Source organism: Alkalicoccus saliphilus (genome assembly GCF_003044065.1).
Taxonomy (GTDB): domain Bacteria; phylum Bacillota; class Bacilli; order Bacillales; family Salisediminibacteriaceae; genus Alkalicoccus; species Alkalicoccus saliphilus.
The window spans coordinates 1-113,846 of the sequence record NZ_PZJJ01000009.1 but is presented as its reverse complement, the minus strand read 5'-3'; the positions used below and the strand labels follow the sequence as shown (position 1 = coordinate 113,846).

Here is a 113,846-nt window from a genome sequence, read left to right as displayed (position 1 = left end):
AACCTTTCGAACTCCTAGTTTTTACCAAAAATGCTAGGGTTCTTTCCTACGGGCTTTTTTCTTGAATATGTCCTTTGATAAACAAATATCATCTTATTTTTTCATTGACATACTACCGCAGGTCTTTACAATACGCGGCCGCTGTTCATCGCATCGATTAAATCAGCCACAGACTGCAACAGTTTAGTCATCGCCGTTTCCGCTTTTTCCTCACTGCCTTCCAATATAGCTTTCAGCACGTCTTCGTGCAGTTTTAACGCTTCTTTTGTCGTTGTGTCTCCATGTTCGTCCTGATGTTCTTTCAAAATGCGTATCGTTGTTTCCCGGCTCTGCATCAGACCGTTATGAAGCGTCTGTACGAGGCTGATCATCAGCTGATTATGGGAAGCCTTCAGCATCGCATTGTGAAAAGCTGCATCCGCCTCTGTCCACGCTTTTTGATCAGCGGTAGCCTGTTCGAGCACGCGGAACGCTTCCTTCATTTCCTGTTTATCGTTCTCTTCCGCATACTTCGCTGCCAGTTTAACTGCAGCCGGTTCCACAGCCAGGCGGACTTCTGTCAGCTGTTTTAAAAAAGGACGGTTATCTTCCGCTTCCGAAGCCCAGGAGATAACGTCAGGATCCCACCAGAGCCACTCCTCTTTTGGACGTACAATCGTCCCTGTCTTTGTAGAGGATTCCAGCAGCCGCCGGGCGCTCAGTCCTTTCAGTGCTTCCCGTATAACTGTCCGGCTGACTCCTTTTTCCACGCTGAGTGTTTCTACTTTCGGAAGCACATCCCCTGGAGGGATTATCCCAAGTACAATGTCTTTTCCGAGATCGTGAAGCAGCTGTTCACTTAAATTTTTAGGCATGGTGTGCTCTTCCTTTCCTCCCGGATGTTCTTCGGCTTTCTGTCAGACGAGTGCTTTTTCAAAATCCACGCCCCAGAGGGAAAGGCATTCATCGGTTTTCCATACTTTCGGCTTCTGTGGAAAATCTTTGTGCCAGGGCCGCGGATCGAAAATACCAAGCTCCTTAATATACACATCCCCATCGGTAAACAGTTCGATCAGGTTACCTTCCGGATCGTAGTGGTAACAGGCAATATTATGTCCCGCTCCGTGACGGGACGGTCCCCATACTATATTCACGCCATTCAGCCTCAGAAAATCAAGCGTGGAAATTAAGTGCTGATAGTTCCGCATTTCCAGTGCCAGGTGGTGCATTCCTTTCGTTTCGGACGTGAAAAAGTTCAATACGTGATGATCCCGGTTACACGTCATAAAGCCGAAAAAATCTTCGATCCAGTCGGTATTATCGAAGCCGAGCTTTTTATAAAACTCCACCTGCGCTTTGGCATCACTTACCCGTACAGACAGATGACCGATTTTATTCGGGACAATTCCTGCACTTTTAAAGCCTTTCTTCTTTGTTTCACCCGTTTCTCTAAAAAGCCGTACAGAATACCCTTCAGGATCTTGAAATGCTATGACATCCTTCATCACCGGATGCCCGTCTTCTGCTTTCGATGCCTCAATGCCCAGAGACTTTAAATGCTCAATGACTTCCTCCCTGCTTCCTTCCGATTCATATTGAAAGCCAAATGAATGTATCCCGCTTCTGTCTGACGGAATCAGGACGATATTGTGATGATCTGTTGAAGTACTGAAGTAAGCGCTTCCATTTTTGTCCGTTTCTGTGAGCGTAAAACCCGCAATGTCTTCATAGTACTTTTTCATCGCCTGCATATCCTGTACGTGAAAGGCAGCAAAGCCGAGCTTAAAAACGTGAAGCATACCATTCCCCTCCTTTATGAAGTTGAATTAATCATATAATATTATTAATTGATGGTCAATAAAGAAGAGTACCTGGAAATGCTGTATCAGCACCCTCTGTACGTTTTTACCTTTTCGTTTCTGGGAAAAGTAAAGAATGTTATTTACGCTTTGTCATCGTTCTATAATAAAAGATACCGTATGTACTACAGCTTCTATTTCAAAACTGACAGGAATAAAGAAAGGATGACTTTCATGCATAAAATAACGAACCGCAGCTGGCGGCTCGACGGAGAAGGAAGTATTGATCATCTGAAACAGTCGGAGGAAGAGATCGTTTCTCCGAATCGTGGAGAAGTAGTCGTCCGGGTTCACGCAACGTCTCTGAACTATCGGGACTACGCCATCATTCACGGTGGTTATCCAGGAGAGAAAAAAGAAAATCTTGTCCCGCTGTCGGACGGAGCGGGTGAAGTGGTTGAAGCCGGTGAAGACGTCACACGGGTAAAAGAAGGCGACCGGGTTGCCGGCAACTTTATGCGGGAATGGTTCGGCCGGGAAGCACCTGCTGCATTGGAACCTTACGGCACGCATTCCGATGGCTGGCTGACGTACTATAAAACAATCAATGCTGAGCTTCTCGTGCACATTCCTGACCATCTTACCTTTGAACAGGCGGCGACACTTCCCTGTGCTGCCCTTACAGCCTGGAACGCCCTGCAGGGTCCCGTGCCGCTGAAGGCAGGAGATACAGCGCTGACACTTGGAAGCGGAGGAGTTTCCGTTTTTGCTACACAGTTTGCCCGCCTTCTCGGAATACGTACTATCGGAACGAGCTCGAGTGACAAAAAAGCAGAAACGCTGAAAGATCTCGGTGCTTCCCATATTATTAATTACAAAGAGCACGAAAACTGGGGAGAAAAAGTGAAGGAACAGACCGGCGGCCGCGGCGTGGACCGTGTCGTGGAAGTCGGAGGGCCCGCTACAATTAAACAGTCACTCGCCTCCCTCCGCGCCGGTGGTGAAGCCTCCTTGATCGGCGTACTCAGCACTGAAGGAGATGACATCAGCTACTTTGATCTTTTCGGACGGGCCAATACCCGTACAATTATGGTCGGGAGCCGGGACGAATTTGAACAGATGAACCGTGCGATTGAAAACAGCGGACTCGAACCAGTGATCGACCGTGTCTTTTCCTTTGACGAAGCAAAAGACGCCTACCGTCACCTGGAAGGTCAAAACTTTATTGGAAAGATTGTTATCCGGCACGATTAAGCCTGCTTTAAAAAACATAAAAAAAGCATGACCCCTGAGTGTCATACTGTCTGTTCCTGTAAAACCTGTGAGAGGGAGTTCATTACCCCTTCGTGATTGTGGTCATAGGCGGTTGTCATATCGGATACTGCCAGCACTTCCTCCACGGCGTTTTTCATCGCTATCCCGAGGCCGGATTCACGGATCATCTCCACATCATTCGGGCCGTCTCCTATCGTAATGACTTCACTGGGAGAAATCGCATACTCCTTTAAAAGAGTACGGATGCCTTTCCACTTGGAAACTCCTTTAGGAACCACCTCAAAACCATCTTTCCATTCGATGACGTCCAATCCGGTGGTCCGGCTGCTCCACGGTTTTGTAAGCGATCGTTTTTCAGCCATTATCCCGTATTTAAGAATGTCCAGCTGCTCAAGATTGTCCATTGCTCCTTGAAAATAAGGCTGCACACCGCTTGTTTGAATCCAGTGTTCCACATGCTCATCAATCTTTTCGCAGTACAGACCTTCTCTCGTATGAAAGAGGATATTACTGCACATCCGCACGTTGTCGGATATTCGTTTGTACAGTCCGGCTGCTTCTGCGTTAAATGTTTTTGCGAAGATTTCTTTTTTCATTAACGGGTCATATATATAACTCCCGTTCAGACATATAACCGGTGTTTTCAGACCAATTGCTTTGTGATACGGTTCTACAATGCCATAATGCCTTCCCGTTGCCAGATGAACCTTCAGTCCATTGTCTTCAAGACGCTGTAACGATTTAACGGTTTGTTCGGAAATTTCATTCCGGCTGTTCAAAAGTGTGCCATCCATATCAATAAAAACAGCTTTATATCCCATCAATCATCCCTCCAGGCTTCTGTTAACTCCACTTCACCTTTCCCTATTTTCGTTCCCGCGTCTTAACATCCACTGTATTATTCAGTAAAACCTCAGCTGCAGCGGTCCGGAAAACGGGCCTGCCGGTCTCCCGGATTCTTTTCCCTGCATGTTTATAATATACTTAATTTGTTGACCTTGGATTAAGTCGGTGTATTATTCCTGTAAAGATTATTAAGAGTTCTGCTGGAGGGGACTACTTTTCTAACCCCGCCTGCCGTGGAGGAGTTCTTCGGGGAGGATGCGGAGAGCCCATCGGAAAGCGTCTTCGTGGCAGCAAAAGCGGACGTTTATTTTTGATCAAGGTATCCTTTTAAAATTTATATTGTTTTGGCGGTTCCATATAGAAAAACAGCCACCCAAAAGCACAGATGAACATCATACGCTGTAAAAGCCCCATCCATGAAGGAAAAGCAATCATAAGAAGAGGAATTAGAGTGGCTGCAATCGCAAGAACAACTCCTGCAGTCCGCTGGTTTCCCCGGCTCATAAAAGCGTGACCCACGGCAAGAACGGTGAAGCTGAAGCCGGTACCCCCTGCAAAAACAGAATGAACCTTATCCTGTACAACATTAACCGGGAGCCCGGCTTCCATAGGAGCATGAGGAAAAAAAGCAGTCATTATCAGGCTGAATCCAAAAAGCACCCCGAATAGTTGATGGTACCGTATACGAGTGGCATAAGTAACAAAAACAGCCATACTCCCGAGACATATAAACACAAGCTTCATCACCCAGGCATGAGGTGCTCCCTGGGCTGCTAAATGACTGGTAGTGTGAGTCAACATAGAATATCCTTGAAAACTGAAAAAGGGAAGAACCGTGGACACGATAAGAAACAAAAGAAAGCAAGCAGATGCAGCTTTTTTCACTTGAATCATACCTCCCCAGCCCTCTTTAGTTTATGTTGTTATTCTTTTGAAGTCATTTCAGGTTTTTTCCATACTCACATGCAGCTTATAAAAATGGAGGATCCTATTAACAAGAATCCTCCCATTCCTTTCTTTATACATAACTGTACGAAAGGTCCTTAAGTAACTTCACGTGGAACTTTTTCAAGCCATGTCACACATTCCACATGCGTGGTCTGCGGGAACATATCGACTGGCTGTACTTCTTTTGATTCGTAGCCTTTTTCCTTGAGGTATTTCAAGTCCCGGGCGAGTGTTGCCGGGTTACAGGAGACGTAGACGATTTTTTCCGGCTCCATTTCCGTCATGGTGTCGAGCAGGGATTCATCGCATCCCTTTCTCGGAGGATCCACAACGATCACATCAGCTTCAATTCCCTGGGCGCGCCACCAGGGCATGACTTTTTCTGCTTCCCCTACATAGAAATCCGCGTTTTCTATCCCGTTAAGCCGGGCGTTCTGCCGGGCATCGTCGACCGCTTCCGGTACGATCTCCACGCCGTAAACGTGCTTCGCCTGTTTTGCGAGAAAAAGGCTGATCGTTCCGATACCACAGTATGCGTCAATCACATTTTCTTTCCCTTTTAAGTCTGCATATTCCAGCGCTTTTTCGTAAAGTACTTTTGTCTGGACCGGATTGACCTGATAAAAGGAACGCGGAGAAATTGCAAAGCGGATGCCGCTGATTTCGTCATAAATTACGTCCTCTCCCCAGAGGGTCGTCGTTTTCTCCCCGAAAATAACGTTCGTACGCTTCGGATTCACATTATGAACGATCGATGCAAGATTCGGAAAGGTGTCCCGTAGTCTTTTAATTAAATGCTTTTTATTCGGGATACTTTCGTTTTTTGTTACGAGAACGATCATCAGCTGATCCGTTGCTGCTGCGTGGCGGATGACGACGTGTCGGAGCTGCCCTTTATGGGTTTTCCCATCATAACCCCTGAGTCCGTATTCTTCTGCCATCTTTTTCACGAGGTTCATTGCCCGGTCCGCATCCTCTGACTGTATAAGGCACTCGTCGGTATCAACAATATCGTGGCTCCGCTCAGCGTAAAATCCTGCGACAATTTTACCGCTCTGCTCTCCTATCGGTACCTGCGATTTATTCCGGTAGCGCCAAGGATCTTCCATACCGAGAGTCGGGTGAACTGCCAGATCGTTAAGTCCACCGATTCTTGCCATTACTTCCTGCACCTGTTTCTGTTTATACTGCAGCTGTCCTTCGTAGCTTAAATGCTGCAGCTGGCATCCTCCGCAGCGGTTAAACACCGGGCACGGTGCTTCCACCCGGTGTATGCTTTCTTTTTCTACTTTTATCAGACGGCCGAAGCCGAAATTTTTCTTTGTATGAATGACTTTTACGAGCGCTACCTCCCCGGGAAGAGCTTGCTTCACAAACAGCGGGTAGCCGTCCACTTTTGCCACTCCTGCCCCGTCGTGGGTCAAATCTTCAAACTGGACGTGAACGTGCTCGTTTTTTTGTACTGGCAGTTGTTTACTCATAATTTCTGTCCTTTCTTCAATCAGGTTCATTGATTGTACCATATCCCGCTGCTTGAAAAAATTGCTCAGCCTGTTATGATTAACGAGGTATGGACAATTTTGATGAGGTGAAAATTAATGGCTGCGCTTAAACGTAACGACCCGTGCCCCTGTGGCAGCGGAAAGAAATACAAAAAATGCTGTCTTCAGAAGCTAAACGCTAAATCACGGTTTGATCAGAAAGACTACCGAGATTTTAACGAACTTCTTCCGAAAATCTTTGATTACAGCAAAAAGTTCGACGACAACATTAAACCGGTGTATGAAAACCGCAGCAGCAGCTTTGCCTCGATGAAACCGGAGGATGCTAAAGCTTTTTCGCAGCTGATGTTTCACTGGATGCTGTTCAACTGGAAAGATGAAGAAAAACAGACAGTGCTTGAACAGTTTATAAAAGAACATCAGACAGCGTATTCAAACTCTTTCCAGAAGTTCCTGGAAAACTGGACCTCCCTGGAGCCCCGCTTCTTTTACGTTGTACATGCTGATAAGGAGTACCTCTCCTTAAAGGACATGTGGAAAGACACCACGCAGACAATACAGAAAACTCCCGTATCCGAAGCTATTGAAGCCGGCCGCTACGTTACCGGGTATTTGTACCCGACTCCCGACGGTCTTTCTTTAGGCAGCGATGCGCTGGAGCTTCCAGCAGACATGGCTGAAGCGTTTCTCGAGGAATGCCGGACGGCCGGCATCCAGAAGCAGAAGCATTTCACTAAAAGGTTTGACAGCGCCCTGCAGCTGCTTTACCTTCTCGTTAAATACGGGAAAGAAACTCCCGCGGATTACAGAAAGATTCTTCAGACTCTTCAGCTGGAATCCCGACGGAGTTTTACGGCGGCCTCCGCGGCACTCCGTGAATACCTGGCGGCAGAAAATCCCCGAGTCACTAAACCGGAAGCTTTTGCAGCGATACTCGAATACTGGGCAGGAAAACACCTGCCGCATGAAACTCCCGTTTCGCAGAAAGCCGTGGCGGATAAATACGGTATTTCTTCCAGTACGCTTTCGAGCCGGTATAAACAGTTTATGAACCGCTAGCTTCCGTTAAAAATTTATACTTTTAAAATACTGTCTGCTTCTGAGTTCAGCCCGTCCTGCTTGTATTTTCAGGGACGGGCTTTTCTTTGCTTAAGGGACTTGAAATGAAGTTTCCTTTAAAGATTTTGGAACCGCTCAAAAGCCTGAAGCGGTACACAACGTCTCCGTCATCATCCTCTTCAGGCTTTTATTAAACTATTATTTTGCAGGAAGTTTTCTGTTCCCTGTCCAGACTCTGCAGAACCTCAGGAGGCTGTATCCTCCTGCCTGATTTTACTGATAAGTACTTCTGCAGTATATTGGTCCGTGATCAGGACATTGGCATATTGGCCGTTCAATGCCCCGATGATGCCTTCTGCTTTCTTCATTCCTCCAGCAGCAAGAATCGAAAATTCTTTTTTCCGGAGATGTTCCAGCCCGATACCGATCGTCCGGGAGTTAATTCCTTCATCACAGACATTTCCCTCAATATCGATCATATGGGAGCAGATATCCCCTACCGCATGCTTTTCCTTTAATACTTTCAGATCTTCCTCAGACAAATAGTCTGCTTTATACAGAGCAGATTCTTCGTACCGGTTGCCGACAGTAAAAAGGGCAATGTTTGCTTTTTCAGCAAGCTCCAGTACGTATCGTATGTGCCGGTCGCTGACAATTGCCTGCTTGACGACGAGATGGTCAACGATAGCTGGAAGCGGCAGAAAGTGCGGAGAGGTGTGAAAAGCCCGCCCCAGATAATTCAGGATTTCAGCTGCGTATGTATTGGTTTCGGAATAGCTGACTCCCCCATTCAGCTGGGTGACATTTACATCATGAACACTTTTAGTTTTCATATGTCTTGCCACTTCATAAATGGTTGTTCCCCATGTTGCCCCGATAATGTCCCCATCTTTTACAATCTGAAACAAATATTCTGAAGCTTTGCGGCCGATTTCTTCTTTAATTACTTTTTCATCATTCACCGGTGAATCAGCAATCAGACATTCCTTCAGTCCGTAATGTTCCTTCAGAAGTTCGGCGAGCTGCTGAACATCTTCTTCCGGGTCAACGATACGTATCTGGACAATTCCTCTATCTTTAGCCTCCTGCAGCAGCCTGGAAACTGAAGGACGGGAAATTCCGAGTTCCTCTGCAATTGCCTGCTGGCTGTAATCAAGCTGATAGTACATTTTAGCGGCACGTACCACCCGTGCCAGCTTATCTTTTGTCACATTTTCCACCCCTCAGACTATTGCAATTTTCGAACTATTGTAAAACAATCTATGAACATCATTTCATAATTTTGTACAAAAAGCAAGCGTTTTCTTTACTGAAAGCACTGCCACTGACGCATTGTTTACGCTTACAGTTTTTTTGAAAAAAGCATTCTGCCGCCTGGACAGAATGCTTTTTGTTATTTAGTAGTCCGAGCTGCTTTCTTCACCTTTTACGATGGCTACTCCGGCGCTTGCACCAATGCGTGTCGCTCCTGCATCAATCATCGCCTGCGCGTCCTCTTTCGTTTTAACACCGCCGGAGGCTTTTACACCTGCTTTATCCCCGACTGCCTCCCTCATTAATTTCACGTCTTCCACCGTAGCGGCACCGAAGGAGAACCCGGTGGATGTTTTTACAAAATCAAGGCCTGCTTTAACAGCAATGCTGCAGGCAGTACGTTTTTCATCATCTGTCAGAAGACACGTTTCAAGAATTACTTTTGTGAGTGCTTTTCCTTCAGCGGCTTCCTGGACGGCACGCATATCCTGCTCTACCAGTTCCAGGCTGCCATCTTTAAGCGCACCGATGTTCAATACCATATCTACTTCTTCCGCCCCGTTTTTTATAGCATCTTTCGTTTCAAATGCTTTTACTTCCGGAGTATTGGCCCCCAGTGGAAAACCAATGACGGTACAAACTTTTGCGTTGGAATTTTTAAGTTCTTCTGCACATGTTTTAACCCATGTCGGATTAACACATACGGAAGCAAATCCGTATTCCGCCGCTTCCCGGCAGAGCTCCAGGACTTGCTCTTTCGTTGTTTCCGGTTTTAGAAGCGTGTGGTCAATAATAGATGCTGCAGACTTTGTCATAATATATCTCTCCTTGTAAAATCCAGATTTTTAAACATTATTGAACTGAGCTGTTGATGCGTTTTGTTATTAAAAGAACATTCCTGCAATGGACGCATTTAAAAGTGAAGCAAGTGTCCCTGCCAGAATAGCCTTCACACCAAGCTGGGCAATATCTCCGCGCCGGCTTGGAGCGAGCTTACCGAGTCCCCCGAGAAGAATACCGAGAGAAGCAACGTTTGCGAAGCCACAGAGAGCGAAACTGACAACAAGCACTGTCTTCGGATCAAGGTCTTCAATCTGCGGTGCAAAATTAGCGTAGGCAACGAACTCATTCAGAATAAGTTTCTGCCCGATAAAGTTACCAGCCTGCAGTGCTTCGGCCCAAGGTACACCGATCATGAAAGCAAGCGGTGCAAAGATTGCTCCAAGAATGTTCTGAAGTGTCAGTCCCTCCAGCTGGAAGGCTGCTCCAAAGAAATCCATCACCCAGTTAAAGCCTGACTGGATTACACCAAGTCCGCCGTTCAGTAATGCTACGAGTGCAATAAATGCAAGAAGCATAGCCGCGATATTCAAAACGAGCTGCAGACCAGTACTGGCTCCGCGTGCTGCAGCGTCAATGACGTTGTAGGATTCTTTATCGTCATCCATTTCCACCGGCTGGTGATCTGACGATTCTTCCGGACGGGTTTCCGGCATAATGATTTTAGCCATGACGAGTCCGGACGGTGCAGCCATGAAGCTTGCTGCAAGAAGATACTCAAGCGGTACCCCAAGGAGGGAATAACCAACGAGTACAGAACCAGCCACAGAAGCAAGTCCCCCGGTCATTACAGCAAAAAGTTCGGAGCGGGTCATCGTTGGAAGGAACGGTTTTACCACAAGCGGTGCTTCCGTCTGTCCTACAAAAATGTTGGCAGAAGCTGAAAGTGATTCCGTTCTGCTTGTTCCGAGAAGCCATGAGAGTGCTCCCCCGATAATTTTAATGAAAAACTGCATAATACCTAAGTAGTATAGAACTGAAATAAGGGATGAGAAAAAGATAATAATCGTTAATACTTCAAAAGCAAATACCATACCTATGCCCTCAGCATCATACAGACCTCCGAATAGAAAATCTATTCCTTCATCCGTAAAACCTATGATGGCGTTTACAATATCGGTAAACCAAAGCAGTATTTCCTGTCCTGCGGTTGAATAAAGAACGATAAAAGCAAACATAATCTGAATGGAAAGTCCGCCCAGAACAGTTCTCAGCTTTATCGATTTACGGTCTGACGATAGTAAGAAAGCGATTGTGAGAATTGTCAAAATACCGGCCATTCCCCATAAAATATTCATGATGTTCCCTCCGTAATTATAAGTATGCTCTCAATTGAACAATATAAATATACCAAAGTTTTTGAACAAATGTAAACGTTTTTTTAATCATTATTTCAAAACACTTCTTTATACTTATGTTCGTTCTGCAAAGGTTGTTTATTAATTGGAAAAGAGGGGTAATAAAAACGTATCCACCTAACGGGGGAAAGTCAGATCAGCTCGTAAAAAGCTGTCTATCCCGCTCTTTTCTTTTTCTATTAAAAAGAAACCGGAGATCGATGCAGCAGCTTGCTTTCAGACGCAATTAACGGGATAATGATGTTATGACCAAATTTTTGAAATGAGGTGTTACATATGGATTGGTTAGGAATTGGTGTACTAGTTATTGGTGTAGCTTTATTTCTCGGAGTTCTCTTTCTTCGTCCGGTTCTCCAGAAACTGGCAGATACGCTGAATAACACGGCAGAAACGGTTTCTACATTGAATAAGAGCGTCGGAGAAATCACAAATGAAACTTCCCTTATTCTCTACAACACGAATGAAACTCTCGTGGATTTGAATAAAAAAATCGGAAAGCTCAACCCGCTTTTTGACATCGTCCACGATACCGGTCAGGCGGCTCATCACCTGACAGCTACTATGGCCGGCTTTACATCCGTAAAGCACGACCGTGCAACAGCAGCCCTCAACTACATTGATAAAAAAGACCTTGAAGGCATCATGCGTGGAGCTGCTTTCATCTATTATCTCCGCCAGGTCAAAAAAGAATCTGACCGCCAGACGGCTGTAAAGACGGAAACCACCGGTGTTCAGCCGGAAGTGGAAATTTCGTCAGAACAGCCGGATAATCAGCTGAACAAACAGAGCGTTCAGCCGGGTGGACCGGTCGTATAAATTAAAAGACAGAGGGAAAAGTATTAACTTTTCCCTCTGTCTTTTTCATCTGTATTTCACGAGCCTACTGTATTTTTAAAGGCACTTTATACTAAAAACTGTCCTGTTTAAATAATAAATTAGCCCTGCTATCTTTTCATGCACTTCTGAATGCGCTTTCAGATAACTGGATGCTGTTTTTTTCATTTCATCTAAAGTTTCTTCTATAGTGGTCATGTAGTTATCCGAATTATTAATGTTATCGTTTACCATACCAATAAGATGACTGTAAATATCCGAGTATTCTTCTATCAGCTCCGTATTATAACCGATTTCCTCGTAAGGATTATGTAAGGTTTTCGAGGTAAACGGTTCTTCTTCATTAGAGATATTAATTTCCAGCTGGGTTAATAGACTGTTTAATTCATTAATTCCCCCATCATCCTTGTCGAACTGATCAAATCCTGGATTGGAAGCTTTGTAGTCAGCAATTAAAGCTTGCAGGGAGTTCACTGTATGAAGCATACGTTTGGACCAATTATCTAATGAATATGAATTAGTTTCCCTGTTAGAATAACTTTGTTCAACATTGTACGACTTTGTAACAATTTTTTCGAATTCCCGTATTAAAAATGTTAATTGATTTCTATAATATTCTATTTCAGCAATAAACCTTGTCCCTTTGTAATCTCTCACACTCTGTTTGTCTAAGTTGTTTTTATTAAGTATTTGTAGAAAAGGAGAGATCAGTTTATTAATTATTTTAGTATCTTTAGATATGAACCCTTTCGCATCACTGAACTTTTCATCTATGAATATACCGTATTCATTACTAATAAAAACGGATTCTTTTGTGGCAATAAAATTTCCAGAGGGCCTGAAGCAATAATTAATACTTGTAAAAGAAATATCGTTTTTTAATTTCTGAATAAAAGGACTTTCATGCATGTATGGATTGATAAAAAGATAAAGTTTGAAATTGTGCGGTGTTTCTCTTAAGAGAGCATCGATAAATGAGCTGTAATCTAAAGTGCTTTCATGACCGATGTAAATATATATTACAGGAAGGGTGTTAAAATCATCCACTAATTCCATCAGAGGGTTTAAATCATTTGAGAAATACATCGTCATCTCAGCCTTATTTGATGCAGGCATACTACCCCTTCTTTCTGTTTTCCGTCTTTGCATTCCTGTCTTCCAAATAAATATAATACTTTTTATATTCTGTTTTTAATGCATATTTTAAGTTCATTGAAAAAGCCTGCTGTCTAAAAAGCACAGCAGGCTGAATTAACAGATATCCCCTACACTTCTAGAGATCCAGGTTCCATAGCGATGTTCTTCCGACAGAAGTGGCAAGGGCTCCCGCTTCAAGACTTGTCATGATCTCCTCTTTTGTCTCTATCAAGCCCCCGGTAATAATAGGAATCTCATACTCTGAAGCTATACGGTCAACGACTTTAGGTATAATACCGGGCAGCATTTCAATGGCATCGGGTTTCGAAGACTGAATCATCTGTATCCCTTTTTCAAGAGCTGTCGTATCTAATAAAAAAAGCCTTTGTATCGTAATCAGTCCGACAGTATTAGCATATTTTATGAGGAAAGGCTTAGTCGTAATAATTCCTTCAGGTTTTATGTTTTCTGCAATGTAATCCACTGCTTTTTTATCACTTTTCAAACCTTCTATAAGATCTAAATGGATAAAAACAGCCATTCCCCCACCCTGCAGTTTGTCAACCATCTGGTTTAATGTACAAATATCTCCTGTTAGTAAAAATGCAACGTTACACTGACTATGCACAGCGGTTTCAATTTGAGAAGGGTCACTTATAGCTGCTATTACCTGAGAATCAATTAAGTCCACAATATCGTGTGATTTTTTTGTCGTCAATTTCATTTCCAGCCTCTCGTGATGCATACTTATACTATTTTAAGATTAGAGAGTTCTGATATGTCTGTCAACACGTAATCAGGCTTTATCTTCTTTTCAGTCAGCAGGTCCTCTTTTTTAGTTACACCGCTTAAAACAAGAATACTATTCATCCCGAAATCCTGGGCCATCAAAATATCCGTTTCCATCCTATCACCAATTACAAAGCATTTTTCAGGAGGAAGGTTTAAATATTGAATAACAGTTTCGGCAGCATTTTTCGAAGGTTTACCTATAATTTCTATCTTCTCACCTTCGGCCATTAACGAATGCATCGCTGCTACCCAGGCTCCTGTATCCGGGATCAGCTGGTTTTCCACAGGGCAGGAAGGGTCCGGGTTAACAGCGTAAATTTCCGCTCCGCTTAAATATGCCTGAACCATGTTGTTAAGGTAATCAAACGAAAAGGAGGGCCCTCCTCCTAAAACAGCTTTAGAAGCCATTTCAGGGGAAGACGCCATTGGAAGCCCTGCCGCTTTAAGTTCAAAAGTTAGAGCATCCTCTCCTTCCGACCAGAAAAGATCTCCTTCCTGCATGTTTCTTTTCAAAAACAATGCACTTAAATACGTGCCGGAAAGAATGTCTTCTTTTACGGTTTTAATCCCCATGTCCTTTAACTTATGATAATATGCTGAATTTTGTTTTGTAGGATTATTAGTAAGAAAGCAAATTTTATGCCCTTTTTCATAAAGCTGATTAATAGCTTCAACGGCTCCCGGAATCAGCTTATCCTGTAAATACACCGTACCGTCCAGATCAATAATGAATCCTTTCTGATCAAAGGCAGCCATTAGTAAAGAGAATTCTTCGTGATTTTATTTGCTGCCGTCTGCAATATAATTACAAGCACAATAATCAGCATAGCCATAGCAGAAGCGGTATATACTTCCCCGCGCAGTAGATTCTGGAAGACCATCAAACTCATTGGTGCCCAGTCAGAAGGTGCCATCAATACGGTAATACTCGTTTCTTTAATTACAGTAACGAATACCAGTATTGAACCTGCAGCAATGCCTGGAAGCATAAGCGGTCCTACAACTGTAATAATAGCTACCAGTTTAGATGCTCCTAGATTAACGGCAGCTTCTTCAATATCTGATTTAATGGCCATCATAGTTCCCATAGTAGATCTGATCATGTATGGCATACGTCGAACGGCATAAGCAACAATTAATAAAAAGGCAGTACCCGTCAGCTGAAGTGGTGCGGTATTGAATGTTTGAATATAAGCAATACCAAGAGCAATACCCGGGACGATGAGTGGAATGGAAGACATAAAATCTAGTTTGGAAGTATTTTCCCGAACTACAAAGTAAGATACCAGCGTTGCCACTATGACACTTATTATTAAAGCTCCACCAGCCAGAAGAATACTGTTTAAAATGTTATCCCCGGAACGAGTAAAGACAGTTGCATAGTGGTCCATAGTAAATCCTCGTGGCAGTAGACCTGTCCCCCACGTCGTAGCAAATGACTGAAGAAGTACAGAGAAAATCGCAGACATAGGCAGAACCAAAACAAGGATTGTAAATACGAGTAAAGATCGTGTTACGATTTTGCTGTCGTTTAATTTCGTTCCTTTCGGCTTACCCGAAAGTGTCCCGTAGTCCATATTTTTAGTTACATATCGCTGCAGCCAGAAAAAGATAGCGGCAACCGCAACCATAACGATAGTTAAAATGGAAGCTCCAGCCCAGTTAAAGAAACCTGATATTTCTCTGTAAGCTTCTACTACAATTAAATTCAGCCCATCAGGTGCAAGAATAATTGGTGTACCAAAATCAGAGAAACTCACCGTGAATATAAGAAGAGCCGCTGATATAATACCCGGTATTGCTAACGGGAAAGTAATGAACACCATTGTTGACCAGTTTTTCGCACCCATATTATTGGAAGCTTCTTCTAATGAAATATCAGCTATCTTAAAAGCTGCTACCATAGGCCACAAAGCAAATGGAAAAAAGAAAAACACTTGAATCAGTACGATAGATGTCATCGAATAAGCATCAATCAAAACCCCATCGAAACCAAGCGACTGATACATCGTATTCACCCAGCCGGTACGTCCGAACATGATGATAAAACCTGCTGCGGAAATAAATGTTGGAACGATTAGTGGAATAGTACAAAGTGCAGCCAGCGTTTTCTTATACGGCATCGTGGTTCTGGCAAAAGCATACGCCAGGGGAATACACATTAATATAACTAAAATGGAAACTCCAATTGCTAACGCTAAACTGTTCTGCAGAGCTGAAAAGTACGTCCCGCCTAACAAAAGACTGTAATGCTCAAATGAAGCATTGCTTAACCGTTCTATATTCGTAGCCATAATGTCGGGATTCACTAAGGATCCAAGCAGATTCACCGGCTGGCCGGTAAAACTCACGAGGAACACTGAAACTAATGGCAGAACGAGAAAGAGAAAGAAAAATAAGTAGACGACCCATTTCATCACTTTCAAACTGTCAATCGTCCGCAGCCATCCTCGGAACTTCGTGTCTTTTTTAGGCTGTTTATCCTGATTTACACTGCTCATATCAGCAACACCCTTTCACTCGGAAGGTGAACTTTAATTATATCTCCTTCTTTATAAAGGGCTGTATTCGGCTGAAACTCTTCTTCTACCATTACATCCATTCCATCAAGCTCAATATCATACCTGATCGTCGGGCCAAGATATGTACTTACTTTAACTTTTGCTTCCACTACATTTTCTGTTTTTGGAGTACTGGCTTCCCGTATAATTTCGATTCCTTCCGGCCGCACGAGTACTTCCACTTCGCTTTTGTCTGTGTGGGTTTCTGATTCCAGCACTATTTCGTCAGTAATCTTAACGACTGTATTTCCTTTTTCATTTTTCTTCAGGACCTGTCCTTTATAAATATTGGAGGATCCTACAAAATCCGCAACAAACGGGTCTTTAGGGTTACTGTAAAGCTCTGTCGGAGTGGCCATTTGTACAATTTCTCCATCACGCATAACTGCTACGTGGTCAGCCATACTCATTGCTTCTTCCTGGTCATGAGTTACGAATATAGTAGTTATTTTCAAATCCTGCTGTATTTTTCTAATAGTGGTACGCATAGTATTTCTCAATTTTTTATCCAGGTTTGAAAGAGGTTCGTCCATTAAAAGCACAGAAGGTTCCATTACGAGGGCCCGGGCTAGTGCAACCCGCTGCTGCTGACCGCCGGATAATTCGTTTACTCCTCTGTCGGCCAAGTGTCCGAGCTCTACATAATCCAGGGCGTCCTGCACTTTTTTCTCAATTTCTTTTGTAGGCTTACCTAAGCGTTTACTCATTAATCTTCCAAATGTTTTTATTCTTTGTCCGAGTGAACCAGAGTAAAGATCCCTTATCGTCAGACTGTAAGCTACATTTTCAAAAACATTATAATGCGGAAACAAAGCATAGCTCTGGAAAACCATGCCACAGTTTCTTCTGTTGGCAGGGACATTGTTTACTACTTTGTCACCAATTAAGATTTCTCCGGAAGTAGGAGTCTCAAACCCTGCAATACAGCGCATAGTCGTAGTCTTCCCGCAGCCGGAAGGGCCCAGGAGGGCATAAAATTCGCCCTCCTTAATATCAAGGTCCACTCCTTTTAACGCAATTGCTTTATCATATTTTTTCACCAGATTTTTAACTTGTACAGATCCCATGAATAATTCCTCCTATAGTAATTTGCGACCCTTACTGGTAGCGCTCTCTCCACTGGTTACGTACATCATCGTAATTATCAACTACCCAGTCGATATCGAGGTCCATCGCACTGTCCTGTAACTCGTCCAAAGTAAGAGGTGATTGAGATTCTACATTAGGATCCATAGGAATATGCTTCCAGTCAGCTTTGATTTCCTGTCCTTGTTCTGACAGCATAAAGTCTATAAACTTCTGTCCATTTTCAGGATTCGGCCCATTTTCTACAAGGGAAACTGGATTTACAAGAATGGGAGTGTTTTCGGGAACATGGAAATCAACCGTTTCGCCTCTTTCCTGCATCTGATAAGCCATAAAGTCGAAACCGACTCCCATTTCTGCTTCACCAGTTCCTGTTGCCTGTGAAGGCGCTCCACCAGAGTCCGGCATCGCATTCATCTGCTCATACAGCTGATCAAAATACTCCCAGCCTTCATCTTCACCTTTTTCCATTAATTGGCTCAACACGAGAAGGGTAGCTGTTCCTGACGCTGCCGGGTTTGGCATCTGCAGTTCGTTTTCCCAACGCTCATCAAGGAGGTCGTCCCAAGTTTCCGGCAGTTCATCCTCATCTACGAGCTCTGTATTGTAAACAAGTCCAAGAACAAACACTTCTACACCTGTCCACATCCAATCTTCGTGCCGTACCTTAATATCATTTTCATAAACATCCCAATCTGACACAGCTTCCGGAGTGTATGGTTCTATAAACCCGTGTTCAATCGCTGATTCAAAAGGAAGAATGCCTCCCCCTCCATACCATACATCCGCCTGCGGATTATCCATTTCGGCTATCATCTGATTAACAAGGTTGTTTGTTCCGGCGTAGCTGACGTTTACCGTAATACCAGTTTCTTCTTCAAAAGCCTGAGCCAGCTCTTCCGTCATTTCCGGCGTTTCAGGAGAATAAACTGAAACACTTCCCCCACCTTCATTGCCTTCATCACCATTCCCACCACAGGCAGTCAAGACTCCTAAAGTTACTGCGGATACTGCTACACTAAGTTTCTTCATAAAAAACCCTCCTATTTTATGTATGCGCTTGCACATAGCATTAAAAAAACACCCTCCTGCATGCATACTTCTTCCTATGACAAGAAGAAGTTACACGTAAGAGGGTGTCTCATATTCTCTACCCGACTGCGCATATTTTTATTAAGCTATGAATCATAGTATAGATCAACTAAACCTTTAATTCAAGCAAAATGTTAAGATTTTTTGAACTTTTTAAATATTAGATTAAATTATTGATAATTTGTTGTTAAGTTAATTCAACTTTATAAATTTTTATCTTCTAAAAAACAGTTGTGCTTCTGATCCGGCACCATCATTGTAAAATGCCGGTGCAGATTAACAAACTTTTCTTTAAGCGCTCCCCCGTGCTCGCCGTCAAGGTTCAGCTCCAGCCGGTCTTCTGCCTGGATCTCGATATCAGCTGCCTGCACGTAAAGGACGCGGTCATCTTCCAGATGATCTCCCCGAAGCGCTGCACCTGCGAGACGGACGACATCTGCCAGATTCGTCTTCTTAACAATGATGAGATCAAACAATCCGTCATCCAGGTAAGCGTCAGGAGCAAGTTTTTCAAAACCACCGACAGAATTTGTGTTCGAAACGAGAAAAAGCATGATTTCTCCTTCGAACAGCTTATTATCGTAATTAATTTTCACGTACGTCGGCTTAATTCGCGGCAGCTTTTCAAAGCCTTTCACGTAGTACGCCATCTGTCCCATCATTGTTTTCAACCGGCTCGGCACTTCATAGGTGAGTTCTGTTAAAGTTCCTGCTCCGGCGATGTTAACAAAATACTTCTCCCCTACGCGTCCAATATCAATCTTTCTCTGTTTTCCTTCGACAAGTGTATCGCAGGCTTCTACAATATTTTTAGGGATATGCAGCGCACGTGCAAAGTCATTTGTTGTTCCACCGGGAAGAAGCCCCAGCAGCGGCCGGTGGTCTTTTTCCGCCATTCCGTTGACAACTTCATGAATCGTACCGTCCCCGCCTGCTGCAATCACAAAATCAAATCCGCGGTCACAGGCGAGGGCAGCTGCCTTTTTAGCACAGTCCGGTCCTGTGGTAGCATGAGTGGACGTTTCGTACCCCGCTTTTTCCAGTGTTTCCAGTATGTACGGCAGATGTCTTTTAACCTGCTCCCTGCCTGAAGTTGGGTTATATATCAGTCTTGCTTTTTTTACCATGTCACATCCCCCAGATTTCTCCTCAGTATAATCCAGCTCATTATACCACAAATACTGGATGAACAGCACGCAAAGTAAAGCGGCCCCATGCTATTGCTTCTTTGCACGGGACCGCTTATGTTATCGATTCATCATCCATTAATTAATGTTTTCCTCCTTTCAGCCAATTATGTGTGGATAAATAAAACTGTGTCCGATCGCATCTCTCCTTTCACTTTCTGCAGCTGATCCAACTGCTTACGAAGAGTATATTTCATTAAATATCTATTGTAAATATTCAGAATTATTAATTAAATAAAACCTGCTTCTTCATTCTCTTTTTCCCTTCCTTTTTCTTTCGCTTGCTTATTTTTTCATTTACTGGCTGCAATTTTATTCGGAACGTAAAAAAACCTGCCGGGTGAAGGCACCTGACAGGCTCAGTCTAACCGTATAAGTTATGCTATCTTTCTTATTCAGCGGTTACCCGGACACGTGGCTGTTTATACTTTCTGATCGAGCGGAGCATCATTGTATAAAGCAGGCGCGCTCCTGATGCTACAGCCATAACAATTATAGAGAGCCCGAGTGCCGAAAACGTGATGTCCTGAATCGTACTGCTTAAAGCAGCCGTATACATCGCAAACAGCATCACCTGGATTAATGTCACGAGATAAGGGAAAATAATCCGCTTCATTCTCTGCTGGACTTTTATAAGTTTCAGCCAGTCAATAATCTGCACCGGAATAATCCAAAGAAACACAGCAAATGAGAAAAGCAGCAGTGCTGACCATGAATAAACAACAATTTCCCCCTGCATGACAGCAGAGACTGTATGAATAAGGAGAGCAATGCCTCCTGTTAATAACGCAGCGTAAACAGCAGTTCGTACAAGAAATGTACCGAGAATATTCATTTAAAAACAACCTTTCTATCCGTTCATTTGAAACGCACGCCCATAATTATAACGATGCTGCTTCCATGAGTAAACCGGCATAGCAGCAGTTTAAACAGCTCTCCAGCGTTTCAGTGACAGCCAGATAGGATAGATCCCTGTCTATAGTAAAATACCTCGTTTATTAAACGCTTTCACTATGCGAACTGGTTCAACTGGTATATAAACGAATTTCATAAATACAAATCAAGATTGATAATATGCTCTCTTTTGCCGACTGAAAAAGCCTGAATAACTTACTTGAACCACTCCCCCCACAGCAGAAAAAAAAGGCACCGGGGCCTGAGGACCCGGTGCCTTTTCACCGTATTGATTAAACGGCCGAAAAAATGAGCCGTATAATTAACATCCTATATTACCTTTTATCGATCTCTTCCTGCAGCAGGCTGTTGACGAGCTGCGGGTTTGCTTTCCCTTTCGATGCTTTCATCACCTGGCCGACGAGAAAACCGATCGCCTTGCCTTTTCCATTTTTGTAGTCTTCCACCGACTGGGCGTTCTGGTCCAGCGCGTCGTTGACCATGCTGCGTATGGCTCCTTCATCGCTGATCTGTACAAGCCCTTTGTCTTCAACGATCTGCTTGGCGTCGCCGCCCTTTTCAATCAGTTCCTTAAATACTTTTTTAGCAATTTTAGAAGAGATCGTTCCTTCTTCAATCAGCTGAATCATGCCGGCTAAAGATTTTGGTGTGAGCGGTACGTCCTGGAGATCTTTGCCTTCCTGATTCAGATAGGCATTCACTTCCCCCATCAGCCAGTTGGAGAGCGGCTTGGCTGGAGCACCTTCTTCCAGCCCTGCTTCGAAGAAATCACTCATTGCTTTCTGCTGGGTCAGCACACCGGCATCGTACTCCGGCAGTTCATACTTTTTAATGTACCTTTTTTTACGTGCGTCCGGAAGCTCCGGTATTGTCGCACGGATTTCTTCTTTCCACTCCTCTTCGATATACAGGTTTTCCAGATCCGGATCCGGGAAATACCGGTAATCGTCAGAGCCTTCCTTTGTGCGCATGAGAAGGGTCTGTTTCTGGGCATCATCCCACCGCCTCGTTTCCTGACGGAGAGTCTCACCGTTGTCGACTGCTTCTCTCTGGCGTGTTTCTTCATAGGCAAGACCTTTTTGAACATGCGCGAATGAATTGAGGTTTTTCAATTCTGTTTTCGTTCCGAATTCTTTCTGGCCTTTTGGACGAATGGAGATGTTGGCGTCACACCGGAGGGAGCCTTCTTCCATCTTACAGTCGGATACTTCCGTGTACTGCATAATCGCCTTCAGTTTTTCCAAATAGGCATACGCCTCTTCCGGCGTGCGGATATCCGGTTCGGAAACAATTTCTACAAGCGGAGTTCCTACGCGGTTGTAGTCGACAAGAGAATAGTTCTCTCCGTCCACATGGGTCAGTTTGCCGGCGTCTTCTTCCAAGTGAAGACGGGTAATACCGATCCGCTTTGTTTCACCGTTCACTTCAATGTCGATCCAGCCGTTTTCTCCGATTGGATAATCAAGCTGGGAGATCTGGTAGGCTTTCGGATTGTCCGGATAAAAATAGTTTTTACGGTCAAAAACGCACATATCGTTGATTTCACAGTTGATAGCCATTGCAGCCTTCATCGCGTAGTCAACAGCACGTTTATTAAGTACCGGCAGCACCCCTGGATGTCCGAGACAGATGGGACAAGTCTGCGTGTTGGGCGGCGCCCCGAATTCAGTGGAACAGCCGCAGAATATTTTCGATTCTGTTTTTAGTTCGACGTGCACTTCAAGACCTATAATTGTTTCATAACTCATGCGTGGGCACCTCCTTTGAATTGAGGAGCATGCTTAAAGTTAACAGCCTGCTCGTAAGCATGCGCCGCCCTATAAATGGTCGCTTCATCAAAATGACGCCCGATAATCTGCAGTCCGACCGGCATGCCGTCGGACAAACCGCACGGTACGCTGATAGCCGGCACCCCTGCCATATTGATTGGAATCGTCATAACATCATTGGCATACATCGTCAGTGGATCGTCGACATTCTCACCAATCTGAAAAGCCGTCGTCGGAGAAGTTGGTCCAATGATCAGGTCATAATTCAGAAAAAGATCCTCAAAATCCTGTTTTATTAACGTTCTTACCTTTTGTGCTTTTAAATAATAAGCATCGTAAAAGCCGGCGCTTAAAGCAAAAGTACCGAGAAGAATCCGGCGCTTTACTTCGTCCCCAAAACCTTCTTCCCGTGACTGTTTATAAGTTTCGATCAGATTTTCCCCTTCGCTCCGAATCCCATACCGGATCCCATCGAAACGGGCCAGATTGGAAGAGGCTTCCGAAGAGGCAAGCACGTAGTAGGCTGTCATGCCGTACTTTGTATGCGGCAGGTTGACTTCCTCCACCTTGGCACCAAGTTCCTTAAGAACTTCCAGTGCTTCCCATACACGGTCACGGACACCCTTTGAGACACCTTCTCCCATATAGTTTTTTGGAACTCCGATGCGGAGACCTTTAACATCTCCAGTGAGAGCTTCCAGATAGTTCGGCACTTCTTTACCGACGCTTGTAGAATCACGCGGGTCGTGTCCGGCAATCTGCTGGAGCACGTAGGCGTTGTCTTCTACAGAGCGGGTAATCGGTCCAATCTGGTCCAGGGAAGAAGCAAAAGCTACCAGTCCAAAACGGGAAACCCGTCCGTATGTCGGCTTCAAACCGACCACTCCGCAGTAGGCAGCCGGCTCGCGGATGGATCCTCCTGTATCAGAGCCTAAAGAAAAAGGAACTTCCCCTGCAGCCACCGCAGCAGCAGAACCTCCGCTCGATCCGCCTGGTACGTGACCAAGGTGCCAAGGATTTCGGACAATTTTATACCCAGAGTTTTCATTGGACGAGCCCATCGCAAATTCATCCATGTTCAGCTTACCTATCATCACCGTTGAAGCATCATACAGTTTTTCAACGACGGTGGCATCATGAACCGGTACAAAGTTATCAAGAATTTTACTCGCACATGTTGTACGTACTCCCTTAGTAACCATGTTGTCCTTTATCCCCATCGGCAGGCCAAAAAGAACGTTATCAGCATCCGCCTCACCATTTTTCAGCTGTTGATCCAGCTCTTTCGCTCTCTCCAGAGCATTGTCCCGGTCCACATGCAGAAAAGCACCGATCTGCTCATCCACTTCTTCAATACGTTTCAGGGATGTTCTTACGAGCTCCTCTACAGTCGTATCCCCATTATGTAAACGGCGGCTTAGTTCTTTTAATGAATAATCAAATGGTTCCATGCTATCCTGCCTCCTATTCCAGTACGGAAGGTACTTTTATCTGTCCATCTTGTTGAGCCGGTGCGTTTTTCAGTACGTCTTCCTGGGAAAGCGACGGCTTTACTTCGTCCTCCCGCATTACGTTTCTTACGTCAACAACGTGGGATGTAGGTTTAATATTGACGGTATCAAGTTCATTGAGCCGCTCTGCAGCGGAAATAATATCATCCAGCTGACTTCCGAGATGCTCGACTTCTTCCTCCTGCAGCTGCAGACGTGCCAGATCAGCAACGTGACGAACCTGTTCTTTTGAAATTCGTTCCATCTATTTCTGCCTCCTTATATCACTGTATTCGCAATAGTATGATGATACCAGAGAAGCACCGGATAGGCAATCAGCACGGGCTTTCCGAAAGCCTTAGACAGTGATGGATTCAAGTTTCTATGAAACCTCGCCCTCTCCGTGTCACTGTTATTCATCAACCATTAACTCAGGCTGCTTTTCTGTGCCATTATTCCGCTTATACGTGCCTGAGCGGCTGCTCCTCTCCCGAAATGCTCCCTAAAAGTCTCGCCGGGATTTTAAAAGCCTGTCAGAGCGGTGTCTGACAGGCTTTGGTTCATGGGAAGCCGTATTTTATCTGTATACGTGCATCGTCGGCTCTTCTCCAGGGTTTTGAATAATGACGGCTTCGCGTCCTTCGACCGAATCGATATACACATAGACCGGTGCCTGAGATTGAAAAACATCTTCCAGCCTGCTGGAAATATACTGGGTCAGGGCAATGACTTCAGCTTTTCCGTGAGACTGCAGATTAATTTCCACTTTCATTTCATCCAGCGTCCCGTCTTTATACCGCCCTCTTCCAATGACGCCGGCAGGGTAATCAAAAAAGTCACTGATGTTTTCCTTGAATTCACTGAAGCGCTCTGCGGCTGCCGGATGTTCATCCCGTGCAGCGTTGGAAGGAAATACGAAATTCTGCTCGTTGATCGAATCCCATCCGGAGAGCTCCGTGTCTCCGGAACCCGCTTCAGCTGTCCGTTTGAATGTTCCCGGGTTCACAGACCCCCGCGGCTGCTCGTGAAAAATGGCAAAGGTTACCGGAACGTTCTCCAGTTCTTCAACAGACCGCATACGTTCCAGCATTTCATCGGCAGCATCCTCGGCGTAGTCGAGCGCCGTCTCTTCATCTATTGCCTGCTCATGGAAATAGTAGCCGTCTTCATCTTCGGTACGGAAATAATACACAGAACGTACAGAGATTCCCATAACAACTCCGCTCAGTTCCACGTCTTCATCGTCTCCGGAATAGTAGTTATGTTCAATAATATTAGATAGAATAAGCGGGGCTTCCCTCATCGCTTCTTCGTCATCGTCTGCGTCGGCGAGCGGCGGGTTAAGTCCCGCTGACTCCTCTACTTCATGCTCTTCCTCCACAGATTCATAGGCTTCGTCTTCGTCTTCATCCAGATCTTCCTCATCCTGGGATGACTCGTATCTTCGGAGCCAGCTGTTCAGCACTTCCCCGCTGAGATTATCCCCTTCCTGAAAGTAATAATCTTCCGGGGAAAATGTTCCCATCGCTATTTCCATCAGACCTAGCTCGAATTGTTCGATGTCGACCCGGTTATTCATCGCATGAGCGGTATTACCTCTTGCATCGCTGCGTATGTAAGTGCCGCCTTCCAGCACATTACGATAATAATTTTCTGACGTATTCAAAGAGGGGGTAATAACGTATTCTTCTTCCTCTTCTTCCTGCACATCTTCCACCATTTCCGGTTCTTCCTCATTTTCCTGCACTGCCGGCGAACATCCTATAAGAAATCCAAGCGGTATGAGCCCCGCTGCCATCCATACATTTTTCATTTGTTACACTCCACCGCCCCGTTTGTTTTCTCCCTGCATTTTCTCACAAACAGCACCGACAATCCAGCTTCTTTTCACAGTATAAACTAAGTAATCATTCTTAAAATTCAGTTCTGTCCTGACAGGACATGATCTTTGCCGCAGACTGTCACAGTGCCTGCCTTCATTCTGTCTGCCAAAATTCATCAATTATCGGAAGTCACTTTTACATTTTTGTACCGCTGATATATCAGTGATTCCCATGGAAGCTTCAGACCTCCTGCACTTCTAAAGCGGAGTTCTGTCCAGCAGCCACGAGCGAACAAAGCCTAACGAGAAAGGAGCTCCTGGTGCTTTAAAAAACAACCAGGAGCTTTTAAGAAACCGCAGATTAAACAAGTCTGCTATTCCCCGCTCTTCAGTTTTTCGATGAAAGTCTGTTCGTCCCACACGCTTATTTCCAGGTCTTCCGCTTTGTCGAGCTTCGAACCGGCTTTTTCTCCGGCTACGAGCACGTCGGTACTTTTCGTAACGCTGGAAGTTACTTTCCCACCGCGGACTTCAATTTCCTGTGCTGCTTCTTTTCTCGTCATTTCCTCCATAGATCCGGTCAGTACAAAAGTCTTTCCGGAAAAAATTGAATCTTCAGGAGCTGCGGCAGGTTTCGGCCCGGTGTAAGTCATGTTGATTCCCAGATCTTTAAGCTCTTTCAAAAGCTGCTGTACTTCTTCGTGCTCAAAGTAGGCAACGATGGCATCTGCCATTTTTCCGCCTATTTCATTGACGGCGGTAAGATCTTCCACATCCGCCTCCTGCAGTTTTTCCATAGTTTCAAAATGCATCGCAAGCGTCTTCGCTGCTTTTGACCCGACGTAGCGGATACCAAGACCGAACAGAAGTTTCTCAAGCGAGTTGTTTTTTGTTGCTTCGATCGCTTCCAGCAGATTATCGACCGATTTCTCTCCCATACGTTCGAGCTTCAGAAGCTCTTGGCGGTCCAGCCGGTACAGATCCGCTACATCTTCTACAAGTTCGTGTTCAAAAAGCTGCGTGATAACTTTTTCACCCAGGCCGTCGATATTCATGGCGTTCCGGGAGACAAAATGAATCAGACCTTCCCGGATCTGTGCCGGGCACTTTGGATTTACGCAGCGCAGAGCTACTTCTCCCTCGATCCGAATCAGTTCGCTGCCGCATTCCGGACATTCTGACGGCATGACAAAGTCTTCTTCTTCCCCGGTCCGCTCATCGGACAGCACACGGACGACTTTAGGTATAACGTCTCCTGCTTTTTTTATAACAAGCTTGTCTCCGAGCTTCAGGTCCTGCTCCCGGATCAAGTCTTCATTATGAAGCGTTGCCCGCTGAACGGTACTGCCGGCTACACTGACAGGATCAAGAAGAGCAGTCGGCGTTACCGCCCCCGTCCTTCCGACATTCAATTCTATGGATCGGAGCCTTGTTACGACTTCTTCTGCGGGAAATTTATAAGCGGTTGCCCAGCGGGGATTTTTGGCTGTGAAACCGAGCTTCACCTGATCTTCCAGCTTATCAACTTTCACTACGATTCCATCGATTTCGTACGTAAGGTCCTGCCGTTTCTCGAGCCAGCCTTCACAGAACTCTATCACGCCTTCAATCGAATCAAACTGGCGCGTTTCCGGGTTCACCTTAAATCCAAGCTCTTTCGCGTATGACAAAGCATCGTGATGGGAAGTCAGCTGCTGGTCTGAAAGCTTCCCTACAGAATAAATAAATATGTCCAGATGCCGGTTGGCTGCAATTTTAGGATCCAGCTGTCTGAGAGAGCCGGCTGCTGCATTGCGGGGATTGGCGAATGGTGCTTCTTCTCTTTCCGCTTTTGCTGCGTTCAGCCGTTCGAATGATTTCTTCGGCATAAATGCTTCTCCGCGTACTTCAATAGAAACCGGTTCTTTCAATTTCAAAGGGATGGAAGGGATCGTCCGAAGATTGGAAGTGATGTCCTCTCCCGTTTCTCCGTCTCCTCTAGTAGCACCGAGTACGAATTTCCCTTCTTCATATTTTAAATTCACCGCCAGACCGTCAATTTTCACTTCGCAGCTGTAGACCGGTGCGTAGCCGAGCCCGTCCTGGACCCGGCGGTCGAAATCACGCAGTTCAGCGGCATCAAAAGCATTGGATAAAGACAGCATCGGTACGTCGTGCTGCACTTTACGGAAATAGTCGAGCGGTTCTCCACCGACGCGGACTGTCGGTGAATCTTCATGCTGATATGCCGGGTGTTCTTTTTCCAGCTCCATCAGTTCCCGGAGCAGCTGATCGTATTCAGGATCAGATATTTCCGGGGCATCAAGAACGTAATACTGATAGGCATATTTTTTCAGCTGCTCTGTCAGCCGGTCAAGTTTTTCTTTAACTTCATTCAACGGGGCCACCTCTATTCTTTCGTAATCGGTGCGAATTTGGCGAAGAGCCGTTTCACTCCTGCTTCAGGAAAAGCGATATCCAGTTCGATATTTTCGCCGCTTCCTTTCACGCTGACAACAGTTCCGGTTCCCCACTTTTTGTGTGCGGCCCGGTCCCCGACCTTCCAGTCAAACGTGGCTCCAGCAGTCGTCGTTGTTCTTGGAGCAGCTGCACGTTTTCCGGGTCTGCGGGATGCCGGCTTTCCAGCTGGACCTGATGAACCACGTGAGGTCTGCCCCCACGGCAGCGCTTCTTTTTTCTCCGCCTCTGGCTGTTCTACCAGTTCCTGAGGCAGTTCATGCAGAAAACGGGAAGGCGGGTTCATGTTTGTTTTCCCGTACAGCGTGCGCATACGCGCCCGGCTGATAAACAGCTGCTGTTCGGCCCGCGTAATGCCTACGTAAGCCAGTCTCCGCTCTTCTTCCATTTCGGCTTCCTCCATCAGCGAACGGCTGTGGGGGAAAACCCCTTCTTCCAGACCGATAAGAAAGACGATCGGAAATTCGAGTCCCTTGGCGGAATGCAGCGTCATAAGAAGCGATTTTTCCTTCGCCTCTTCGTCTTCTTCATCCACCTGATCAATATCAGCAATTAAAGCAAGGTCTGTTAAAAACGCTGTCAGCGTCTTATCTTCACTCACGTCCTCAAATTCTTTTGCGACAGTGAGGAATTCATTGATGTTTTCCAGACGCCCTTCCGCTTCCAGGCTTTTATCCTGCTTCAGCATTTCGCGGTATCCGGTTTTTTCGAGCATTTCCTCAACAAGTTCCATTACAGGCAGATATTCCTGCATTTCCACCCAGCCCCGCAGCTGGCCGGCAAACTCCTGCAGCGTTTTTGTAAAGCGCGCACTGAGGTTCACCTGATCAATCTCCTGTACTGCATCAAACAAGGAAAGATCGTGGTGGGTCGCATACGCCTGAATTTTTTCCACCGTTGTCGGGCCGATTCCGCGCTTCGGAACGTTGACAATTCTGCGGAAGCTGATGTCATCCGCGGGATTCGAAATCAGACGCAGATAGGCAAGCAGATCTTTAATTTCTTTTCTGTCGTAGAATTTTGTACCGCCGATAATGGAGTAGGACATGTTCGATTTGACGAGCAGCTCCTCCATCACCCGTGACTGGGCGTTTGTCCGGTAAAGTACAGCAATATCCGATGGCTTGTATTTGCCGCTGTCGATCATTTCTTTCATTTTACCTACAACAAAACGCGCTTCTGCATGTTCGTTATCCGCTTCATACATAATGATTTTGTTTCCGTCTACATTTTCTGTCCAGAGATTTTTAGGCTTCCGTCCTGAATTTTTATCAATGACCGCATTCGCTGCGTTCAGTATGCGTTTAGTAGACCGGTAGTTTTGTTCCAGCATGACAACTGCAGCGTTGTCATAGTCTTTTTCAAAGGAGAGAATATTTTGAATATCCGCCCCTCTCCAGCGGTAAATCGACTGATCGGAATCTCCTACTACACACAGGTTTTTATGCCGGTCCGCCATCATCTGTACGAGCTTGTACTGGGCACGGTTTGTATCCTGATACTCGTCTACCATAATGTAACGGAAACGCCGCTGGTAGTACTCCAGTACTTCCGGAACCTGTTCAAACAGACGGATCGTCGTCATGATCAGATCGTCAAAATCAAGGGACTGATTGCGTCGCAGTTCTTTTTCATAGCGTTTGTACACTTCAAACACCGTTTCTTCGTAAAAACCATTCGCTGATTTACCGAATTCCGCAGCCGTTTTTAATTCATTTTTGGCACTGCTTATCGACCCAAGCATCGAGCGGGCATCAAATTTTTTCGGGTCGAGGTTCATTTCTTTAATGATCCGCTTCAGGACGGTCTGCTGATCTCCGGAATCGAGAATCGTAAAATTTCTGTTGAAACCGATGCGGTCAATATCCCGCCGGAGGATACGCACGCACATGGAGTGGAACGTGGAAATCCACATTTCTTCTGCTCCGGGGCCTATGATGGAAGCGACACGGTCCTTCATTTCTCTGGCCGCCTTGTTTGTAAACGTAATAGCGAGAATAGACCAGTGAGGTACTCCTTTTTCACTGATCAAATAAGCTATTCTGTGCGTAAGTACTCTCGTTTTACCACTGCCGGCTCCGGCCATAATTAATAGCGGTCCTTCATCATGCCTGACCGCTTTCTGCTGCTCCGGGTTAAGCCCGGTTAATAATGCATTTTTCATATTTTACACTCCAAACATCTGTTCTTAATTTTTATATTATATCTTACACCCCGGTCAAAGTACAGTTACCTACTGAACAGCACGGACGGTTTTCAATGCCTTTTTCAAATCTTCATAGATGATGTTTCCTACGACGATAGTATCCGCAGCCAGACTCATCTCTGCAGCCTGTTCGGGCCCGCTGATGCCACCGCCGTAAAAAAGCCGGGCATTTTCCAGAACGCGTCCCACTTCATTGACCAGTTCAGGATCACCATACATACCGCTGTATTCCATGTAAAAAATCGGCAGATGGAAAAGCTGGTCCGCCATTCTCGCATAAGCCGTAATATCTTCTTTATCCAGCTCTGTTTCAGCATCTGCTGCATGGGCCGCCTTCGCGTCCGGATTTAGAATACAATAGCCCTCTGCAAGAATTTCTTCATCGCCAATAAGGTGTCCGAATTCCTTCAGGGCACGGTGATGGAGTCCGATGATCCATGTTTTATGGCGGGAATTCAGGACAGAGGGGATTAAGTAATAATCAAAACCGGGGACCACTGCCTGCATCGTGCTCACTTCCAGCACGCAGGAAACACTGTAGCACCGGACCCGCATCAGCAGATCAAGCGTATTGTCTTCTGTTATTCCGTCCGTTCCGCCGATTATAACTGCGTCTGTCCCGGATTCACAGATTTTTTCGAGGTCTTCATCGGATATTTCCCTTGCCGGATCCAGTTTGAATACGTGCTTCCATTCATTGTAGGCTTTCATAAAAAATATTCCCCTTCATTCGATGAGTTTTTTATCTGTGCAATAGTATATCAAAAATCGGATCGGGACTCGATTGAAATTCTTTCTTCTTTGTACAATGCTGCCTTGAAAATAAAAAAAAGGAACGTTCGCTTTCGTTTCCATGGAGAGGCTTTCCGAGCGGGCCGGACTCAGCTAATTCTACCCTCCTGAACGGATCTTCGGCTCGGCCTTCATCGCTCTGGAGTTCCTCCATGTCCACTCCAGCTTCCGGTAAAACGACCACGTTCGATCGTCTTTTGAAGGAACAAGAAGAAGATGTAAAACGAACGATAGAGAAAGGTGTTTTCATCCATCATGGTTCAACAATTTTGCATAAGTGTCTCTGTTAAAGCTCCGGGTTCTCACGTAAAGAAAAGGAACTTGGCTTTCCAGCTTCTGATTATGCAAGGAAACTCTACTTAAAAAGCTGTTGGGGCGTTCCAAACGATAGTGGACTTTTAGGTTAAATTATCTTTTTTGTAATATATAACATATTTTTCACCAAAGGTGCGTAAGAAACAAACTCCGTGTTGTTATTCAAGGCTGCCTGCCGCTCTTTTTTCTTTGCTTGCCGCAGAGAAAGTCTTCAAGCTATCCCGTCCTTTTGTCAGGGAGGATCTTCATGCTTTCTTTGTCCGCAGGCGTCTCGAAAAATCACCTGGGTATCGGTTTTACGGAATTAAGAGCAATGCTCATAAAAAGCAGAACTTTTCTTTTCCTTTGAAGATAATAAGAAGCGGGAGTCGGCCCGTGGGAGAAGGAGATTGGAAGATCCCGCAGGGCGTAAGCAAAAGGAAGCTGAAAATCTCCTCCACGGCAGGCCGGTGGAAAGCGAAGTTTTTCTCCAGTTAGCAACAGCCGACTTTAACATAGCTTTCTACAAAAAAGCTGTTCTGCTGTACGGGGCCTCCCGTTCTGCAGAACAGCTTTTTTTATTATTCCCGGGCTTTTTCCGTAGCATAAACCCGGTCGAGCGTGAATTTGTATCCGTCGTTGCCGTAGTTGATACAGCGTTTCACCCGGGAAATAGTCGCAGTACTGGCACCTGTCTGCTGCTCGATACGCTGATACGTATCTCCTTCCATCAGCATCCGTGCAACTTCCAGCCGCTGGGCAAGGGACTGGATTTCATTCATCGTCGCCAGATCATCAAAAAACTGGTAGCATTCCTCTTTGTCTTTCAGGCTGAGGATCGCTTCAAATAGCTGATCCAGTTCTTTGCCTCGCAGCTTATCAATCTGCATGCTCTCACCTCACTTCCAAATTATCTTCCGCGGCGCGGGAAAAACGCCGTTATTCATAGGATACGTGTTCCTCCAGATCTTCCCGTACAAAGCTGATCCAAGTCATTCCGGGAAGAAAAGGAACAACTTCTCCATTCTGGACTGGAAGCAGGCGCCCCTCATTATTTTCCCATTCCAGTTCCTGAACATGACCATCCTGGAAAAGATACGCCGGCCCACCGCCCTCCGTATCTATTTCCCTTCTGCCGGAATCATCAATCACTTCATGGGAAGCTTCCACTATAAGCACATTTCGGGGAGAAGCAGGTTCTCCTGAAGCGGGGTCCTGATTTTCATTTCCACCGGCAGAACGAAGATAGCCTTCTGCTTCTTCCTCAAAATGAAATTCCATTTCATTACTGCTTCCACCGTAGGAAACCGAAATTTCCCCGGCTTCTTCCCACTCTTCCGGTACTTCCTCTGTGAAAGTAAGAGCTTCCGGTTCTCCTGTCCATTCATACCCGGTTTCCTCCACAGCTGCTTCAAGGTCATCATAGCTCGTGTACAGATTATGAGGAGCTACTCTTTCTTCCGAACGTTGAAAATATGTCCCCTCATACGCCAGTCCGCTGAGATAGTCCACTTCTCCACGCTCCATCATATCGAGGGCATCGGGACTTCCGCCGGCTGAAGCGAAAATAGTATCATAGCCGTTCCCGAGATCAATATAATAGCTTCTCGCACTCCGCACAGGGCCGATTTCTTCCGGGCGCGTGCTGTGATAAATGGCTAAAAGACGCGTGACATTTCCCTCAGCAAGTACTTCATAGACAATATCTGCTTCATGAAGACCGGACTGTGGTCGGGCGTCACTGGAATTCCCAAGCATCACGCCTAGCGTCCGGTGGGTCAGCTCTTCGTCGGAAGGAACACCTGTAAGCGGTGCCGTGTCGTCCGTTTCCTCTGTATCGTTGTTCGTTTCATTGTTATTCTCTGAACAGGCTGTCAGAAGTGCCACAAACAGAAAGCCGCTCCACAGGTATACCCCGGAAACCTTTTTCATATCTTCATCTGCCTTTCTCATATTGACCTTATACTTTTATAGTTTAACGCATAAGTGCGGGAAAGAGTACCCTTTTCTTCTTTACGTCCACAATCCCTTTCTGGGTTATCCGCACGTAGGGAAGATGGGTTGCTGAAAAGAAAAGAAGGCTGTAAATCGGATCACTGAAGGTGTATCCTCTTTCTTTGAGGGCCTGCCGCATGTCCTCTTCCTGGGATACAAGCCCTTCATCAAACGTTTTTTCGGAGAAAATACCACCGATAGGAAGGTCGATTTTTGTGACCTCTCCTTCTTTATCCATAAGAATAATTCCGCCCTTGTTTTCCTTTAACGCATAAAACGCCTCCCTCAGTCCCTGCTTGCTCTTTCCAATAAGCAGAATGTCACCTGTATTCGAAAAGGAACTGGCGAACCCGTGAATATTATTAGCAAAACCTTTTACGAACGTTGACACGTTCCATCTGCCGTTTCTGTCCAGAAGCACCATAAAGTTTTCATCGGAATCTTCCGGAAGTTCATCCGCAGCCTGGTTCTGCTTTGTCTGGTAAGGCTTCATAATGACCTCATTTACCATTTCCATTCCAAGCGGCATCGAAAAATGAAAATCACTTTCTTTTAGATCCCAGCTTAAATCCAGCTCTTCAAGACCGAAGGAGGCCCAGTCGATTTCTTTTTCCGGGAAGCACGGCTCGTGATTTTTTCTTACCCATTTCCCTTTTGCAAGTACATCACACGGCATCGGATTCTCCCGGCTTTCAAGGAGATTAATATTTGCAATGCGCCCCGGCGCCAGAATTCCGAGTACGTCATCCATGTAAAAATGTCTTGAAACGTTCCATGTCACCATATGCACCGCATCGATAAACGGCACCCCTTCATCCAGAGCGATTTGAATCAAGTGCTCCATCATCCCGTCTTTCATGAAGTGCGGAGGGGAACCGTCCGTCGTCATCAGGAGGGAATCGTAGGAATGGAGGCCTTCATTATGGAGCCCCCGGAGCAGCTCCGGAAGATCCGGCCGGATGGAGGAATAGCGAAGCGATGCTGTCAGGCCCGCATCAAGCCGGGCAAATACATCCTCTGCTGTCATCGATTCATGATCTCCGTTCACTCCGAGAAGTGCCATCTGCGTCAATGTTCTTCCACCGGCCCCCGGCAGGTGGCCTTCGATCGGCTTACGCAGATCCTTCGTTTCAAGCATGCTGTGAAGCATCTGCTCGTCTCCGTTTAATACCCGGGGCCAGTCAGTCAGCTCTCCTCCCTGAACAACATACGGGTGATTCAGCCACGCACGAATGTTGGCGTAGGAAAAAATATCTGCTCCGTTCTGCAGTTCTGTCTGAGGGTCAAAGCGGGCGAACCAGAGGAGCGATGCCGGCGTCCGCTGCAGTTCCTCAAGAAGAGACGAAATCTTTTCACGCGGAAGATGAAGCATAAACGGAAGATTGTCTCCTATAAGCGTCGTCGTCCCCCGCTCGGCCGCAAATTTCGCCAGTGTCAGCGGATTATAAAGCTGAAACGGGTGTGCATGGTGCTCAATATACCCCGGTACAGCAAATTTTCCTTCTGCAGGAACAATTGTTGTTCCACTTGTATCTGAGGGCATTTCCTCTCCGATATATATAATCCGGTCGTAATAAACCCAGATGTTGGCTTTGATCCAGGAACGACGCATACTGTTTAAATACGTCACGTTCTGAATAACCATCGTCGGAGGAATTTCTTCTCTTACTGCTGCCAGCTGTTTTTTTATTTGTCTTTTTGTCCAATAATGGGAAAATCCTTTCATCATCGCATATCACCTGCACAACCTTCACTGTATGTTTTCAATTTCACAAACCATTTCAAAAAAAAAAGCGGATAACCGCCGTAAATTGTCAAAATCCTTTATTCACAACAAAGAAAACGTTTACATTATTGTAACACACCTTTATTGATATCCGCACGTGACAATTTTGTTACCATATTAGATTGAACTCCATAATTAGTTTCTGACTCTGTAAACAGCCGCCTTTGTTTTAATAGGCACTGTTCTTTATTCCGCAAAACCGGGATCAAGGCAGAGGTGCTGAGATCCTTCCGGAAGTCAGGAGAGCCGCAGCTGAGAGGGCACCTGGTTATGTCCCTCTCATCAACAAGCTATTTTCAAGGAAGCCTCCAAAACCGGCTCGTAACATCGGGAGATTCCGCGAAACCTCGATTAAACAACGTTCCTTTCATCAAAATTTCCTGCTTCTGTATAAAAGAGAAGTCATAATGCGTTAAAAATGTTAGAATAAAGGGTAAGCTACCTATTATACGGTTCTCAAAGGGGGAGTTGGAGAATGAAGCGACTTGCAGTATACAGTGGATCCAGCAGAGGCAAAAAACCTCTGTATGAAGAAGAAGCAAGAAAGCTCGGAAAAGTTCTGGCTGAACGGGAGATTGAACTCGTCTACGGAGGCGGCGCCGTCGGAATGATGGGTATCACGGCCAACGCAGCCCTTGCGGAAGGTGGAAGGGTTACGGGCATTATGCCAAAGATGCTTCAGGAAAGAGAAATTGCCCATCCAATGCTGACGGATTTAATCATCGTGGATTCCATGCACGAACGTAAATCCATGATGGCCGATACGGCTGATGCTTTTCTCGTTCTTCCCGGCGGTGCAGGGACGATGGAAGAATTCTTCGAAATTTTCACCTGGGCCCAGCTTGGTCTTCACAAAAAATCCATTGGTATTCTGAACATTGAGGAATTTTATGATCCAATGCTGAACATGCTGGATCACATGGTCTATGAAGGCTTTCTTCATGAAAGCTACCTGTCCATGATCCAGATTGGTACAGACTCTGCCCGGCTGATTGATAATATGCAGGAATATGAACCGCCCTCCCTCGAACGCTATATCAACGAACCGGAAGATGACTGATCCCTCCCCCTTTTATAAACAGCTCTGTCACTATCCTCCTTCGTCGCAATGGAGAAGCGGCAGAGACTTATAAACAACAGAACCCCTGCAGCTGCAGGGGTTCTTTCGTTATGCCAGTTTTTCCCGGCTGAAAGATCCGAAAATAAATCTATACTTTATCTTCCCATGTTTTCTTTTCGAAGTCCTTCATCTGATCTTCTGTATCCTGCGGATGGGCTGTTCGGAAGGCGTGCTGATCCGCTTCGATCACTTCGACCATTTTACGGATCATATCTTCCGGATCAAACTGCTCATCAAGGATTTTTTCCGTTTCACGTATCGATTCCAACTTCGTGAAGTTTTCGTTTTCATCGTACCATTTCCATTTTTCTTCAAACATACGGTCATTAAAGCCGGTTTCAAATGGTCCGGGATTAATAGTTGCAACCTGGACTCCGTGCTCTTTAAGCTCCGCTCTCATCGTCTTCGCGATTCCTTCCACAGCATGCTTGGAAGAGCTGTAAGCGCCAAGATACGGCATTGCTACAATACCAACGATCGAACTGAGGAAAATAATTTTCCCCTGCTTCTTCTCCACAAATTTCTTCGCGGCAATCTGGGCGTTTTCCAGCGTGCTGAATACGTTTGTTTCGTAAATTTCCCGTACCCGGTCCACCGGAATTTCCGAAATCGGACCACCTTCTCCAATGGCTGCATTGGCGACGAAAACGTCGTAATCGTAATCCTCAATAATTTTTTGATCTTTTTTATCTGTTACATCAAGCTTAATAACTTCCAGGTCCACTCCGGCAGCTTCCGCTTCTTCCCTCAGCGGGGTGACCTGGGAAATGATCTCGACCGCCGCTGTTACTTTATGTCCTTTTTTAGCGAGGCCGAGAGCAGCTCCTTTTCCGAGGCCGGTTCCGGCTCCAGTAATAAATATTGTTTTAGGCATTATACTTCCTCCTTGATCAGGCTTAAAAGTTTGATACCCTTCTGAGTCTTTCGTGAAACTTTCTTTAGGAAACAGAAATATTTTACCGGGCCTCAGCGGCGCTTATACAAAACGGTGTCCGAATATATTCAAATATCCGAGCTGGTAGGAAGCCAAAAGCGTAATAATGAGCGCTCCATTAATAACTCCAAAGAACATCCAGTCTTTTCTGCTGATTTTCATCTGATGGTAGTGCGTGCGGTCCGCTGAACCGGTAAAACCTTTCGATTCCATCGCATTTGCTGTTCGTTCCGCCTTCCGGATGGCATTGGCCATCAGTGGAATCGCGTAGCGCCTAAATTGATAAATTCGCTCGCGGATTCCTTTCGCCCGGCCGATCCCCCGTACCCTGTGTGCCTGCCTGAGCACCTGATATTCATAGCGGAACGTCGGCAGGAAGCGGTATCCCGCAAGAATTCCGAATGTGATTTTTGGCGGCAGCTTAAGCTGCTGCATCAGGCTCAGCATAAATTTTGTTGAATCCGTAGTCAGAATAAACAGGAGTGATAAAGACACAAAACACAAAGAACGAAGCGCCAGGCTGATCCCGACCATTACGGAACCGGTAGTCACTTCAAATCTCCAGACGGAAAACAGATGCTCTCCTCCGGCAAAAGCATCGCTCGTGTACAGCATCGTCATCCAGGCAAATCCGAGTGCGAGCAGAATAAATGGACTGAAAAACAGCAGCCACTTCTTTATCGGAATTCCGCTGAACAGCAGCGTAAAAGTTATCATAAATACGAGAAAGACGAGCGGGGTGAATACATCAAACGTAAAGCTGAGCAGGAGGCCTGGGATCAGGACGGTTATTCCTTTCAAGGCTGGGTTAATCGACGACACGATAAACCTCCCTCTCCCTTATCCGGTGCGGCAGGCGGAGTCTCGCCCGGGCAAGAAGTTCATCCTCTGTCCAGAGAGTTTCCGGCTTCCCGTTAAAAACTGCTGTTCCTTCCGTCAGTACCAGCACTTTTTCACAATATTTGTCTACAAGGTCCATATCGTGAGTAACAAAAACGATCGCCGTTCCTTTTCTCCGCAGTTCCAGTACGATTTTCATTAACTCTTCTGTCGTTCTGGCATCCTGGCCGAACGTCGGTTCATCAAAGAAAAGAATGTCCGGCGTTTCTTCCAGCATCGTTGCTACGCTCAGACGCCGCTTTTGACCGCCGCTTAAGGAAAAAGGACTCGCTTCGCGCTGCTCTGTGAGGTGAAATGTCTTCAGCAGCCGGTGCACATGGGCTTCTGCGTCTCGTTTCCCATTCAATTCCGGTCCAAAAGCGAGTTCCTCGAATACCGTATCTGTAATAAACTGATGTTCCGGGTTTTGAAAGACATAACCGCTCCGCTTTCTGAGTTCCCCTTCTTCCCAGTCGTTTATATTTTTTCCTGCAAACAATACTTTACCGCTTTCCGGTTCGAGAAGCCTTGCCATAAGCTGGAGAAGAGTCGATTTTCCTGTGCCGTTTTCACCGGTTACTGCCGCAAATTCCCCTGCGCGCATGGAAAAATTAACATCCGTCAATATTGTGCGGTCTTTTCTTGAGTAAGACAGGTTTTCCACACGAATAATTTCTTCCTCCCGGCTTTCAGGAAGGAGCAGCGGACTTTCCGGTCTTCGGAAAGTCTGCGGCAGGTAAACACCTTCCTGTATCAGCAGATCCTTCTGCTGCAGATAGATCTGGTCCGGAGAGCCATCAGCTTTCATCCTTCCATCTTTCCCAAGCAGGAGCACACGCTTTATAAACGGCATCCAGTCATCCGGCTGATGTTCTATCACCATGACTGCACACCTGCGTTCCCGCTGCACAGCGGCTGCGAGCTCGGCAAATTCCAGGCTGGAAACAGGATCCAGATTGGCGGTAGGTTCATCCAGTATTAATAGATCCGGTTCCATAAGAAGTACAGATGCCAGGGCAATTTTCTGCTTCTGACCTCCGGAAAGCTCGTGAATCAGCCGGTGCTTCTGCTCTGATAGACCTGTTTCCAGAAGCACACGATCGATTTTCTGCTCCATTTCCTCTGATGGAACTTTTTGATTCTCCAAAACAAAAGCCAGTTCATCCTCTACTTTCATCATGCAGAACTGACTTTCCGGGTCCTGAAAAACAACACCGATGCGCTGACTCAGCTCTCCTTTTTCGTAATCTTCCGTTTTTCTTCCGTGAATTCGGACAGCTCCTTTTTTAGTCCCTTCCACTGCTTCCGGATAAAGACCGTTCAGGCAGAGTGCAAGCGTACTTTTTCCTGAACCGCTCGCTCCTGCCACGAGAATAAATTCTTCTTTTTCCAGTGCAAACTGCAGGTCTTTAAGAAGCATATCTTCCTCGTAGCCGAAAGAAAACTTTTCCGCCTCTACTAATGGTGTATTAAGATGCTTTACGCACACGTTTTTTCTGCCTCTCCTTTCCCAGCGCATAGCCGCGGAGAACGCCTGTAGCCGCCAGCTGATCGCTGATCCACTTACCAAGTACGCCGGCAAGAAGAGCTCCGCTGACAATTCTGACGAGCAGTGTAGCAATAATCAGCCCCGGGGTTAAAGCTGCCAGGCCGGATTGGAACCATCCCCACGCATAGCTGAACACTGCAGCGGACATTCCGGCGGCAACCAGCACTGTAAGGGAGTAGTTTTTCCATTTCGTAGCGGCAAATGCTGCTTCTGCTCCCAGCCCCTGAATAGCTGCTGAAATGATCAGCTGCGGGCCGGCTGGACTTCCGATCAGCACTTGTACAATACCAGCGATCAGCTCCGACCAGAACGCCGCTCCTTTTTTTCTGATGACATACGCAGCGATAATCGAAACGATAAACCAGATGCCAAAAATTACTTCGTAGCCGAACGGAGCCAGACCGAACGGCGTAAGAATGTTTCTAAGCCCCTGTCCGAAAAAATAAAAACCAAGGTAAATAAAAGCAAACACTACACCGAATATAGACATCAGAACAATTTCTTTCAGTTTCCATTCTTTCAGCAGCATGCTCTGTTCCTCCTATTTATTTTTCGTAGATGGACTGTTGGCCGATACAGCAGCTGTCATCGTGACGTGTGCCCGCTCCTTTGATTTGGAAGCACGTACAAACGCTTCTTCCAGTGTACGAAAAACATCGTTCGCATCACCATCAAGCCGCGAGGCATAGTGGACTCCTTTGGTAAACGTTCCATGCTCCTCTGCCAGTGCCGCCTGATCGGCAATCACCTGCATGTAATCCGGATTGTTCAGCGGGTACAGAGCAAAGTGGGAAGCAGCCTCCACCGCTTCTTTCCGGGAAGCTTCCTCATTAAGCCGTACATCATTTTCTGACATGTACGTATCTCCTTCACTGTCTCCTGGACAGCCGATGGAAAACGTGCCGTTGAATACGACGTGCGTTCCTGATTTGGCTGCCTGCACGAAGACAGCTTTCGCCACATCAAAAACGTGTTCGCTTCTTCCGCGTACGCATGTCGTAACATCGTCTGTCTCCATCCATACTTTGGATGTGTCCGTGTCTTTAAGCGCTCCTTTAATGATTTCCACGAAATTGTCGGCCATCGGATAAACAGCAAAACGGACACCTACGATATTGCTTGTTCCACAACTTAGTCCCTGCATAATTCATACCTCCTGATTTTTTCACTCTGATAATGCCGTTTATTCAGCAGACTCTTCCCCATCCGCATTACAAATGGCGGAAAAATTGATCAGAGTATTCTTTTTACGCACAAAAAAACAGCTCCCGGTAAACGGAGAGCTGTCTGTCTGAGTATCCGGCGGCAGAAAACGCCGCGATGCAGGTATACAAAAGCATCTTCTCAAATAAAAGAAGATGCAGGTTTAATAAAATGCTACCTGCACTTCCCCACGCTAGTATTATCTAGTTCGGGTTCAAAGGGTTAACGGTAGAAATCCGTCTCTCAGCTTCCAGCACCCCCAGTGCATTCGTGCGTATGAAGTTTACTTATTCATCTAAACACAGTTCTGAAAATTTGTAAAGATGACGGCCTTTCTTATCCATCAGTATGTTTATATGCCGGCTGCTTCTGTAACAGCTTCAAAATCACGAAATGGATTTTTCATCTTCCGGTGCCATCGTGTCCTCCGCCGCAAGACGGGTAAACACTTCGTAAAAACGGTCCCGGAAAAGCTGCATGCGGGAAAGATCCTCCTCATCAGGCTGTATGCCTGCATGTTTTGGGAGATACAGACGGCGGTTAATTTCAAGCTGGATCCAAGGTATGTCGGAACGTGCCCCAAGCGACCGTGTAATAAATCCGCCCCGGAACGGTTCGTTGATCATAACGAGCGGCAGGCCGTCTGCCGGCTGATCGGCGAATACTTCTTCCAAAAGAATCTGGAGTTTCCGCATTAAATACGGCGGGGCAGTAACGACTTCTTCCCCGGACTCCCCTCCGGCAGTCCCCCGGTTACTTATACAGAAAGCGGGACGCTTTTCCCATTCCGGTTTTCCGCGTGCGGGACCTTTATCCAGCATGGAGTGGCAGTCGATGGCGAACTTCACCTCCGAACGGGACACCGCTTCGAGCAGACGCCTATGAAAAGGCTCCCAATACTCGTGAATCAGACTGTCTGTCTCATCTTCTGTCAGGTCACGATCCCATACTTTTTTTCCGTTTACTGTCACTGTTTTTACTACCCCGTCACTGTTTTCCGGAGGACGGTCGGTCGGATCCCTGTTTGCATCCACGACAATTCTTGCGGCCTGCATCACTTCGAAACTTTCCATTTTCCCTTCAAAATCATACACATACTGTGTCCACGTATCGCTGTCCAGGACGATGTCCTCCGCTGTCAAAAGAAGCCGATCCCGGAATCTTTCCGGGATCACTGTCCCTCCGTGAGGAACGGAAATCAGCACTGGAATTTTTTTGTTATTCACAGCCGGCCTCCGTTCAGATGCAGGGCAAGCAGCAGGGATCTTTGAACGAGTTCGCTCCGATGCAGTGCCTCCTGTGGTGTAAACAGGTTTTTGCTTGCCGGAGCGAATCCACACACGGCAGGAATATGACGGGGCACAGTGCCTGCTGCTGTAGAAATCAGGCTCGTTTCTGTCCCGAACGGAAGCTGATGAGCTTCCGCCTGCTGCTGCAGCTTCTGCAGAAGACGATGTTCTTTTCTTCGGAGAAGCGGCGGGCGCTCCGTGATTTTTTCGATGTAGGTTTTCATCCCCTGCCGGTTGGATTTCAGCAGACGGCGCAGCTCTGTTTCTGTTTTTTCTGCTGCGGCTTCATCGATGTAGGTCAGCGCGATAACTGCCGTTACGCGGTGAGGCATCAGCACGCTGTAGCGCTCCGACTGAACGTCCTGCACGGCTACAGCAATTTTTCGCTGGCGGCTGTTCAGCTCCTTCATCTTTTCTGTTTTTTCGAGAAACCAGCTGAGGACATCGACCGGCTGATTCCTTCTTCCAACCCGCTCCGGATCACCTTCCAGAATGACGTGGTACTGTCTGGAACCACGCCGCTGATCAACAACTTTCCCGTCAACAAACCCAGGCTGCAGAACAATTACTTCTTCCGCTTCGGCTGCAGCTTTTTCAAGCATGGTGGAGCTGTAGCGCATACCTCTTCCTTCATCTGAATAAAAGAAAATGCCGACTTTAACGTCCGAAAGCAGTTTTTCATCTTTTAATGCAGATAAAGCCGTAAGGGACGTAGCAAGTCCTCCTCTGCTGGATGCCACGCCTTCTCCGTAAATCCACTGCTGCTCCTTACGGTAAGGAATCGGAAATCCCGTCCGCGCTCCAGGTACGTCGATTGGTACGACGAGAAGTGTTCCGTTTCGAAAACCGGCTTTTGTTTCCCACGTCCAGGCTGAACGCCCATTGCTGAAATTCTCTGCCGGTTTCATAGCGAGCCTGGACAGTTTATCTTCAAGACGCTTTCTTACCGTACTAAGACCGACAGCATCCTCTGTCCGGCTTGAAATATTCGTCCACCCTTTCAGCTCCTCCTCCAGCTTCCCGCGGTTCGTCGTTAAGTTTTGGAAAATCCGGTTTTCCGGCGTCCGCTGCCGGTGACTTTCCTCATCAAAGAAATCCCTGCCGAAATACCGTTCACATGTCACATCGATAATTCTGTTCATAAGCGCAGGGTAGTCCATTCCGAGCTTCTCCGCTGCATAAACGAAAGACCCGTCCGCTCCGAGACTGGCCATCGAATTTACTTCCAGAATGTACGGATTGCCTTCTTCATCGATTCGAAAGTCAACTCTGGCGCTGTCGTGGCAGTTCAGCACGTCGAACGTTCTCACGGCGAGCTCTTTAACACGTGCTGTTTCTTCATCCGTCAACGGCGCAGGACATACTTTTTCTACCGTCCGACCGCTTTTATTCTTTTTATCTTCATAAGTGAATATCTGCGGCCCTTCTCCAAACACAAGTTCCACAGGAGGCAGGGCTTCCGCCGGCTTATTGCCGAGCAGCCCGACATTCACTTCCCGTCCCTGGATATATTCTTCCACCAGCGTCGGCGCCTGATACGTGTCGTAAATGACCTGGACACCTTCCTTTAATTCCTTTTCGTCGTTTACAATTCTAAGACCGAAAGAAACAGCTTCGTCTTTCGGTTTAACGATAAGCGGGTAACGCAGGTCTTCATTGAGCGGACTCTCCGGTGTGTCAAGAACGGCAAACTTCGGTGTCGGCAGGCCGCGCTGCAGGAGGAGAATTTTCGTTACTACTTTGTCGAGAGCAAGTGCATGCGTTTCCGGTCCGGAGCCGACGTAGGGAATGCCGAGCATTTCCAGCATACCCGGCACGTGCATATACCTCCCCCGCCCCTGAATGCCGTAGCTCAGATTAAATACAAGACCAGGACGTTCTCCGGAAATTACCGACGGCATAAAATCCTCCAGGTTCTGAATCAGGTTTTTATCCCCTTCAAACGTTTTTACTTCATGTCCTGATTTTTTAAGCCCGTCCTTAATTTTATTGATCGTTTCCAGACCGTACTTTTCACGGTTCTGTACTCCGAATAGATTGATGACGGCCTGGCTTTCACGGTTATAAACGACGGCAATTTTCACTTGACCACACCCTTTTCTGAATTAGGAAGGACCTTCTGCTGTTCCATCACGGCGGGGATCAGCCACACCACGGAACTGCCCGCGGCGTTTGAGCGGCATCTCCACACCCTGCACGCACCCGAGATAAAAACTGTACGGATCGCGCTTTGTTATCCGAAAGCTCGCAAGCTGAAGCGCCCGGTTTACTTCTTTGGAAAACCGGTCTTTTTCTATCATCAATTCGCCGGTGTCCGATGCGTGGAATCTAGGCGCGCTGATCGCTTCCGCGAGCGTCTGCTCCTGGTCCACAAGTTTTGTAATAACCTGGGCAAGCGCTGTGGAAATCCGGCTGCTGCCGGGACTTCCGAGAAGAAACTGAGGCCTGCCCTTTTTTGTCAGCAGTACAGGAGCCACACTGCTCCAAGGCCTTCCTCCCGGAAGCAGGTAGTAAGGATGAGTGACGTCTTTGTACTCGAAGGCACTCATATAATTATTGTAAAAAAAACCAAGATCTGAAGCCATTTTTTTACTTCCAAATACGAGTTCAATAGACTGGGTAATCCCTACGGCATTTCCTTCCTTATCCACGACAGAAAGATGCGTCGTTTCTCCGGCTGTCGGCGGCGGAATAAACGTATCCTTTAAGGCCAGATGATAAATATCGTTAATCCGGTTAATAATTTCTTCAGCGTATACTTTGTCGATTACTACCTGATTCAGCGACTGCAGATAATGATCCGGGTGCACCGGCATCCGCTGCCTGTAGTTAAGAGCAAACCGGAAGGCAAGCGCCATAATAACTGCCCCGACCGGCTCATCTGTGCGGAGCTTTTCCGGTGCAAATCCTTCCAGAGTATTCAGCACCTGGACTAGTACCCTTCCTGCTCCAGGCGGTGGAAAAGTAACAATACCGTAGTTACGGTAGCTGCTTTCGAGTACTTCTCTTTCCACAGGCATCGGTATCTGCTGCAGATCGACCGCTGTAATCAGTCCGCCGCGCCTCTGCATATCTTTGACTATTTTATCCCCTGTTTCGCCGGTGTAAAAATCCCGCCAGCCTTCTTCGGCCATGCGCCGCATCGTCTCTGCGAGTTCCGGCTGGCGGAGCAGGCTTCCTTCCGCCAGCGGTTTTCTTTTGGAAAAATAGTTTTTCAGAACGAGAGGATCTTTCCGCAGCTGCTCCGCCTCGCGTCGAATGAGGCTGTGAATTAGAGGAGTCACTCTAACCCCGTCTTCAGCATAACGGACGGAAGGAGCCAGTACTTCCGCTAAAGTCAGCCTGCCGTAATTTTCCTGAAGGTAGCCCAGTGCAGCCGGTGTGGACGGCACCGTGGAAGACTTTAAACCGAGCTTGATCGGCCGCGATGGATTTTTGTGAGGAGACAGCACGTAAGGGGCTCTTGAAGATCCATCAAGGGCGAACGTCCGTTTTTCATTTTCTAGATGTACAAGTGCCATCGACTGCCCTCCGATACCGGAGGCCTGCGGTTCAGAAACACCGAGGCAGAAAGCTGCGGCTGCGGCTGCATCTACTGCGTTCCCTCCTTTTTCAAGCATTTCCACACCTGCACGGGTGGCGTATTCAGAAGCAGTTGAAACCATGCCCCCATGAGCTTCAGCCTGGGAGACCGGACGTGTTTCGTACATTACTTTTCCTCCTGACAACTGTATTAATCCTACAAAAAAAGAAGAAAGCCTTCTTTTTCAAGAAAGTTTTCTTCCTATACGATATCCAAACAGCAGTGGTTTTATTATTAATTTGTGGCGCAGGAAAACAACGGAAATAAGCAATGGGAGAATCACGCTGCGTCAGGCAGCCGGGAAGCCGGCACCTTGTGATGGCAGCATATATATATCTACTCCACTAACGGACTTTCTGTCAAATCCTGTTTGTTTAATTATATTTCGTAATACCTATTAAATCAACGAAGAAAAGAAAAAGAAAAGCAGGTAATTTAGACCTTTTTTCCTAATTATTCACATACTGCTTCTGTTTAATTTTTGAAATCAGTTACCTTGAAAATAAAGTATATAAGCGATAAACGTTCGCCTTTGCTTCCATCGGGAGGGAACCTTATTTTCATCCATCACGGTGCAGCGGTCCTGCATGGATATCTCTGTTAATGACGTGTGCCGGCATTAATACTCCCCCGGCTTTTTTCCGTATGGGAAAAAGAAACGTAAACCGGACTTCCCACAGGTTATTCAGTTCTTTTGCAGCAGTTATTAAACCGGGAAGCTACGAATTTAAGTTGTACTTTTTCATTTTGGCATACAACGTACTTCTGCTCGTCTGAAGCCGTTCTGCCGCCAGACTTACATTTCCTCCGGCCCATTCCAAGGCTTCCAGAACAGCATTTTTTTCAGTTTCTTCAAGCGTCCATCCGGAGTTTTCCATTTCGTAGACACTTTCAAACTGAACATGTTCTTTTTGAATCGTATCTCCGCTCAAAAAAGCAGCCTGCATCAGTACGCTTTCCAGCTCTCTTACATTGCCCGGCCATGAATAACGAACTATTTTTTCCGCGGCCCCGGGGGATATCTTTTTTGATACCGGCGATATCTTCTGCAGGAGATATCCTGCCATATTCAGGATATCTGTTCTTTCACGGAGAGGAGGCATAGTAAGAAAAATGCCCTTTAACCGAAAATAAAGATCTTTTCGAAACCGGCCTTCTGCTATTTCTTTTTGAAGATTTTTGTTTGTGGCGGCTATCACTCTTACATCAACAGGAATTTCTTTTCCTCCACCAAGCCTGGTAACTTTCTTTTCCTGCAGTACACGAAGAAGGGTCCCCTGGGCTTTCAACGATAAATCACCAGCTTCGTCCAGCAGAATTGTTCCACCGTCTGCTTCCTCAAATTTCCCTGCTTTCCCTTTACTCTGTGCCCCTGTAAATGCACCTTTTTCGTAGCCGAACAGCTCACTTTCAATCAGTGTTTCCGGCAGTGCACTGCAGTTCAAGGCAGTAAAAGGACCAATCCTTCTCGGACCGGCAGTGTGCAGACTTTGAGCAAGCAGCTCTTTCCCCGTTCCGCTTTCACCGTATATAATAACTGGATAGTCCAGCATAGCTGCTTTTTCAGCCATTTCTTTTATCTTTTCAACCTTTTCGCACGCTCCGGCAATGTCCTCCATTTTGTACAGCGGCTTTCCGGTAAGTTCCGGCCGGCGTGGAACTGTATGGTGAAGTGAGTTTTCAGCCGCGGCAGCAGCTACTTTCACTGCCTGCAGCAGGGACGTTCCGCTTCCTTCTTCTGTTGTGCTGACGTTCACTGCCCCGAGAAGCTCTCCTTTTGGATTAAAAACAGGACTTGCAGCGCACGTTAATATACGATGCTTTCTGCAGTAGTGATGAGAGCCTTTTATAACCGCAGAAGTTTTTTCATGCAGAACAACTCCCATAGCATTCGTCCCTTTGTTTTCTTCCGACCAGTTCGTACCGATGTCCATACTCCGGTCAAGATTTTCGTCACCGAGACTTCCTTCCTTACTCAATATATACCCGTCGTTATTAACAACCACAGCCGTACAGTTCTGCTTTCCCTTCCCTAGTATTTTTAAATATGGGCGTACAGCTTCAAGGAAAAATTCACTCTGTTCCAGCAGATCATGAAGTAATCTGCCGTTCAGTTTTGACTCTCCTACCGGTCCTTCCGGAGATAATCCGGATATCTGACAGCGCTTCCACGAGGCATGAATCAGCAGCTGCTCCACGGGCATCTGTCCTCCTTTAACCACTTTCCTTCTATCTTACTAAAGATTCGGAATTTTTTGTACTATTTTCCAACACCACGTCCGAAATATTTACACATTTTATTTTTCATCTGTTATGAAACCGCTCCACTTCAGTATTTAGTGTTTTGGCACGTCATTTGCATATATAAATAACCGTACGACTTTTAAATTATTAAAAGGAGGCTATTCATTATGGGTGGAAACAGAGCAGTAGCTTACATGGGGCCGGGCAAAGTAGAAGTTCAGGAAATTGATTATCCGGATCTTGTTTTACGGGACGGACCGGGAGTCAACCCGCTGAACGTCGGAAGGAAGTGTCACCACGGCGTTATTTTAAAAGTAGTTACAACCAACATCTGCGGCAGTGATCAGCATATGGTACGGGGAAGAACAACAGCTCCGGAAGGATTGATTCTTGGGCACGAAATTACTGGAGAAGTTATTGAATGTGGCCGGGACGTGGAGTTTATGAAAGTAGGGGACCTTGTATCTGTACCGTTTAACATTGCATGCGGACGATGCCGGGCATGTAAAGAAAGAGACACGCATATTTGTCTGAACGTTAATCCGGACCGGCCGGGATCAGCTTACGGCTACGTCGATATGGGCGGCTGGGTCGGTGGTCAATCCGAATACGTTATGGTGCCTTATGCCGATTTTCAGCTGCTCAAATTTCCGGATAAAGATCAGGCAATGGCGAAAATTCATGATCTGACGATGCTTTCTGATATCTTTCCAACAGGCTTTCACGGCGCCTACAGTGCCGGTGTAGGACCGGGACGTTCCGTTTATATTGCCGGTGCCGGACCGGTCGGCCTTGCTGCAGCTCATTCCGCCCAGCTTCTCGGTGCCTCGGTTGTTATTGTAGGAGATCTGATTCAGGAACGGCTCGACCAGGCAAAGAGTTTTGGATGTGAAACAATCAACCTCCGTGATCATGACGACATCGGAGAACAGATCGAACAGATTCTCGGCACGCCGGAAGTCGACTGTGCCGTCGATGCTGTAGGTTTTGAAGCATCCGCCCACGGAGCCAACAAAGGAGAAGCTCCGGCTACCGTCCTCAACTCCATTATGCAGCTTACGAGAGCCGGTGGAAAACTCGGCATTCCGGGACTGTACGTTACTGGCGACCCTGGTGGTGTGGATGAAGATGCGAAAGAAGGTACGCTGAAAATCCGTCTTGGACTCGGCTGGGCCAAAGCCCATACGTTCGTAACCGGTCAGACACCAGTCATGCGCTATCACAGAGAGCTCATGAACTCCATTTTGAGCGGACGTGCGCAGATTGCAAAAGCAGTAAATGCGACCGTTATTTCTCTCGACGAAGCTCCAACAGGTTACCAGCAGTTCGACAAAGGTGCCTCCAAGAAATTTGTTATCGACCCGCACGGTATGCTGAAGTAAGATAACCCACCCTTGAAATACTGTCCAGAAAAAACCTTCATGACAACATACAGTCGTGGAGGTTTTTTAGTTTATACATTCTGCTCCTTTCACCTCCGGAAATTCTAAGACCCATATTTTCTTAGGAAGCAGTCCTTTCCAAATAAAAATACGCAGGTCGATATAAACTGCGGTGGGTTTTAAATTAACGACTCCCCCTGGACTCTATGAATGTTTGTATGTAAACCTCCGCTTGAGCTCTTCCTTTACTGAATTACCTCTTAATTACTTCCCTGGAAATTAACTTTATTGCTATGAAAAGCAGTAGATAAAAAATACCCCACACCCTATTTGACAAAAAGATACCCGAGTGATAATATACCCTTATAGGTATAATGTTCAATAATTCACAAATTGGAGGGGTTTTTATGAAAGTTATCGTCGTGGGAGGCGTAGCAGGAGGCGCAACAGCCGCAGCACGCTTAAGGAGAATCAGTGAGAAAACAGAAATAGTGGTTTTTGAAAGAGGAAAATATGTTTCTTTTGCGAACTGTGGACTTCCCTACTATATCGGAGGTGAAATAAAGGAAAGAGAAAAACTGCTTGTACAGACAGTCGAAGGCATGTCCAAAAGATTTGCCATGGATATACGTAACGAAACGGAAGTTACGTCCATCAACCGAAATACTAAAACAGTTACCGCAGTTCACCTTCCTACTGGAAAAGAATACACAGAATCATACGATAAGCTCCTATTGTCACCAGGTGCCAGACCGGTAATCCCGCCTATTCCAGGTTTAAAAGAGTCCGAAAATCTTTTTACTTTAAGAAATATTCCTGACACGGATCAAATTAATGGATGGATCGAAGAGAGAAAGCCAGCACAGGCGGTTATCGTCGGCGGCGGATTTATTGGGCTGGAGATGGCCGAAAACCTTTATGCCTGCGGGATGGACGTAACAATAGTAGAAATGGCAGACCAGATTATGGCACCGCTGGATAAAGAAATGGCTTCTATTGTGGAGAACAGGGTAAGAGATTTCGCAGAGTTGTATTTAAATGATGGAGTAAAAGAATTCCGTCAAAAAGGGAATAAGATTATTCTCTCTAGTGGAAAAGAGCTGTCCAGCGATTTGACCATTCTATCCATTGGGGTAACACCTGAAAATAAACTGGCTGAACAGGCAGGTCTCGCTCTCGGGGAACGTGGTGGAATTATCGTTGACGAATATCTTCAGACAGACGATCCTTATATATACGCTGTTGGGGATGCTGTTGAAACCATTGATTATATCTTACAAAAACCTGTCGTCGTTCCACTGGCCTGGCCGGCAAATCGTCAAGGAAGAATTGTGGCTGATACTATCAGCGGGAAACCTGCAGCTTATCCCGGAACACTCGGCACCGCTATTGCGAAAGTTTTTGATTTAACGGCAGCTTCTGCAGGAAAAAATGAAAAACAGCTCCGTGAGGCAGGAATAAATTATAAGGCCGTTCACATTCATCCGCTTTCTCATGCCGGATACTATCCCGGCGCTGAACAAATTTCGATGAAGCTGCTTTTTGATCCCGGACAGGGAACCATACTCGGTGTGCAGGCTGTCGGTAAAGAAGGAGTAGATAAGCGGGTGGACGTTATATCGACAGCAATAAGAGGAAATCTTACCGTTTTTGACCTGCAGGAAATCGAACTTTCCTACGCTCCCCCATATTCTTCCGCTAAAGATCCGGTGAATATGTTAGGATATGCTGCTTCCCACGTCGCTGAAGAAGAAATAGATGTAGTACATGCGTGGGAAATAAATAAACGTATAGAAGCGGGAGAAATGCTGGTCGATGTAAGAACTCCCGAAGAGTTTAAAAAAGGTTCGGTACCGGGGGCAGTAAATATAGACTTGGATAGTTTAAGAGAGCGTCTCGCAGATTTCCCGAAAGACAAGCCGGTAAATATTACGTGCCAGGTTGGTTTGAGAGGATATATTGCTGTACGGATTCTTAAAGAAAATGGAATTGAAGCTAGAAACTTAAGCGGAGGATATAAAACGTACAGTGAATTGTTCAGGTCGCAGGAAATGAATGCTTTGTTTATATGATTTTCAGCAGATAAATACAAATGAATTATCCCATTTTGAAACGAAGTCGTCCGGCTCTTATTTATTTCTTTTATTTTCAAGACAGTCAAATAAAAAAGAGGCTGTCTCAAATGGTTCATAGAGACAGCCTGAAAAACACGAGTGGAGCCGGACCAAGGTTGTCAAACCCTGTCAGACAGAGATTTATCTGACAGGGTTTGTGCTCCATCCCTTATGGGACATCCCCTCCTTAAAAAGGTTGAGGAAATATCGTTACATACGTTTATTCCGTTTTCAGGAGACGATGGCCGATATCCTTACGGTAAAACAGGCCGTCCCACTCTTTGGAATCAAGCACTTCATAAGTCATACGAAGAGCTTCTTCCAGAGTCGGCGCCTGCGAGGAAAGGAGCATAACACGTCCCCCTGTCGTCAGCCAGCCGACTTTTTCACTATTTACTTTTGTTCCTGCATGGAAAAACTGCTGTTTTTCGTCGGAGCGCGTCATCGGCATCGTAAACGGAATGCCTTTTTCGTAGCTTCCCGGATACCCTTCTGATGCGACTACCACCCCGGCGCATGATTCTCCACTCCACTTAATGTCCGGTGTTTTTCCGTCGAGCACTTGAAGAAGTACATCGACAAGATCGCTTTCCATCAGCGGCAGTACGACCTGGGCTTCCGGATCTCCGAAGCGGGCATTGAATTCGATGACTTTCGGGCCGTCCTCCGTAATCATCAGGCCGGCGTACAGTACACCGGTAAAAGGGGTCCCTTCCTTTACCATCGCTTCAGCGGCCGGCCATAAAATCTCTTCTTCCGCACGGCGCAGAATTTCCTCGTCAATGTGCGGCACAGGAGAATAAGCTCCCATCCCTCCAGTATTCGGGCCTTTGTCGCCTTCGAAAGCCCGTTTATGATCCTGAGCAGGAAGCAGCGGCACCACGGTATTTCCGTTCACGAGTGCCATATAGGATACTTCTTCTCCAGTCAGACATTCTTCGATCACAACGGAAGAACCGGCTTCGCCAAAAGCTTCTTCCGAAAGAATGAGTTCCAGTGCTTTAAACGCCTCTTCTTCGTCTGCAGCTACTGTTACCCCTTTTCCTGCTGCCAGGCCGTCAGCTTTAATGACTATTGGAGTCCCCTGCTCGCGGACGTATTCCTTCGCTTCTTCGAGATTCGTAAAATAGCCGGATGCGGCCGTTGGAATTCCGTATTTCTGCATCAATTCTTTAGCGAACTGCTTGCTTCCTTCAAGCCGGGCAGCTGCTTTGGAGGGTCCGAACACGGGGATACCGGCTTCTTTCATTTTGTCGGCAAGCCCTTCTGTCAGCGGCTGCTCCGGCCCGATGACTGCAAGTTCGATCTCCTCTTCAAGAGCAAGCTGCACAAGTCCTTCATGATCATCTGCCTGTATTTCTTCCACCCGGCAGTCCATCATCTGGGCAGCTGCATCACTGCCGGGTGCAATAATTACTTCCGTTATATGATCCGACTGGGCCAGCTTCCACGCCAGGGCATGCTCACGTCCGCCGCCGCCGACAACCAAAATGTTCATTGCATCTGCCTCCTTCTAACGTTTGAAATGTTTCATGCTTTTATTGAAAAATTACGCTTTAATGTTTGAAATGCCGCACACCGGTAAAGACCATGGCAATACCAAATTCATTCGCTTTGTCGATTGATTCCTGATCCCGTTTTGATCCGCCCGGCTGAATAATCGCACGGACGCCTGCTTCTGCAGCTACTTCCACTGTATCGGCCATCGGAAAAAAGGCATCGGAAGCCATGACGGAGCCTTCCGCCTCGCTGCCGGCCTGTTCCACAGCTATTTTTGCTGCTCCGACGCGGTTCATCTGCCCCGCACCGATCCCGATCGTCCGATCCTCTTTAGCAAGGACAATCGCGTTCGACTTCACGTGTTTTACCACTTTCCAGGCCATTTGAATCTGCTCAAGCTCCCTGTCGGAAGGCTTGCGGTCTGTCGGAATTGTTACTTCGACGTCTTCATAGCTGAGCGTATCCGTTTCCTGGATCAGCGCGCCGCCGGATACAGTAGTTACCCGGTGTTCTCCAGCGTAGTGGGCATCCAGGTCCACTTCCAGCAGGCGGAGGTTTTTCTTTTCGGTAAGTATTTTCAGTGCTTCTTCTGTAAATGACGGTGCAATAATAATTTCGAGGAAAATTTCCTTCATCATGGCCGCTGATTCTGCATCTACTTCCCTGTTACACGCAACGATACCGCCAAAAATAGAAACCGGATCACCGGCATAAGCTTTTTCAAAAGCCTGGGCTGTATCGGAACCGGTGCCGACACCGCATGGATTCATGTGCTTGATCGCTGCTGCAGCCGGCTCCCGAAAATCCCGGATAACAGCGATGGCTGCGTCTGCGTCGTTAATATTGTTGTAGGAAAGCTCTTTGCCGTGCAGCTGGCGGGCTTTTGCCACTGTCGCAGAGCTGGCGATCGGCTTTTCATAAAAAGCTGCCATTTGATGCGGATTTTCTCCGTAGCGGAGCGACTGTTTTAAGTTGTAAGTTTTTGTGAGTTTTTCAGGCGCATCTTCCCCGACGTGTTCTGTCATGTATTCTGCAATAAGGGCGTCATAAGCCGCTGTATGTCTGAAAGCTTTAGCTGCTAGCTTTCGGTTCAGCCGTTCCGAGACTTCGCCTTCTGCTTTTAATTCTTGTGCTGCCGCGTCGTAGTCCGCAGCGTCTACGAGTACAGTTACATCTCTATGGTTTTTAGCTGCAGAACGGATCATTGACGGGCCGCCGATATCAATATTTTCTACGGCATCGAGAAAAGTCGACTCGGGGTTTTCAATGGTCTGCTGAAAAGGATACAGGTTGACGATTACAAGATCAATCAGGTCGATTTTTTCGGAATGGAGAGCACTCATATGTTCTTCGTTGTTTCTTACAGCAAGAAGCCCTCCATGAATAGCAGGATGGAGTGTCTTCACCCGTCCATCCATCATTTCCGGAAAGCCGGTAACTTCTTCGATTCCGATGACTGGTATAGCTGCTTCTTCCAGTTTCTTTTTCGTCCCACCAGTGGATATGATTTCTACACCAAGCTCTGTCAGTTCCTTAACGAAAGGAACGATTCCTGTTTTGTCTGACACACTTACTAACGCTCGTTTAGGCAACGCTCGTCACTCTCCTTTATGGTTTCAATCCATTGCTGCACCGTTTCCGGATACAGCTGATGTTCTACTTCCCGTATTTTTGCTTCCACATCGTCTCTTGTGTCCTTCTGTTCTATTGTAACAGGTTTTTGGGCAAGAATCGGACCAGTATCCATACCGGAATCGACAAGATGAACAGTTACCCCCGTTACTTTTACTCCAGCAGCCAAAGCCTGCCCGACCGCGTCCAGACCGGGGAAAGCCGGTAGAAGAGAAGGATGAATATTTAAAATCCGGTTTTCGTAGGCCTGCAGAAGTGTATCTCCGATGAGACGCATGTATCCTGCGAGCACGATAAGTTCCACGCCGTGTTCCTTCAGCTTTCCGACTATTTTCTTTTCGAACGCCGCCTTGGATTCAAAATTTTTCGGCGCAAAAGAAAAGAGCGGAACCTCTGACTTTTCCGCTCTCGTTTCTACATAAGCTCCGGGTTTATCACACACAGCGAGGACAATTTCTCCGTCGATACTCCCTCCCCGGCAGGCATCACTCACTGCCTGAAAGTTACTCCCATTACCTGAAGCAAAGACAGCTATTTTCGTCATTTCGTCATTTCTCCCTTAAACCGGAGACCTTCTTCCTCCGTTACTTTCCCAAGCAGTACCGGGTGCTCCCCATTCATTTCGAGCAGTGGCCACACGTGATCTTTTTCTGATTCACGCACCGCCAGGACAAAACCTATGCCGGTATTGAACGTTTCCAGCATATCATTTTCTGTCAGTTTTCCTGCTTCCTGAAGCCAGGAAAACACCGGCAGAACCGGAAGACTGCTGAGATCTATTTCTGCTCCTGTACCTTCTTTGAGCATCCTTGGAATGTTTTCGACGAGACCGCCTCCTGTGATATGGGCAGCTGCATTAATATGAGTGGTTCCGAGAAGCCCCCGGAGTGCACGGATATATATTCTCGTCGGTGTAAGAACTGCTTCACCGAGAGTCGTATCTTTTTGGAACGGAGCTGGGTCATTCCAGGCAAGACCTGCTTCTTCAGCAATTTTTCTTACGAGCGAAAAGCCGTTGCTGTGGATACCGCTTGAAAGCAGACCAATCAGCAGATCCCCTGCTTCAGCCTGCTGCCAGAGTGCCTTTTTTTCAGCTGCCCCGACCGTAAAGCCGGCTACGTCGTATTCGGTTTCTTCATACAGGCCGGGCATTTCTGCCGTTTCTCCCCCGATCAGCGCGCAGCCCGCCTGGCGGCAGCCTTCTGCGACCCCTGATACAATTTCTTCTACGAGCGACGGGTCATTCTTTCCGAGAGCGAGGTAATCCAGAAAGAAAAGCGGGGCAGCCCCCTGTGCTGCAATATCATTGACACACATCGCCACAGCATCGATACCGATCGTATCGTGAATTCCGGACTGCTGGGCAACCATGAGCTTTGTTCCGACGCCATCCGTTCCCGATACGAGCACCGGCTCTTTTAAGCCGAGGCGGTTCATATCAAACATGCCGCCGAATCCCCCGAGGCCTCCGATTACTTCCGGACGCATCGTGGAAGCGACGTGCTTTTTGATTCTTTCCACCCCTTCGTATCCGGCTTCGATATTTACTCCGGCTTCTTCATACGCTTTGGACATGTTATTTTCCTCCAAGAACTTTGTCGTAAGGATGATCGGCTTCCGGGAAAATTTCGGTCGGATACTGACCGGTGAAACATGCCAGGCACTGACCGCAGTCCGGGCCTTCATCCGGTCGGCCGATTCCTTCTGTTAGACCGCTGATGCTCAAGTAGGCAAGAGAATCGGCTCCCATTTCCTCCCGAATTTCCTCTGTAGACCGGGAAGCAGCAATCAGTTCCCCTTTTGTGGACGTATCGATGCCGTAGTAGCACGGATTAATTATCGGAGGTGAGCTGATTCGGACGTGTACTTCTTTCGCCCCGGCTTCTTTCAGCAGTTTGACGATACGGCGGGCCGTAGTCCCCCGGACAATCGAATCGTCCACCATGACAACGCTTTTCCCTTCCACTACCCCCCGGACAGCAGACAGCTTCATTTTCACACCCTGTTCCCGGAGCGCCTGGGAAGGCTGGATAAAGGTTCTGCCGACATACCGGTTTTTGATCAGTCCGAGCTCATACGGAATTCCTGACTGTTCGGCGTAGCCGATTGCTGCAGAAATACTGGAATCCGGTACCCCGGTTACTACATCAGCCTGTATGGGAGCTTCCTCTGCAAGCTTCCTCCCAAGATTTTTTCTCGCCATATGAATATTGATTTCATCCACGTTGCTGTCCGGACGGGCAAAATAAACATATTCCATCGAGCAGAGCGTTCTTTTAGTCCCGCTGGCAAAACGGTCAATATGCATGCCGTCATTGTTGATAACTATCAGTTCTCCGGGCTGTACTTCCCGTACAAACTCGGCACCGATAATATCAAACGCACATGTTTCTGAAGAAACGACGTAAGCATCGCCGAGACGGCCGATCGAAAGCGGGCGCAGACCGTTCGGATCAAGTGCTACAATCATCGCATCCTCTACGAGACAGGCAAGGGCATAGGCCCCCTTGACCATTGTCAGAGCGTTCTTAACAGAATCGATCAAATTCGGATAACCGCTCCGCTTAATCAGATGGGCAATAACTTCCGTGTCGGACGTTGTCTGAAATATACTTCCCTGATGCTCCAGCTGACGCTTCAGGGCGGTCGCATTTACAATGTTTCCGTTGTGGGCAAGCGCCAGGCTGCTCGTCTGGGAATTGAACAGCAGCGGCTGACAGTTAATAAAGTCGCTGTCACCGGCCGTAGTGTAACGCACATGACCAATCGCACCATTTCCCGTCAGACTTTTTATTTTGTCTTCGTTAAACACGTCGTTAACGAGTCCCATACCTTTATGCACTTTCAGCCTCTTCTCATCGGAAACGACAATTCCTGCCCCCTCCTGGCCCCTGTGCTGGAGACTGTGCAGGCCGTAGTACGTAATGCTCGCCGCATCCTCGTGCCCCCATACTCCAAAAACGCCGCACTCTTCATTCAGTCCTTTGATTTCAGTGCGCATGATACAGCTCCTCTCCAAAGCTTTTCGAGTTCCCCGACGGATTCTTTCAGGACAGTTTCTCCCTGCTTATTCCGCAGTGTGAACTCTGCTTCTTCCGTAATCCGGCCGATTTCCACCGCTTCCGGTGCAGCCTTTTCAAAAGTTGTCTTTTTCTCCTGAGGAACAGTCACAATGTAGCCTGGGTACCCTTCTGCAAAACTTCCGGCAAGATCATCTTCGTGAGGCAGTGTTACTTCTGCTCCGAGACTGGTTCCGAACAATTTCTCTATCGCCGCGGCAGCAAAGCCCCCTTCGCTTACGTCATGGGCGGAACTGACAGAACCGTTGCGAACAGCGGAAAGGACTTGTTTCTGGTATCTTTTTTCTGCTTCCAGATCGACAGGTGCAACCTTCCCGAAAATACTTCCTTCGGTCATTTTCTGCAGCTCGCTTCCTGCAAAGGACGGCGTAACTTTTCCGAGAAAGTAAACGGCGTCTCCGCTCTGCTTTGCTGCCTGCGTTGTAATGTGGGCCGTGTCATGAATCAGACCAACCATACCAATAACAGGAGTCGGGTACACGGCACCGCGGTTTGTTTCATTGTAAAGAGAAACATTTCCGCCGACTACCGGTGTTTCCAGCGTCCGGCATGCTTCACTGAGTCCGTCGGTGGATTTCTCCAGCTGCCAGAAAATCTCAGGGTTGTCCGGGCTTCCGTAGTTCAGACAGTCGGTCACGCCAAGGGCTTCAGCCCCGGAAGCTGTAATGTTACGGGCCGCTTCTGCGACAGCAAGTTTGCCGCCTTCGTACGGATCAAGATAAATAAAGCGGGAGTTGCAGTCGGTCGTCATCGCAAGTGCTTTGTTCGTTCCGCGCAGGCGGATCACCGCAGCATCCGATCCCGGTGCCGCCACTGTATTCGTGCGGACCATGTAATCATACTGCTCGTATACCCATTCTTTGCTCGCTATCGTCGGCTGCTGCAGAAGTTCTTTCAATACTGTTCCATAGTCCCCGACTTTTGGACGGTAATTTTCCTGCTTTTGAAATTCCCGGAAATAAGCCGGTTCTCTGGAAGGTTTATGGTAGACCGGTGCTTCTTCCGCCAGGGCATCCACAGGAACGTCAGCTGCTGTTTTTCCTTCGTGGATAAGGGTCAGGCGCTTGTCATCCGTTACCTCTCCGACGACTACTGCATTGAGACCCCAGTGATCAAAAATGTCTTTGAATTCCTGCTCGCTTCCTTTTTCTACGACGAGAAGCATGCGCTCCTGGGATTCTGAGAGCATCATTTCATAAGGAGACATCTGCTTTTCCCGCTGTGGTACGAGATCAAGATTCATGCGGATACCGGATCCTGCCTTGCTCGCCATTTCGGCGGAGGAAGAAGTCAGGCCGGCTGCCCCCATATCCTGAATACCGACAAGCTTTGGATGCTTCGTTGCCTCGAGACACGCTTCTACAAGCAGCTTTTCCATAAATGGATCTCCCACCTGCACTGCTGGACGTTTTGCCTCGGAATCCTCGCTCAATTCTTCCGACGCAAACGTCGCTCCGTGAATACCGTCACGCCCTGTGCCGGCTCCGACGTACATCACCGGGTTGCCGATACCTTTGGCCTGGCCTTTTTGAATATCTTTATGATCGATCAGCCCGACACACATGGCATTTACGAGCGGATTGCCCTCGTAGCATGGGTCAAACTGCACTTCACCGCCGACAGTCGGAATACCGATACAGTTGCCGTATCCAGCGATTCCCGAAACGACACCTTCAAACAAATACTTGACTCTCGGGTTTTTCAATTCACCGAACCGGAGAGAATTCAGCAGCGCCACCGGCCGGGCCCCCATGGAAAAAACGTCCCGTATAATACCTCCGACACCTGTAGCTGCTCCCTCGTAAGGTTCTACAGCCGATGGATGGTTGTGGCTCTCTATTTTGAAAACAACGGCCTGCTCATCGTCAATATCAATGATGCCTGCCCCTTCACCCGGCCCCTGAAGGACGCGTTCACCTTCTACAGGGAATTTTTTTAGAAGTACTTTGGAGTTTTTGTAGCTGCAGTGCTCAGACCACATCACGGAAAAAAGTCCCAGTTCCGTGTAATTCGGCAGACGTCCGAGAATACTTTCAATGAAAGTGAATTCTTCTTCGGACACACCCATTTCTGCAAACAGCTTCTTTTCTTTAATCAGTTCCGGTGATGGCTCATGAAGTAACTGCATTTTTTTCCCTCCATTGCTTAACGATCGAAGTGAACAGCTTTTTTCCGTCGGCTGAACCGAGAAGTTCTTCTACGGCCCGTTCCGGGTGCGGCATCATGCCGAGTACGTTGCCTTCTTTGTTCGTAATTCCTGCAATATCTGCGGTGGAGCCGTTCTCATTCAGCCCGTAGGTAAAGACAATCTGGTTGTTTTCTCTGAGTTCTGCAAGTGTTTTTTCATCACAGTAATAGTTTCCATCTCCGTGGGCTACCGGAATCTGAATCGTTTCTCCCTGTTCGTAGCTGTTTGTAAATACAGTAGTGTTGTTTTCCACTGTAAGCGGAAGTGTTTTACATATGAAATGCAGATTTTTGTTACGGCGCATCGCTCCCGGGAGCATTCTGCTTTCGAGAAGCACCTGAAAACCATTGCACACCCCGAGCACCGGCTTTCCCTCGTCCGCTGCCTTCTTCACAGCTTCCATGATCGGTGAAAAGTGGGCGATCGCTCCCGGACGGAGGTAATCCCCGTACGAAAATCCTCCCGGCAGGAGCACAGCGTCGAATCCTTCCAGACTTGTTTCGTTGTGCCACACGTATTCTACTTCCTCGCCGACAGCTTCTTCCACGGCGTGATACATATCCACGTCGCAGTTGGAACCTGGAAACATGATTACAGCAAACTTCATGAGGAAACAACCTCCTCAATTTCGTAGCTGTAATCTTCAATAACCGGGTTTGCCAAAAGCTTTTCGCACATTTCGGTGACCTGCCGTTCCACACTGTCTCTGTCTGCTTCCATTTTCACTTCGACCATCCGGCTGATGGAAACGGATTCCACTCCGCTGTAGCCGATTTTATGAAGAGAATCTGTTACTGCTGCTCCCTGCGGATCGAGGACTCCTTCTTTCCAGCTGATGTACACCTTTACGTTATAAGTCATGATTCTTGTCCTCCTAAACGTTTTAAAATCATTTCGTATCCTTCCTGCAGACTTCCCTGCGAGAAGCGGAATAAGTCTTTATCAAACGATTCACCTGTTTTTTTATCCCAGAGCCGGCACGTATCCGGAGATATTTCATCCGCGAGAAGAATCTTTCCATTCCGACGGCCGAATTCCAGTTTAAAGTCCACGAGATCGATGCCTGCTTCTTCAAAAAGCCAGATCAGTTCCTTGTTTACCTGAAGAGCCATTTTTTTCATTTCCAGAAGCTCTTTTTCTTCCGCAAGTGAAAGTGCAGCAATGTGCGCTTCGTTAAGAAGTGGATCTCCGAGCTCGTCATCTTTATAATAAAATTCAATAATCGGTGGAAAGAACTGTTTCCCCCGCTCTACTCCAAGCCGTTTTATAAGGCTTCCTGCAGCCGCATTGCGGACCACCACTTCGAGAGGAACAATTTCTACCGGATGGACGAGCTGCTCTGTTTCTGAAAGCTGTTTAATAAAGTGACTTTCCACGCCGGCTTCCTGAAGGCGTTCAAAGATCATGGAACTGATTTTGTTATTCAGCCGTCCTTTTCCTTCGAGCACCTCCATCTTCTCCCCGTTAAATGCTGTTGCATCGTCCTTGTAGGCAATGCGCAGCACGTCCGGATCCTCCGTTTCAAAAATACGCTTCGCTTTTCCTTCATACAGGCAGACAGATTCCATCGGTGTACACTCCTTCAGCTTTAGTCGTTTAATCCAAGACGGTTAAAGATCATGTCAACGTGTGTCAGATGGTGGTGGTAATCAAAGCAGTCATCGATTTCTTTTTCCGAAAGACGGGAAGTGATCTCTTCGTCAGCTTCCACGAGCGTACGGAACTGCACAGCTTCTTCCCATGCCTGCATTGCTTTCGGCTGTACAAGATCGTATGCTTCTTCTCTCGCCATGCCTTTATCGATAAGAGTAAGGAGAACACGCTGGGAATAAATCAGTCCGTATGTTCTTCCCATATTCGCTTTCATGTTTTCAGGGAACACGGTTAAATTCTTCACAATATTTCCGAAACGGTTCAGCATATAGTTCAAAGCCGTTGTAGCATCCGGAAGCATGATTCGTTCTGCCGATGAATGAGAGATGTCTCTTTCGTGCCAGAGAGCTACGTTTTCGTAGGCAGTAACAACATGTCCCCGGAGAATACGGGCAAGACCCGTCATATTTTCTGAACCAATTGGATTTCTTTTATGCGGCATAGCGGAAGATCCTTTCTGGCCTTTCGCAAAAAACTCCTCTACTTCCCGTGTTTCACTTTTTTGAAGGCCTCGGATTTCAACGGCCATTTTCTCTATGGAAGCGCCGATCAGAGAAATTGTAGCAATATAGTGGGCGTGGCGGTCCCGCTGAAGCGTCTGAGTGGAAATAGGGGACGGTTCCAGACCGAGCCCGTGGCACACATGCTGCTCTACCTGCGGGTCAATGTTTGCGTACGTGCCGACAGCACCGGAAAGCTTCCCTGCCCGGACGGATTCTTTCGCCTGCAGAAAGCGCTCCAGGTTTCTTTTCATTTCTTCGTGCCAGAGGGCGAGCTTCAGCCCGAAAGTTGTTGGTTCCGCATGTACACCGTGGGTACGGCCCATCATCACCGTGTTTTTATGTTCCTTCGCTTTATCTTTCAAAATATCTATAAAACGCCGCAGATCCTCTTCAAGAATATCGTTGGCCTGCAGCAGCAGATAGGAAAGCGCAGTGTCGACTACGTCAGTGGAAGTAAGGCCGTAATGAACCCATTTTCTTTCCGGACCGAGCGTTTCCGACACAGCTCTCGTAAAGGCTACAACATCGTGGCGTGTTTCTTCTTCAATTTCAAGAATCCGGTTTACATCAAAGGAAGCATTTTCCCTTATTTTCTTTACGTCTTCCTTTGGGATGTCCCCGATTTCCGCCCACGCTTCACAGGCGAGAATTTCTACTTCCAGCCACGCCTGATAGCGGTTTTCGTCATTCCAGAGTTTCTTCATTTCCGGTCGTGTATAGCGTTCAATCATTTTCTGCCTCCTGTAAGCTGTGTCTCTTTCCATATTTCAGATTCATCTATAAGCTTAATTAGTTCTTCCGGGGTATCCGTCAAAAACGTAATGTGCCCCATTTTCCTTCCTTTTTTCGCCTCGGCCTTTCCATAAAGGTGCACGTGAGCCGGCGGCAGCCGGCGGTGATGCTCCAGATAGGCGTCCACGTGCTCCCCGAGAAGATTGACCATTACAGCCGGCTTCAGAAGCTGGACAGAACCGAGGGGCCAGCCGCAGAGTGCGCGGATGTGCTGCTCGAACTGTGATGTTTCACATGCGTTGATTGTGTAATGACCGGAGTTATGCGGCCTTGGAGCGATTTCATTGACGCACACGGTGTCGCCTGTAACAAACATCTCTACCGCAAGCGTCCCGACAAGTCCGATAGATTCCGCAAAGCGGCGGGCAAGCATTTCCGCCCGCTGCTCCGCTTCATTGGAAATACGCGCCGGTACAATCGTTTGATGCAGTATACCGCCGCGGTGAATATTTTCCGCTGTCGGGAAAATACTCACTTCTCCGTGGACACTTCTCGTGATAATAACAGATACTTCGGTATCAAAGTTTATTTTCTGTTCCAGAACAAAAGGACCTTTTCCTTTGAGTTCCTGCCAGCTTTTTTCGATATCTTCTTCTTCTGTCAGCACATACTGGCCTTTGCCGTCGTAGCCGCCGCGTGTCGTTTTCAATACGGCCGGAAGAGTAATTTTTTCTACTGCTTCTTTCAGATCCATTAACGTATAGACAGCTGCGTAAGGAGCCACAGGAATATCAAAAGAACGAAGCTCCTCTTTTTCTCTCAGCCGGTCCTGACTGATTTTAAGAAGTTCACTCCCCTGCGGGAGATACATCGTTTCTTCCAGGTACCGTGCGGTTTCTGCCGTAATATTTTCAAATTCGTAAGTAAGCACATCACATGATGCTGCCAGACCGGCCGCTCCTTTTGTATCGTCGTACGAAGCGATAACTTCCTCATCTGCCACCATCCCGCACGGCGAGTCTGCTTTAGGTTCCAGAACGGCTATACGGTAACCCATTTCCCGGGCGGAAAGAGCCATCATTCGTCCAAGCTGGCCGCCGCCGAGAATGCCTATTGTACTTCCGGGTGCAATCCATTTTTCGTTCATCAGCTCAGCTCCCCTTCTGTCATAACTTCCTGTTTCTTATGCTCCCGGCGTGCTTCGAGCCGTTTCTGAATACCGCTGTCGTGCACCGAAAGCTGCTGGGCTGCCAAAAGACCCGCATTCACAGCGCCGGCCCGTCCGATCGCCACGGTAGCCACAGGGACACCGGCCGGCATCTGCACAATCGACAGCAGGGAGTCCATCCCGTTAAGCGCTTTGGACTGAACCGGCACCCCGATCACAGGCAGTGTCGTTTTGGCAGCTACCATTCCCGGAAGGTGTGCCGCTCCGCCTGCTCCGGCAATAATAACTTCCAGCCCTTTTTCACGGGCCTGCTCTGCGTACTCAAACATCAGATCCGGCGTCCGGTGGGCAGACACTACTTTTGCTTCATAAGGAACTTCCAGTTCTTCCAATGTTTCCGTTGTATGTTTCATCGTTTCCCAGTCTGATGTGGATCCCATAATTACACCGACTTTTGCTTTCATGCTTTTCCTCCTTGAATGCCTTTTACTTTCAGAAGATGACCGGCAGCCTGTCCGCCGGAGAACAGATGAACACAAAAAAGTGCCTTACCGTCCGCCTGCTCACGTCTGAGGGAACGATAAGACACACGACTTTGTCAGATTTCCGCACACCGTTTTTTGGGCACGGCAGGGTACAGGTGCTTAAAAGCACCCCCTTGTTCTGCAATGTATCTCGTCCCTCATAGTCTGCGCATTTACGGTCGCAGGTAGAAACTCACAGGCCATATTCCTGATATTATATGAGGTTTCGTATTTATCTAACGCCATCATATCAATTAATCCGGCTTACCGTCAACTAATTTCGAACATTTACAAATTAACATCGACTCATTGTTCGTATTTTACAAAAAGCACCCATTCAGCGTATTAGGAGGCATTCAGAGGAACTTCTTTTATAGAACGAGTTTTATGAGATCGCTGCCTTAAAAAAATAGGCTGCTTGAAAATAAAATGTATAAGTAATAAATGTCCGCCTTCGTTTCCATAGGGACGCTTCACGGACGGACCCGGGCATCCCTTGCCTTTTTCACAGCGTATCAACTGCTGCGGACCTCTCATAAATCAGCTATGTGCCCAAACAAAGCTGTTACAAAATCACCTTCATTTACTCTTCTTTCGCAACGGCTTCAAATACAATCCGCTGGTAGGCTACTTCCACATCTTTGCCGGACTCTTTCAGCACCGGCTCCTCCATTCTTCTCACCGGTCTGTATCCTGCTTTTTCCATCCGGTCCAGACATCCGCTCACTGTTTCTTTATCTTCAACGTAAAATTTCTTTTTCTTCGCCATTCGTCCCTTCCTTTCCTTTTGTTCATTTTTATTTTAGCATAGGTATAGACGTCCGAAAATACACTGCCGAAGGAGTTATATTCATGACACAGCCCCGACATGCCGGTTTCTGGATACGGGCAGCGGCTCTTGCTGCCGATCTTTTTATTCTCGCAGTACCTTTTCAGATTATTGTTTTCAGTATTACCGGAACATTTGAGCCGACTGCCGTTCCATGGCTGGAATCTGTTTATCCGATCGTAACAATGGTATATTTTATTTACTTTCACTCATCTTCATTAAAAGCAACTCCGGGCAAATACCTGCTCGGGATTCAGGTTGTCCGAAGCCGGACCGGAGAACGTATTACCTGGCCGAACGCTACAGGAAGGTATTTTGCAGAAATACTTTCCGCACTCCTTTTCTTTATCGGTTATTTTATGGCTGCTTTTACAAAAGAAAAAAGAACGCTGCATGACTACCTCGCCAGAACAGTCGTTATTCACCGGGACGGTTCTAATTAAAAAATTATGTTAAAGCATTCGCTATTGACGGCTGGAGAAAAACTTCGTTTTTTACCAGCAGGCTTGCTGTGGAAGAGATTTTGAGCATCCAAAAGGCATACCCGGTTTCTGCTTCGGTTTTCGTAAACACTGCTCTTTACTCTATAAACCCGACGCCCAGGCGATTTTTCGAGACGCCTGCGGAAGCGCGCAGATCCCCCCGGACGGACAGGTGACTAGAGCCGCAGACGACTTTCAAATGCAACACAGAGCTTAGTTCTTACGCATGTTTGGTGAAAATAAGTTATACCTTACAAAAAAAGCTAATTTCACCCAAAAAATACTATCGTTTGAGCCTGCCCTACCAGCTTTTTAAGTAAAGTTGCTTTCCGTAATCAAAAGCAGGAAAGCCAAGTTTCCTTTCTTCACGTAAGAGCCCGAAGCTTTAACAGAGCCAATTAAAAAAGCGGAAATTCCATTTTATTTATGGAATTTCCGCTTTTTACGTCATTCTGCTCCAGGTTATAAATATAATTTTCCTGCACGCAGCTAAAATATAACGTGCTGAAAAGCAAGCCAGATGATACCGAAAATAACCGTATAAACAGATACGAGCGCTTCCCTTTTATCACTTAAATAAATCCACTGGACAAGTGCCTGACTGGAAAAAATAATAATTAACAAAGTTGCCCAGAACCACAGGCTCTGGAGCGTTCCGGTATCCCAAAAAATCGTTAAAAAGAAAAGAATCATTATAAGCAGAACACCCAGTCGCGCTCCTTCGATCCATCGGCCTTTTGTATCCCATACTCTCTCTCTTTTTTTTCCGGACCGAGCCAGAAAAAGCTGACTGCCCAGTAAAAAAGAACAACTGCCAGTGCAAACCCGCCGATAAATATCAACCTTCCAAGTGCTTCCCAGGGCAATTATACTCATTTTGGAAATTAGATACAAAAATAAGCTTATCTCTTTGTTGAACAGGGTAATCTTTTATTATGAATATTTACAGCTGAAGGAGAAAGATATGAGCTACTTAATCACTGTTTTCGATTTAACCTACTCCTTGTTTCACTTTTTTCTTTTCGTCGTTACTCTGCTCGTTCTCTTTGCTATCCTTCGACTTTTCATAAAAAAAACTGTTCCTCTTTTACTTACGTTTCTTCTCTTTATTATTACAGGCGCTGCTGCTTTTGAATTTTCCCACAGAACGACGTTCGCTTCTGTTGTACCAGACGGGACGGCTGATCCGGACAATGTAGAGAGTATTACAGTTACTGACCTTGACGAAGAGGAAGGTGTCCACTACGCAGAAATTGAAGAATCTGAAGTTATCGAAGATATTCTTGACCACTTTTCCGGACTGAACCTCCGGGAACAGCAGAGATCCCGGCCGGAAGACCTTCAATACCTTGTACAGATTCACTCGGAAGAAAATTATTCGTTTCATCTGACTGAAAATCAGCTGGATGGACGGCTCGTTATCAGTGAAGAGAACCACCTTAAAAAGCTGGATCAATTAAGAGATAATAACGACCTCCAATGGGAAGAATTTTAAAAAGCACCGGACGTAAATGCGTCCGGTGCTTTGTTTACTCTCCAAGATATATAAAATACAGAAGAAAGACAACAAACAAAACATACATAATTGGATGTACTTCTTTGTATCTTCCTTTAAATACCATTGTAATAGGATACATGATAAACCCAAGAGCAATTCCTGTTGCAATGCTGTAAGTAAGGGGCATGGCGATCATCGTGAAAAAGGCCGGTACCGCCACTTCGAACTTTTTCCAGTCGATATTTGAAATTGCCCCTGCCATCAAAACTCCGACAATAATAAGCGCAGGCGCTGTTACAGAAGCCGTAACGACCGCGAGAAGAGGGGAAAAAAGAAGGGCGATCAAAAACAAAATCCCTGTAACGACGGAAGCAAAACCGGTTCGGGCCCCTGCAGCAATACCGGAAGACGATTCTATATAGGCAGTAGTCGTTGACGTACCGAGAATTGCCCCGATCGAGGTTGCGGAAGAATCAGCCAGAAGGGCGCGCTGTGCCCGCGGCAGCTTGTTATCTTTCGTAAATCCTGCCTGGTGCGCCACAGCATAGAGCGTCCCTGCTGTGTCAAAAAAGTCCACGAACAGGAAAGTTAAAATGACAATCATCAGCTGCAGTGTAAAAATTTCTCCGAGACTCATCTCTGCAAAAGGTGTGAAAGCCGCTCCAAAAGTTGGCGCCAGGCTCGGAACCGACCCGACAATCGCGTCAGGACGCGGAATAACTCCAGTCAGTATACCTATAAAAGCGGTCAGTACCATTCCATAAAAAATACCGCCTTTTAACCCCATGCTCATAAAGATAACGGTAATAACCACTCCGACCACTGCCAGGAGCGTATTTGGAGCGCCGAGATTACCGATTTCCACAAGCGTCGCTTCGGACATAACGACGATTTCTGCATTCTGGAGACCGATAAAAGCAATAAAAAGTCCAATTCCCGCTCCGGCAGCATTTTTTAATTCTGCAGGGATTGCATTAATAATGAACTCCCTTACGCCGATCAGTGTAATAATGATAAAGATGATCCCCGACATAAATACACCGAGAAGTGCTGTTTCCCACGGTATTCCCATGCCAATAACGACAGAATAAGTGAAAAACGCATTCAATCCCATACCAGGAGCCAAAGCAATCGGATAGCGGGCAATAACGCCCATTATAATGGTTCCGATAGCCGCAGCGAGTGCTGTCGCTACGTATACCGCTCCTTCATCCATCCCCGTCGGTGCAAGAACATTCGGATTAACAAACAATATGTAGGCCATCGCCAGAAATGTCGTCAGTCCACCGAGTATTTCTCTGTTGTAGTTTGTTTCCAGCTCGTCAAAACGAAAATAGCGGTCCATCCTTCTAATCCCTCCATCAAATAAATAGCAGCCGTTTCGTATACCTCCTATGAATAAAAAAGAGAGCTGTCCTGTTAGGAAAACGGGAATCAGCTCTGGTCTGCAGATGGAGTCTACGGGATATCCGCAGCTCACTATCCGTAGTCAGACCATTTAAGGTGGCCTGGTAGAAACTGTCGGGCCGTATTCCCGACTTTATACGAACATTCGGCTTTATGAAATTACTTCAATATAGTAACAGGGTTAAGATCGTGTGTCAAACCTAAATACGAACATTTAATTGTTAATAAGTTTACATATTCGTAAATTATTCCAATTGTCCACCTTTATTATTAAAGCTGTGTTGGCTGTTGATAACTGGAGATACACTCCGCTTTCCACAGGCCGGCTTACGCTTCGTTTTTTCTTCATATAAAAATAAAAGCACCCTCGAAGTTTGAAACTGATTTATCTATACATACCGAAAGAAGGCTGCCTCGGATATATGAGCCAGCCCCTTTCAACCTGCTTATTATGCTGCTCCGGAGGAAACGATCTATCGTCTCCACACAGCTTTGCAGTCATTTAAATGAGCCTTACCGTTTTACTCCCACTCAATAGTGGAAGGCGGCTTGGAAGTAATGTCATACACGACGCGGTTCACGTGCTTTACTTCGTTGACGATCCGCGTAGAAATTGTTTCCAGTACGTCATATGGGATACGTGCCCAGTCGGACGTCATACCGTCCACCGATGTTACTGCCCGCACTCCAACCGTATAATCATACGTCCTTTCATCTCCCATGACACCTACACTGCGCATATCCGGAAGAGCGGTGAAGTACTGCCAGATTTCCCGGTCGAGTCCGGCTTTTTTGATTTCGTCCCGAAGAACATGATCGGACTCCCGTACGATTTCGAGCTTTTCTTCCGTAATTTCGCCCAGAACACGAATACCGAGTCCCGGCCCCGGGAAAGGCTGGCGCCAGACGATATCTTCCGGAAGACCAAGCTCTGTGCCTACTTTGCGTACTTCATCTTTGAATAGTGTATTGAGCGGCTCGATCAGATCAAACTTCATATCCTCCGGCAGACCGCCGACGTTATGATGGGACTTTATTGTCTGCGCTGTATCCGTTCCACTTTCAATAATGTCTGTGTAAAGCGTACCCTGTGCAAGAAAGTCGACGTCTTCCAGCTTTGCTGCTTCTTCTTCAAACAGGTAAATAAATTCATTCCCGATAATTTTACGTTTCTGCTCCGGATCGCTTACACCGGAAAGTTTAGAAAGAAAACGTTCCTGGGCATCGATTTTCACAAGGTTCATATCAAAGCCTTCACCAAACGTTTTCATGACGCTGTCCGCCTCTCCTTTACGAAGAAGACCGTGGTCAATAAACATACAGATCAGCTGATCACCTATAGCTTTATGAACAAGTGCAGCCACAACAGAAGAATCAACTCCTCCGCTCAATGCACAGAGAACTTTTCGATCGCCGACATTTTCACGGATTTTATCCACTTCCATGTCGATGTAGTTTTCCATCGTCCAGTTTCCTTCGCATCGGCAGATTTCATACACAAAATTGTGAAGCATCTCTGTTCCGTACTCTGTATTTCTTACTTCCGGATGAAACTGCACTCCATAAAGCGAACGGCTTTCGCTGCTCATCGCAGCTACCGGGCACGACACGTTTGTAGCATCTGTCTGAAAACCTTCCGGCGGTGCCTGTACAAGATCTCCGTGGCTCATCCAAACGGACTGCTGCGCGGGAAGCTCCTTAAACAGCGGCGATTCCTGCTGAACGTCGATCGTAGCTTTTCCGTATTCCCGGTGATTCGCCGCTTCAACTTTCCCGTTAAAATGATGTGTCATCAGCTGCATGCCGTAACAGATTCCGAGAACAGGGATATCAAGGTCGAATATTTCCGGGTCACACTGTGGTGCCCCTTCTCCATAAACACTTCCCGGTCCTCCGGAGAAAATAATTCCTTTCGGGTTCATTTCTTTAATTTCAGCAGCTGTTATTTTGTGGGTTACAAGCTCACTGAATACTCCGAGATCCCGGATACGGCGGGCGATAAGCTGGTTATACTGACCACCGAAATCCAGTACGATCACTTTTTCATTAATTTCTATCATTATGTCTATCTCCTTTCTTCCCTCCCGGAGAAGGGGTACAAAAAAAGCTGGAACGCTGACTCCGCATAAAAATACGAAGGCAGAATTTCCAGCTGTATCACCTGAGAAAAACCACCTTCATAGTCAGACCATTTAAGGTGGTCCGGTAGAGACTCTTGAGCCGATTCTCAAGGATATATGAAGTGCTCTTTTTTGTTTTAAATACTGCATTATTGTATCAGCAGCTTTTCTGGAGGTCAAGCCTGCAGCAGCCTGACAATTTCTTCCCAGTCTTTTTTCCGTTTCTCCCATTCTCCCACCGGCGTCCGGCCGCCATAATAAACTTTTTCGTAGGAGGAAGTCAGCTTAGTCATCGCCTGGGAACTGAGGGCGAGATCAACACGCCGGGAATATTCCCGGAGCGTTTCTCCTTCTGCCCGCGGGAGGCCTTCGTTTGCGAGCATCCACAGCAGCCGCTGATAAGCGCTGCTGAACGAAGCACTTGTGCCGGAAAATCTGTACCGGTAAAAGAAAAACTTATTCTGCAGTCTGCTCTGCTTTTGGTAAAGAATCATTACAGCGATTATAAGCGGTATGGAAATAAGCAGGTTTTTCATAGTAAAGACAGCGGTTCCCTCATCCGTTTCTTCCTCTGTCCCTTCCTGCTCTCCGCCTTCTTCCAGGAGATCATCCACTCCGCCCTCCGGCTCAGGAATGTTCGGATCCTCCCCGGAGTTATCCTCTCCCAGATCAATGCCCGGGTCACTCTCCGGTTCTTCAAAGTCTGCATAGTTCGTAAAGCCTCTCGTCGGTTCAAACGGCACCCATCCTACTTCCGGAAAATATACTTCCACCCACGAGTGAGCGTTCGCGTTGGCGATTTCGTAAAGATTCCTTCCGTCTTCAAGCTCTTCTACTTCCTCTCCAGCTGTAAAACCTTTAACCCAGCGGGCCGGAATATCGAGCGCCCGCAGCATGACTACCATGGATGTGGAAAAATTATCGCAGTACCCTTCCTGGGTTTCGAATAAAAATTGATCGACGTAATCTTCCCCTTCTTCCGGGACTGCTACGTTTTCTGTTTCGTATTCAAAATCGTTGTCGGAAAAATAGTTTTCTACTGCAGCAGCAGTTTCATAGCGGGAATCATGCTCTTCCCCTATTTCTTCCGCAAGGACCGTTACCCGTTCCGGAAGCTCTTCCGGAAGCTGCAGATAATATTCCTGAATATCTTCCGGATCCTCTTCAGAACTGTTCCGAAGCTCTTCCATAGGAAATACAGGCTCTTCGTAAGTCAGTTCATAGCTCTCAAGCCGGACACTTTCTGTATTTCCTGATTCTGCCTGAATACGTCCGCCTTCTGCATCGGTGTAAAACTGAATTTCGTTTTCCGGTATTGTACTGCCCCCGGCCTCTGCTGATGTATTTTGTACATTTACAGGCTGACCGGGATAGAAGATCAGTTCGAAGTCTGCTGCTTCATCCATTTCAATAAACGTCTGACCTTCTTCCAGTTCCGCGCCATCTTCAAACATATGGTAATCGATACCGCTCCCAAAAATCTGTTCCGATTCTATATATTCCGGATCAGATGTCCAGCCGTGTCCAGTATACGTATCCTTCGATTCTCCCCGCCAGTATTTTTCCCCGTCTGCCGCTGCAAGGAAAGCAGTGCCTTCCTCTTTTTCAAATCCACCGCCGAGACGTTCGTCATTTACTCCATAGCCGATGCGGCTTGCCTGGGCACCGCCCGGCCCTTCAATCCCCGCAATTTCCCGCATAAAGGGGACCGGATCCTCCCACTGAGGTTCAGGCTTCGGAAGTAATATTCCGGCCACCACTGCAGCCGCAGCCATCGTAACGAGTGTATACATCCAGGCTGGGGAAATAAACGAACCGGGTCTCCGGCCGATCGCACGCTCCTCATCCTGTACATTAAGCATATGAAGCAGTGCCAGTATGAAAAAGCCGATAATAACAATACGGATAACAGCCTGTGAAGCATCAACAACTGTAAACGTATCGAGAATCGTAATGTACGCTATGGTACAGAGAAGAAAAAAGAATACCTTTCTCGTATACAGCACCCAGTAGTAAAGCAGATAGCATACAAGAGCCAGCAGCATAAACAGCAGAAACGTCCGGAAAAAATCTGTCAGCGCTGCGAAATTCCCGTTAAATATCATTCCTGTGTTCATTGTAAATTCGGCGGCAAAGGTGCGCAGAAGTGTTCCTGCTCCCTCTCCGCTGAGGAACGGACCTTCCATAAAAATCCTGTGAAGCCCGTATAAGCTCCCTGCAAATAAAGCAGGCATGGTAATGTAAAAAGGAAACCGGAAATAAATCAGTACCGCGCTCGCCAGCGTGAACCATACAAAAATTTCAATCTGGCCTGTGTTTGTTACGGCAGGAACCGGCCGGAGCCATTCCCATATAAGTAAAAATGCCAGAATATATATTAACAAATGCGTAACGGAGGCCATTGATTTTAACTGGAAATGCTTCACTTAACCACCCTTATTCATAAAAGTATCCTTGGACCATTTCCCCTCGCTGATTACATACGCCTCTGCGCCGGTTCTGCGCAGTTCCTTCAGCCTTTTGTGCTCCCAGGCGTCCACTTCTTTCCCTTTATCCATGAGAGCAAAGAAAATACGTATCTTCCGGGAAAGCAGCACTTTGATCCGCTCCATAATTTCATCTGTCAGTTCAAGCGATACGAAGACGAGCGTCACTCCTGAAGGAAGATCAGCCTCGCACTGCTTTATTTCGCTGTAAAAAGACCCTGTACCAGCCGGTGCAGTCTGTGCCAGATAAGTAATGACGGCTTTCTGACTTTCTCCGCCGGCGCCGGAAGGAAAACGTTTCACACCGGAACCACAGGATATAAAACTCATCTGCAGGTGTTCTTTTGAAGCAAACATGAGTATGGAGGCAACCAGTTCAATCCCTTTTTCATAAGCATCGGAAACCGCAAAGGACGATCCCGGCATGCGATTATTCAGCACAACAAGAAAATTCTGGCCGGCATAATCTTCAAATTCCTTCGTCATCAGACGACCGGCTCTTGCGGATGCCTTCCAGTCCATGCTTGTCATTTTGTCTCCGGGCACATACTCTCTTGCTCCGGAAAGAGAGGTCTGATCTTCCAGATAATCCTTAAAGGAAAAAGAAGCTTCTTCATCCTGCTTTTCATAGGCATTCCACTGATCAATCACATGATATTTCGGATAAACGAGCAGCTCAGCAGGAATGGATACGAATTTTTCTTTATGGATAAACCCAAACATATCACTCGTAGATAATTTCACTCCGTAAAAATGATATTTTCCCCTTTTCAAGTGGGGAATCGTATACCCGTACACGAGCTCTTTTTTCGTAGTCGGATAAAAAATCATCCGGGAAGCCTCATAAGGAAGCTGCTTCGTCAACTTTTCCTCGGTCACGTCCTCTACGGCAAGATAAAGAAACGGGAAAAGCCATTTTCGTTCTATCCGGATTTCCGTTGTAAGCTCTGCTCCCGACGGCAGGGCTCCCTCCCCCGACCGCCTTTCTACATGAAAACGTCCGAGGGGGATCAAAGCATACAGCAGCATGAGAAGTATCATCGTCATTACACTGTAAAATAAAAACCAGCTGACAAAGTTCCCCTGAAACATTGCATAGCTGAAGAGACCGGCAATAATCCCTGCCGCAGCCGTCACTTTGGCAATTCTCTTCGTCCATGACCAGATTACTTTCATTGCGCCTGCTCGTTCCCTGCCGGCACGTGTACCTGCTCCAGAAGATCCCGGATAATCCGTTCCGTAGTCAGGTCGGACAGCTTGGCATCCGAATTGAGCATCAGGCGGTGCTGCAGCACAAAAGGTGCCAGGTACTTAATATCATCTGGAATTACGTAATCTCTTTCCTGCATGAAAGCATAGGCCTGGCCTGCCTTCATCAGAGCGATCGATGCTCTGGGGCTGGCTCCGAGATACACCGCGTGGTGCTGCCGTGTCGCATTGACGATACTTATAATATATTCTTTTACTTGACGGCCGGCAAAAACATTCTTTACGTCTGCCTGCATCTGCAGCAGTTTATCCAGTGCAAGCACCGGTTGGAGTGATTCTATAGGCGGTTCTTTTTCTGCACGGTTCAGAACTTCCATTTCTTCTGCTTTCGTCGGGTACCCGATACGAAATTTAAATAAAAAACGGTCGAGCTGTGCTTCCGGTAATGGGTAGGTTCCTCCGTACTCGATTGGGTTCTGTGTCGCCATAACAAAAAACGGCTTCTGAAGTTCTCTCGTTTCCCCATCTGTCGTTACGCTGCCTTCTTCGAGAGCCTCGAGCAGCGCTGCCTGTGTTTTCGGAGATGTGCGGTTGATTTCGTCTGCCAGAACGATATTCGCCATGACCGGCCCGGGACGAAAATGGAATTCCATCGTTTTTTGATTAAAGACGGAAACTCCTGTCACATCAGATGGAAGCAGATCCGGTGTAAATTGAATCCTTTTAAAATCCGCACCGAGAGACCGGGCAATGGCCCGTACCATCATCGTCTTCCCGACTCCCGGGACATCTTCAAGCAGAACGTGTCCCCCGGATAAAATTGCGATGAGGCTGAGCTCAATTTCCCGACGTTTACCTACTACTACTTTTTCCACATTCTCAATCAGTTCATATATTAAAGGCTGTTTAACTATCGGCTGTTCTCTTTTACCCCGCATGATAAGCCCCCTCTGGCTGAATACTGGTACTTATACTGTTCCACCTTCTATTTTATCATGATTAAAGGGAAATATCGCTGTCCGGCTGATTTCAGAACATCAGAAAAGCGCCCGGATTTTTTTATCCGGGCGCTTTTCTGTCAGCTTACACTTTCAGCAGGAACATAAAAACAATTGTTCAGTCTCTTCCACTGCGTTTTACAGACCCTGCTTCATTTGATGATGAGGCATATGGTGATGGCCTTTTGGAGTCCGGTGTTCATCAATTAAGTCTTCATCTTCCACCGGAATATGACCGATTTCTTTATCCGATTCCACAACGACTACGTAATCCCCCTGTTCAAAATATCCGCTGAACGGAGACGCTTCTTTATCCTCTTTATGAATCAGTTCTATATTTTCCCTGGAAACTCCTTTTAATTCCAGTTCCCGGTAGACCCCATCTTTTTTGTCTGGATCTTTCAATACCGCAACGACCTGTTTGTTCATCTCCAGCACCTCCGTTCTGATTACGTCCTGTTTCTTCTTTACCCTTCTCCCACACGCCTGAAACGCGCTGTGACAGTTTCTTGAAACCGTGCAGTCGATGAGGATGGTCTTCTGTTTGACAAACTATATTACCGGCAGTAAAATACGCTTAATTCCGATTTTTTCACTTTGTTTAGGAGGTTTTCAATAAATGTCTACGACGTACGTTCATTCCACTGGAGCTCAGGAGGATGTAGAAAAAAGATCTACCGTTTCCCTGAATCCGCCCCAGATGAAACTGATTGGAGGCGGCCTTGTTGTTACGGCTGTTCTTGCCGTCTTCCTGCTTCTGACCCAGGAACCGGTGCAGCCGCTGTTACTGCTTATCGGTCTCCTTCTCGGCTACACGTTATTTCATGCCCGGTTCGGCTTTACTTCCGCTTTCCGGAGGTTTATGGCTGTTGGCAACGGCCAGGCGATCCGCTCCCATATGGTGATGCTTGCCGCGGCTGTTACGCTGTTTGCTCCAATTCTTGCATTCGGCATTTCCTTTTTCGGTACCGGTGCCAGCGGTTATGTATCGCCTATTGGAACGAGCGTCATCGTCGGTGCCTTTATTTTCGGTATCGGGATGCAGCTCGGAGGGGGTTGTGCTTCCGGTACACTATTTGCCGTCGGCGGAGGAAGAACCGTCATGTTTATTACACTGCTTTTCTTTATTGTAGGTTCTGTAATCGGCGCTGCTCATCTTCCATTCTGGACCGAGGATATGCCGAACGGCCAGCCGGTTTCCCTCGCGGAAACAACAGGGCTCGGCTACGGGGGCGCATGGCTGATTTCTATCGTTCTTTTCGGTCTGATAGCGTGGATTACACTCGTTGTAGAGAAGAAACGCCGGGCACCAAAAATGGCACCTGTTCCTACCACTTCGGGGTGGAAACGAATTCTACGCGGTTCCTGGCCGCTTTTCGCAGCAGCAATTGTGCTCGCTGTACTGAATGCTTTGACGTTAATGACGCGCGGTCAGCCGTGGGGCGTTACTTCCGCCTTTACGCTCTGGGGTTCCAAAGCTGCAGAATCTGTTGGTATTGATGTCGCAAGCTGGGGCTACTGGCAGGGTGAAAATGCTGCCATGCTGGAAGCATCCATTTTTTCCGATACAACAACGATCCTTAATTTCGGTGTTATTATCGGCGCTTTCCTTGCTTCCGCAGCAGGAGGATTGTTTAAATTTTCTCCATTAAAAGGAAAGCACGTAACAGCCGCTGTTATCGGAGGCCTGGCGATGGGCTACGGTGCCCGTCTTGCCTACGGCTGTAACATCGGCGCTTATTTCGGCGGTATTGCCTCTTTCAGTCTTCACGGATATTTGTGGGCTGTCATGGCACTGCTCGGAACGTTTGCAGCTCTTTATATAAGGCCGCTGTTCGGGCTTTCCGTCCCAAAATCGCGGGATACCTTCTGTTAATAAAAACAGCTGCTTTAAAGCACAAAACAAAAAGACCTGCCCGGTTAGTGTTCCGGGCAGGTCTTTTGTGGATGAAAGGCTCCATGTTGATTCACGTGCTCCTGCAGTGCTTAGTTTTTTCCTTTTAAGCGGTGACGGTACAGCAGGTAGGAAACACCGAGAATAAGCAAGATAATAACAGCGGTTAAAATAATAAAAACCGGTTCATACATAAATCATGGCACTCCTTTTAAAGAAGATTCATATCACTAAATACCCAGCTGCGGGCAGATTATAACAGGTTCCGGTAAAATCAGCGGAAGATATCCGGGGTAACCGGCCCCTGCTGTTTCCAGAGAGATGTATTTTCCAGTATGGCAGCGAGCCGGAGAAGGAGAATTTCCTCCCCCTTGGCAGCGGAGGCCTGAACGCCCAGAGGCATGCCGCTTTTAGTAACACCGAGCGGCATCGAAACAGCCGGCTGGCCCGTTAAATTTGCCGACTGAGTAAATGGTGTATAAACAAGACTAGGAAGAAACATATCGTAAATAAGCTGCTGACTGTCTCTGCCGCTTTTCATTGCTTCCCGGTACGTATTCTCTCTTTCTTTATCCGGCGTCAGCTCTCCTGCTTTTGGAGCCTCCCAGGCAGCTGCCGGCGTCAGGTAAATATCGTACTTTTTATGAAAATTGTGTACAACAGCAGAAGCAGCATCCCATGACTGCAGACTGCGGGAATACGAAGCGGCAGAAACATTCTTCCCTGCTTCTTTAAGCATCCACGATTCAAGTTCCAGTTCTTCATCTGCGATTTCCCGGCCGAAAGCTTCCTCCAGCTGCTGAATAACTGCCGCCATTTCTCCGCTGTTCATTAAATAATACTGTTCCATTAATGAAACTCCGTTCAGTTCTGGAGCTTGTTCCTCTACTTCGTGGCCCGCCCGTTCCAGCCAGAGAGCTGCTTCCTTCACAGCGGATACTGCTTCTTCTGATACGGGGGTCCCTACAGGAGAAACTGTCGAGAAAGCTATTTTCAGCTTATGATTGAACGGTCGGCCGATCAAATCAAAAGCCGATTTATCAATAAGAGTCGTCTGGAAGGCTGCTTCCATTTGATATGACTGCACTTCTTTAAGAAGAAGGGCACTGTCACGCACCGTACGGCTTACTGCAAAATCCACCGCTGCTCCCTGCCATTTCCTTCCGCTTCCCGGTCCTACAGGTGTTCTTCCTCTTGTTGGTTTAAGGCCGAAAATCCCTGTAAAAGAAGCCGGAATGCGTATCGATCCTCCTCCGTCACCTGCTCCGGCAGCAGGAACAATTCCTGCTGCTACGGCTGCTGCGGCTCCCCCGCTGGAGCCGCCGGCACTGAAAGATGTGTCGTGGGGGTTACGGGTAACTCCCCCCCTCCGCGGTTCGGTAATATTTTTCAGTCCGAATTCCGGCGTATTTGACTGCCCAGTGATGCGCAGTCCCGCTTTTCGGAATGCAGCAGTCATGTAAGCATCACGGGGTGCCCGGCTGTTCAGCAGATAAGACCCCGCTGTCAGCAATTCCCCTTCGACAGCCTGCGAAGCGTCTTTCGTAACAAAAGGGACTCCTGCGAACAGCCCCTTTTTTGGCCATGCTTCTGTTTCCGCTTTATCAAAACGCGTTCTTACCACAGCGTTGACCACCGGATTCACCTTTTCCAGCCGCTTTTTAAACGCAGCAAAAACGTCCTCAGCTGTTACTTCTTTGTTTTTGATCATTGCAGCAAGTGCGGCTGCGTCACTTTTCAAATACGTACTTTCATCCAGCATGTTACCAAATCCTCCTGCTCTCACCACAAAGTCCTTTATCCCGTCATAAATAATTCTGCTTCTGTCTGCTTCATTTTGTAAAAGACACCCTGCTTTTTCATTAATTCGCTGTAGGTGCCCTGCTCTGCGAGTTTTCCGTCTTCCATCACAAGTATTTGATCCATGTCTTCCAGCCCCTGTAGTCTATGGCTTACGTGAAGGAGCGTCTTACGTGAAGCACTTTGGTATATTTTCTCAAGTACGTGCTGTTCTGTCGATGCGTCTACCGACGACGTCGGCTCATCCAGCAGCCAGACAGGTGTATCCCGCAGCAGTGCCCGGCTTAGTCCGAGGCGCTGTTTTTCCCCGCCGGATAAATCCGACGCTTTCTCACGAAGTTCCAGATCCAGGCTGAGGTAAGGGAGCTGCACACTTTCCAGTACTTCTTCCAGCTTTTCGTCTGAAGCAGTTTCGTCTGCAAGCTGCAGGTTTTCTCTCACTGTACCATAGAAAAAATGCTGATCCTGGAGCACTGCATTCGTATGCCTCCAAATGTCTTTTTCATCCAGGCTTCTCGTTGAAAAGCCATTGAATTTCACTTCTCCCGCTTCCGGAATATATATACCGAGAAGAAGCTGCAGAAGCGTTGATTTCCCGGAACCGCTCGCCCCTACAACAGCTGTCGCTGTTCCTTTCGGAAGGTGAAAACTTACGTCCCGGAGTACCGGTCTGTTTTCGTCCGGGAAAGTGAAGGTGACGTTGTTAAATTCAACCTCCGGAGCTGTTTCCGGAAACGGATGCTTTTCTTCTTTTTCGGGAATTTTAGACGCTTCATCCGCCATTACCTCGTCCAGCCTGCCGGCTGCCCGCCGGCTCTCATGGGCGTAGGAAGGATAGGCGGCCATCGGCACAGCATTTTCAAACACTGTAAGACTGATCATAACGAGCATGGCAAGAAATACTCCATCGAGCTGACCTGCGGCAGTTAAAGCTGCTCCGGAAGCAAGCACGAGCCAGGAAACTGCAAAAGCTGCGGTCTGATTCCACGTTCTGCTTGCCAGACGGCGGCGGGCAGCTTCCGCCTGCTGCGAAACGTAGTGCTTCGACTGCTGCAGCAGCTCTTCTTCTTTATGTGCAAGCCGCTGATGAAGCTTTAAATCCTGGAATCCGTAAAGAAATTCTGCTGCTTCCGTGGAGACTTTCCCTCTTGCCTCGCGGACATCTGCTGCGTTTTTACGCTGCCGGAAGGCATACCATGAAGGGATCAGCCATCCTGTAACAAGTAGTCCTGCAGCAAGAATTCCTGCTGTCACCGGAGAAAAATATAAGGTGACTGCAATCGTCGCTGTAAAGACGGTCAGCATGACGACCGGCGGGTAGAACACACGCAGAAAGTAATCCTGAAGACTTTCAACATCTCCGACAATCCGGGACAAAAGATCCCCGCTTCGGAATCTCTGGGAAATTCTCGGTGCCATCGGTTCTAATTTTTTAAAAAAATGTGTCCGGACATTACTGAGCATCGTAAATGTCGCCCGGTGGGAATACAGCCTTTCCCCGTAACGGCTGAGAGCCCGTGTGAAGCTGAACAGTTTCAGCAGGGCAATGGTTATAGTCAGTATTGCCAACGCCGGCGTAACCGCCGCTCTGGAAATAAGGTACCCGCTGTTGGCAAACAGAGCCACGGCCCCCATGCCGGCAAGAAAACCAAACATAACCGACAAAAATACATCTCTTTTTTCACGGAGAACGAGCGAACGAATCTGCTTCATGCTTTCACCCCCTGCTGAACCTGCACCATATCCCGGTATGATTCGTTTTTTTCCAGCAGCTGCCCGTGCGTTCCTGCAGCCGCTATTCTGCCGTTTTCCAAGAGCAGAATCTGGTCGGCTTCCCGGATAGTATGCAGCCGGTGGGCCACTGTCAGCACAGTGGCATTTTCCGAGAGCTCCTTCATACCACGCTGCAGCAGCTGCTCTGTTTTTACATCCAGTCCGGTTGTCGGTTCATCAAACAATAATAATCCTGGTTTTTTTATAAAAGCCCGTGCCAGTGCCACACGCTGCTTTTCCCCGCCGGAAAGTCCTCTTCCACCTTCACCGACCATCGTATCAAGTCCATTTGGAAGAGCGGAAGCCACTTCTTTCAAGCCGGCTTTTTCCACCGCTGTTTCCAGCTCCTCTTTCGAAACGTCCGGCTTTCCGAGCACGACGTTTTCCCTGAGGGTTCCGGAAAAGAGATACGGTTTCTGAGTGACATAGGCAAGCTGGTCGTACCAGGAAGCCTCTTTGATCTCTGTCATCGGGGTACCGTTCACAAGTATTTCCCCTTCCGCCGGCATAAGACCGGAAATGAGCTGCAGAAGTGTCGATTTTCCTGAGCCGCTCCGGCCAATTACGGCCGTATGAGTGCCTGCCTCCAGGTGGGCATCGAGCGGTCCTAGTGCAAAACGGTCTGTGTCATATTGAAAACGCGTTTCCTTGAAGGTAACGGAAGGTACCGCCGGCGCTTCTTTTTCTCCCCATGTAACCGGCTGCTCTTCTTTATCCAGCTCTGCGTAAATACGGTCTGCTGCTGCCATACTTCCTCTCCCGGAATGAAAAGCACTGCCCATTTCCTTAAGGGATGCAAAAAATTCCGGGACGAGAATTAACACAAAAAAAGCAGTGAAAAACGACAGCTGATCGTAAATAACCAGACGGAGGCCGACTTCAAGAGCCACTATGGAAACACTGAGCATAGAAATAAACTCAAGCATCAACGAAGACAGGAAGGCAATTTTCAGCACGCTCATCGTAGCGTCCCGGTAGTTCAGGCTGCTTTTTTCAATTTCAATTTCCTGCTTCCGCGCACGGCCGAACAGTTTCAGCGTCGACAGTCCCTGCAGAATATCAAGAAATTTACCCGAAAATGCGTTCAGCTTTTCCATCTGCTCTTCCGATTTTTTCTGCGTGTTTTTACCGATAACAATCATCATAATCGGAATAAACGGCGCGGTAATCAGCAGAATTAATCCGGACACCCAGTTCATGTAGAAAACAGCTCCGAGCAGAATGAGCGGTACGAGCGAAGACTGCATCATCACTACATAATAGTGGCTGAAATAAGCATCCAGTTCATCAACGGCATCCAGCATGACACTGACTTTGGATCCGGACCTTCCTTCTGCAGAGGCCTGTACCGGATTTTCGGTATATTTTTTCAGCAGCTTCCGCCGGAATTCCTGCTTTACTTCCGCTGCCATTTTCTCACCTGTTCGATTATTCACATATTGCAGTGCAGCACGCAGCCCAAGTGCCCCCATCACACCGGCAAGCTCTACGTATATATCGGAAACAGACGCTCCCTGCAGGAAAATCTGATCCACGACAGCAACAATAAAATAAGCCTGCGCCACGATCGTCAGGCCGACTGCTGTTGAAACGAGCATCAGCAGATATCTGGACTTTTTATTCTGCTTCGAGAGCTCCTTCAATCTTTCTTTCGCTGTCATACAGGCTGGTCCCCTTTCCCGTAAACTATCTTTCCATTATAAATCATTTCTATCCATGACACACCCGCCGCGCTCAAAACTGCAGTTCCTCCGTTAAACTTTTTGGAGTTTTTGTGAAAATTCCCGTCGTTCCATGGTCTCTCACTGCTGTCCGGACATACTGTCACGGTTTTGTATTTCACTTTGTAAACTTTTCATTCAGCAAAAGTATATTTCTCCTCGTAAATCAAAACAAGGCAGATCCTTTTAAAAAGCATCCATTCACGAATCAGAATAATAAAAAAGCCTTTATGACAAGTTTTGTCATAAAGGCTCAAAGTGTTGATTAAGTCTTGATTCCAGACTAGTTATTCTTCTGAACGTACAGCTTTCTCCTGAATGGAAGAAAGGACGGTAGCAACACGTTTTTTAGAAAAGAAAACTTCTTTTTTATTTTCCTGCTGGAGCTGCAGCAGGCGACTCCGGGGCGAAATAGGACGAGCAGAAGATCCATTTCTTCCGAGCAGTGGGAGGAAGAAATTAGCTGAAGCCGGCCCGCCCGGAAAGTGTCCTGCGGAGGCGAAAGCAGGAACATGTCTACGCCTGTAAAAAAATACTTTATAAACAGCCTGAACCTCTATGACAGGATAAAGTTAATGGGTCATCCATTTAGGCGGGGTGTTCTTGTCCCAGTAAATATCCCCCAGCTCATGATGCTCTTCAAAGCCATCGTCTTTCAGATGATAGTGAAAATTAAAGTAATACCCCTGTTTCGGCTTCATATCCCTGCGTACATGAAAACGGACTACATCCGTTGCAGCTTCTTCATCATATATATGGAAAATCCGTTCTCCATAGCCTCCTGCAGGCTGTTCTGTTATGGATAAGTTAGGTACTGCTTCTTCCCCGGACTGTTCATAGATCGAGGATATGACTTCCTCCATCTGCGGCAGAATATCTTCTGTAATGTCCTCTTCCACACGGCTTAAAATTTTAGGACCGAGCTTCGTCATCATCTGCTCTCTTGCCTGAGCAGTCATATCATCAATATATTCATCCAGCGACCAGAGGTCCTCTATTTCTTCGTCAATTTCTTCTATTGAACTGTCGGTGATGCTGTCAAACGCACTGCCTGCCGGATTTTCCTGTTTGTCCGGAAGCTCCGCCCCGTTTTCCCCGCTGTTGTCATTCCAGTCCAGCGGTGGTATATAGGCTCCGAGAGTCATAATGCTCATCATAATAATCGTCAGTCTGCGCATCCAAAGCTTCATTTTCTTCCGCCCCTTTGCTTCATCTGCTTCTTATTTTAGCATGTTTTGAAATGAAAACCTATAGAGTTCCTCTGATCTTTAAAAACCACAGAACGCTGACTTCACTTCTTTTGTGGTGCGCATTTGTTCCAACTTTTGATATGATAAGATCAGCTGTTGAAAAATCCGGCTGCTTCATGCAGTATTATGAAAGAATTAAGCTTCAGGAAATGAGGGACCTATCACGTATGAGTGAAGAAAATATCACCCGGCTGCAGATAAATGGTAAAGAAATTATATTAATCGGCACTGCCCACGTCTCTAAACAAAGTGCTGAACAGGTGAAAGAGGTGATCGACCGGGAAAAGCCGGATACTGTCTGTGTAGAGCTTGATGAACAGCGGTACGCTTCCGTGATGGATCACGAAAACTGGCAGAAGATGGACATCTTCAAGGTGATCCGGGAGAAAAAGACCACCCTTCTGTTTATGAATCTTGCAATTTCTTCCTTTCAGAACAGAATTGCCAAACAGTTCGGCATTAAGCCCGGCATGGAAATGATCCAGGGCATCCAGTCTGCAGAAGAAAACGATGCGGAACTCGTGCTTGCTGACCGTCACATCCAGACAACATTTTCCCGAATTTGGGGAAATCTCGGTCTTTCCGGAAAAGCAAAGCTCATCACTTCCATTTTTGGAAGCATACTCGTCCAGGAAAAGATCTCCGAACAAGAGATGGAAAAAATGAAACAGCAGGATACGCTGAATGCAGCCATGCATGAATTTTCAAAGGCTTTTCCAAGGCTGAAAAAGCCGCTGATCGACGAGCGGGACCAGTTTCTTGCTCAGAAAATTAAAGACGCTCCCGGAGAAAAGATCGTCGCTGTTCTAGGAGCAGCTCACGTGCCGGGTATTCTTGAAGAAATCAATCATGAACAGGATATGGATAAACTGATGGAAACGCCGCCGAAGTCAAAACTTCCAAAGATTATCGGCTGGATGATTCCTATTCTAATTATCTCTGTGATCGCCTATACCTTTATGAATAACCCTTCTGCAGGACTGGAACAGACGATCAGCTGGCTTTTGTGGAACGGTTCATTTTCTGCAATCGGTGCGGCTATCGCCCTCGGCCATCCTCTGACTGTTATTACAGCATTTGTGATCGCCCCGTTGAGTTCATTGAATCCTCTGATGGCAGCCGGCTGGTTCGCCGGATTCGTTCAGGCTTATATGCGGCGTCCGAAAGTAGGGGATCTCGAAATGATTTCCGATGATGTGCAGACGATGAAAGGCTTCTGGCAGAATAAAGTAACACGCATTCTGCTCGTCGTCATTTTAACAAACATCGGCAGCACGATCGGTACAATGATCGGCGGAGCCGACGTCCTGCGCGTCTTTTTCGAAAACCTTTAAAATTCCCGACCGTAAAAACCCGTTCTCCGAACATTCCGGAGGACGGGTTTTTAACGTATTCATACAGTTATCACAACAGGGGGAAAACAGACTTGAGCAGTTATTTTCCGAGAACATCCGAGGCAAGTTTTTCAATGACAGCATCGTCCATCGGCGGGTTATGAAGACCCGCACGCATATCCCGGTGATACCGCTGCAGCGGATTATCCTCTTCAAGACTTCTTGCTCCTGCAGTACGCATCGCAAGATCAACGATTTGAAGCCCGTTATTGATCACGGTATGCTTCGCTGCGGCCAGATCCCCGGCAAAATTCACCCGTTCCTCTTTTGATGCCTTTTCCCATTTTTCTGCCGTATAATACAACACTGCTTCACTTTCTTTAAGAAGCAGTGACATTTCTCCAACCTTCTGCCGGACATGGGGAACAGTGGAAATAGTGCCTTCAAGACTGTTTGGGGAATACGTAAGGCTGAAATCTGCAGCATAGTGAAAAGCCGCTTCCGCAATGCCAAGATAACAGGCCGGAATATGAAGGAGCCACCCTGTCCCGGGCTCAGCCGGCTGTGGTTTCATTTGAATCCTGTTTCCGCCAGGTAGTTCAACATTCTGCAGCACGAGATCGTGGCTTCCTGTGCTCCGCATCGCTGCCGAATTCCACGTTTCCTCCATGCGGACCCCCGGCAGATTCAGTGGAACGAAAAAATAGGCGTGCTCTCCCGTCTCTTCTATTACTGCGGAAACTTGAGCGTAATCGAGCACCGGCAGCATCGTCGTAAAAGCTTTCCTTCCGTTTACAAACCAGCTGCCGTTTCTTAGGACAGCTTTCGTCTCGGGCATGCCGCCGCGGGTGGGGCTTCCCGAAGCTCGTTCTGTTGAAGCCGCATTAAATAAAGCTCCTGAGGCTGCTTCTTTAAACAAAAAACCGGAGAGCTCCCCTTCCCACAGATCATAGGCTGCAATATGATAAACGAGTCCATTATGCCAGCCGAGCGACAAAGCGCTTGCTCCGTCCACCGCTGCCAGCCGCTGCTGCATACGAAGAAATTCCGTTAATGAAGCCCCCATCCCGCCGTACTGCTCCGGTACAGTAAGTCGTGTAAACCCCTGCTCACGCAGTTCGTCGAAGGTTTCTGTCGGAAAAGTTCCTTCTCTGTCGTGATAAAAGCCTCTTTCCCGCAGTTTATTTTCATTCTGATCAAGCCAGTCGTACAGCTGCTTCATCTGTCCGTCCCTCCTTAAACGTGCTAATTCGTATCTTAACGCAGGAAGGTCTGCTAAGCTAGAAAAGTGATATAAAGGAGGCTCAATTATGACTGAAAAAGAAAAAATGCTGAACGGTGAAATGTATAATCCCCAGGACGAAGAACTCCGCAGAGACCGCTATATTGCAAGAAGAATCGTAAAGCAGCTGAATGAGCTGCACGAAGAGCATGAAATCGACCGGGCGGAAATGCTCCGGGAGCTGCTCGTGAGTACTGGAAAGAACATCTATGTAGAATCAAACTTCCGCGTCGACTACGGTGAAAATATACACGTAGGCGATAACTTCTTTGCAAACTTCGACTGCACAATTCTCGATCCTGCTCCGGTTACTATCGGAGACAACTGTCTTCTCGGTCCCGGCGTACACATTTACACGCCTCTTCACCCGCTTGATCCAACGGAACGGTCTTCCGGCCTGGAATACGCCCTTCCGGTTACTATCAAAAACGATGTCTGGATCGGCGGCAGAGCTGTCATAAATCCTGGAGTAACCATCGGAGAAGGCGCCGTCATTGCCTCAGGCGCTGTCGTTACAAAAGACGTCCCTCCGCGGACAGTCGTGGCCGGATCTCCTGCCAGAGAAATCAAAAAGACTTGAACTGCAGACAGTCGTACGGCTGAAAAGAAAACCGCGCGTGGTCAGGACTCACTTTGTCCTGACTATTTTTTTATTGCGCCTCCCGGTTAATCATGAACAGCTTTATATTTCTTTACCGGCTGGGCCGAAAGAATGTGATCCAGACGAAATATTCTTTTTTCCCTGCGTGTGTGGCAGTAAACTTTTATATAGTTCCCTTCACATTCGTATACCGTTACCTGCCGCTGAGTAATCCGGCTGTGCCCATCCATATATATTACTTCCAGCGGTTCCGCTGTCTGCATATGCCGGAGAAAAATATTTTTCATGAGAAGCCGCTCCTTTCTCTTTGTATTCTATATCTTTCATTATATAAGAACAAACGTTCTTTTTTCTACTAATTTGTTTCTTCTTCCTTTTGTATTGTTTAGTTTTTTCAGGCATAAAAAAAAGCACCCTGCTCGGGTGCTTTAACTGCCGCCGTTACTTTGTTTCACTTCCTATAACCTCGAGAGAATGAAACTCTTCCATCGTATTGAATATCTGCACCACATCACGCTCACTCATCTTTGTACTGTCACTAAGTGAAATAATCAGAGTGCCATATTCGGTATTTTCCATTTTATCTTCATCAACCGGCGTTATATCTGTGCGTTTTTTATCCGGACTGTATTCAATATGTCCGATATTTGTAAACCCGCCATACTCTTTTGCTTTTTCTTTAAATAGATTTTCAAATTCCTGCAGTGATGCTGCCGGGAAGTATTTTACTTTAAGCAGTATCTCCATAATACGCCTCCTCTATATATCAATTTCAGCACATATGAGGTTATTTATTCCACACTTGGAAATTTTCAAACCTGTATGCTTTAAACTTGGAATAAGCCTTCTTATGAAAGCTAGAATACCAAGGCTGCTTTCTTTCCTGTGATATACTGTTTTCATTGCCTTGAAACAAGGTATTTTTTACATATGCAGCAGTTGCTTTCCATTACAGAGCTTTAATAAAGGTGGGCTTATTTTGGATTTATCTTTATTCAGTATCCTTATCGTTATCGGGTGTGCTTTTTTAATCGGCATTTCCAAAACCGGCCTGCCGACGCTCGGTATTTTTGTTGTAGCAGTGATGGCAGGCGTCTTTCCGGTACGGGAATCAATCGGCATCGTTCTTCCGATGCTTATCGCCGCGGATATTGTAGCAGTACTTTATTACCGTAAAAATGCTGACTGGCCGACTCTGATCCGACTGATCCCGTGGGTCAGCGGCGGACTTATTATTGGATTTTTCTTTCTCTTTTTTATAGAAGTAAACCGGCCGATCGAAATTTCACTCGGCATTATCATTGTAGCTATGGCCTTTCTGCAGGTCTGGAGCAGGTTCCGTTCACCCGGAGCCCCCCGGGAAAACCGTTCTGCTTTTTTCACCGTCATTCTCGGTACACTCGCAGGTTTTTCCACCATGGTTGGAAATGCAGCGGGTCCTGTTATGGCTATTTTCCTACTAGCTGCCGGACTCCCGAAACAGGCCTTCATCGGAACCGGCGCCTGGTTCTTTCTTGCAGTGAATGTAATTAAGGTGCCGTTGTATGCTTCCCTCGGTCTGATCACAGCAGAAACGCTGACGCTGAACGCATGGATGATCCCTGCCATTCTTGCCGGAACATTTATTGGCATCAAAACACTTCAGAAAATACCCCAGCACTGGTTTAACTATATTATCCTCGCCCTTGCCGTTTTCGGCGGCTTTCGTCTATTAATGGGGGCCTAGAAGTTGCTTTTCCAGTCCGCGCTCGATATTATCAGTCTAGAAACTGCGCAGAGGAGGAATAAGCATGCCGGAAGGACCGGAAATACGAAAAGCGGCCGACGAGGTGGAAAAAGCCGTCAAGGGCCGGGATGTCCTGGAAGTCCATTTTGGTCTCGAGCGTCTGCAGGGGTATGAAGATCTTCTTCAGGGGGCATTCGTAACGGGCGTGGATACGAAAGGAAAAGCGATGCTCACCCGCTTCAGCAACGGATACACCGTCTATTCGCATAACCAGCTTTACGGAAAATGGATTATCCGGAACGTATACAATTATCCAAAAACGAACCGGCAGCTCCGCTTTGCCATACACAACGAAAAAAAATCAGCTCTTCTCTACAGCGCCTCCGATATTGAAGTGCTGCCGGATGAGGAAGTCGCCCTTCATCCTTTTATCGCAAAAGCCGGACCGGATATTTTGAGCGAGCAGGTAACACCGGATATGCTTACAGAACGGCTGCAAAGCAAAAGGTTTTACCGGCGTAAATGGTCCTCTCTTCTGCTTGATCAGGGATTCGTAGCAGGAATTGGGAATTATCTGCGGAGTGAGATCCTTTTCACCTCCGGTATATCTCCTTTGATCCGCCCAGCAGACACACCGCCGGAAAAACTTCAGCTCGCTGCTGAAAAGACGATCGAATTGATAGAGCAGTCCTACCGCCATAAAGGAATTACCAATGACCTTGGACTGGCGGAAAAGCTTCAAGCGGAAGGAAAAACGAGACGTCAGTACCGCCACTGGGTGTTTGCCCGAGAAGGACAAAGCTGCCGGCTCTGCGGCACCCCGGTCACGAAAATACAGGCTGCTTCCCGGAGACTGTATTACTGCAGCGACTGCCAAAAAAGCTGACTCCTCCCGAAAAGCCTTTCCGTACAGCCGGAAAGGCTTTTCATCATTATTACTCTACAGCTTCCAGAAGTTCCGGGTCGTTTTCCTGCGGTTTATTTACACGAACAGATACCGGATGCATCTTCAGAATCCCGGAATCTGGAGGAACGAGCAGGTGCCGGACGTCTCCCGTTGCCGTATCCAGCCATTCCCGCTGATCCTCTTCACCGAGAAATAACGGCATGCGGTGGTGAATTTCCTTCATATCCTCATTAGCTTCAGCGGTGACAATAGCACACGTGTGCCCGCCGTCGTCTTCTTTGCGCCACAGTCCGGCGAAAGCAAGCAGTCTGCCGGATTCCGGATAAATATAATATGGCTTTTTCCCATCACCTGTTTTTTTCCATTCAAAAAAGCCATCTGCCGGTACAATACACCGTCTGTGCCGGGCGGATTCCCGAAACGCAGGCTTCTGGTAGAGCGATTCGGCCCGGGCATTGATCAGCCTTTTTCCGCCTCCCCATCCCGGTGTAAACCCCCAGGCGAGCATTCCAAGACGGCGCTGCTCCCCGTCCCATATAACGGCCGGTATTTGCATTGATGGAGCAATATTGTAGCCCGGCTCCAGCTCCGGCACTTTCACTGCCTCTGTCTGAAACTGCTCTTTAATCTGCTCAAGGGACGATGTCAGAGTAAACCTCCCGCACATGCCGCCCCCTCCTCTCTATTTTTCTTCAAGAATCGTATCAAGCTCCTCCTGGTAGCGCTCATGCACATCGCCTTCTACTACATAGAGAACGACAGGATGGCCAAAGATTTTGGCTTTGAATATTCCAGTAAGGAAGTCGGTGTGAAGATGCTGAAAGAAAATGCCTTCATGGCCTTCTCCCTGTGGCTGCTCGAGGGCTATTTTATACTGCCCCTCTTTTTTATACAGGTATCCGGATACTCCCTTGTCATAATGGGATTCTGCGGCCACACGGTCCTTTTTGATTTTAAAAATTGTTACATCGACATCTTCCAGTTCATGAAACAGTTCATTGACGAGTGACCCGTGAATAAGCAGGTCCCACCGGCTCCGGAAAGCCTGGCCTACAATGATATGGTGTACGTCATTTGCACGCGCCACCTCACCTATTATTTCCCCGAGCTTTTTGCTTCCCTGCCTCGGCTGAAGAATCATTGTTGCTTTATGAAAGTCTGCCCATTTCTTGATTTCTTCCCTCTTTTCTTCTTCTTTCATATCGCTCGTATCGTTTTCCGGATCATATACGTGTAAAACAATGCATTCACTTTGAAAAGCCTTTGTTTCTTTTATTCCTCGTTCGATCAGCTGCCCCGCACTTTCCGGATAGGATACACATACAAGAACATTTTCTTTACTCAAAGGGATCACGCTCCTGAACAACTTAATTATAATATTACCTTCGACAAAACTGCCGTTTTTCCTGCTTTACTACTGGAACAAAAAAGAAGCCGTACCAGGGCTTCATCAATAAGCTATTCGGTACGGCTTTTACGTTTCTTATGTGATTAATCGAAATTTCTCGTTTCTTCCACTTCCATTTTGTTGTTGTAAATGTGCAGCCGGCTCGGGCTGTGTTCCTTAGCCATCTCTTCAGCATGAGCAATAGCATCATCTTTTTGATCAAAAGAAGTTTCAGGAGCCACGTCCTCAATTTTCACCATCCATGCTGTAACATCTTTGTTTGGTCGTACGGAATATTCGCGCATAGTGTCATCTCCTTTATTATCTGTTCTAAATTCCTATTACCTGTTTTCTCTCTGCTCAAACAACTTTTTTATTGTTTATTTTATAGGAAAAATGGTAATAAGAACCACAATACTCATGAGGAGGGATACAATGAAATACGAAGATATACAGAAACTGCAGACAGAAGGACAACCGAAACAGATTCAGAACAGACAGCCCGGTGTAGAAGACGGCGAAGTAACACCGATGCCGATTTTCGATGATCCTAACTATAAAGGCAGCGGAAAGATGAAAGACAAAGTAGTACTTATTACCGGGGGCGACAGTGGAATTGGACGTGCTGTCTGTGTCGCACTTGCTAAAGAAGAAGCAAAAGTTGCCCTTGCCTACCGGGATGAACATGATGATGCGGAAACAACAAAAGCACTTGTTGAAGAGTACGGCGGGGAATGCCTGCTTATTGACGGAGACATAGGCGAAGAAGAAACGGCGAAAAAGACAGTCGAAAAAGCAGTCAAGCATTTCGGACGCCTTGATTCTCTCATTAATAATGCAGCCGAACAGCACTACGCAGAAGATCTTCGGGATATTTCGAGTGATCAGATGGAGCGTACATTCAAAACAAACATTTTCGGTGCTTTTCACGTAACGAAAGCAGCACTTGACCACCTGCAGCCGGGAAGTTCCATTGTTAACTCTGTGTCAGTGGTTGCCTATAAAGGAATGCCGGTTCTTATGGATTACGCAGCAACGAAAGGCGCTCTTGTGGCTCTCACCCGTTCGTTGTCGGAAAACCTTGTTTCAAAAGGTATCCGTGTCAACGGTGTCGCTCCGGGACCGGTATGGACACCGCTTATTCCCGCCTCTTTCCCGAAAGAACAGGTGGAACAGTTCGGTACGTCCAGTCCTATGGGCCGTCCGGGACAGCCTGCAGAACTCGCACCAGCTTATATTTATCTCGCTTCAGACGACTCCTCCTTCGTATCCGGCGAAGTCATTCACGTCAACGGAGGTCAGGTCCTGAACAATTAAATAAGTACAGAACGCTGATGAAACCTATAAAAGCAAAAGTAGAAAAAATCGTCATGACCAAAAAAAGCCCCGGAAGGATTTTTTTCCTCCGGGGCTTTCCTTTATTCTTTGTCAGGCTCTCCATAATTAAATGTTATTTCCTGTTTGTCCTTGTCATAGGCTACTTTCAGGTCGTGTCCGTCAAAATACCAAAGGTCTCCTTCTTCAATAAAAAAGGTGATCCCTTCTTTTTCTGTACTGGCCCCTGTCGTGATCGCCGAGCCGTACGGTTCAAATGCCAGCGAGAACCCGCTCTGTACAGTGCTGTCCCCGCCGTACTGGGCAAAGAATTTTATTGTATCCCCGTCGTCGAGATCCACTTCGTTTTTAAACCATTTTACTGCTTCATCTGTAATTTCAAGCTTCACATTTTACCTCCTTCACTGCTTCCCTTGAAAAAATTCTTCCGCCTGTTTTAAGTACTTTTCATCTCCAGGGGCGAGTTCGTGCTCATCCACTATTGCATCCACCGGACAGACAACAACACAGGCTCCGCAGTCTATGCAGATATCCGGATCAATAAAGTACTGATCTTTCCCTTCTTCAATGCAGTCGACCGGACAGACATCCACGCATTCTCCAGCTTTTTCTCCGATACATGGACTTAAGATGACAAAGGCCATAAGCATTCCCTCCCTAAAGTATCTTATCCCTATATTCCTTTTTTTCTGCTTTTTGAAACGTCTACTCAAACGTCATCCGGAATCTTTGTAACTTTTACCGGAAGAGGCTATAGTGAAAAGAGAATACTTGTGGAGAGGAGACTAAAAATGGAAAAAATGCAGACATTGGAACAGACCGAGGAAATTATTGAAAATCACCCATTGACCCTGATCTACATTTCAAGGGAGCAGTGCTCCGTCTGCCACAGTTTTAAACCTCAGCTTGAAGCTGTCCTGGAGAATTATCCGCAAATTAAAGCTGCTGCTGTTTCTGCCGATGATATTCCGGAAGCTGCTTCCCGCTTTGAAGTGTTTACTGCTCCGGCAGTGCTCCTTTATATAGAAGGAACCGAGCGGTGGCGGGGCGCACGCTTCATACGCCGGGAAGAACTTGAACACCAGTTCACCCAATGGAGTGAGGCCCTGGAATAAAGAACTTTCTCCGCGGCAAGCGAAGAAAAAAGAGCTGCCCGGTAATTTTCCAGGGCAGCTCTTCTGTACATATCATTGAATTTCATCAGCGTTGTTTATTCCGGTGATACGAGAATTTTCACCTGGCTTTTATCCGTGGAGAGAACTTCGAATCCTTTATCAACGACTTCATCGAGCGTAATTCTGTCTGTAACCATCGTGTCCGCCTGGAAATATCCCTGCTTCATTAATTCCATTACAGCAGGATAAATATGACGGTAGGCGATAATCCCTTTTACTGTTCTTTCTTTGATAACGAGATCATTCGGCTGCAGGGAAGCCTCCCCTTCCCATATGCTTACTATAACGATTTCTCCACCCGTATGCGTACTGTGAATGGATTGATTTAAAACTTTTGGAATACCGGTGACTTCAAAAGCTGCATCCACCCCTCCGATTTCATCGTGAATCACTTTCACCGCGTCTTCAGTAGAGGCATCGATAACCACCGCTCCAAGGTTCTCTGCCTTTTTCCGTCGTGATTCAGATACTTCCACCGCGTATATTTTCGATGCACCTGCCGCTTTTAAAGCATCAATAACCATCAGCCCAATCGGACCGGCCCCAAACACTGCCGCTGTATCTCCAGCTTTAATTGAACTTTGACGCACCGCATGAAGTCCTACAGCTGCCGGCTCTACAAGAGCTCCCTGCTCATAGGACAATTCTTCCGGAATCACGTGCACCATATGCTCTCCGACAACCGTGTATTCGGAGAAGCCGCCGCCGCCGCCGGACAGCCCGTGAAACCCGAGCAGTTCTGTTAAGTTATATTTTTCATCGATATATCTGCCATTTTCATTTGGAGCGAGAATAGGTTCAATCGTCACCCGGTCCCCTGCTTTTACTTTTGTTACTTTTTCCCCTGTTTCTGTCACTTCACCTGCAAATTCATGTCCCATAATGATCGGAGCCTGCTGACCGCTGATAGGATGAGGACTGCCCTCCGGAATAAAGATCGGCCCTGCCAGATACTCGTGGAGGTCACTGCCGCATATGCCGCACCATTTCACTTTAATCTTGACGTCGTGTGCCCCTTTGACAGAAGGTTCCTCGGCCTCTTCCACCCGAAGATCTTTCGCTTTGTACCATACAGCCGCTTTCATAAAACATCACTCCTTTCAAAAATTTATCGTAACTTAACCTATATTCATTATATTCCCGTTTATAAAGAAAATACACTGTTTTTGTGAAATGTTTCACAAAATATTTTGCTGTTGATTGATAAATTTCCTATGATTAATAGAAAAACATATTCTTTTTCGATATACTAAGGGGGTGCAGTACTTTTGAAGTTTCCAGCGTCTATCATGACGAAGCGGAAAGCTTTATTACAGGATTTGTTTTTACGTCATTATTCATGAAAGCATATTGATTTTACTATAGAATGCTGTGCAGTTCTTGAATATAATACTGCATCGGACTATAAGATACACTAAGGAGGCGCTCTCTGCATGCAGACAGAAAAACAGCAGCAAAAAGAAGCAATGAAAATGCTGAAGGACACGAGCCGGACTTTTTACATTCCGATCACACTCCTGAACCCTGAGCTGAAAAAAACGGTAGCTTCTGCTTATCTATGCATGCGTGCTATCGATGAAATTGAGGACAGCGAAATTCTTGCTTCCGACATTAAAGCACGACTGCTGCGTGAAACAAGCAGTATGCTCGAAGGAACATTTGATCAGTCTGCCTATGAAGCTCTTACCGCTCCCTACGCTTCGATGCTCCCGGAAGTTGCTCTCCGCCTTGGGGACTGGCTCGATACATGTCCGGACAGTTACGTACCGAAAGTAAAGGAATTTACGAGTGAAATGGCCCAAGGCATGGCCTTCTGGGCAGAGAAAGACTGGGATATCCAGACAGAAGCCGATCTGGACAGCTATACGTACTATGTTGCGGGACTAGTAGGTGTCATGCTGTCTGATATATGGGAATGGCACGACGGAACAAAAACCGACCGGGATCTTGCCATCGGGTACGGCCGCGGCCTTCAGACAGTCAACATTCTCCGTAACGTCGAAGAGGACCGCGAACGCGGCGTCTCGTTTATCCCGGAAGGCTGGACGCTGGAAGATACGTTCGCCTATGCGGAAAAAAATCTCGCTCTCGGCGATGCGTATATGAAGGATTTGAACACTAAAACGATCATTCTCTTCTGCCAGGTACCGCTTTCTCTTGCAAAGAAAACATTGAAAGCGCTCCGCAGCGGCCGGGAAAAAATGTCCCGTGCAGAAGTGGAAGAAACGGTGGAGCAGATTAAAAAAGAAGTATAAACACAATAAAAAATGCTTCCGGCATATAAGCTGGAAGCATTTTTTATTGTTCCGAAGCTACGGGAATCATCACAGTATCACTGCCTGTTTCAGCTGATGCATAAACCTGCTTTTACTGAACCGTTGCTCCTTCCCAGTCGAGCATACCACCCTCTACGTTTATAAGATCGTCAAACCCTTCCTGCTCAAGAAATTCAACAGCCTGCTCACTCCGGCTTCCGCTCCGGCAGATGATGACCAGTGGTTTGTCCTGTGGAAGTGAAGCATACTCCTCGGACAAAGTGCTCAAAGGGTAGTTTTCCATCTGCTCAATGTGCCCTTCTCTGAACTCATCCGGTTCACGGACATCCACAAAATAATAGTCGTCCGCCTGTTCTTCTGTCAGTTTTTCTTCGAGTTCTTTTGTTGAAATTTCCTCTTCCGCCGACGAATTCAAAAAAATAAAAGCCGCTGCAGCTGCTGTCAGGATCCCGGTGATCATCCATTTCCACATAGTAATCCCTCCCTGCTTTAAGTTTATACCCTCCCACTCTTTATTAACAAGGAGGATGCGTCACAGCTGCATAACGGTTGAAGAAAAACTGTTTTCTACTTTAGATGGTTTCTTCACGGAGGCGGTGGAACTGGCTCCATGGAAATTCTGCAGGCGGCGAAGAAACGAAAGTCATTTCTTCTTTTTTTACAGGATGGACAAAGGTGAGCCGGTGCGACCAGAGGGCAATCTGCTCTCCCGGCTGATTTACATGACTCCCGTATTTCTGGTCGCCGTAAATCGGCATGCCGGCATGGGAAAGCTGCACCCGGATCTGATGGGGCCTTCCTGTCATCAGATTTACTTCCAGCAGCGCCAGATTCTTCTGCTGCTCCTGCACCTGGTATTCAAGCACTGCCTGCTTGGCGCCCGGTGTCCCTTCCTTTTTCACGTACACCTGGTTTTTATCTGTATCTTTCAGAAGGTAGTTCTCCAGTCTTCCCGCTTTATGGACCGGCTTGCCGCGGACCACCGCAAGGTACTCCTTATCAAATGCATGGCGTCGGACAGCATCCGACAGACGGGATGCAGCCTTGGACGTTCTTGCAAAAACCATCACGCCGCCGACCGGCCGGTCCAGACGGTGAATCATCCCGATATATACGTTTCCCGGTTTATTATATCTTTGTTTTACATCCTCTTTTAATTGGGACAAAACATCTCTATCTCCGGTCTGATCCTCCTGCACAGGAAGGTTGACCGGCTTTTCAATTACGACAATATGGTTATCTTCATATAAAACTGGAATAGTCATTCTTTAAATCCTTTCTCTTCTTTTAATATAGCAGTCCTTTTTTCCAACGGGATACGCCAGGCATCTGCCAGCGCTTCTTCCTGAAGGAGTTCTGCTGTTTTTTCAGCATTCTTCGTGTCATGATACTTAATACGATTTGCCTCGGCTATCGTTATTTTCTTTTCTCCCGTTTTAATCCGTTTCAGAAAATCACCGGGCTTTACGATCCCTTCTTGCAGCACCCTTATATAGTATCCGCTGTACCCGGTTTCCCGGATCAGCTGTGGAAGTTCTTTTATCCCAAGTCTTGCAGCTGGTTTGTAGCATGGTTCCCTCGGCTGGGAAATCTGGACAACCGCTTCCCCCACCTCAAAAACGTCTCCTATATGTACGGCTGATTCCTTCATACCGCTAACTGAAAAATTTTCTCCGAATGCTGCTTCCGGAAGACGGCATCCGATCTCTTTTTCCCAGTAGCTGTAGTGTTCCTGCGGGTAAACACAGACTGCTTTATCCTCTCCGCCGTGATGAACCAGATCAGCCTGGCCGTCTCCTTCAAGGTTCGTCCTTCCGAGAAAGGCAGGACCCGAAAGTTGTTCTTTGACGAGAGCAGTGGTGATTTCCCTCCCCTGCCATTCTTTTGGCTTCGGAAGTCCGGCATATAATGAAAGGAGTTTCATCCAATCCCTCCTAATGTACTTTCCATTAAGTTTATCACACCTTTTCCGCAAAACTTTATGCAAACGGTACTAAAAAAACTGCTTCAGGCAAATTCCGAAGCAGCTTCTTTATAGATTACTATTCTTTAAAAAAGACCGTTTACAAATATATCAACCGCAAATGGACCGAGGATGACCATGAACAGTGCCGGAAATATAAACAGCACCATCGGAAACAGCATTTTCACCGGTGCTTTCATCGCCTGCTCCCGGGCGCTCTCCCGACGCTGTTCGCGGATCCGTGCTGTCAGATTCCGCAATACGTTGGACATGCCGATACCGAGTTCATCCGCCTGGATCATGGAAGTGACAACACTTTGAAACGACTGGGAAGGCACACGCCGTTTTAAGTCCTGGAAAGCTTCCCGTTTCGATTTACCACGCTTCATATCATCGAGTACGATTAAAAACTCGTCCGAGAGCGGTCCCGGTTTTTTGTAGCATACGGAGGAAATCGCCGCATCCACCCCGACTCCTGCTTCGATAAGAAGGTTCACCGTATCAAAAAAGTCCGGCATTTCCAGCTGAATTTTTTTCACCCGCTTATCCCGCTGCTTTTTTAAATAAAATACAGGGAGGCGGAAACCGAGAACGGCCATTACCAATCCAACAAACAGTGCCGGCAGTAATTCTCCTGCAGCTGAGCTGAACAATAATACGCCGGCTCCACCTGATACAAGCCCAGCGGCAAGCTGGGTGAAACGGAATTCCACCGCGGTTTTCTTTTTCATGTATCCCGCGTCGCGAAGAAGCAGTTCTACCTTTTTTTGTTCAGAAGAAGTAATGTATCTGTTCGTGAATTCAATCCCTTTTTCCCATAAAGAATGCAGTACAGGCGGAGGAGCATTTTTCTTTTCAGGAGTTACACTTCTCTCCGACACTCCTACGTACGCTTCACTCCGGTTCTGCAGCTGGAGTTCCCTGCGGAAGACCGTGAAATAGACAGCGGCGGCTGTGAACACGAGAGCTGCCGCAATAAACGGAAACGTAACAAGTGGACTCATGATCTACACCTCTATCCTGATAACTTTTTGAATCATTAACCACCCCAATAAAATAGACAGTGCTGTAAAAAACAACAGCGTGAGTCCCAGGGGATGTTCAACCATTATTGACATGTATTCGTAATTGAACATATACATAAATACTCCCACCCCGACCGGCAGGAGGGTTATAATCCAGGAACTCATCTTCCCTTGGGTAACGAGCGTTTTCAGCTCATCCAGCACCCGGATTCGGCCGCTGATCGTTTCTTCCATCGCCAACAGAAGCTCTGCCAGATTACCCCCGCTTTCTCTCTGGGCGATGATTCCCTGAACAATAACTTCCAGTTCCTTATTCGGCAGCCGTTCACTCATACGTTGAAGAGCTTCTGCTGTAGGACGTCCAAGACTGATTTCCCTGACCACCCGTCCGAATTCAGGACCGAGCGGGTCCGGCATTTCCTTCGCAACCATCTGCATTGCCTGCATGAAGCTGAACCCGGCCCGGAGAGAGTTAGCCATCGTACCGAGCGTTTCTACAAGCTGATAAGTAAGCAGCTGGAGACGCTTCGTGCGTTTTCTCTTCATATACAGTACAGGAATAAAAAAACCGATCGGTACAGCAGCGGCCAGTGCCAGCCAGGAATCGGAAAACATCCAGAAAACGACGGCTGTCATAATGGACCCTCCGACTCGTACCGCCAGAAATTCCGGTCCTGTCAAGGAAGTTCCGGCCTGCTGAAGAAGCACTTCTGTTTTTTTTCGGCTCGGAATAAACTTCAACCCTTTTCCTGCTTTTTCAATAAAGGAAAATTTCTCCCGCTCTTTCGTTTTTGCTTCTCCTGAGCCCCGTGTGGAAACAAAACGGCTGATACGGTCTTTCAGGCGTCTACGTTTTACGATACCGGTAAAAATCTGATAAAACAATGCTGTAGCGGCAGCCATCAGCAGCACCAGAACGATCAGACTATTCATCGTCCCACCTCCTGTCAAACCAGGATCCCGGAATTTTAAAACCATTCAGTTCCAGAGCCTCCGCAGCTTTTGGACGAATACCCGTAGGATGAAATTCTCCCTGCAGGCGCCCGTTTTCATCCGTTCCTGTTTCTTTATACAGGAAAATATCCTGGAGAACGATCGTATCACCTTCCATACCGAGTACTTCGGTAATATGTGTGATTTTTCTCGTACCGTCTTTCATCCGGGACTGGTGAACAATAATATCAATCGCACTCGCAATCTGCTCACGGATCGCGCGCACCGGCAGATCAAATCCCGCCATCATAACCATCGTTTCGATACGGGAAAGCATATCGCGAGGTGCATTGGCGTGACCAGTGCTGAGACTCCCATCGTGCCCGGTATTCATCGCCTGAAGCATGTCGAGCGCCTCCGCTCCCCGGATTTCCCCGACCACTATACGGTCCGGACGCATACGAAGAGAGTTTCTCACGAGATCCCTGATCGTTATCTGCCCTTCTCCTTCAATGTTCGGTGGTCGTGATTCCAAAGAAATGACGTGGTTCTGCGAAAGTTTCAGTTCCGCTGCATCCTCGATTGTTATAATTCGTTCTCCCTCCGGAATGAAAGAGGAAAATACATTTAATGTAGACGTTTTACCAGAGCCGGTCCCCCCACTGATAAAAATATTTAAATCCGAACGGACACATGCTTCCACAAATCCTGCCATATCTTCATTCCAGGTACCGAAGCGGACGAGGTCACTGCTAGTAAAAGGCGTTTCTGAAAATTTTCGGATTGTGAGAGAAGATCCTTTAAGCGCAAGCGGTGGTATGATTGCATTCACACGGGAGCCATTCGGAAGTCTTGCATCCACCATCGGAGAGCTTTCATCAATACGCCTTCCAAGCGGTGACACAATCCTTTCGATTACACTTCTTACATGTGGGTCGTCCCGGAAGGTAAGACTGCTTCTGCGTATTTTTCCTTTATACTCGTAATAAATTTCCTTCGCACTGTTAACCATTACTTCCGTTACATCCGGGTTATCGAGAAGGGAGGTAATCGGACCGTAGCCGAGAAGTTCATGCCGGACCGCTTCGAGAAGCTGTTTTTTCTGCTCAAATGTCAGCCGGGCCCCGTGTTCTTCTACAAGTGCCTCGCCTTTTTCTTCAATCAGCTTTTTCTCTTCTTCACGACTGGTGATTGTTTTTTTCTTCAGCTCTTCCACTATCGCTGTATGAATAAGTCCTTCCAGTTCCCAGAATTCTTCGGTTGTTTCCACTTCTTCAGCCGGAGGTTCTGCCACCGCTTCTTTTACATTGGGAATTGTTATTTTCGGGACTGCCGGTTTTTCCGCATATTTTGAAAAAAGTGACATTTTCTGTCTCCCCCCTTCTGTTACTGCGCTTCAGCAATAAGTTTCTTTGATTTTTTCTTCGCAGGTTTTTCTGATGAACCGGAAAGCAGCTTACCTGCGAGTGCTTTGACATCTTTGGAAACCTGCTTTTTCGGCTGCGAAATTACGTACGGGATGCCTTCCTGAATAGAAGCTCCGACTACTGTTTCCTGATCGGTGATCGACGCGAAAATTCCGGCCCCAATCAGTTCTTCCATTTTTTTTGGGTCAATGCCGTCTTTCTTCTTACGTCGATTGTGTATCAGCCGGACTTTGCTGTGCAGGTTGAGTGATTCCAGCGTATCCAGGTACAGCCTGCTGCTTCGTACCGCCGGGAGTTCTCCGTTTGTCAGCAGCAGAATATCGTCTGCTTCTTTCAAAACCTGGAGGTGCACTTCTGAAATCGAAGCGGAATTATCAACAACAATAACTTGATAAACTTTTTTTAATTCTTCGACAGCAAGCTGAATATCATCTGCAGTGATCATCTCAAAAAATTCCGGACGGGAAGGAGCTGCGAATACGCTGACACCGGATTCATGCTTGGTCATGAACTGGTCTATATCAAGTTCCTTCCGGTTGTCTCCTTCTTTAATCCATTCGTATATAGTTTTTTTCGGTTTGACATTCAAATACATGGCCGCATCACCAAACTGAATATCTCCGTCCAGGACAGCCGTCCGCTGTCCTTGGGCAGCAAATGAAACAGCAAGATTAACAGCAAGTGTCGAACGTCCGGAGCCGCCTTTCGTACTTGATACCGCCATAACCCGCTGGTCAAGTGCAATGAGCGGAAGGTCCGTGACGTCTTCCCGCTGCATACGGTGCTGCACGTATTTTTCAGCGTGAAGAATCATTTCCCTGATTTCATCTTTGTCCGAGCTCGTCCGGAGCGTATTCGAAGCCCCTGCCTGCATCGCTTTTTTGGCGTTTTCCATATTGTCAGGAATCATGAGAACAATATGAATGTGTGGATACTTTACCGACAACTCTTCACAGAGCTGGTAGACGTTGTAGATTTTATTTGCTTTAATAATGAGCACAGCGTTCGGATCTTTTTTCAAATGATCAAACAGACGTTCCAGATAAGTAACCCGTTTCAGCTTGTAGTCCCTCCGCTCCAGACTTTCCTCCAGGAGATCCGCCCGTGCGTTTGTATCGGAATAAAACAGCCACTGCATATTCATTACTGTCTCTCTCCTTTCATAACCTGTCTTGTAAGGCTGATCTCGTCCTCTTCAACGCTTCCATCCTCTTCATTCCGAAGCAGGAAGTAAAAGCCGTCCTGGTCTTTAGCTGCAAGACTGAGAAGGACTCCTTCCTCCGGCGTTACTTCAACAGTCACCGTTTCATAACGAAGGGCTTCATTTTCTGAATCTGCAGAAGCACCGGATGCCAGTACTTTTACATCCTGAAGAATTAATTCTGCTGTCAAAAACTCAGTTTCTGAAATGTCTTCCGAATCTTCTTCCTGTTCTTCTTCAATCTCTGTCTGGTAAGCGACAATATCAACCTGTGATTTCGGTTCAATATAACCGGACACCCCTTCTTCCGTGTGGGTAACACGGAGAGAAACCGCCCGTTTTCCTTCTTCAATTTCAACAATTGGGTTTACTTTGTTTCTTTCAAACTCCGCTTCTGCTTCCTGTTCTTCCATTGCTGCCTGTTCTTCCGCAATCTGGGCTTCTTCTTCCGGCGACGTAATGTTAGTTACAAAGGCACTGTAGATCAGCACTGCAGCAATCATCCCGGTGACGAGGGCTGCAAGCCACACTTTTTTCGTATTCATTCCTGCTTCCTCCTATCGTTAATCGATCAGCCGGACGTTATAGGCTCCGTGCTCCGGTATTCCTTCCTCCCCTTCTCCAAGAGTGACCATGTCGATAAAATGACCGATAATACGGTGCTTATTCTGTCCGTTACCCATACCTTTCAGCCAGTACGAGGCAAATCCGATGATTTCCACGGAATCCCTTCCGGAAATCGTATCAAACGTCCCATCTGCTACTACGGCAACAATGATTACTCGGCTGCAGGAATTATCCGCTGTATCCGGTGACTGACAGTGGGGTTTGCCGCTGTCTTCTGCTATGAGGTCATTTACTGCCTTGCTTACCTGTCCGTGTTTCTTTCCAGGCTCGGTATTCGTATCTTCCTGTTCAGCGTTCGGCCCGTCCGGATCTTCATTGACTATATCTGACAGATCGTATTCCACCCCGTTAGTAAAAGCATCGTAGAGATTACTTCCCCCTGTTCCTCCAGTAGCTAAATAACCGCAGTTCCCCCGCTGTCCCGGGTCGTTAAAAGCATCTTCCCCGTCTTCATAGCCGTCCTCATAACCTTCTTTATAACCTTTTTCTGAGTCTCCTGAAGGTTCGTCCGGCAGCGAAGCCGGCGTCTTCCGTTCATACCCGTCTTCGAACCCGTCCGCATATCCCTTTTTAAAAGCTGTTTTATACGCTTCTGAGCTGCTGCCGGTCCATTTACTGTTGAAGTTCACCCGGTCTACTGCATTACCGGGATTTTCACAGTTTAAAAATTCGCCATTTGGTATGTGGCTCTCCTGTACTGCGATCGGAGCCGCAAAAATGCTTTTACTCAATGGGTAAATAGCCGCCGCAGCAGTAGCATGTACGTCAGCCGTCTGAAATCCGAGCACTCTTGCAAAAGTTAACGATACTTCCGAAGAATGGGAAACTCTCACGTAGCTTTCACCGAGCTCGACGTTACCGGAATCAATGACGTAGCCGTTGGCTCCTGCAACTTCCACTGCTTCCGCTGCCGGGGCTCCCGAGTCTACATAATAAACCTGCGCACCGGCCAGAGCTGCGGCGTCCACTGTTTTCTGCAGCTGACTTTTTTCAAAATAAAGCTGCCCGGCATCCACTGCCATTGCTGCGATTCCGATAAGCGCTGCCATACCGGCTGCAACGATTACTGCTACATTGCCTTCTTCTTTTTTCAGCAGTTTATTCAATATTTTCCTCATGTTCATCACTCAATTCTCATGACTGTCGTATTGGATAGCTCCACCGGTCCCGACCAGCCTTCAATAAACGGCGTAACGAGCGGTACAGAATGAGTCACCGTTACCGTTACTTTCTCCCCCGATTCCCTGCCGCCTTCCCCCGGGCTGACCTGTACCTGGCTGCTTGTCAAAGAAATACTGCTTCCTCTTTCCAGAGCAACTGCCATTACTTCCGCATCCCCCTGCTGCACGCTCGCTGCCCTGGCCGCCTCCCTCCCTACATGATCCAGCGTGAGTGAAGCATGAAACATTCTTCCAACATCCACTACACCAAAGAGAAGTACGGCAAGTACCGGAAGGATGAGCGCAAATTCGACCATGGCCTGGCCTTTTTCACTTTTCATACCGGCAGCACTCCCCCAATGACGCTTCCTGCAAAAGTAATAATCGTTCCCGCTGCAATCGCCACGCCGTACGGGAGCGTTGTCTTTTTTGCTCGGGACCGGAAAGCCTTAAAACTGCCGGCCGTTCCCTTTAGCAGAGGTACGGCATATATGATGGAGGCCGCGGAAGTAAAAGCGCCCCGGTCTCTCGCTATCATATATAAAGCCATCAATCCACCAGTTATGCCTGCAAAAAGAAAGACAGATAATACAAATCCTGTTCCCATAAGTGCTCCTACAGCTGCCATGAGTTTGACATCTCCTGCTCCCATCCCTCCTAGAAAAAATGGAATAAGGAGCAGTCCGAGGCCGACAAGAAATCCGGTGCCGCTGAAGAAAAATCCTTCCAGTCCAGCCGAAGCTGTGTGAAGAATGAATCCCAATAATATTGCAGGAAAGGTTATAATGTTTAAAATCCGCCGTGAGCTCAGGTCTGTTATTAAGGAGACCCCGACCGCGATGCCGAGCACGGCAATAATGACAACTGTCATGCTGCTCCCTCCTCTATTTTGATGAAAAGAAAAGAGCTGTCCTTCAGGCGTAGGACAGCTCTTTCCCCTGTGCCTTGAGAGACACGATTACTCTTTCAGTTTGAATTAGAGTGCATCAATTATAGATTGAATCAAAGTATTAATTTCTGCCCCTAGCAGACCGAATGTTGCTGCAGCTACAATTGCTACACCCGCAAGAATAAGTCCGTATTCCGCCATGCCCTGTCCTTCTTCTTCTACCATCAGTCTTTTCATCTGCTCCATCATCATAATAAATTCCTCCCTAATATTTTTTTAAGAGCGTTTATTCTTATTAACGAACAGCTCTTAAAACTTATATTAATTCGTTATAACGAAATTGTAAAGCTTTTTTTTGAATATTTTTGAAAAAATTTCTTTATAAAGTATAAAAAAGCTGTTATATCAGTGTTTTAAAGGTAAAATTTTCTTTTAAAAATAATTATTTACATAAAAAAAGATCCTGCATATCACAGGATCTTTCATTTTGTATTTTATTTAGAACAGCCCATTCACAAACAGGTTCACCATAAAAGGTCCTAAAATTACAATAAAGAGGGCCGGGAAAATAAATATGACCATCGGAAAAAGCATTTTTACCGGCGCCTTCATCGCCAGCTCCCTCGCTTTTTCCCTCCGCTGTTCGCGGATACGGATCGTGAGGTTGCGCAGGACGTTCGAGAGGCCGATACCGAGCTGATCCGCCTGGATCATTGACGTAATAATACTCTGAAAAGACTCAGACGGCACGCGCTGTTTTAAATCGTGAAAAGCTTCTCTTTTTGATTTTCCCCGTTTCATATCGTCAAGCACAATGAGAAATTCATCAGCAAGAGGTCCTTCCTTCTTCCGGCAGACGACAGCGATCGCTGCATCCACACCTACACCCGCTTCAACAAGAAGATTCACTGTATCAAAAAAGTCCGGCATATCGAGATCAATCTGGCGGATTCTTTCATCCCGTTTTTTCTTTAAATAAAATACCGGCAGGCGCCAGCCGATAAAGCCGACCGGGAGAGCGAGAAATACGGCAGTAAAAATACTTCCGGTCATCATAAAAAATAAAAACAGCATCAGCCCGCCTGCTGTAAAGGCCGCAGCCATTTGACGAAGCCGGAATTCTGTTACGGACATCTTCTTTACAAAACCGGCATCCCGGAGCATTTTACCGACTTTTTTTTCCTCTGAAGGAGACACGTATTTTTCAGAAGCTTCGATGCCTTTTTCCCATAGTTTTGCTACAGGAGAAGTTCCGTGAACTTTCTGCGGTTTCCTTTTTTCGACTTGGCCGATATAGACTGCTGTGCGTTCAGAGACAGTAAGTTCACTGCGGAACACAGTAAAAAGAATTCCGGCGGCTGCAAAAATAAGAGAAACGGTAATTGTTGAAAACATCAGCAATGCAGTCACAGGCTACACCTCAATTTTTATGACTTTCTGGATTAAAAACCAGCCGATAAACACAGACATGCCCCCGACTATTAACATCACCCAGCCGAGCAGTTCCTCAAACATAATGCCCATATATTCATAGTTTACAAAATACATAAACAGACCGAGAGCAACCGGAAGCAGCGTGATGACCCAGGATGACATTTTCCCCTGAGCTACGAGTGTTTTCAGCTCTTCCTGCACGCGGATACGCCCACGGATCGTTTCTTCCATGGAAAGAAGCAGCCCGGCAAGGTTGCCGCCGTTTTCCCTCTGGGCGACAATCCCCTGCATAATGACTTCCAGCTCTTTATTCGGCAGGCGTTCTGTCATACGGATCAATGCTTCATCGACAGGCCGCCCGAGAGTAATTTCTCTAACAACCCGTCCGAATTCCGGCCCGAGCGGATCAGGCATTTCTTTGGCTACGAGCTGCATCGCCTGCAGAAAGCTGAAGCCGGCACGAAGGGAATTGGCCATTGTACCGAGCGTTTCAATCAGCTGGTACGTCAGCAGATCCAGTCTCTTTTTTCTTTTATACGCTACAAACATTCCGCTGCCAATATAACCTGCGAGCATACCTGCGATTCCATAAAACAGCGATGACATAAGCAGCCAGGCAATCAGTCCGAAAATTAAGGATACAAACAAACGCACCGCCGTAAATTCTGCTGCGGATATCTTATAGCCTGCCTGCTCCAGCATATCCTGCGTTTTCTGTTTCTGCGGTAAAAATTGAAGCAGACGCCCTGCACCCTGCAGAATCGGAGAAGCCTTTTTTTCATTTGTCACAGATGATATTTCTTTTTCTTCCTCCACCGGAATATAATGAAGTACCCGCTGTTTACGAATTTTGTTCTGCTGAAGCCGATAAAGCACAGCGTAAAAAAAAGTACTGAAAAAAATCACCAGCAATAGGAGTGCGAGCAGACTATTCATCAACCGGCTCCTCGTCAAACCAGCGTCCCGGCAGTTCAAATCCGTTGCTTTCCAGACGGTCGGAAACTTTTGGACGAATGCCTGTCGGGGTAAAGCGGCCGATAAGGTTCCCCTGCTCATCCACACCGGTTTCTTTGTACACAAATAAATCCTGAAGGACGATCGTATCCCCTTCCATCCCTAGTACTTCGGTAATGTGGGTGATTTTTCGGCTGCCGTCGCGGAGCCTGGACTGCTGAATGATTATATCGATGGCACTTGAGATCTGCTCGCGGATAGCCCGTACCGGCAGGTCGAACCCTGCCATCATGACCATCGTTTCGATCCGGGAAAGCATGTCCCGGGGGGAGTTTGCGTGACCGGTGCTTAAGCTCCCGTCGTGTCCGGTGTTCATCGCCTGAAGCATATCGAGCGCCTCTGCTCCACGGATCTCCCCGACGACAATCCGGTCCGGACGCATACGGAGTGAGTTCTTCACTAAATCACGGATCGTTATCTGACCTTCCCCCTCGATGTTAGCCGGTCTCGATTCCAGAGAAATAACGTGATCCTGGGAAAGCTTCAGCTCCGCCGCATCCTCGATCGTCACAATACGGTCGCCTTCCGGAATAAAAGAAGAAAGTACATTAAGTGTGGAAGTTTTCCCGGAACCGGTACCTCCGCTGATAAAAATGTTCAGTGCCGAATCCACCCCGGCCTCGACAAAATCAGCCATATCTTCTGTCCACGTCCCAAAACCGACAAGATCCCCTGCAGTGAAAGGTGTTTCAGAGAATTTACGGATCGTTATGGACGGTCCTTTTAATGCCAGAGGCGGGATAATGGCATTTACACGCGATCCGTTCGGAAGACGTGCATCCACCATAGGAGAGCTTTCATCGATTCTTCTGCCGATCGGGGCTACAATGCGGTCAATGATACTTTTGACGTGGGCATCATCCCGGAAGGAAAGACTGCTTTTTACAAGCTTCCCTTTAAATTCATAGTAAATATCCTTTGCGCTGTTGACCATCACTTCCGAAATGTCCGGATTGTCGAGAAGAGACGTAATCGGGCCGTACCCTAACAGTTCATACTTCACGGCCTGCAGGAGATGCTGCTTCTGTTCATAGGTGAGCCTGTCTCCGGCTGCTTCTACTTTGTCTCCTGCAAGTTTTTCGATAATTTCTTTTTCCTGCTCCGGAGTGGCAATCGTTTTCTTCTTCAGCTCTTCGACGATATCTTCATGAATTTTTGATTCCATCTTCCAAAACTCATCGGTCATCGGCATACTGTCCTTCGGAGGAACCGGAGCTTCCCTCTTTGGTTTCACAGCTGCTTTCGGTACTTCTTTGTTTTCCTCCGGTTTAACAGCTGTATTCACCTTCTTTTCTTTTGCTGGAGGAGCTGAATCCTTTACAGCATATTTTGCAAACAGGGACATAGCACCCTTCCTCCTTTACTGCGCTTTGGAAAGCAGTTTTTTCTTTGGTTTTTTTGCGGCTTTTTCCGTTCCTGTAAGCAGCTTCCGGGCGAGACCTGCCATTTGTTTGGACAATGGTTTTTTCGGATGAGCATAAACATAGGGCTTTCCTTCTTCTATCGCTGCTTCGACAAGCGGCTGCTGATCAGGCAGGGAAAAGTAAATATCCTGTCCTGCGAGGGCAGCAATTTTGTTCGGATCCATGCCGCCTTTTTTCTTTTCGCGGTTATGAATCAGCCGTACTTTTTCTTTCAGCTGCATCGTTTCCAGCGTGTCAAGATAAAGCTTCGTGTTTCGTACAGCCGGGAGCGACCCTTCTGTTAAAAGCAGGATTTCGTCTGAGTCGTTCAGACACTGAAGCTGCACTTCAGAAATAGCAGCTGAAGTATCAATAATGATCACCTGGTAAATTTTCTTCAGTTCCTGTATGGCAAGCTGTATATCCGCTGCGGTAACCAACTCAAAAAACTCCGGGCGGGAAGGAGCCGGCATGAGACTCACTCCTTCCTCATGCTTTGTCAGAAAGCCGTCGATATCCAGTTCGGTACGGTTGTCTCCTTCTTTAATCCATTCATAGATAGTCCGCCGGGGGCGGAGATCCATATACATCGCAGCATCCCCGAACTGTATGTCAGCGTCCAGGACGGCTGTACGCCGGCCTTCTTTTGTAAGTGCCGCTGCAAGGTTAACTGTAGTGGATGAGCGGCCCGTACCGCCTTTCGTGCTGCATACGGAAATTACCCGCTGATCAAGTATCGGGGCAGCCATATGGGTCACGTCTGCCTGCTGGCGCCGGTGCTGCATATACTTTTCCGCATGAATGATCATGCTGCGGATATCTTCTTTATCTGCGCTGAAGCGTATAATGTTGGAAGCCCCCGCCTGCATCGCTTTCCGTGCATTTTCCATATTATCCGGAATCATCAGCACGATATAAATATGAGGATATTTCACCGAAAGTTCCTCGCAGAGCTGGTACGCATTGTAGACGGTGCTGGCCCGTATAATCAGCGTGACATCTGATTCTCTTTTTACATAGTCAAACAGCCGCTCCAGATAAGTGAGGCGGGTCAGCTCGTAGTTTCTTTTCTGCAGACTTTCCTCCAGAAGCTCCACTTTCGCGTTCGTATCGGAATAAAAAAGCCACTGAAACGTCACTGCGGATCCGCTCCTCTCATAATCGGACGGGTCAACTCCACCGGCTCTTCGACGATGCTGTCGTCACCTTCCTGCCGGAGCATGAAATAAAAACCGTCCATATTTTTGGAGGCAAGACTTAAAACCACCCCTTCTTCAGGAGTTACTTCCACCGTTACCTGCTCGTACCGGAGTGCCTCACCTTCTGAGTCGTAGGCTTGCCCTGCCGCAAGTACTTTCACATTTTGAAGAAGCAGTTCCGCCGTCAGCTCCTCGTGCCAGCGCCCCATTCCCATTTCCTCTTCTTCATCGTCCTCCTCTGCACCCTCCGGCTTTTTAAAGGCGATAATATCGACGTGTGACTGTGGCTCAATATACCCGGAAACGCCTTCTTCCGAGCGGTTAATAAATAATGAAATACCTCTCATGCCTTCTTCAATTTCATCTATCGGATTCGTCAACCCGCGTTCCATGGCTTCTTCCTGTTCCGCTTCTTCCACTGCCTGCTGCTCCAGCGCTTCCTCGGCTTCTCTTTCCGAAGAAGTTGTACTGGAAATTACCGAACTGTATAAAAGCACAGCGGCAATCAGTCCGGCAAATATAGCTGTAATCCAGATCTTTTTCGTGTTCATAGACTGCCTCCTGCTGTTATTCTATAAGACTTACGATATACGACCCATAGTTCCGGGCATTCGGATCTCCTTCACCGAGCCGCACCATGTCAATATAGTGTCCAATGATTCTTCTTTCTCCTCCCTGGTTGCTGTAACCTTCCACCCAGTAGGAAGCAAAGCCCTTAATTTCTACATGATCCCGGCCAGAAGCCATACTGAACGCATTTGGTTCTGTGACGGGGATCGTGATCACACGATAACAGGAGGAGTCCGCTGTATCTTTACTAGCACATTTGGGATTCCCGCTGTCTTTTGCAATTAAATCCTCAACAGCGCTTCGAACCTGTCCGACTTTTTCACCTGGTTCTGTCTCCAGCCGATATGTGCCAATCTCCAGCGTTCTTCCGTTAATCAAGGCATCATTCAGGGCAGAAGCTCCGGCACCGTTTCCTGTCAGATAACCACAGTTGCCGCCTTCACCCGGTCTGGCACAGCTGAGGTAAGTACCATTTGGTATTTGGTTTTCCTCCACGGCTATCGGGGCAATCCGGTCTCCCCGTCCAAGTGCTGCCGTTGCAGCCGTGGAATCCGCATACACATCTGCATCGTTCATGCCGATAATCCGGGCAAAGGAAAGCGGTACGTTAGACGAGTGCGAAACCGTTACGCGCCCTTCTTGAGTCCCTACTCCCTCTACTGTAAAGCCGTTCAGCCGGGCGACTTCTCTTGCTTCTTCTTCCGGACTCCCCGAATAGTATGCGTGAGCTCCGGCGAGTGCCGCAGCGTCCACCGTTTTCTGAAGTTTACTTTTCTCAAAATACAGCTGTCCGGCATCCACAGCCATGGCCGCAGCTGCCATTAAAACGGATAAAGCAAGAGCAACTATTACCAGGACGTTGCCTCTTTCTTCTTTGCGCAGCCTCTTCAGCATTTTCATCACTCTATTCTCATCACTGTCGTATTTTGAAGCTCAAAAGAGCCGGCCAGATTTCCGACGACCGGTGTTAGAAAGTCAACCGGATACGTAATCGTCACCGTTACTTTGTTTCCGGATGTCCTCCCGTTTTCCATCGGGGAAACTTGAACATGACTGCTGGAAAGCGAAATACTGGAACCATTATCAACCGCTGCACTCATCACTTCCGTATCGCTCAGCTGAACACTCGCTGCCCGGGCAGCTTCCCTTCCGGCATGATCGATTGTTAAAGAAGCGTGAAAAAGCCGGCTGATATCGACAATACTAAATAAAAGAACGATCAGCAGCGGCACGACGAGGGCAAATTCAACCATGGACTGTCCTTTTTCACTTTTCACAGCCCGAACCCTCCTGCATAAGCGGAAACCGTGCCAAGGACAATCGCCACTCCGTATGGCATCGTCGTGGATTTTGCGGTCTGGCGCATTTCCTGAAAACTTCCCTTCATAAACGGAAGGGCATAAATGGCAGTTTTAAACGAAGAAAAGACCCCATGGCGCTTCAGCACCATAAACAAAGCAAGAAACCCGCCGATAAACGCAGCGAGTACGAAAGCGGCAAGTGTAAATGACATTCCGGTAAGCGCCCCGACCGCTGCCATCAGCTTCACATCTCCCGCTCCCATTCCTCCAAGCATAAATGGAATTAAAAGCACTCCGAAGCCGACAAGAAAGCCGGCTCCGCTGAACAGAAAACCATCGATTCCGGAAGTAACCGTATGATAAAGAAAGCCGGCAGCTATCGCAGGAAAAGTGACTATATTTAATATTCTGCGGGAGGCGATATCCGTTATGAGTGACACAGCCAGCAGCAGAGTCAGTATTGCTAAAATAAACAGCGGCATTAATATCCCTACCTTTCTACAAAAAAAGCTGCCCAGCGCAGGTGCGGGGACAGCTTCCTTCCTGTGCCTGTGAAGACACTGTTCATATTTTTGAAGTAAAGGATTAAACTTCTCCGTCACCAAAGTTACCCATGATGTCATCCTGAATGAAGTTCGTAATCTCCTCTCCAAGTGCAATAAGGGCTACGATAACGGCAATTGCGACACCGGCAAGAATAAGTGCGTACTCCGCCATACCCTGACCTTCTTCTTCTACTAATAGGTTTTTGAACATTTCCATCATAGTGAACGCCTCCTGTATAATTAATTAATTTTTGGAATAAACTGACTGACAGCTGTTTCTTAACTCTTATATTAGTTTATTATAGTGAACAAAGTAAGTGACTTTAGACCTAACTTTGTCTATTTTTAGAAATTTTTTTCTGTGAATTTAAGCAGGAGGAATTAGTATTTCTGTAATCTTTGTGAAATATCGCACTTAAAAGTATTGGTATATAAGCCTTTAGTTTGTGAACTATTGAAAACTCCCTGATTTTTTGCGCCTGCTATTAATTCTTTTAATCTGTGGCATAATATAATTAGTTTATTTAAAAGAACAGAGAGGCGGATTGCTTATGCTGGTTGAAACTATTCCTCTGAAAAAAGCTGACACGTGGTGGCAGCGGTTTAAAGGACTGATGCTTCAAAAAGAAGTACGGGAAGCTTTATGGATTGTTCCGTGTAATTCTATTCATATGTTTTTTATGTGCACGAGTATCGACGTACTTTTTTTGGACGAGGAAGATCAAATCATTCATTTTCGGGAAAACTTGAAACCATGGCGGCTCGTTTTCCCTGTTAAAAAAGCGAAAAGTGTGGTGGAGCTTCCACCGGGATTTGTCCAGCGGAATGCCCTTGAGGAAGGACAGATTATCCGTCAGGACCAGGGGTATCTTCATGTGGACCGCACGGGAGCGTGAACAGTACCTTTCGGCGACGGCCTCTTTTCTAACCGGCCGTCATGGTTTCAGTGAACGAGAGGCATGGAGGAGGCTCCAGAAAGCCGGTCTTCCTGCACAGATCCGCCGGGACACCGAAGAAACGATTCGTCTCTCCCCAAAGGCCCGGGCCGAAATTATAGCAGGGAAGTATGAATGCAGCTGAACTAAGTTGTTTAATCGGTATTTTTTTCCTCTTTTTATGAAATACGTTTCATAACTGCTCATACCTATCGAATTAATTCTCCACTGAAAAAGCTCTCCCCGGGAAATAAAGTGTACCCTATAGAGTAGACACATTAAAAAGTCTACCTATAGGGTACTTTTTTGTATAATGAGAAATAGATAATGAGTAAAGATCGGGGAGAAGATCATGACGAAAAAAACATTCACAGAGAA

At 47.0% G+C, this 113,846-nt stretch carries 109 protein-coding genes and 4 riboswitches; of the genes, 18 read left to right on the top strand and 91 right to left on the bottom strand.

Annotated elements, in window-relative coordinates; all coding sequences use genetic code 11:
• Positions 1-125 precede the first annotated feature (125 nt).
• Together C6Y45_RS07590 and C6Y45_RS07585 are read right to left on the bottom strand one after the other, a co-directional pair.
• Entirely contained in the window at positions 126-854 is a 729-nt protein-coding gene (locus C6Y45_RS07590; RefSeq protein WP_107584628.1) for a FadR/GntR family transcriptional regulator, read from the bottom strand.
• A gap of 42 nt (positions 855-896) precedes the next feature.
• Positions 897-1,778, bottom strand: coding sequence for a VOC family protein (locus C6Y45_RS07585; RefSeq protein ID WP_107584627.1), 882 nt, complete (start codon positions 1,776-1,778; stop codon positions 897-899).
• 234 nt (positions 1,779-2,012) lie between these two features.
• Here C6Y45_RS07585 and C6Y45_RS07580 point away from each other — a divergent pair, with 234 nt between their 5' ends.
• Positions 2,013-3,032 (top strand): zinc-dependent alcohol dehydrogenase family protein, encoded by a 1,020-nt coding sequence (locus C6Y45_RS07580; RefSeq protein ID WP_107584637.1) that lies wholly within the window; start codon positions 2,013-2,015, stop codon positions 3,030-3,032.
• Positions 3,033-3,073: 41 nt separating this feature from the next.
• Here C6Y45_RS07580 and C6Y45_RS07575 read toward each other — a convergent pair whose 3' ends face one another.
• The 3 genes from C6Y45_RS07575 to rlmD form a co-directional block, all read right to left on the bottom strand.
• Positions 3,074-3,874 carry an HAD family hydrolase gene (locus tag C6Y45_RS07575; RefSeq protein ID WP_107584626.1) on the bottom strand — a complete coding sequence of 267 codons (801 nt, stop codon included), beginning with the start codon at positions 3,872-3,874 and terminating at the stop codon, positions 3,074-3,076.
• 352 nt (positions 3,875-4,226) lie between these two features.
• Complete coding sequence (locus C6Y45_RS07570) at positions 4,227-4,784, bottom strand: DUF998 domain-containing protein (RefSeq protein ID WP_160058206.1); 558 nt, start codon at positions 4,782-4,784, stop codon at positions 4,227-4,229.
• 158 nt (positions 4,785-4,942) lie between these two features.
• Positions 4,943-6,328, bottom strand: a complete 1,386-nt coding sequence (rlmD, locus tag C6Y45_RS07565) for a 23S rRNA (uracil(1939)-C(5))-methyltransferase RlmD (RefSeq protein ID WP_107584636.1) — start codon at positions 6,326-6,328, stop codon at positions 4,943-4,945.
• Between the two features lie 117 nt (positions 6,329-6,445).
• Between rlmD and C6Y45_RS07560 the strand changes: the two genes are divergently transcribed.
• A complete protein-coding gene (locus tag C6Y45_RS07560) occupies positions 6,446-7,408 on the top strand; it encodes an SEC-C metal-binding domain-containing protein (protein ID WP_107584624.1) in 963 nt (320 codons plus the stop codon).
• A gap of 245 nt (positions 7,409-7,653) precedes the next feature.
• Here the strand turns inward: C6Y45_RS07560 and C6Y45_RS07555 are convergent, their stop codons facing one another.
• From C6Y45_RS07555 to C6Y45_RS07545, 3 genes are all read right to left on the bottom strand, one after another.
• Positions 7,654-8,619, bottom strand: a complete 966-nt coding sequence (locus tag C6Y45_RS07555; RefSeq protein WP_107584623.1) for a DNA-binding transcriptional repressor DeoR — start codon at positions 8,617-8,619, stop codon at positions 7,654-7,656.
• A gap of 186 nt (positions 8,620-8,805) precedes the next feature.
• Positions 8,806-9,477, bottom strand: coding sequence for a deoxyribose-phosphate aldolase (deoC, locus tag C6Y45_RS07550; RefSeq protein ID WP_107584622.1), 672 nt, complete (start codon positions 9,475-9,477; stop codon positions 8,806-8,808).
• 69 nt (positions 9,478-9,546) lie between these two features.
• On the bottom strand, positions 9,547-10,800 hold the full coding sequence (locus tag C6Y45_RS07545) for a NupC/NupG family nucleoside CNT transporter (protein WP_107584621.1): 1,254 nt from the start codon (positions 10,798-10,800) through the stop codon (positions 9,547-9,549).
• Positions 10,801-11,136: 336 nt separating this feature from the next.
• On the opposite strand from C6Y45_RS07545, the gene C6Y45_RS07540 reads away from it, so the two are divergent.
• Positions 11,137-11,676, top strand: a complete 540-nt coding sequence (locus C6Y45_RS07540; protein ID WP_107584620.1) for a DUF948 domain-containing protein — start codon at positions 11,137-11,139, stop codon at positions 11,674-11,676.
• A gap of 75 nt (positions 11,677-11,751) precedes the next feature.
• Here C6Y45_RS07540 and C6Y45_RS07535 read toward each other — a convergent pair whose 3' ends face one another.
• The 19 genes from C6Y45_RS07535 to C6Y45_RS07440 all read right to left on the bottom strand — a co-directional run bounded on the left by C6Y45_RS07535 (position 11,752) and on the right by C6Y45_RS07440 (position 35,018).
• Entirely contained in the window at positions 11,752-12,810 is a 1,059-nt protein-coding gene (locus C6Y45_RS07535; protein WP_107584619.1) for a hypothetical protein, read from the bottom strand.
• A gap of 157 nt (positions 12,811-12,967) precedes the next feature.
• Complete coding sequence (locus C6Y45_RS07530; RefSeq protein WP_107584618.1) at positions 12,968-13,555, bottom strand: glycerol-3-phosphate responsive antiterminator; 588 nt, start codon at positions 13,553-13,555, stop codon at positions 12,968-12,970.
• 23 nt (positions 13,556-13,578) lie between these two features.
• Positions 13,579-14,379, bottom strand: coding sequence for an HAD-IIA family hydrolase (locus C6Y45_RS07525; protein ID WP_107584617.1), 801 nt, complete (start codon positions 14,377-14,379; stop codon positions 13,579-13,581).
• On the bottom strand, positions 14,379-16,124 hold the full coding sequence (locus tag C6Y45_RS07520) for an ABC transporter permease (protein ID WP_107584616.1): 1,746 nt from the start codon (positions 16,122-16,124) through the stop codon (positions 14,379-14,381). The genes C6Y45_RS07525 and C6Y45_RS07520 overlap by 1 nt, the downstream gene beginning before the upstream one ends.
• A complete protein-coding gene (locus C6Y45_RS07515) occupies positions 16,121-17,251 on the bottom strand; it encodes an ABC transporter ATP-binding protein (RefSeq protein ID WP_107584615.1) in 1,131 nt (376 codons plus the stop codon). Before C6Y45_RS07515 ends, C6Y45_RS07520 begins: the two co-directional genes overlap by 4 nt.
• Before the next feature lie 31 nt (positions 17,252-17,282).
• On the bottom strand, positions 17,283-18,302 hold the full coding sequence (locus C6Y45_RS07510) for an extracellular solute-binding protein (protein ID WP_107584614.1): 1,020 nt from the start codon (positions 18,300-18,302) through the stop codon (positions 17,283-17,285).
• Positions 18,303-18,565: 263 nt separating this feature from the next.
• Positions 18,566-19,489, bottom strand: coding sequence for a diacylglycerol kinase (locus tag C6Y45_RS07505; RefSeq protein WP_107584613.1), 924 nt, complete (start codon positions 19,487-19,489; stop codon positions 18,566-18,568).
• A gap of 451 nt (positions 19,490-19,940) precedes the next feature.
• On the bottom strand, positions 19,941-20,384 hold the full coding sequence (locus tag C6Y45_RS07500; RefSeq protein WP_107584612.1) for a hypothetical protein: 444 nt from the start codon (positions 20,382-20,384) through the stop codon (positions 19,941-19,943).
• Positions 20,385-20,778: 394 nt separating this feature from the next.
• Positions 20,779-22,212: an Asp-tRNA(Asn)/Glu-tRNA(Gln) amidotransferase subunit GatB gene (gene gatB, locus C6Y45_RS07495; RefSeq protein ID WP_107584611.1), complete on the bottom strand. Its 1,434-nt coding sequence runs from the start codon at positions 22,210-22,212 to the stop codon at positions 20,779-20,781.
• Entirely contained in the window at positions 22,209-23,684 is a 1,476-nt protein-coding gene (gatA, locus tag C6Y45_RS07490; RefSeq protein WP_107584610.1) for an Asp-tRNA(Asn)/Glu-tRNA(Gln) amidotransferase subunit GatA, read from the bottom strand. The genes gatB and gatA overlap by 4 nt, the downstream gene beginning before the upstream one ends.
• 13 nt (positions 23,685-23,697) lie before the next feature.
• Positions 23,698-23,988 carry an Asp-tRNA(Asn)/Glu-tRNA(Gln) amidotransferase subunit GatC gene (gatC, locus tag C6Y45_RS07485; protein WP_107584609.1) on the bottom strand — a complete coding sequence of 97 codons (291 nt, stop codon included), beginning with the start codon at positions 23,986-23,988 and terminating at the stop codon, positions 23,698-23,700.
• Between the two features lie 312 nt (positions 23,989-24,300).
• Positions 24,301-25,536 carry a CamS family sex pheromone protein gene (locus C6Y45_RS07480; protein WP_107584608.1) on the bottom strand — a complete coding sequence of 412 codons (1,236 nt, stop codon included), beginning with the start codon at positions 25,534-25,536 and terminating at the stop codon, positions 24,301-24,303.
• Between the two features lie 383 nt (positions 25,537-25,919).
• Positions 25,920-27,932, bottom strand: coding sequence for an NAD-dependent DNA ligase LigA (gene ligA, locus C6Y45_RS07470; protein ID WP_107584607.1), 2,013 nt, complete (start codon positions 27,930-27,932; stop codon positions 25,920-25,922).
• A gap of 2 nt (positions 27,933-27,934) precedes the next feature.
• On the bottom strand, positions 27,935-30,166 hold the full coding sequence (gene pcrA / locus C6Y45_RS07465; RefSeq protein ID WP_107584606.1) for a DNA helicase PcrA: 2,232 nt from the start codon (positions 30,164-30,166) through the stop codon (positions 27,935-27,937).
• A 69-nt stretch (positions 30,167-30,235) separates the two neighbouring features.
• Entirely contained in the window at positions 30,236-30,919 is a 684-nt protein-coding gene (gene pcrB / locus C6Y45_RS07460) for a heptaprenylglyceryl phosphate synthase (RefSeq protein WP_107584605.1), read from the bottom strand.
• Positions 30,920-30,950: 31 nt separating this feature from the next.
• Positions 30,951-31,184, bottom strand: a complete 234-nt coding sequence (locus tag C6Y45_RS17840; protein WP_107584604.1) for a hypothetical protein — start codon at positions 31,182-31,184, stop codon at positions 30,951-30,953.
• 691 nt (positions 31,185-31,875) lie between these two features.
• Positions 31,876-32,184, bottom strand: coding sequence for a YerC/YecD family TrpR-related protein (locus tag C6Y45_RS07450; RefSeq protein ID WP_107584603.1), 309 nt, complete (start codon positions 32,182-32,184; stop codon positions 31,876-31,878).
• 49 nt (positions 32,185-32,233) lie between these two features.
• Complete coding sequence (locus C6Y45_RS07445) at positions 32,234-33,226, bottom strand: DUF3048 domain-containing protein (protein WP_218017799.1); 993 nt, start codon at positions 33,224-33,226, stop codon at positions 32,234-32,236.
• Between the two features lie 43 nt (positions 33,227-33,269).
• Positions 33,270-35,018: an adenine deaminase C-terminal domain-containing protein gene (locus C6Y45_RS07440; protein WP_107584601.1), complete on the bottom strand. Its 1,749-nt coding sequence runs from the start codon at positions 35,016-35,018 to the stop codon at positions 33,270-33,272.
• Between the two features lie 532 nt (positions 35,019-35,550).
• Here C6Y45_RS07440 and C6Y45_RS07435 point away from each other — a divergent pair.
• The gene (locus C6Y45_RS07435) at positions 35,551-36,135 is read left to right on the top strand and encodes an LOG family protein (RefSeq protein ID WP_107584600.1); all 585 of its coding nucleotides are present in this window, start codon (positions 35,551-35,553) and stop codon (positions 36,133-36,135) included.
• A gap of 148 nt (positions 36,136-36,283) precedes the next feature.
• Here the strand turns inward: C6Y45_RS07435 and C6Y45_RS07430 are convergent, their stop codons facing one another.
• The 9 genes from C6Y45_RS07430 to C6Y45_RS07390 all read right to left on the bottom strand — a co-directional run bounded on the left by C6Y45_RS07430 (position 36,284) and on the right by C6Y45_RS07390 (position 47,830).
• Positions 36,284-37,069: an SDR family oxidoreductase gene (locus C6Y45_RS07430; protein WP_107584599.1), complete on the bottom strand. Its 786-nt coding sequence runs from the start codon at positions 37,067-37,069 to the stop codon at positions 36,284-36,286.
• 102 nt (positions 37,070-37,171) lie between these two features.
• Positions 37,172-37,951 carry an energy-coupling factor transporter transmembrane component T family protein gene (locus tag C6Y45_RS07425; RefSeq protein WP_245922609.1) on the bottom strand — a complete coding sequence of 260 codons (780 nt, stop codon included), beginning with the start codon at positions 37,949-37,951 and terminating at the stop codon, positions 37,172-37,174.
• A complete protein-coding gene (locus tag C6Y45_RS07420) occupies positions 37,938-39,527 on the bottom strand; it encodes an ABC transporter ATP-binding protein (protein ID WP_245922608.1) in 1,590 nt (529 codons plus the stop codon). Before C6Y45_RS07420 ends, C6Y45_RS07425 begins: the two co-directional genes overlap by 14 nt.
• Complete coding sequence (locus C6Y45_RS07415; RefSeq protein ID WP_245922610.1) at positions 39,478-40,080, bottom strand: ECF transporter S component; 603 nt, start codon at positions 40,078-40,080, stop codon at positions 39,478-39,480. The genes C6Y45_RS07420 and C6Y45_RS07415 overlap by 50 nt, the downstream gene beginning before the upstream one ends.
• Positions 40,081-40,098: 18 nt before the next feature.
• Positions 40,099-40,701, bottom strand: coding sequence for a YkoF family thiamine/hydroxymethylpyrimidine-binding protein (locus C6Y45_RS07410; protein ID WP_107584597.1), 603 nt, complete (start codon positions 40,699-40,701; stop codon positions 40,099-40,101).
• Positions 40,702-40,928: 227 nt separating this feature from the next.
• Positions 40,929-41,031, bottom strand: a riboswitch (TPP riboswitch).
• A gap of 115 nt (positions 41,032-41,146) precedes the next feature.
• Positions 41,147-41,986, bottom strand: a complete 840-nt coding sequence (locus C6Y45_RS07405; RefSeq protein ID WP_160058202.1) for an N-formylglutamate amidohydrolase — start codon at positions 41,984-41,986, stop codon at positions 41,147-41,149.
• Positions 41,983-44,133 carry a M20/M25/M40 family metallo-hydrolase gene (locus C6Y45_RS07400; protein WP_107584595.1) on the bottom strand — a complete coding sequence of 717 codons (2,151 nt, stop codon included), beginning with the start codon at positions 44,131-44,133 and terminating at the stop codon, positions 41,983-41,985. Before C6Y45_RS07400 ends, C6Y45_RS07405 begins: the two co-directional genes overlap by 4 nt.
• A gap of 21 nt (positions 44,134-44,154) precedes the next feature.
• On the bottom strand, positions 44,155-45,759 hold the full coding sequence (locus C6Y45_RS07395) for a gamma-glutamyltransferase family protein (protein ID WP_107584594.1): 1,605 nt from the start codon (positions 45,757-45,759) through the stop codon (positions 44,155-44,157).
• A gap of 592 nt (positions 45,760-46,351) precedes the next feature.
• Positions 46,352-47,830, bottom strand: coding sequence for a sigma-54-dependent Fis family transcriptional regulator (locus C6Y45_RS07390; RefSeq protein ID WP_160058200.1), 1,479 nt, complete (start codon positions 47,828-47,830; stop codon positions 46,352-46,354).
• 213 nt (positions 47,831-48,043) lie between these two features.
• On the opposite strand from C6Y45_RS07390, the gene fdhA reads away from it, so the two are divergent.
• Together fdhA and C6Y45_RS07380 are read left to right on the top strand one after the other, a co-directional pair.
• Positions 48,044-49,258 (top strand): formaldehyde dehydrogenase, glutathione-independent, encoded by a 1,215-nt coding sequence (fdhA, locus tag C6Y45_RS07385; RefSeq protein WP_107584592.1) that lies wholly within the window; start codon positions 48,044-48,046, stop codon positions 49,256-49,258.
• Positions 49,259-49,665: 407 nt separating this feature from the next.
• A complete protein-coding gene (locus tag C6Y45_RS07380; RefSeq protein WP_245922607.1) occupies positions 49,666-51,330 on the top strand; it encodes a CoA-disulfide reductase in 1,665 nt (554 codons plus the stop codon).
• 262 nt (positions 51,331-51,592) lie between these two features.
• Here the strand turns inward: C6Y45_RS07380 and purD are convergent, their stop codons facing one another.
• From purD to C6Y45_RS07315, 13 genes are all read right to left on the bottom strand, one after another.
• On the bottom strand, positions 51,593-52,870 hold the full coding sequence (purD, locus tag C6Y45_RS07375) for a phosphoribosylamine--glycine ligase (protein ID WP_107584590.1): 1,278 nt from the start codon (positions 52,868-52,870) through the stop codon (positions 51,593-51,595).
• A gap of 58 nt (positions 52,871-52,928) precedes the next feature.
• Positions 52,929-54,464, bottom strand: coding sequence for a bifunctional phosphoribosylaminoimidazolecarboxamide formyltransferase/IMP cyclohydrolase (purH, locus tag C6Y45_RS07370; RefSeq protein WP_107584589.1), 1,536 nt, complete (start codon positions 54,462-54,464; stop codon positions 52,929-52,931).
• Complete coding sequence (gene purN, locus C6Y45_RS07365) at positions 54,446-55,048, bottom strand: phosphoribosylglycinamide formyltransferase (RefSeq protein WP_107584588.1); 603 nt, start codon at positions 55,046-55,048, stop codon at positions 54,446-54,448. Before purN ends, purH begins: the two co-directional genes overlap by 19 nt.
• Entirely contained in the window at positions 55,045-56,079 is a 1,035-nt protein-coding gene (gene purM / locus C6Y45_RS07360; RefSeq protein ID WP_107584587.1) for a phosphoribosylformylglycinamidine cyclo-ligase, read from the bottom strand. The genes purN and purM overlap by 4 nt, the downstream gene beginning before the upstream one ends.
• Before the next feature lies 1 nt (position 56,080).
• Positions 56,081-57,505 carry an amidophosphoribosyltransferase gene (gene purF / locus C6Y45_RS07355; RefSeq protein ID WP_107584586.1) on the bottom strand — a complete coding sequence of 475 codons (1,425 nt, stop codon included), beginning with the start codon at positions 57,503-57,505 and terminating at the stop codon, positions 56,081-56,083.
• Complete coding sequence (gene purL, locus C6Y45_RS07350) at positions 57,481-59,712, bottom strand: phosphoribosylformylglycinamidine synthase subunit PurL (protein WP_107584585.1); 2,232 nt, start codon at positions 59,710-59,712, stop codon at positions 57,481-57,483. Before purL ends, purF begins: the two co-directional genes overlap by 25 nt.
• A complete protein-coding gene (purQ, locus tag C6Y45_RS07345) occupies positions 59,696-60,379 on the bottom strand; it encodes a phosphoribosylformylglycinamidine synthase subunit PurQ (RefSeq protein ID WP_107584584.1) in 684 nt (227 codons plus the stop codon). Before purQ ends, purL begins: the two co-directional genes overlap by 17 nt.
• The gene (purS, locus tag C6Y45_RS07340) at positions 60,376-60,633 is read right to left on the bottom strand and encodes a phosphoribosylformylglycinamidine synthase subunit PurS (RefSeq protein ID WP_107584583.1); all 258 of its coding nucleotides are present in this window, start codon (positions 60,631-60,633) and stop codon (positions 60,376-60,378) included. Before purS ends, purQ begins: the two co-directional genes overlap by 4 nt.
• On the bottom strand, positions 60,630-61,340 hold the full coding sequence (gene purC, locus C6Y45_RS07335; RefSeq protein ID WP_107584582.1) for a phosphoribosylaminoimidazolesuccinocarboxamide synthase: 711 nt from the start codon (positions 61,338-61,340) through the stop codon (positions 60,630-60,632). Before purC ends, purS begins: the two co-directional genes overlap by 4 nt.
• A 20-nt stretch (positions 61,341-61,360) precedes the next feature.
• A complete protein-coding gene (gene purB / locus C6Y45_RS07330; protein ID WP_107584581.1) occupies positions 61,361-62,659 on the bottom strand; it encodes an adenylosuccinate lyase in 1,299 nt (432 codons plus the stop codon).
• Positions 62,656-63,807: a 5-(carboxyamino)imidazole ribonucleotide synthase gene (purK, locus tag C6Y45_RS07325; RefSeq protein ID WP_107584580.1), complete on the bottom strand. Its 1,152-nt coding sequence runs from the start codon at positions 63,805-63,807 to the stop codon at positions 62,656-62,658. Before purK ends, purB begins: the two co-directional genes overlap by 4 nt.
• Positions 63,807-64,292, bottom strand: a complete 486-nt coding sequence (purE, locus tag C6Y45_RS07320; RefSeq protein WP_107584579.1) for a 5-(carboxyamino)imidazole ribonucleotide mutase — start codon at positions 64,290-64,292, stop codon at positions 63,807-63,809. Before purE ends, purK begins: the two co-directional genes overlap by 1 nt.
• Before the next feature lie 201 nt (positions 64,293-64,493).
• A riboswitch (purine riboswitch) is annotated at positions 64,494-64,594 on the bottom strand.
• A gap of 341 nt (positions 64,595-64,935) precedes the next feature.
• The gene (locus C6Y45_RS07315) at positions 64,936-65,121 is read right to left on the bottom strand and encodes an NETI motif-containing protein (RefSeq protein ID WP_107584578.1); all 186 of its coding nucleotides are present in this window, start codon (positions 65,119-65,121) and stop codon (positions 64,936-64,938) included.
• 83 nt (positions 65,122-65,204) lie between these two features.
• Between C6Y45_RS07315 and C6Y45_RS07310 the strand changes: the two genes are divergently transcribed.
• Entirely contained in the window at positions 65,205-65,624 is a 420-nt protein-coding gene (locus C6Y45_RS07310) for an RDD family protein (protein WP_107584577.1), read from the top strand.
• Positions 65,625-66,152: 528 nt separating this feature from the next.
• Here C6Y45_RS07310 and C6Y45_RS17435 read toward each other — a convergent pair.
• Both C6Y45_RS17435 and C6Y45_RS17430 read right to left on the bottom strand, forming a co-directional pair.
• Positions 66,153-66,356: a DUF4181 domain-containing protein gene (locus C6Y45_RS17435; RefSeq protein WP_160058198.1), complete on the bottom strand. Its 204-nt coding sequence runs from the start codon at positions 66,354-66,356 to the stop codon at positions 66,153-66,155.
• Positions 66,356-66,529, bottom strand: a complete 174-nt coding sequence (locus tag C6Y45_RS17430) for a hypothetical protein (RefSeq protein ID WP_160058196.1) — start codon at positions 66,527-66,529, stop codon at positions 66,356-66,358. Before C6Y45_RS17430 ends, C6Y45_RS17435 begins: the two co-directional genes overlap by 1 nt.
• 98 nt (positions 66,530-66,627) lie before the next feature.
• Here C6Y45_RS17430 and C6Y45_RS07300 point away from each other — a divergent pair, with 98 nt between their 5' ends.
• Entirely contained in the window at positions 66,628-67,158 is a 531-nt protein-coding gene (locus C6Y45_RS07300; protein WP_107584575.1) for a hypothetical protein, read from the top strand.
• A gap of 34 nt (positions 67,159-67,192) precedes the next feature.
• Here the strand turns inward: C6Y45_RS07300 and C6Y45_RS07295 are convergent, their stop codons facing one another.
• The 6 genes from C6Y45_RS07295 to C6Y45_RS07270 all read right to left on the bottom strand — a co-directional run bounded on the left by C6Y45_RS07295 (position 67,193) and on the right by C6Y45_RS07270 (position 75,810).
• A complete protein-coding gene (locus tag C6Y45_RS07295; RefSeq protein ID WP_107584574.1) occupies positions 67,193-68,506 on the bottom strand; it encodes an NCS2 family permease in 1,314 nt (437 codons plus the stop codon).
• 121 nt (positions 68,507-68,627) lie between these two features.
• Positions 68,628-68,729: riboswitch (purine riboswitch) on the bottom strand.
• Positions 68,730-69,089: 360 nt separating this feature from the next.
• Positions 69,090-70,628: a glutamine-hydrolyzing GMP synthase gene (guaA, locus tag C6Y45_RS07290; RefSeq protein WP_170098728.1), complete on the bottom strand. Its 1,539-nt coding sequence runs from the start codon at positions 70,626-70,628 to the stop codon at positions 69,090-69,092.
• 100 nt (positions 70,629-70,728) lie between these two features.
• Positions 70,729-70,829: riboswitch (purine riboswitch) on the bottom strand.
• A gap of 35 nt (positions 70,830-70,864) precedes the next feature.
• A complete protein-coding gene (locus C6Y45_RS07285; RefSeq protein ID WP_107584573.1) occupies positions 70,865-73,114 on the bottom strand; it encodes a transglutaminaseTgpA domain-containing protein in 2,250 nt (749 codons plus the stop codon).
• Complete coding sequence (locus C6Y45_RS07280) at positions 73,115-74,350, bottom strand: DUF58 domain-containing protein (protein WP_107584572.1); 1,236 nt, start codon at positions 74,348-74,350, stop codon at positions 73,115-73,117.
• Entirely contained in the window at positions 74,347-75,321 is a 975-nt protein-coding gene (locus C6Y45_RS07275) for an AAA family ATPase (RefSeq protein WP_107584571.1), read from the bottom strand. Before C6Y45_RS07275 ends, C6Y45_RS07280 begins: the two co-directional genes overlap by 4 nt.
• Positions 75,322-75,519: 198 nt before the next feature.
• Positions 75,520-75,810, bottom strand: a complete 291-nt coding sequence (locus tag C6Y45_RS07270; RefSeq protein WP_107584570.1) for a hypothetical protein — start codon at positions 75,808-75,810, stop codon at positions 75,520-75,522.
• Between the two features lie 190 nt (positions 75,811-76,000).
• Between C6Y45_RS07270 and C6Y45_RS07265 the strand changes: the two genes are divergently transcribed.
• Positions 76,001-77,257: a YeeE/YedE family protein gene (locus tag C6Y45_RS07265; protein WP_107584569.1), complete on the top strand. Its 1,257-nt coding sequence runs from the start codon at positions 76,001-76,003 to the stop codon at positions 77,255-77,257.
• A 292-nt stretch (positions 77,258-77,549) separates the two neighbouring features.
• Here C6Y45_RS07265 and C6Y45_RS07260 read toward each other — a convergent pair whose 3' ends face one another.
• The 4 genes from C6Y45_RS07260 to C6Y45_RS07235 form a co-directional block, all read right to left on the bottom strand.
• Positions 77,550-79,034: an amidase family protein gene (locus tag C6Y45_RS07260; RefSeq protein WP_107584631.1), complete on the bottom strand. Its 1,485-nt coding sequence runs from the start codon at positions 79,032-79,034 to the stop codon at positions 77,550-77,552.
• Between the two features lie 38 nt (positions 79,035-79,072).
• Positions 79,073-80,788 carry a thiol reductant ABC exporter subunit CydC gene (cydC, locus tag C6Y45_RS07255; protein WP_107584568.1) on the bottom strand — a complete coding sequence of 572 codons (1,716 nt, stop codon included), beginning with the start codon at positions 80,786-80,788 and terminating at the stop codon, positions 79,073-79,075.
• Entirely contained in the window at positions 80,785-82,509 is a 1,725-nt protein-coding gene (gene cydD / locus C6Y45_RS07250) for a thiol reductant ABC exporter subunit CydD (RefSeq protein WP_107584567.1), read from the bottom strand. Before cydD ends, cydC begins: the two co-directional genes overlap by 4 nt.
• A gap of 632 nt (positions 82,510-83,141) precedes the next feature.
• Positions 83,142-83,759, bottom strand: coding sequence for a YpjP family protein (locus tag C6Y45_RS07235; protein WP_107584564.1), 618 nt, complete (start codon positions 83,757-83,759; stop codon positions 83,142-83,144).
• 227 nt (positions 83,760-83,986) lie between these two features.
• Here C6Y45_RS07235 and C6Y45_RS07230 point away from each other — a divergent pair, with 227 nt between their 5' ends.
• Positions 83,987-85,153 (top strand): TraB/GumN family protein, encoded by a 1,167-nt coding sequence (locus C6Y45_RS07230; protein ID WP_107584630.1) that lies wholly within the window; start codon positions 83,987-83,989, stop codon positions 85,151-85,153.
• 100 nt (positions 85,154-85,253) lie between these two features.
• On the opposite strand, the gene C6Y45_RS07225 is transcribed toward C6Y45_RS07230, so the two are convergent.
• Positions 85,254-86,375 carry an acyl-CoA dehydrogenase family protein gene (locus tag C6Y45_RS07225; RefSeq protein WP_245922606.1) on the bottom strand — a complete coding sequence of 374 codons (1,122 nt, stop codon included), beginning with the start codon at positions 86,373-86,375 and terminating at the stop codon, positions 85,254-85,256.
• Positions 86,376-86,460: 85 nt separating this feature from the next.
• Here C6Y45_RS07225 and C6Y45_RS07220 point away from each other — a divergent pair, with 85 nt between their 5' ends.
• Positions 86,461-87,015 (top strand): sugar O-acetyltransferase, encoded by a 555-nt coding sequence (locus C6Y45_RS07220; protein WP_146159160.1) that lies wholly within the window; start codon positions 86,461-86,463, stop codon positions 87,013-87,015.
• Positions 87,016-87,101: 86 nt separating this feature from the next.
• Here C6Y45_RS07220 and C6Y45_RS07215 read toward each other — a convergent pair whose 3' ends face one another.
• A complete protein-coding gene (locus tag C6Y45_RS07215; protein ID WP_107584562.1) occupies positions 87,102-87,323 on the bottom strand; it encodes a hypothetical protein in 222 nt (73 codons plus the stop codon).
• 154 nt (positions 87,324-87,477) lie between these two features.
• Positions 87,478-87,783 carry a hypothetical protein gene (locus C6Y45_RS07210; protein ID WP_107584561.1) on the bottom strand — a complete coding sequence of 102 codons (306 nt, stop codon included), beginning with the start codon at positions 87,781-87,783 and terminating at the stop codon, positions 87,478-87,480.
• Positions 87,784-88,015: 232 nt separating this feature from the next.
• Between C6Y45_RS07210 and C6Y45_RS07205 the strand changes: the two genes are divergently transcribed.
• Together C6Y45_RS07205 and nei are read left to right on the top strand one after the other, a co-directional pair.
• Positions 88,016-88,762: a sulfite exporter TauE/SafE family protein gene (locus C6Y45_RS07205; protein ID WP_107584560.1), complete on the top strand. Its 747-nt coding sequence runs from the start codon at positions 88,016-88,018 to the stop codon at positions 88,760-88,762.
• 64 nt (positions 88,763-88,826) lie between these two features.
• Complete coding sequence (nei, locus tag C6Y45_RS07200) at positions 88,827-89,648, top strand: endonuclease VIII (RefSeq protein WP_107584559.1); 822 nt, start codon at positions 88,827-88,829, stop codon at positions 89,646-89,648.
• A gap of 49 nt (positions 89,649-89,697) precedes the next feature.
• Here nei and C6Y45_RS07195 read toward each other — a convergent pair whose 3' ends face one another.
• From C6Y45_RS07195 to C6Y45_RS07185, 3 genes are all read right to left on the bottom strand, one after another.
• Positions 89,698-90,336 (bottom strand): SOS response-associated peptidase, encoded by a 639-nt coding sequence (locus C6Y45_RS07195; RefSeq protein ID WP_107584558.1) that lies wholly within the window; start codon positions 90,334-90,336, stop codon positions 89,698-89,700.
• Between the two features lie 15 nt (positions 90,337-90,351).
• Entirely contained in the window at positions 90,352-91,014 is a 663-nt protein-coding gene (locus C6Y45_RS07190; protein WP_160058194.1) for a universal stress protein, read from the bottom strand.
• 146 nt (positions 91,015-91,160) lie between these two features.
• Positions 91,161-91,361 (bottom strand): DUF2188 domain-containing protein, encoded by a 201-nt coding sequence (locus C6Y45_RS07185; protein WP_107584556.1) that lies wholly within the window; start codon positions 91,359-91,361, stop codon positions 91,161-91,163.
• Positions 91,362-91,491: 130 nt separating this feature from the next.
• Between C6Y45_RS07185 and C6Y45_RS07180 the strand changes: the two genes are divergently transcribed.
• On the top strand, positions 91,492-92,373 hold the full coding sequence (locus tag C6Y45_RS07180; RefSeq protein ID WP_107584555.1) for an SDR family oxidoreductase: 882 nt from the start codon (positions 91,492-91,494) through the stop codon (positions 92,371-92,373).
• A gap of 101 nt (positions 92,374-92,474) precedes the next feature.
• Here C6Y45_RS07180 and C6Y45_RS07175 read toward each other — a convergent pair whose 3' ends face one another.
• Positions 92,475-92,780, bottom strand: a complete 306-nt coding sequence (locus C6Y45_RS07175) for a HesB/YadR/YfhF family protein (RefSeq protein ID WP_107584554.1) — start codon at positions 92,778-92,780, stop codon at positions 92,475-92,477.
• Between the two features lie 12 nt (positions 92,781-92,792).
• Positions 92,793-93,035 (bottom strand): ferredoxin family protein, encoded by a 243-nt coding sequence (locus C6Y45_RS07170; protein ID WP_107584553.1) that lies wholly within the window; start codon positions 93,033-93,035, stop codon positions 92,793-92,795.
• A 147-nt stretch (positions 93,036-93,182) separates the two neighbouring features.
• On the opposite strand from C6Y45_RS07170, the gene C6Y45_RS07165 reads away from it, so the two are divergent.
• Positions 93,183-93,506: a thioredoxin family protein gene (locus C6Y45_RS07165; protein ID WP_107584552.1), complete on the top strand. Its 324-nt coding sequence runs from the start codon at positions 93,183-93,185 to the stop codon at positions 93,504-93,506.
• Between the two features lie 95 nt (positions 93,507-93,601).
• Here C6Y45_RS07165 and C6Y45_RS07160 read toward each other — a convergent pair whose 3' ends face one another.
• Entirely contained in the window at positions 93,602-94,651 is a 1,050-nt protein-coding gene (locus C6Y45_RS07160; protein ID WP_107584551.1) for a 2,3-butanediol dehydrogenase, read from the bottom strand.
• A gap of 348 nt (positions 94,652-94,999) precedes the next feature.
• Between C6Y45_RS07160 and C6Y45_RS07155 the strand changes: the two genes are divergently transcribed.
• Positions 95,000-95,821, top strand: coding sequence for a squalene/phytoene synthase family protein (locus C6Y45_RS07155; RefSeq protein WP_107584550.1), 822 nt, complete (start codon positions 95,000-95,002; stop codon positions 95,819-95,821).
• A gap of 112 nt (positions 95,822-95,933) precedes the next feature.
• Here the strand turns inward: C6Y45_RS07155 and C6Y45_RS07150 are convergent, their stop codons facing one another.
• The 21 genes from C6Y45_RS07150 to C6Y45_RS07050 form a co-directional block, all read right to left on the bottom strand.
• Positions 95,934-96,314, bottom strand: coding sequence for a rhodanese-like domain-containing protein (locus tag C6Y45_RS07150; RefSeq protein ID WP_107584549.1), 381 nt, complete (start codon positions 96,312-96,314; stop codon positions 95,934-95,936).
• Positions 96,315-96,414: 100 nt separating this feature from the next.
• A complete protein-coding gene (locus C6Y45_RS07145) occupies positions 96,415-97,107 on the bottom strand; it encodes an RluA family pseudouridine synthase (protein WP_107584548.1) in 693 nt (230 codons plus the stop codon).
• Positions 97,104-97,766, bottom strand: a complete 663-nt coding sequence (locus C6Y45_RS07140) for an MOSC domain-containing protein (protein WP_107584547.1) — start codon at positions 97,764-97,766, stop codon at positions 97,104-97,106. Before C6Y45_RS07140 ends, C6Y45_RS07145 begins: the two co-directional genes overlap by 4 nt.
• Before the next feature lie 125 nt (positions 97,767-97,891).
• Positions 97,892-98,809 carry a type II secretion system F family protein gene (locus C6Y45_RS07135; protein ID WP_107584546.1) on the bottom strand — a complete coding sequence of 306 codons (918 nt, stop codon included), beginning with the start codon at positions 98,807-98,809 and terminating at the stop codon, positions 97,892-97,894.
• A gap of 3 nt (positions 98,810-98,812) precedes the next feature.
• Complete coding sequence (locus C6Y45_RS07130) at positions 98,813-99,763, bottom strand: type II secretion system F family protein (RefSeq protein WP_160058193.1); 951 nt, start codon at positions 99,761-99,763, stop codon at positions 98,813-98,815.
• Complete coding sequence (locus C6Y45_RS07125) at positions 99,756-101,129, bottom strand: TadA family conjugal transfer-associated ATPase (RefSeq protein WP_107584544.1); 1,374 nt, start codon at positions 101,127-101,129, stop codon at positions 99,756-99,758. The genes C6Y45_RS07130 and C6Y45_RS07125 overlap by 8 nt, the downstream gene beginning before the upstream one ends.
• A 20-nt stretch (positions 101,130-101,149) precedes the next feature.
• The gene (locus C6Y45_RS07120) at positions 101,150-102,334 is read right to left on the bottom strand and encodes an AAA family ATPase (RefSeq protein ID WP_107584543.1); all 1,185 of its coding nucleotides are present in this window, start codon (positions 102,332-102,334) and stop codon (positions 101,150-101,152) included.
• Entirely contained in the window at positions 102,334-102,936 is a 603-nt protein-coding gene (locus tag C6Y45_RS07115; RefSeq protein WP_107584542.1) for an RcpC/CpaB family pilus assembly protein, read from the bottom strand. Before C6Y45_RS07115 ends, C6Y45_RS07120 begins: the two co-directional genes overlap by 1 nt.
• A gap of 18 nt (positions 102,937-102,954) precedes the next feature.
• Positions 102,955-104,124 (bottom strand): pilus assembly protein TadG-related protein, encoded by a 1,170-nt coding sequence (locus tag C6Y45_RS07110; protein ID WP_160058192.1) that lies wholly within the window; start codon positions 104,122-104,124, stop codon positions 102,955-102,957.
• Between the two features lie 17 nt (positions 104,125-104,141).
• Positions 104,142-104,519: a TadE/TadG family type IV pilus assembly protein gene (locus C6Y45_RS07105; protein WP_107584540.1), complete on the bottom strand. Its 378-nt coding sequence runs from the start codon at positions 104,517-104,519 to the stop codon at positions 104,142-104,144.
• Positions 104,516-105,049 (bottom strand): A24 family peptidase, encoded by a 534-nt coding sequence (locus C6Y45_RS07100; RefSeq protein ID WP_107584539.1) that lies wholly within the window; start codon positions 105,047-105,049, stop codon positions 104,516-104,518. Before C6Y45_RS07100 ends, C6Y45_RS07105 begins: the two co-directional genes overlap by 4 nt.
• 105 nt (positions 105,050-105,154) lie before the next feature.
• Positions 105,155-105,319, bottom strand: a complete 165-nt coding sequence (locus C6Y45_RS07095; RefSeq protein ID WP_245922605.1) for a Flp family type IVb pilin — start codon at positions 105,317-105,319, stop codon at positions 105,155-105,157.
• A gap of 246 nt (positions 105,320-105,565) precedes the next feature.
• Positions 105,566-106,477, bottom strand: a complete 912-nt coding sequence (locus C6Y45_RS07090; RefSeq protein WP_107584538.1) for a type II secretion system F family protein — start codon at positions 106,475-106,477, stop codon at positions 105,566-105,568.
• Between the two features lie 3 nt (positions 106,478-106,480).
• On the bottom strand, positions 106,481-107,437 hold the full coding sequence (locus tag C6Y45_RS07085; protein ID WP_160058191.1) for a type II secretion system F family protein: 957 nt from the start codon (positions 107,435-107,437) through the stop codon (positions 106,481-106,483).
• Positions 107,430-108,860, bottom strand: a complete 1,431-nt coding sequence (locus C6Y45_RS07080; RefSeq protein WP_107584536.1) for a TadA family conjugal transfer-associated ATPase — start codon at positions 108,858-108,860, stop codon at positions 107,430-107,432. The genes C6Y45_RS07085 and C6Y45_RS07080 overlap by 8 nt, the downstream gene beginning before the upstream one ends.
• A 15-nt stretch (positions 108,861-108,875) precedes the next feature.
• The gene (locus C6Y45_RS07075) at positions 108,876-110,057 is read right to left on the bottom strand and encodes a CpaE/TadZ family protein (protein ID WP_107584535.1); all 1,182 of its coding nucleotides are present in this window, start codon (positions 110,055-110,057) and stop codon (positions 108,876-108,878) included.
• Positions 110,054-110,668, bottom strand: a complete 615-nt coding sequence (locus tag C6Y45_RS07070; protein WP_107584534.1) for an RcpC/CpaB family pilus assembly protein — start codon at positions 110,666-110,668, stop codon at positions 110,054-110,056. The genes C6Y45_RS07075 and C6Y45_RS07070 overlap by 4 nt, the downstream gene beginning before the upstream one ends.
• Positions 110,669-110,684: 16 nt before the next feature.
• Positions 110,685-111,587 (bottom strand): pilus assembly protein TadG-related protein, encoded by a 903-nt coding sequence (locus tag C6Y45_RS07065; protein WP_107584533.1) that lies wholly within the window; start codon positions 111,585-111,587, stop codon positions 110,685-110,687.
• Entirely contained in the window at positions 111,587-111,964 is a 378-nt protein-coding gene (locus C6Y45_RS07060) for a TadE/TadG family type IV pilus assembly protein (RefSeq protein ID WP_107584532.1), read from the bottom strand. Before C6Y45_RS07060 ends, C6Y45_RS07065 begins: the two co-directional genes overlap by 1 nt.
• Positions 111,961-112,470, bottom strand: coding sequence for an A24 family peptidase (locus C6Y45_RS07055; protein WP_107584531.1), 510 nt, complete (start codon positions 112,468-112,470; stop codon positions 111,961-111,963). The genes C6Y45_RS07060 and C6Y45_RS07055 overlap by 4 nt, the downstream gene beginning before the upstream one ends.
• A 103-nt stretch (positions 112,471-112,573) precedes the next feature.
• Positions 112,574-112,753: a Flp family type IVb pilin gene (locus C6Y45_RS07050; protein WP_107584530.1), complete on the bottom strand. Its 180-nt coding sequence runs from the start codon at positions 112,751-112,753 to the stop codon at positions 112,574-112,576.
• 331 nt (positions 112,754-113,084) lie between these two features.
• Between C6Y45_RS07050 and C6Y45_RS07045 the strand changes: the two genes are divergently transcribed.
• Positions 113,085-113,429 carry a DUF192 domain-containing protein gene (locus tag C6Y45_RS07045; RefSeq protein WP_107584529.1) on the top strand — a complete coding sequence of 115 codons (345 nt, stop codon included), beginning with the start codon at positions 113,085-113,087 and terminating at the stop codon, positions 113,427-113,429.
• On the top strand, positions 113,407-113,613 hold the full coding sequence (locus C6Y45_RS07040; RefSeq protein ID WP_107584528.1) for a hypothetical protein: 207 nt from the start codon (positions 113,407-113,409) through the stop codon (positions 113,611-113,613). Before C6Y45_RS07045 ends, C6Y45_RS07040 begins: the two co-directional genes overlap by 23 nt.
• The last annotated feature ends 233 nt before the right edge of the window (positions 113,614-113,846 follow it).

Bases quoted from the DNA above. Each gene is read 5' to 3' on its own strand.
- C6Y45_RS07100 (WP_107584539.1), bottom strand. From the start codon at position 105,049: ATGACAGTTGTCATTATTGCCGTGCTCGGCATCGCGGTCGGGGTCTCC.
- purE (WP_107584579.1), bottom strand. From the start codon at position 64,292: ATGAAAGCAAAAGTCGGTGTAATTATGGGATCCACATCAGACTGGGAA.
- nei (WP_107584559.1), top strand. From the start codon at position 88,827: ATGCCGGAAGGACCGGAAATACGAAAAGCGGCCGACGAGGTGGAAAAA.
- fdhA (WP_107584592.1), top strand. From the start codon at position 48,044: ATGGGTGGAAACAGAGCAGTAGCTTACATGGGGCCGGGCAAAGTAGAA.
- C6Y45_RS07180 (WP_107584555.1), top strand. From the start codon at position 91,492: ATGAAATACGAAGATATACAGAAACTGCAGACAGAAGGACAACCGAAA.
- purC (WP_107584582.1), bottom strand. From the start codon at position 61,340: ATGGAATCTGTCTGCCTGTATGAAGGAAAAGCGAAGCGTATTTTTGAA.
- gatB (WP_107584611.1), bottom strand. From the start codon at position 22,212: ATGAGTTATGAAACAATTATAGGTCTTGAAGTGCACGTCGAACTAAAA.
- C6Y45_RS07590 (WP_107584628.1), bottom strand. From the start codon at position 854: ATGCCTAAAAATTTAAGTGAACAGCTGCTTCACGATCTCGGAAAAGAC.
- C6Y45_RS07410 (WP_107584597.1), bottom strand. From the start codon at position 40,701: ATGCAGGGACTAAGTTGTGGAACAAGCAATATCGTAGGTGTCCGTTTT.
- C6Y45_RS07140 (WP_107584547.1), bottom strand. From the start codon at position 97,766: ATGAAACTCCTTTCATTATATGCCGGACTTCCGAAGCCAAAAGAATGG.
- C6Y45_RS07195 (WP_107584558.1), bottom strand. From the start codon at position 90,336: ATGTGCGGGAGGTTTACTCTGACATCGTCCCTTGAGCAGATTAAAGAG.
- C6Y45_RS07230 (WP_107584630.1), top strand. From the start codon at position 83,987: ATGAGTGAAGAAAATATCACCCGGCTGCAGATAAATGGTAAAGAAATT.
- C6Y45_RS07300 (WP_107584575.1), top strand. From the start codon at position 66,628: ATGAGCTACTTAATCACTGTTTTCGATTTAACCTACTCCTTGTTTCAC.
- C6Y45_RS07525 (WP_107584617.1), bottom strand. From the start codon at position 14,379: ATGGCTGCCTTTGATCAGAAAGGATTCATTATTGATCTGGACGGTACG.
- C6Y45_RS07120 (WP_107584543.1), bottom strand. From the start codon at position 102,334: ATGAATATGCAGTGGCTGTTTTATTCCGATACAAACGCACGGGCGGAT.
- guaA (WP_170098728.1), bottom strand. From the start codon at position 70,628: ATGATAGAAATTAATGAAAAAGTGATCGTACTGGATTTCGGTGGTCAG.
- purF (WP_107584586.1), bottom strand. From the start codon at position 57,505: ATGCGCACTGAAATCAAAGGACTGAATGAAGAGTGCGGCGTTTTTGGA.
- C6Y45_RS07105 (WP_107584540.1), bottom strand. From the start codon at position 104,519: ATGAAAAGTGAAAAAGGCCAGGCCATGGTCGAATTTGCGCTCATCCTT.
- C6Y45_RS07050 (WP_107584530.1), bottom strand. From the start codon at position 112,753: ATGATGGAAATGTTCAAAAACCTATTAGTAGAAGAAGAAGGTCAGGGT.
- C6Y45_RS07040 (WP_107584528.1), top strand. From the start codon at position 113,407: ATGTGGACCGCACGGGAGCGTGAACAGTACCTTTCGGCGACGGCCTCT.
- C6Y45_RS07510 (WP_107584614.1), bottom strand. From the start codon at position 18,302: ATGAAGAAACTTAGTGTAGCAGTATCCGCAGTAACTTTAGGAGTCTTG.
- purS (WP_107584583.1), bottom strand. From the start codon at position 60,633: ATGACTTATAACGTAAAGGTGTACATCAGCTGGAAAGAAGGAGTCCTC.
- C6Y45_RS07540 (WP_107584620.1), top strand. From the start codon at position 11,137: ATGGATTGGTTAGGAATTGGTGTACTAGTTATTGGTGTAGCTTTATTT.
- C6Y45_RS07580 (WP_107584637.1), top strand. From the start codon at position 2,013: ATGCATAAAATAACGAACCGCAGCTGGCGGCTCGACGGAGAAGGAAGT.
- C6Y45_RS07585 (WP_107584627.1), bottom strand. From the start codon at position 1,778: ATGCTTCACGTTTTTAAGCTCGGCTTTGCTGCCTTTCACGTACAGGAT.
- C6Y45_RS07165 (WP_107584552.1), top strand. From the start codon at position 93,183: ATGGAAAAAATGCAGACATTGGAACAGACCGAGGAAATTATTGAAAAT.
- pcrA (WP_107584606.1), bottom strand. From the start codon at position 30,166: ATGAAAAATGCATTATTAACCGGGCTTAACCCGGAGCAGCAGAAAGCG.
- C6Y45_RS07515 (WP_107584615.1), bottom strand. From the start codon at position 17,251: ATGGGATCTGTACAAGTTAAAAATCTGGTGAAAAAATATGATAAAGCA.
- C6Y45_RS07235 (WP_107584564.1), bottom strand. From the start codon at position 83,759: ATGAAGCTTTGGATGCGCAGACTGACGATTATTATGATGAGCATTATG.
- C6Y45_RS07160 (WP_107584551.1), bottom strand. From the start codon at position 94,651: ATGAAAGCGGCTGTATGGTACAAAGCGAAAGATCTTCGGGTGGAAGAG.
- C6Y45_RS07185 (WP_107584556.1), bottom strand. From the start codon at position 91,361: ATGCGCGAATATTCCGTACGACCAAACAAAGATGTTACAGCATGGATG.
- rlmD (WP_107584636.1), bottom strand. From the start codon at position 6,328: ATGAGTAAACAACTGCCAGTACAAAAAAACGAGCACGTTCACGTCCAG.
- C6Y45_RS07310 (WP_107584577.1), top strand. From the start codon at position 65,205: ATGACACAGCCCCGACATGCCGGTTTCTGGATACGGGCAGCGGCTCTT.
- C6Y45_RS07480 (WP_107584608.1), bottom strand. From the start codon at position 25,536: ATGAAAAATGTATGGATGGCAGCGGGGCTCATACCGCTTGGATTTCTT.
- C6Y45_RS07275 (WP_107584571.1), bottom strand. From the start codon at position 75,321: ATGCGGGGTAAAAGAGAACAGCCGATAGTTAAACAGCCTTTAATATAT.
- C6Y45_RS17435 (WP_160058198.1), bottom strand. From the start codon at position 66,356: ATGATTCTTTTCTTTTTAACGATTTTTTGGGATACCGGAACGCTCCAG.
- gatA (WP_107584610.1), bottom strand. From the start codon at position 23,684: ATGGAACCATTTGATTATTCATTAAAAGAACTAAGCCGCCGTTTACAT.
- C6Y45_RS07215 (WP_107584562.1), bottom strand. From the start codon at position 87,323: ATGAAAAATATTTTTCTCCGGCATATGCAGACAGCGGAACCGCTGGAA.
- purQ (WP_107584584.1), bottom strand. From the start codon at position 60,379: ATGAAGTTTGCTGTAATCATGTTTCCAGGTTCCAACTGCGACGTGGAT.
- purK (WP_107584580.1), bottom strand. From the start codon at position 63,807: ATGAACGAAAAATGGATTGCACCCGGAAGTACAATAGGCATTCTCGGC.
- C6Y45_RS07420 (WP_245922608.1), bottom strand. From the start codon at position 39,527: ATGCGCTGGGAAAGGAGAGGCAGAAAAAACGTGTGCGTAAAGCATCTT.
- C6Y45_RS07155 (WP_107584550.1), top strand. From the start codon at position 95,000: ATGCAGACAGAAAAACAGCAGCAAAAAGAAGCAATGAAAATGCTGAAG.
- C6Y45_RS07440 (WP_107584601.1), bottom strand. From the start codon at position 35,018: ATGATGAAAGGATTTTCCCATTATTGGACAAAAAGACAAATAAAAAAA.
- deoC (WP_107584622.1), bottom strand. From the start codon at position 9,477: ATGACAAAGTCTGCAGCATCTATTATTGACCACACGCTTCTAAAACCG.
- C6Y45_RS07445 (WP_218017799.1), bottom strand. From the start codon at position 33,226: ATGAAAAAGGTTTCCGGGGTATACCTGTGGAGCGGCTTTCTGTTTGTG.
- C6Y45_RS07315 (WP_107584578.1), bottom strand. From the start codon at position 65,121: ATGGCGAAGAAAAAGAAATTTTACGTTGAAGATAAAGAAACAGTGAGC.
- purN (WP_107584588.1), bottom strand. From the start codon at position 55,048: ATGACGAAAATAGCTGTCTTTGCTTCAGGTAATGGGAGTAACTTTCAG.
- C6Y45_RS07225 (WP_245922606.1), bottom strand. From the start codon at position 86,375: ATGAAGCAGCTGTACGACTGGCTTGATCAGAATGAAAATAAACTGCGG.
- cydD (WP_107584567.1), bottom strand. From the start codon at position 82,509: ATGACAGCGAAAGAAAGATTGAAGGAGCTCTCGAAGCAGAATAAAAAG.
- C6Y45_RS07435 (WP_107584600.1), top strand. From the start codon at position 35,551: ATGAAGCGACTTGCAGTATACAGTGGATCCAGCAGAGGCAAAAAACCT.
- C6Y45_RS07270 (WP_107584570.1), bottom strand. From the start codon at position 75,810: ATGAACAAACAGGTCGTTGCGGTATTGAAAGATCCAGACAAAAAAGAT.
- C6Y45_RS07170 (WP_107584553.1), bottom strand. From the start codon at position 93,035: ATGGCCTTTGTCATCTTAAGTCCATGTATCGGAGAAAAAGCTGGAGAA.
- C6Y45_RS07450 (WP_107584603.1), bottom strand. From the start codon at position 32,184: ATGCAGATTGATAAGCTGCGAGGCAAAGAACTGGATCAGCTATTTGAA.
- C6Y45_RS07265 (WP_107584569.1), top strand. From the start codon at position 76,001: ATGTCTACGACGTACGTTCATTCCACTGGAGCTCAGGAGGATGTAGAA.
- C6Y45_RS07380 (WP_245922607.1), top strand. From the start codon at position 49,666: ATGAAAGTTATCGTCGTGGGAGGCGTAGCAGGAGGCGCAACAGCCGCA.
- purD (WP_107584590.1), bottom strand. From the start codon at position 52,870: ATGAACATTTTGGTTGTCGGCGGCGGCGGACGTGAGCATGCCCTGGCG.
- C6Y45_RS07070 (WP_107584534.1), bottom strand. From the start codon at position 110,668: ATGAACACGAAAAAGATCTGGATTACAGCTATATTTGCCGGACTGATT.
- C6Y45_RS07150 (WP_107584549.1), bottom strand. From the start codon at position 96,314: ATGTGGAAATGGATGATCACCGGGATCCTGACAGCAGCTGCAGCGGCT.
- C6Y45_RS07115 (WP_107584542.1), bottom strand. From the start codon at position 102,936: ATGAATACGAAAAAAGTGTGGCTTGCAGCCCTCGTCACCGGGATGATT.
- C6Y45_RS07280 (WP_107584572.1), bottom strand. From the start codon at position 74,350: ATGAAAGTAATCTGGTCATGGACGAAGAGAATTGCCAAAGTGACGGCT.
- C6Y45_RS07210 (WP_107584561.1), bottom strand. From the start codon at position 87,783: ATGGAGATACTGCTTAAAGTAAAATACTTCCCGGCAGCATCACTGCAG.
- C6Y45_RS07080 (WP_107584536.1), bottom strand. From the start codon at position 108,860: ATGTCCCTGTTTGCAAAATATGCTGTAAAGGATTCAGCTCCTCCAGCA.
- C6Y45_RS07295 (WP_107584574.1), bottom strand. From the start codon at position 68,506: ATGGACCGCTATTTTCGTTTTGACGAGCTGGAAACAAACTACAACAGA.
- C6Y45_RS07530 (WP_107584618.1), bottom strand. From the start codon at position 13,555: ATGAAATTGACGACAAAAAAATCACACGATATTGTGGACTTAATTGAT.
- C6Y45_RS07130 (WP_160058193.1), bottom strand. From the start codon at position 99,763: ATGAATAGTCTGATCGTTCTGGTGCTGCTGATGGCTGCCGCTACAGCA.
- purL (WP_107584585.1), bottom strand. From the start codon at position 59,712: ATGCAGTTACTTCATGAGCCATCACCGGAACTGATTAAAGAAAAGAAG.
- C6Y45_RS07045 (WP_107584529.1), top strand. From the start codon at position 113,085: ATGCTGGTTGAAACTATTCCTCTGAAAAAAGCTGACACGTGGTGGCAG.
- C6Y45_RS07055 (WP_107584531.1), bottom strand. From the start codon at position 112,470: ATGCCGCTGTTTATTTTAGCAATACTGACTCTGCTGCTGGCTGTGTCA.
- C6Y45_RS07145 (WP_107584548.1), bottom strand. From the start codon at position 97,107: ATGACTATTCCAGTTTTATATGAAGATAACCATATTGTCGTAATTGAA.
- C6Y45_RS07535 (WP_107584619.1), bottom strand. From the start codon at position 12,810: ATGCCTGCATCAAATAAGGCTGAGATGACGATGTATTTCTCAAATGAT.
- C6Y45_RS07430 (WP_107584599.1), bottom strand. From the start codon at position 37,069: ATGCCTAAAACAATATTTATTACTGGAGCCGGAACCGGCCTCGGAAAA.
- C6Y45_RS07545 (WP_107584621.1), bottom strand. From the start codon at position 10,800: ATGAATATTTTATGGGGAATGGCCGGTATTTTGACAATTCTCACAATC.
- C6Y45_RS07065 (WP_107584533.1), bottom strand. From the start codon at position 111,587: ATGAAAATGCTGAAGAGGCTGCGCAAAGAAGAAAGAGGCAACGTCCTG.
- purM (WP_107584587.1), bottom strand. From the start codon at position 56,079: ATGTCCAAAGCGTATGAAGAAGCCGGAGTAAATATCGAAGCCGGATAC.
- C6Y45_RS07085 (WP_160058191.1), bottom strand. From the start codon at position 107,437: ATGAATAGTCTGCTCGCACTCCTATTGCTGGTGATTTTTTTCAGTACT.
- C6Y45_RS07135 (WP_107584546.1), bottom strand. From the start codon at position 98,809: ATGAGTCCACTTGTTACGTTTCCGTTTATTGCGGCAGCTCTCGTGTTC.
- gatC (WP_107584609.1), bottom strand. From the start codon at position 23,988: ATGGAACGAATTTCAAAAGAACAGGTTCGTCACGTTGCTGATCTGGCA.
- C6Y45_RS07520 (WP_107584616.1), bottom strand. From the start codon at position 16,124: ATGAGCAGTGTAAATCAGGATAAACAGCCTAAAAAAGACACGAAGTTC.
- C6Y45_RS07095 (WP_245922605.1), bottom strand. From the start codon at position 105,319: ATGATGATGGAGCAGATGAAAAGACTGATGGTAGAAGAAGAAGGACAG.
- C6Y45_RS07500 (WP_107584612.1), bottom strand. From the start codon at position 20,384: ATGAATATTCTCGGTACATTTCTTGTACGAACTGCTGTTTACGCTGCG.
- purB (WP_107584581.1), bottom strand. From the start codon at position 62,659: ATGATTGAACGCTATACACGACCGGAAATGAAGAAACTCTGGAATGAC.
- C6Y45_RS07575 (WP_107584626.1), bottom strand. From the start codon at position 3,874: ATGGGATATAAAGCTGTTTTTATTGATATGGATGGCACACTTTTGAAC.
- C6Y45_RS07395 (WP_107584594.1), bottom strand. From the start codon at position 45,759: ATGTACGAAACACGTCCGGTCTCCCAGGCTGAAGCTCATGGGGGCATG.
- C6Y45_RS07560 (WP_107584624.1), top strand. From the start codon at position 6,446: ATGGCTGCGCTTAAACGTAACGACCCGTGCCCCTGTGGCAGCGGAAAG.
- cydC (WP_107584568.1), bottom strand. From the start codon at position 80,788: ATGAAGCAGATTCGTTCGCTCGTTCTCCGTGAAAAAAGAGATGTATTT.
- C6Y45_RS07505 (WP_107584613.1), bottom strand. From the start codon at position 19,489: ATGGTAAAAAAAGCAAGACTGATATATAACCCAACTTCAGGCAGGGAG.
- C6Y45_RS07125 (WP_107584544.1), bottom strand. From the start codon at position 101,129: ATGTCACTTTTTTCAAAATATGCGGAAAAACCGGCAGTCCCGAAAATA.
- pcrB (WP_107584605.1), bottom strand. From the start codon at position 30,919: ATGAAAGCCTACAATGAATGGAAGCACGTATTCAAACTGGATCCGGCA.